Origin of the sequence: Variovorax sp. VaC1 (assembly GCF_043658315.1) — a bacterium.
Classification (GTDB): Bacteria; Pseudomonadota; Gammaproteobacteria; order Burkholderiales; family Burkholderiaceae_C; genus Variovorax.
On sequence record NZ_JBIGLT010000006.1, the window covers coordinates 393,771 to 506,044 of the forward strand.

A 112,274-nucleotide genomic window follows, 5' to 3' on the forward strand; every position below is an offset into this window, starting at 1 on the left:
CGGCCTGCCGCGCGTTGCTGACGCCGGAAGAGTTGTCGAAGCAAAACCGTTTCCACTTCGCGAGCGACCGGTACCGCTACCTCCTGACGCGGGCTCTGGTGCGTTCGGTGTTGTCGCGTTATGCGCCGGTGCAGCCACACGCCTGGCGCTTTGCCACAGGCCCTTTCGGACGCCCTCGCATCGAGGCGCCCACCATCGAAGAAACCCGTGGCCTCGACTTCAACCTGAGCCACACCGATGGGCTCATCGTGCTGGCCCTTGCGCGAAACATCGAGCTGGGCGTCGATGTCGAAAACATCGAGCGCAAGGCGGCGCTCGACGTTGCCGATCATTTCTTTTCGCCCGTCGAAGCAGAAGCCTTGCGCGCCCTGCCCACGGCTCTCCAGACAGCGCGCTTCTTCGACTTGTGGACGCTGAAAGAAAGCTACATCAAGGCACGCGGGATGGGCCTGCAGATACCGCTGGACAGCTTCAGCTTCACGCTGGACAACAACAACGACGGCATCGAATTCGCACTCGCGGATTCAGGCACGCGCGATGACACCGCACGGCCCTGGCACTTCTGGCAACTGCAGCCGACACGCGAGCATTTCGTGGCCCTCTGCGCTGCGCCAGAAAACCTGGCCGCCACGCGCATCGTGTGCCGCGAAACCGCACCACTGCAATGGGAGAAGCCGCTCGAGCTCCACGCAAGGCGCACCAGCGCACCCAACTAAAATTCCGCCCCTCTCCCCGATCCGCTCCCCATGAACATCGTCGTCAACGAAGAACTCAAAGCCTATATCGATCCACTGACTCCGGAGGAACACGAAGCACTCGAACGCAGCATCCTTGCCGAAGGTTGCCGCGACGCGCTGGTGCTGTGGGGCGACGTGCTGGTAGACGGGCACAACCGCTACGGCATCTGCCAGAAGCACGGCCTGCCCTTCCAGACGGTGCAGAACACGCGCTTCAAGAGCATCGACGACGTGCACCTCTGGATGATCGACCAGCACCTGGGCCGGCGCAGCATTTCGGATTTCCTGCGCGGCGTTCTCGCCCTGCGAAAGAAGGACATCGTCGACGAGCAGCGTGCCCGCGCCATGGCCACGCCGGCCTCGTCCTCCGATGCGCCGTTCGATGTCGACACACCCGCCGCCGAAGCACCTGCCGACGCCCCCGCGATGCCGCCCCAGGCGCCGATGAACAGCCGCGAAGCCATTGCCAAGGCCGCGCGCCTGAGCAGCAACCAGGTCGGGATGATCGAGAAGATCCAGAAGCAGGCGGCGCCTGAACTGGTGGCGGCCGTGAAGTCGGGCGTCATCTCCATCAACACGGCCGCAGCGGTTGCAACCCTGCCGGCCGAAGAGCAGGTCTTCGCCGCGAACGCGGGCAAGGACGAACTCAAGCAGGCCGCCAAGCGCGTGCGCGAATCGAAGAAAAAGCCGCGCGAAGAATCGGCCGAGTCCGATTCGGACGAATCGCAAGACACGCCCGACGCCACCCAGTTGCTGGTGCAGCGCGTGGCCGAACTCACGGCCGAGAACGAAGCCCTTCGCAAGGAAGTGGCCGAGCTGCGCGCGCAACTCGGCCAATAGGGAAAAGAAGAAAGGCCCCTGCCTGCGCAGGCAGGCGGCTTAGAGCTGGATCTCGGTGATCTTCGCGCCCGACAGCGAGACGCCGGCTTCCAGGCCCACGTTGGTCATCACGAAGCCCACCACCGGTTGGCGGATCGTGTTGGTGTCGATGTTGCCGTTGGCACCGATGGTCGCAAGGGCCACGGTCGCATCGGCACCGGCCGTCCAGCCCTTGCTGTTGCGGAACTTGTCCAGCGCGGCCTGCGTGGTGAAGAGGTAGATCACCGCCTTCGATTGCGCACCGGCCTGGAAGCCGATCGAGCCCGCGGTCGTGCTGTAGTACGACTGCGTGCGGCCGTTCACGCGCAACGCGCCGCGGCCATATTCGGCGCCCACCCCCATGCTGGCGCCCACCACGGCGGGAAACACCAGCACGCCGCTCGACTTGGCGACCAGTTCCCGCGATCCGGGCACCGAGTCGTACAGCCTGGACAACGACGCATTGACCTGCGCATCGATGGATGCGCGCGAGGACGTGCTGCTCGCCTGATCCTGTGGCCGCGTGGTGGTGCAGCCGACAAAAGCGATGCTGGCGATCGCGACGGCGGACGAAAGCGCCAGCGTGCGGAGGTTCATGGTGTTCATGGCGAAATCCTTTCCAAGGAACATGGATCGACGAAGAAATCGCTGCCTTTCGAGGCAGCACCGACCCATGCTAATTCCGCAAAACGGCAGCAAATCCGACTGAGGGCGTCGGCCTACGCGAAGTCACGCCTTCTTTGAACGCGCGAGCGGCGCGCGGCCAGCCCCGCCCGAAATGGGGCGAAACCTTCCGTCTGTAATCTAGTGTTTTTATTTGAAACAGGTGTTATATTTTTGGCGTCACACCTCTTGATCAATCTTTAGTTCTCGTTTCGACCCACGCCATGCGCGTTCCATCTTCGAAATCACACACAGAGAGCCTCAGGTTGAAAGCAAACTGGCATACACGCCCCAAGTTGGTGCTTTTGGTTCCAGAGGGACCAGCCACCCGCCCGCACCCGTCTGCTCCCGTTCGCCGCACAGGCCGGTCATGACCACAGCAGCCAACCCCGCGACCAAAGGCCAACGCGCCTTGCTGAGCTTCAGCGTCGAGGGGTTGCCGCCCCGGGAGGAGCTTCTGTTCAGGTCCCTCGTGCGATTGCTCGACCACCGGACCCACCAGCACTGGGCATGGAAGGCCGGCGCGGCCGACCTGCGGGTGGTCGGTGAACCCGCCACGGCCACGGCGACGGACGCCCCCCCCGCCAAGGCGGTCCCGGTGCTGGCCGTCGGCCATGTCGACCCGCAGCGCGGCGGCCACTTCCTGGCCCTGCCACTGCATGCCGACGTACTCGAGCACACGCTCAACCAGCTGGGCGCGATGGTCGTTCACGCACGGGGGCTGGGGCTGGCATCGCCCGACCGGCACATCGGGCCCGACGAAGAATTCCGCCTGCTGCGCTGGCCGCCGGCCGCCCTGCTCGAAGTGCCCGTCCGCATCCGGCTGGCCACGCTGATGACCGGCCGGCCCACCACCCTTGCGCTGCTCCAGCAACGCTCGGGCCTCGCGCAGCAGGACTGCCTGGATTTCCTGATCGACCTTCGGCGCGCCGACCTCCTCGAAAACACGCGGCCAGCCGAAGCCCCCTTGCCCACCCCCGACGCCGCTGCAACAGACAGCCGCCCCGCCGGCCCGGCGCGCGAACCCGTGCAACCCGGGCTGCTGGCCCGCATACGGAACCGGCTGGGCCTGCTGCCGACAGGCTCCAGATGACCATCGAACACAAGATCCTCTTCACCGGCACCATGGGCGCCGGCAAGACCACCGCGATCGCGGCCGTGAGCGAGATACCGCCGGTCAGCACCGACGTGCGCAACAGCGACACCTCGGTGGCCAAGGCCACCACCACCGTCGGGCTCGACTACGGCGAACTCACGCTCGACAACGGCGAGAAGCTGCGCCTGTACGGCACGCCCGGCCAGATGCGCTTCGACTTCATGTGGCGCATCCTGGGGCGCGGCGCGCTCGGCGTGGTGATCCTCGTGGACAACAGCCGGCCCGACCCGCTGGCCGACCTCGACGTCTACCTCGACGGCTTCGCGGACCTGATCGCGCAGACCGCCTGCGTGGTGGCGGTGGGCCGCATGGAAGCGCATCCGCAACCGGGTGTCGATGCCTACGCCCGGCGCATGGAAGCCAGGGGCGTGCTCTGCCCGGTCCTGCCCGCGAACGTCACGGACCCGCCCCAGGTCGTGCAGTTGCTGGAGCTGCTGCTGCTGCAACTCGAAACCTGATCCCTCTTCTTCCTCATTTCCGAGCAGCCATGAACATAACTCCAAGAATCAAGCTCGCCGCCGAATCCGCCATCGACACGTTGATGCGCGAGATCAAGGGCGTGAAGGCCGTCGTCATTTCGACCGAGGACGGCCTCGAGCTGGCCGCCCGCGTCGAGAACACGGCGCAGGTCGCGCGCCTGTCCGCCATCGCCAGTTCACTGGCCGCGCTGGGCGCCGTCGCGGGCGAGGAAAGCCAGCTCGGCGATTGCGACAACGTGACCATCGAGGCCACGCACGGCCACATCCTGATGCTGCAGGCCCGCCACCCCGACGTGACGCTGATCGTGAGCGTGGTCGCGGGCCGCGAGGCCATCATCGGCCAGGTCCTCTACTTTGCGAAGCAGGCGACGCTGTCGCTGCAGCACGCCTAGGGGCAGCGCCCGCGCGACACACCGTTTCGACACCGGCCGCCGCCCATTTCTTCGCCCGGGTGGCTGCCGACTTTCAGGGGCGAGGGACTAGGAAAGATTCCGATGGCAAATATCAAGCAATCCATGGACGACCTGATGACCTGCGACGGCGCCCTGTGCGCGGCGCTGGTCGACTCCAGCAGCGGCATGATCCTGGGCCAGATCGGCTCGGGCGTCGATCTCGAAGTGGCCGCCGCCGGCAACACCGAAGTGGTCCGCGCCAAGCTCAGGACCATGCGCGACCTCGGCCTGAACGATGTCATCGAAGACATCCTCATCACGCTCGGCAAGCAGTACCACATCATCCGCCCGATGCTGAAGAAGGAAGGCCTGTTCGTGTACCTCGTGCTCGACAAGGCCAAGTCGAACCTCGCGCTGGCCCGCCGCAAGACGCTGGATGTGGAGCAGGGCCTGACGGTCTGAGAAGACCTCCTCTGCCGCAGCCACCCGGAGCCTTCTGGTGGTTGCGGCGGCGGCCGATGCGGCTCACGCCGCCGATACGCGAAGCGCAATGTTCATGCAATGCTGATTCATAGCATCGCGGCTGGCGCGGGTGCTCCGATACGGACACCCGCAACCCAGCAACCGCAGCCTTCACGTGTCCCCGATGACATCCGATCCCGCAAGCCTGCCGCGCTACCCGACTGCCGGCGGCCCATCGATGCGCTCCGGCGCCCTCCCCGTTCGCACGCACGCATCGCCGGCCTCAGGCGTTCGCCGCCTTGAACTGCTCGACGCACTGCGCGGCTTTGCGCTGTTCGGCGTGCTGATGGTCAACCTGCGCAGCTTCTCGCTCTTCGAGTTCCTCACGCCCGCCGATCGCGCGGCACTGCCCACTGCGGCCTGGGACCGTGTCGTCGACATGGCGATGGAGCTCCTGGTCGATGCCCGTTCGATCACGCTGTTCTCGCTGTTGTTCGGCGTCGGCTTCGCGATGCAGATGAACCGCCCGACGGCCAAGGCGGACCACGTGCACCGCTATGTGCGTCGCATGCTGATCCTGCTGGCCATCGGCCTCGTGCACGCGTGGCTGTTCTGGTGGGGCGACATCCTTCGCTACTACGCGGTGTTCGGCCTGGCGCTGCTGGCGTTCACCCGACTGTCGCCGCGCATGCTGGCCTTGCTCGGCATGTTTGTGGCGGTGGCCATGCCCGTGCTGCTGCAGCCGGTGTTGCCCGCCTTGCTGCCACCACAGGCCAGCCCGGCCCAGTCTGCCGCGGCGGCGCTGGCGGCTTTCGGCAGCGACCAGTGGTCCACCGTGCTCGATGGCAACTTCGCGCGCGACGCACGCATGCGCATCGCCGTGTGGTGGCTGCCGCTCTTCGTCTTCGGCCGGCTGCTCATCGGCATGGCCATCGGCCGCGCCGGCGTGCTGCAAAGGTCGGTCGAGTACCGGCACTTCTGGCGCCGCCTGCTGTATGCGAGCCTGGCCACGAGCCTTGTCGCGACGGTGCTGCTGCTCCTGCGGGACCACCACGCCACGGGCATCGTGGCCGGCTGGCTGCAGGGCGGCGATGTGGGCAAGACCGTCGCGCGCCTGCTGCGCCACATCGCGCCGCTGGCGCAGGGCGTGTTCTACATGGCGGCCTTCGTTCTGCTGTTCCAGCGGGCCGCGTGGCGGCACTGGCTGCGCAAGCTCGCACCCATGGGGCGGATGGCGCTGACCAACTACCTTGCGCAGACGCTGCTCGGCCTGGGCCTGTTCTATGGCATCGGCCTGGGCATCGGTCCGAAGCTCGGGCTGGTGGGCGTCGCGGCATGCAGCATTGCGATCTTCGGGCTGCAGGCGGTGTTCAGCTGCTGGTGGCTCGCGCGCTTCAGGTTCGGGCCGGCCGAATGGCTGTGGCGCAGCCTGGTCTACGGAGGGCCGCAGCCGATGCGATGGCTGGCCACGGCCTGAGCGAAAGCGGTGGCGCCAAAACGGCCGGACGGCCTACACGGATCGCCGCAGCGCGATGACTCTCCCGTCACAACGACGCGGTAGGCTCGGTGTCAGCCCATCCATCACCCGACGAGGAGCGAACCCATGCCAGCAAACGCGAAAGTCACCGGCGTAGTCGAATACCGGGCCGGCGACGGCCCTCTCATCCGCATTCCCGAAGGCCCGATCGAAGTCCAGCTGGCACCGGACAGCGCCGTGCTGAGCTGGGGCGACAGCGGCACCATGCAGACCACGGCCATTCCCGTGGCCGAGTACCAGCGCTTTCTGGACGAGGGCGTGATCCAGCCCGATTGAAAAAAAGCCCACGGCACACAACAAAAAAGGCCCCTCGCGAGGGGCCTTTTCTTTGCATCGGCGGCCAACGGCCGCCATGCATTACTTCTTCTTTGCGGCCACGGCCTTCTTGGCGGGCGCGGCAGCCTTCTTCGCTGCAGGCTTTGCTGCGGCCTTGGCAGCCGGCTTGGCGGCGACAACCTTGTCGGCCTTGCGCTTGGCAGCCTTCGGGTCCACGGCGGCCTTGAAGGCAGCGCCCGGCACGAACTTCGGCACCTTTTGTGCGGCGATCTTGATCTTCGTGCCGGCGCTGGGGTTGAAGCCCGAGCGTGCGGCGCGTGCCACTTGCTTGAAGGTGCCGAAGCCGACGATCTGGACGGGGTCACCCTTCTTCACTGCGGCGACGATCGAGCTGGTCACAGTCTCGAGGATGCGCGCGGCTTCAGCCTTGCTGACGTTGTGGGCGGTGACGATTTTTTCGACGAGTTCGATGCGGTTCAACTGAGTTCCTAATAGGTTTAATTCGCCATGTTGCCTATGGCGGCGCAGCAACGAATGCAAGCTGCAAGCGGGGCGGAGTTTATTCGACTCTGGAGAGGCCCCACGCAACAAGCCATCAATCGACCGCCAAACACCCCTCCATCAGCCCCCAATCAGCCCTCTATCAGGCCTTCGGCGTGAACTGCCGCACGCACCGCGGGCCGCTGCGACACCCGCGCCATGTACGCCTCGATGGCCGGCCAGCGCGAGAAATCGAGGCCCGCGTGATGCCCCAGGCGAAGGATCGGATAAAGGTACGCATCGGCCACCGTGAAGTGCGCGCCAAGAACGTATGGCCCTGGCCGCACCAGCGCATCCACACGCTCGAAAGCCCGTGCGTCCCGCAGCAGGCGCTGCTTGAAGCTGGCCGGCACCTCGGCATCGAACATCGGCGCAAAGCCCTTGTGCAGTTCGGTCGCCACGAAGCTCAATGCTTCCAGCAGGCGGTAGCGTTCGATGGTGCCGGCAGCCGGTGCCAGCTGCGAAGCCGGCGCCAGGTCGGCAAGGTACGTCAGCACGGCCAGGCCTTCGGTGAGCACCGCGCCATCGTCCAGCTCCAGTGCGGGCACCTTGCCCATCGGATGAATCGCCAGATAGCTTTGCCCGCTGGCCGGCAACGTCTTGGTCTCCAGGTCGACCCGGACCAGTTCCGCCGCAAGGCCGGCCTCGCGCAGCGCGATGTGAGAAGACAATGAAGAAGCACCGGGGCTGTAGAAGAGTTTCATGATCGGCTCCTGCCAGAGGGGTTGGTTTCAGTGGATGTGGTGATGTGTCCGGCCACATGCGATGTGGTTGCCACGGATGGTGAGCGCGAGGAGCCGAATGAAAAAGCAGGTTGAAGGCACAAGATTGCTGAGCCGGACTCACGAGTTGCCGATCTCGGAAGCGGACGCGCGCGTCTTCGTGACCGTCGCCGATGCCGGCAGCTTCACGGCTGCTGCTGCATTGCATGCGATGACGCCGTCGGCAGTGAGCAAGGCCATCGGCCGCCTCGAAGCGGACCTGGGCGTGCGGCTGCTGGTGCGCACGACGCGGGCGCTGCACCTGACGGAAGAAGGCATGGCCTTCCACGAGCGCTGCGCACGCGCCTTCAGCCTGCTGGCCGAAGCCGCCGAAGAAGCAGGTGCAGGCACGCGCGCCGTGGCGGGCACGGTGCGTATCGGCGCGCCCTCTCTTTTCGGCACGTTCCTCATCGCGCCCTTGCTTCCCGCGCTGCTTGCACGGCACCCGAAGCTGCGGGTCGAGATCGTGTCGACGACGCGGCTGTCCGACGTGTTCGATCTCGGACTGGACCTGGCGATTGCCGTGGGCGCGTTGCCCGATTCAAGCCTCGTGGCCAAGCCCCTGGGGCAAGGCCAGTTCGTGACGGTGGCGGCACCGGGTTATCTCAAGGCCGCAGGAACGACGCCGCGACGGCCGTTGCGGCCCGAGGATCTCCTGGCCCACCGCTGCATCGCCTACACCCGGCCCGACGGCCGCGAGGAACCCTGGAACTTTCAGCTGCCCGAAGGCCCGCGGCAGCTCGACGTCCGCGCCGACGTTCGGTCGGACGACATGCACCACCTCACGGCGATGGCCGTTGCAGGCCTCGGAGTCGCCCACCTGCCGCTGTTCGTGGTGGCGGAGCACCTGGCCGGCGGGCGCCTCGAAAGACTGCTGCATGCCTGCGAGCCCGCCCCCAAGCTCGCCTCGCTGGTCTACCCCGCCGGGCGCTCGATGCCGCGCCGCGTGCGCGTCTTCATCGACTTCCTGCTTTCGCAGGAGCAGGCGCTTGCCGGTGTGACTCGGTAACACCGGAGCGGCCGGCGTCTTCATCTGGCCGGCGGAAGGAAGCCCCAAAAGAAAAAGCCCCCCAGCCTGGGCTGGAGGGCTTTCGCTTCATCTGTCATCGACCCGCACAACGCCCGGCATGCGCCGTGCCGTGCGGGCCCCGACCAGACGCTCAGTCGTCCGTGTCGGTGTCCGACTCTTCGTCGTCCGCGTCTTCTTCGGCGCGGCGAACCGTCACGAAGTTCGTCGCGTCTTCCACGAAGGCCATGAGCTTTTCGTCGGGTGCCATGCCGCGGACTTCCGTCTGCGGGCCGTCGCCGTTCTTGTAGTCGACCTGGACCAGCGCGAAGCAGGCCAGGGGTTCTTCCATCTCTCCGTCCTCGCCGCCGTCGTAGACAGCGACCCACCCTTCGGCGGGCATGATTTGCAGGATCTTCACTTCTTCCATCGATTCACTCCAAGCTCGAGAATTTGCATTGCGCCGCGCAGCATATCGCATGAAAACGGGGGCGCTGGAGGCGCGCGGCACGCGTTGAAATTCGCTCGCGGCGGCGTCGCCAAGAAGGCTGTCGTAGCACGCGCTTGCGAATGTGCAACGAGCTATGGCACGCTCGGCAACCCGGCGCAGCGAGCCGCCGATGACCGTGGCCTGAAAGCACTTCCACGCAGGAGATCGTCGATGCGCAGCATTGCCAGACATTGGATCGCGGGCTTCCTGATCGCGCTGATCGCATGGGTCTCGCAGGCCCACGCGCAGACCACGCAGAAGGTGGTGGACATTCCCACCCGTCCCGGAGTCACGCAGCGAATGCTCGTGCTGACACCGCCGGCCCCCAAGGCTGCGGTGATCCTGCTCGCGGGCGGGCACGGAGGGCTGCAGATCTTTCCCAATGGCTCGTTCAACTGGGGCGCCGGCAACTTCCTCGTTCGCACGCGGCAGCTGTTTGCAGACCAGGGGCTCATGGTTGCCGTGGTCGATGCCCCTTCCGATCGGCAGAGCCCGCCCTACCTCAGCGGATTTCGCCAGACCCCGGCGCATGCGGCTGACCTGAAGGCGGTCATTGCGTGGATGCGCGAGCAATCCAGGATTCCCGTGTGGCTCGTGGGCACCAGCCGCGGTACGCAATCGACAGCGTACGTCGCCACCGAGTTGACCGGCCCCGAAGGCCCGGACGGCATCGTCCTGACCTCGACCATCCTCGTGGACACTGCCGGCCGGCCCGTGCCGGCGATGCCGCTGGCAAAGATCCGGGTGCCTGTTCTTGTCGTGCACCACGAGCAGGACGGTTGCCGGCTCTGCCCGTTTGCCAGCGTGCCCACACTGATGGAGAAGCTCGACAACGCGCCGAAGAAAGAACTGTTGAGCATCAAGGGCGGGGAAAGCAGGGGCGACGCTTGCGAGGCCATGGCGTATCACGGCTTCAACGGGCTCGACCGCGAGATGGTCCCGCAGATCGCCGCCTGGATTCTTGCCAGATAGGCGTCGACAGGCATCGGTGCCCACCCCGCCCTGGCGGGTTGAGCGAAAAGCGCCGTGGGTCGAAGCCCGCCTGGGAATGCGCGCGTTACTTTGCCGCTCTTGACGCCGCTCGACCGCCGGCACCGCCATGCCGGGGAATCCAGTACGCCAGGGTTCCCGCTGCCGCGAAGGCAATCAGCCCGGTCACTGCAATGCCCGACGCCAGCGACAGGCTGGCCGCCAGGAAGGACAGCAGCGCCGGCCCGCAAGAAGACCCGATGTCGGACATCAGCCGCCACACGCCGAGGAAGTGCGCGCGCCCGTGGCGCGGCGAGTGATCGGCGCCGAGAGTCATGATCATTCCCGAGCCGATGCCATTGCCGAAGCCGATGGCCAGTGCGGTGAACAGCAGCGTGAGCGTGCCGGTGGTCAGCGGCATCAGCAGCATCGCCAGCCCCATGATCAGCATCGATGGCACGGCCACCCAGCGCCGGCCCTTCTGGTCCATCACCTTGCCGGCCGGATAGAACACCAGCATGTCGATGCCGCCAGCCATGCCGTAGATCAACGAGGCCACCGAGGGTGCGAGCGCGAGGTGGTCGGCCCACAGCGGAATCACGGCCTGGCGCGATGCCCGCACCGCACTGACCAGCACCACGCCGATGCCGAGCGTGAGGAACACGCGGCGATGGTCGCGCAGCGTCGAGACGATGGTGGTCGAGGCGGGTGCCACCTGCCCATGCGGAACGGGCGGCGCCACCAGGTCGGGAATGCGCGCCCCCATGGCCGCCGCGCCCACCACCGCGACGATGCCGATCACGTAGGCTGCCGACAGCCCGAACGCGTGCACCGCGCCGGCCGCGAGAAAAGGCCCGATGAACATGCCGATGCGCATGACGCCGCCCAGCGTCGACAACGCGCGCGCTCGGTATTCGATGGGCACCGCCTCGGTCATGTAGCTCTGGCGCGCGAGGTTGTAGACGGCCTGCGACATGCCCACCATGAAGCACCCGACGGCGAACAGGCTGAAGTGCGACGTCCACACGCACAGGGCCATGCCGAGGCCGCTCCACAAGCCCGCCACGACGATGGCCCAACGCTCGCCCCAGCGGATCGTGATCAGCGAGGCCGGGATGTTGTTGAGCAGCGAGCCGATGCCGATCAGCGCCACCACCAGCGCCGCCATCGACACCGATGCCCCCAGGTCGCGCGCCGTCAGCGGCACGATGGGCAGGATCGCGCCCTCGCCCAGTCCGAACAGCAACGACGGGCCGAAGGCCGGCACCGCGATGCGCCACAAAGAGAACGGAGGCGAGGAAGCAGACGAGGAGGCCGAGGTGGCCGGAGTGGCGGGCGGGGATGACATGCGCGGAGGGTTCTGGTTTTGCTGCCCCGGCCCGCCGGTCGGGCGAAGGCGCGGCCATTGTCTCGCCGCCGGCGGATTTCTGCACGGCCGCCCCGCCTTCCGCCTGCAGAGCCCGATCCATCAATCGATCGATCAATGCATCGGGCTCGCGCGTCAGGTCACGTGCAGGTGTAGCTCGACGCCGCGTTCACATCGCCCGCCCCGTTGTACTTGGGGTACTTGGGGTACTGGCAGACGGGCATGTTGCGGGCCGGGCTGCTCCCGAGGATCGTGTAGTTCATCTGTGTGGGCGCGTTGCCGTTCTCGACCCATCCCATGATGGCGGACGCCCAATCCACCTCCTGCAAGCTGCCGCCGGCGCCATGTCCGCCACCGGGCACGATGAAGAAGCGCGTCGCGCTGTTCGGGTCGGCCAGCCCCATCGACTTGGCGATGCCGGTCATGGTCGTCCAGTTGCGGTAGTGGTCGTTCGGCGACAGGAGCGCATCGCTGCCGTCGTGCCACGAGATGAGCTTCCGGCCCGATGCCACGAAGCTGGCGATGGCCGCCTTGTCATGGTCGGCACCGATACGCGACAGGCCCGTGCCGAGCATGTAGTAGTCGGTGTCCAGCTGGAAGCCCGCCTGTTTGGCGGGCGTGAGCCACGCCGGGTCGCCGCTTGCGAGCAGCGCGAAGCCGCCACCGAGCCCACCCCATCCGAGGCCGAGCCCGTTGCCCCACGAATAGCCCGAGAGCACGGTGCCGCCGTTCGAGAGCTTGAGCTCCGACAGGAACGACTTCAGCGTTCCGACCTGCGCCGCGCTCAGGCAGATCGATGGGTCGCTGCTGGCACCGGCCACGCCGCACTGCAGCACCGCCGGATCGAAGGTGCAAGCCTGCGGATTGCCGATGAGGTTGTCGGTGGCCCCGTCGAGCGCATCGCATGCGGACAGCGCCGCCGCATAGGCCGCGCCGGTCTGCGCCGGGCTCAATGCGGCGGGCGTGCCCGTCAGCGAGGCCGCGCGGAGCCAGGCGCTGGTCTGGCCGGCCATGTCCATGGTCTCGCATCCCGCGACGATGCCGTCGAACTCCTGCGGCCAGCGCTGCGCGGCGATGTAGGCGTTGCGGCCTCCGTTGGAACAGCCGTTGAAGTAGCTGTGATTCGGCGTCGTGCCGAAGAAGGCCTTGGCGACCGCCTTCCCGAAACGCAGCGTGGAGCCCACTGCCGCGTAGGCATAGTCGGTGGCCGACTGGCGGCCATCGTCGGTTCCGTTCGCCCACACGGCGGGTGCGGCCTGTGCGGGCACGTTCGCGCGGTTGCCGCCGTTCGATGCGGCATACACCGCGCCCTTGAGCGCCAGCACCGGGCTGACCGCCGTCACGGCGCCGCCCGCATCGGTCGTCACCACCGAGGCGATGCGTCCGTCGAATCCGCCGCCGCCCTGCTGCCAGTAGCGCCCTGTCCAGTTGTCCGGCACGTCGATCTCGATATCGAGGAAGGGTGCACGCGTGCCGAGCACCTGGCAGAAGCCCGAGGTGTAGATCGGCGCCTTGGCCTCGAAGCGCGTGGCCTGCGTGACCGTCACGCCCTCGATGACCTGGCCCTTGAGCGTGTTGCAGGTGCTCTTGAGCTGCTCGGCCGTGGGCCCTGCCGGTGGAGGCGCAGGAGGCGTTGGCGCAGGTGCGGGGGCCGGTGCGGGCGCAGGCGCCGGAATCGGAAGAAAGCCGCCCGCACCATTGCCGCCACCTCCACAGCCGTGCAGGGCCAGGCCCAGGGCCAGCAGCAAGCCCTGCGGCAGCAGGGCTCGGGGAACACACTTGTCGTCGCGCATGGTTGTCTCCAATGTTTGAGTTGTGCGCCGGACATCCGGCGGATCGCGCTTGATTGCTTCATCGCCCGGGTGATCTGGCAAACCGACCGACCGGTCGGTTCAAAAGCAGGGCGAGACTAACGCAGGTGAGCGAACGCGGGCAAGCGGCGGCGGATCGGGACTAACCCCTAAGATCGGTGACCGCGCCGCTTCGCGCAGGGCCCATCATCCCGACCTATGACTGTTGAATCCCCCTCTTCCCGCGCGGGCGACCAGCGCAGCCTGATCGCCAAGGCCGCCGCCGAGCTGTTTGCCCGAAGGGGCTATGCGGCAACGTCGATGAACGAGATCGCCGAAGCCAGCCATCTGTCCAAGCCCGGCCTGTACCACCACTTCAAGGACAAGGCCGAGGTGCTGCTTCATATCGCCGACGGCCATGTGTCGCGGCTGGTCGACATCGTGACGGGCGTGGAGGCCCTGGACCTGGCACCCGAACAGCGGCTGCCAGAGCTGATCGAAGCGTTCATGCTCGAGTACGCGGAGGCGCAGAACGAGCACCGCGTGCTCACCGAGGACGTGCGCTTCCTGGCACCGGATGCGCAGGCGCGCGTGCTCGACAAGGAACGCACGGTGGTGCAGGTGTTCGCCGATGCCATCGCCGCCACGCGGCCCGACCTGCACGACTCGCAGCTTCACAAGCTGCTGACGATGTTCCTCTTCGGCATGCTCAACTGGATGTTCACCTGGTTCCGGCCCGAGGGGCGTTTCACCTACGAGCAGATGGTGCCCATCGTCACTCAGCTCTTCGTGAATGGCATCTCGGGACTCGACGTCAAGCCCGCGAAGGCACGCAAGGCGTAGGCGAAAAGAAGCCCCCGCCCAGCCACGACGCAGTGTCGGTGCGCCCGCTGGATCTGCCGTCACACGCGCATTCATCCAGATGCCCCAAGCCTTCGTTCAATACGAGGAAGGTATAAAAAAGCATCTCGAATGAGTATTTCCAGATATGGCTTTGTCTCCCTAGGATGCGCCCACAACTATCAGGAGACGAGACATATGAAGAGGATCACCACGCTGGTGCTGGTGTGGGCGGCGGGCTTGCACTGCACCATGGGTACCGCGTTCGCACAGGGCGCGCCCTGGCCCCAGCGAACCATCAAGATCGTGACGCCCACGCCGGCCGGCGTCGGCTCCGACATCTTCGCGCGCAGCTACGCGGAGCAGCTCTCTCGCCTGCTGAAGGTGCCCGTGATCGTGGAGAACAGGCCGGGCGCACTGGCCACCATCGGCACCGACGCCGTGGCCAAGGCCACGCCCGACGGCTACACCGTGCTGTTCTCGACGAGCAATCCGTTCACGATGACGCCGTTTCTTCTCTCCCGGCTTCCCTACAACCCGAAGGAAGACCTGGTGCCGGTGACGCAGGCGCTCAAGGGCGGCTCGTTCATCGTGGCGAACAACGCGGTGCCCGCGCGCAACACCGACGAACTGATCGCGCTGGCCAAGCGCCGGCCGGGCCACGTGAGCTTCGCGTCCTATGGCTCCGGCAGCACCTCGCACCTGGGTTTCGAGTTGCTGCAGGAAGCCGCGTCCGTCGAGATGCTGCACGTGCCCTACAAGCAGGGTGCCATGCCCGACGTGATCGGCGGCCAGGTGATGTTGGGCTTCGAGCCCCCCATCTCGGCACTGCCGAACATCAAGGCCGGCCGGGTGAAGGCCCTGGCGTACACGGGCAGCCAGCGCAGCACCGCGTTGCCCGACGTACCGACCGTTGCCGAGCGCTACCCCGGCTTCGAGGTCTCGACTTGGCTCGGCTTCTGGGTGCCCGCGCGCACGCCCGACGCCATCGTCGAGCAGTTGAACCGGGCGATCACCGCGGCCACACGCTCGCCGGAGATGACGCGGCAGATCGCCGATGCCGGGCTGGAGCCGATGTCGACGAACACCGCCGACACCCGCGCCATCATCGAACGCGAGGCCCAGACCATGGGCCGGCTGATCAAGGCCAAGGGCTTGCGCCTTGATTGACGGCGGGCCGCGCGCCCGCCACCACTGCATGTCTGCTGCTGCCTGAGAGCGCCGCGCGCCTTCGCACGCCCTGCGCGCCCCTCGCCACCCCTTGCCGTCACGCACACCCGCCCCTGCAGAGCGCATGGGGTGCGGGGCGGCGCACGCCTTTTTCATTTCTACAACCAGGAGACAAGAACCATGATCCGCCCCACCCTCTTGATCGCCGCGGGTTGCATCGGCCTGAACGGCCATGCGCTCGCGCAGTCCACCGTGTCGATCTTCGGCACGGTCGACCTCAACATCACATCCGCGAAGTCCGGCAACCGCTCGGTCACGTCCATGGACCAGGGCGGCAACATCTTTCCGAGCCGCCTCGGGTTTCGCGGCACCGAAGACCTCGGCGGCGGCCTTGCCGCGAGCTTCTGGCTCGAGTCGGCGACCTTGCCCGACACCGGCCAGTACCAAGGGGTCGGCTGGCAACGGCGCTCTACCCTGAGCCTCTCGCACAACAGCTTCGGCGAGCTTCGGCTGGGCCGCGACTACACGCCCAGCTTCTGGAACATCTCGCAGTTCTCTCCCTTCGGCACCGTGGGCGTCGGCGGCTCCAGCAACATCGTCGAGGGCTGGCCCTTCGGCCTCGGTGGCGCCAAGACGCTGGTGCGGGCCAACAACTCGGTCGGCTACTTCCTGCCGCGCAACCTGGGCGGCGTCTATGGGCAGTTCATGGTCTCGATGCCGGAAGGCCAGAAAGGAACGAAGTACTACGGCGCGCGGCTGGGCTATGCGTCGGGCCCGCTCGACATCGCGGCCAGCTACGGGCAGACGCCCCTCGAAGACGGCCGTCACTACCGCACCGCGAGCCTCGGGGGCAGCTACGACTTCGGCCTCGTCAAGCTGTATGCGAACTACCTGATGCAGAAGGCGCCGCAGGACAAGCAGACCAACGTGATGCTGGGCGCCAGCGTGCCGGTCGGCGCGGGGGTGATCAAGGCGTCGGTCGCGCGCTCGAATCGCTCAGGGCCGGGCGTGGACGCCGACGACGCGACCCAGCTGGCCATCGGCTACGTCCACTGGCTCAGCAAGCGCACGGCGCTCTACACCACCTGGTCGAAGATCCGCAACCGGGGCAATGCCGCCTACATAGTGACCGATGCGCTGAAGGAGCCGCAGCCGGGAGGGAATTCGCGCGGCTTCCAGCTTGGCATCTCGCACAACTTCTGAGGCCGAGGCCTTCGGCAGAGCCCGGCAAGGCCGGGTGCCTTGCGCGCCCGGCCTTCGAAAGAAATATCAGGAAAAGTACGCGGGGTAGTCGATGCCGTCGAGGCCGGGCACGACGGCCTTGCGCGGATCGTTGCCATTGGCCTGCAACTGGTCGGCCGCATAGTCGGTCACGCAACCCGCCAGCAACTGGCGCGGGTCTTCAAGAATCACGCGCATGCGGGTGTTGAAGGCGCGCCAGTCTTCCGGGCCGCCGATCGCGGGCATCTCGCTGACCTCGGTGGTGTCGGGCTGCAGCACGGGCCGGCTGCCGCGCCCAGGGGCGAAGCGCGGATAGCCCTCGTACATCATCGGCCCCAGGTCGCTCATCGCACGCGTGGACCACCACAGCTTGCGCATCGGCATCTCGTGGGCCGCCACCGCCGCCGTCTCGACGGGATAGGTGAAGGTCGGCGCCGGCGCATGCGGCGCGATGTACACGCGCTCCAGCGGAAGCGCATGGCGCGATGCGGCCAGGATCATCGAGCAGACCGCGTTGGTGCTCCAGGTCACGCCCGCCGTCGGTCGGCCTTGCCTGCCGACGATCAGCACCATGGCATGGGCCCAGTCGATGTCGTGCCGGTCGAACCAGCCGATGACGCGGTGGCCGGTGTCCAGCCCCACGAGGAAGAAGGTCGCGATCATCACCTTGTTCATCGGCACGGTGGCACCGGCCTCGCTGCCCGTGGCTTCGAGGCAGTGCGTGCGCAAGTCGTCGGCGGTGAAGGTGTGAGGCGCGGCGAGCGCGCGATGAATGCAGCGCTCGGTCAGCTCGCAGGCGTAGTGCACCATGTTCGCGATGGCCACTTCGCGGCCGCGATAGGCCGGCACCGCAATCTCGTCGCGCCACAAGGCCACGCTGTTGGCTTCGCGCGCGGCCACGGTGCTGGCCAGCAGGCGTTCGGCCTCGGTGCGCCACAGCGTGCCTTGCGGATCGATCTCGCGCAGCCGCACCAGCGAGGCCAGCGCAGGCCCGAAGTGCGACACCGCCGCCAGCTCCTTGAAACCGCGCGTCGTGAGCCGGTAGCCCTCGACCTCGGGCGGACGGCCGCGGCCGGGAAAGAGAATGAAGTCCGCCGCGGTCGCGACGATCAATGCCCTATCGGGTGCGGCCTCGGCCGTGGCACGCGCCAGCTTCGCGCCGATGCTGTCGGCGCTCGCGGTGTAGGTCTCGAACAGGCGGATGAACTCGGGGCTCTGGAAATTCGGATTCGTCATGGCCTGGCTCCTGTGGCCCCTTCGAGGCGATACACCTTGCTGGGTGTGCGAAAGCGGATGTCGGCGCCAAGGCTGTTGGCCACCACGAGGTAGCGCTCGCCGCCTTCGTCGAAGACGCAGACATCGGTGCCGCCGAAGGTCGGGAACTCGCGTTGCGGCATCAGTTGGCCATTGATGAAGCGGTAGCCCACCGAGGTCAGCGCGGTGATGGGGGCCTCGCGGCTGCCGAGCAGGAAGTTGACCTGGATCAGCTCGCCGCCGTCCGCGTCTTCATGCCACGCGAACTCGCGGCCACCGGGGCCGCTGAGCGTCTGGTGCGCAACGAAGCGGCTGCCGTCCCATCGCAGCAGCACGGTGTTGTCGTGCAGGCAGGCGAAGGCGAGCCATGCGTGGCCTTCGGCCTCGAAGAACTGGAACGCGCGGCCGGTCTTGCCGTCGAGCAGCTGGAAGTCTTCGAAGCGCTGGCCGTTCCATCGCAGGATGCGCGAAGGCGCCACGTGGTCGGCGTACGCCAGGAAGCATTGCCCGCCGGTCTCGAAGAACGCGAAGTTGTAGCCCCACGCCGATTCGACTTGCTGGAATTCGGCGAAGCGCTCGCCGTTCCATTCGTAGATCGCCGACTTCGAGGGATGGCGAGGCGCGCTGCCCTCCATCGTCACGCCTTGTGCGAGCGCAAGAAAATGCCGTTCGCCGATGGCGAAGTGCTTCCACTGCTTGGCCGCGAACGTGGGCACGCGCTGGAACTCGGTGAACGCGCCATCCTTCAGCTCGAAGATCGTCGAGTGCACATTCAGCTCGTAGGGGCCCGTGCCGGACTTCAGGCTCGCGGTGGCCAGGAAGGCACGGCCGTTGATCTCGAAGAACTCGGCGTCCTCGCCGCCCGGCACGGGCAGGCGCGCATGGGGCACGAAGCCCTGGCCCTGCCAGCGGTAGACGAGTGCGTCGACATCGCTGTCGCCGACCGTGATCATCGCGGGCTGGCCCGGCACATCGACGGCCAGTTGGGGAACCACGAGGTAGCGCGTACCGCCGTGAACGAAGGTCTCCGTGGCACGCGCCCCGGAAGTGTCGAGGTCCTGGATGCTCTGCATGGGGGTGTCCCGTGTGTCGTGCATGCGCACCTTACTGCGAAACCGGCCCGAAACCGAACAGCCGCGCGGGGTTGTCCACGAGGATGCGCTGGCGCGCCTGCGCGTCGGGCACCCAATGCGCGAGCAGGTTCAACAGCTCGCCGGTGTCGCGCCCGCCTTCGGGAATGTGCGGCCAGTCGCTGCCCCAAATCGTGCGCAGGGGTAGCGCTTCGACGATGGCATGCGCGAGCGGGCGCAGCTTTTCGTAGTTGCCGTCCTTGGCCACGCGGTAGGGGCCGGAGAGCTTCATCCAGCCGCGCCCGTCGGCCAGCACGTTCAGCAACCGGTCGAAGTCCTGTCGCGTGAGGCCGTCGCTTTCGAGCATGTAGCCCATGTGGTCGATGACGAAGTCGGCCTCGATGTCGCCCAGGTAAGGGATCAGGTCGCGAACCACCCAGCCCGGTGTATAGAACTGCAGATGCCAGCCGAGCGCCTTCGTCGCGCGCACGCAGCGCTGGATGTACTGCACCAACTCGGCGGTCGGCAGGCCCGAGCGCAGGAACAGGTCGAGCCGCAGCGCGCGCACGCCGCGGCGGTGCATGGCCTGCAGTGCGGCCTCGGTGATGGTCTCTTCGACCATCGCCACGCCGCGTGCGCGCTCGCCCGCGCGGTCGAGCGCATCGAGCATGCAGCGGTTGTCGGTGCCATAGAAGCTGGGCTGCACGATCACGTAGCGGTCCAGGCCGAGTGAGTCGCACATGGCATCGAGCTTGGTGAGCGGGCCGTCGGGCAAGGTGTAGTGCGGATGGTCCACGTGCGGGTAGCGGTCTTCGCTTTCGAACACATGCACATGGGCATCGCAGGCGCCCGCGGGCACGGCGAAGGTGGGACGCGCCAGCGTATCGGCTGCGCGCATGGGCTTGGACGTGAGGATCTCTGGAGAGGTCATTTCGGTTCGGTGTTTTCGAGGGAGGCAAACGCCAGCCGCACGCGCTCGTGCGCAGCGGCCAGCAGGAGGTCGGTGTCGATGCCGGTCATGAGGAACGGCGCGGCGCCGCGGTGCATCAGTTCGGCCGCGTAGCCCGCATCGGCGATGCCGCCGATGGCCAGCGGCTTGCCCACGCGCAGGCAGGCGGCCAGCGCGGCGTCATGTGCGGCGCGCACGCGCGGATGCCTGAAGTCGCCGGCCACGCCCAGTTCGGCGCTGAGGTCGTTCGTGCCGATGCCGACGATGTCGATGCCCGGCACGGCGGCGATGCCTTCGATGTTCTCGATGCCGAGCGGGCTCTCGATCAGCACCTTCAGCGCCGTGGCCTGGTTCATGGCTGTGTTGAAGTCCGGCGCGGCCATCTTGCGATAGCCCACGTGGGGCAGCGTGCCGATGGCCGAGCGGTGGCCCAGCGGCGGAAAGCGGCAGGCCGCGACAAGGTCTTCGGCCTGGGCCACGGTCTCGATGCGCGGCGCAATGATGCCGCCCGCGCCGCCATCGAGCAGCCGGCCGATCACGCCGTACTCGCGCTCGGGCACGCGCACGAAAGGCATGAGGCCGATGTCGAATGCGGCGGCGCAGATCTGCACGGCCGCATCGATGGAAATGCTGCTGTGCTCCAGGTCCACCCAGATCGCGTGGTGGCCACTGGCCCTGGCGATGCGCGCGATGTCCGGCGTGCGCGAGCAGCGGATGCCCAGCGCGGCCACCGGCAGGCGCTGCAGCAGGCGGCTCACGACGAGGTTGGTGGATGCGGCGGCAGTGGCCGGAGCCGTTTCTTGCGCCATTCGTGGTCTTCCTTTGTCTCGGGTTGTGCAGGTGTGAGGGGATGCTAGAGAATGGCCCTCATATCCGGAAATACCGGATTCGGATTGCGTTCGATACTCAGGAGATATCGTGGAACTTCGACACCTGCGCTACTTCGTCGCCGTGGCTGAAGAGCTCAACTTCACGCGTGCCGCCGAGCGGCTCTACATGGCGCAGCCGCCGCTGAGCACGCAGATCCGCGGGCTCGAAGAAGAACTGGGCGTGCAGCTCTTCGAGCGCGACAAGCGCCGCGTGTACCTCACGCAGGCGGGGCGGCATTTTCTGGACCGGGCACGCACGATCCTCGCGTCGGTGCAAAGCGCGAAAGACGAAGTGCAGAGCGCAGCCGCCGGCGAAGTGGGCAAGCTCAACCTGGGCTTTACCGCGTCGTCTGTGCTCACGGCCGGCCTGCCGGCGGCCATCCGCAACTACCGCGCGAGCTACCCTGCCGTCGAGCTTCGCCTGCAGGAGATGGCGTCGATGCACCAGCTCGACGCCATCCACGCACGGGAACTCGACCTGGGCGTGCTGCGCAAGCCGAACGTGAGCATTCCCATGGGCGTGACCATCGAGGAGTGGTATTCGGCGCCGCTGGTCGCGGCCATGCCGCAGCAGCACGTGCTCACGCGCGGCAAGGGCATCTACATCCGCGAGCTGAAAGACGTGCCGCTGATCGTCTACCCGCGCGACGCGGGCATCGGGCTCTACTGGAAAGTGCAGGAGCTGTGCGCCAAGGCCGGCTTCCGCCCCTCGGTGATGCACGAGACCCGCGAGGCCTCGACCATGGTTGGGCTGGTGGCCGCCGGCTTCGGCGTGGCCATCGTGCCGAGCGACACGCAATGCATCCAGCTCGAAGGCGTGCTGTACAGCCGCATCCTCGACAACGACGCAGTGTCCAGTCTCTATCTCGGCTACCGCGATGCCGACGCCAACCCGCACCTCGACAGCCTGTTGCGCTTGCTGCGCACCACACCGACGGCCCATGCGGCGGAAGGCCGCAAGAAGCGTTGACCGCTCAGGCGCGCCGGGTGCGGTGCGCGATCCAGCCCAACGCCGCAGCCGCGAGCAGCGCGGGAACGGCTGCGAGCAGGAACAGCTGGCTCCACGGCAATTGCGCCGCCACGAGGAAGCCGCCTACCAGCGGCCCGACGATGGAACCGATGCGGCCGACCGACATCGACAACCCCACGCCGGTCGCGCGCACGTTCGCCGGGTAGTAGTGCACGCACAGCGCGGGGATGTTCATCTGCCCGCCGATGATCAGCAGGCCGATGACGAACACCACGCAGAAAGCCGCCACCTCGCTGCCGACCCCGTGGAAGCCGAAGAAGGGAACCAGCAAGGCGCCCAAGCCCAGGCAGATCGCCACCGGACCGAAGGGACTGCGGCGCGCCACGACGAAGGACATCGCGAAGGCACCGGCCACGCCGCCGACATTGAGCATCACACCGGCCAACGCCGAGCGTTGAGGGCTCATGCCGCTCATCGCGAGCACGCTGGGTGTCCAGCTCAAGAGGAAGTAGCTCACCAGCAGGATCATGAAAGCCGCGAGGCTGATCAGCACGGTGCCAAAGCCACGGCCATCGGCCACCAGTTCGGCGATCGGGTGCTTCGCATGGACCGGCGCTGCATCGCCACGCGATGGATCGCGCCCGGCCTCCGACATCGCCAGCACCAGCGGCAGCATCGCCAATGCGAGCGTGCCGCCGCCGATGAAGATGCCGCGCCAACCCACCTGCTGCATCAGCGCCGCGGTGATGGCGCCACCGGCCACGGCCCCGATGGGAAAGCCCAGGAACATGCGCGACACGGTGGCGCTGCGCTGTGCGGGCTGCGCGTGCTCGGCCGCCAGCGCGGAGATGGTGGGAATCGCACCGCCCAGCCCGATGCCCGAAAGAAAACGCCACAGCATCAACTGCTCGGGCGTGTTCGACCATGCGCTCAACACGATGAAGCAGCCGGCCGAGAAGAGCGATGCCAGCAGCAGCCTGCGGCGACCGAAGCGGTCTGCAGCCGCACCCACCGCGATGGCGCCGATCACCGCGCCCGCGAAGCTCACCGCGAAAACCTTGCCGAAGGCGCCTGGCGGCATGCCCCATTCCCTGGAAATCAACGGTGCGACGAAAGACAGCATCAGCGTGTCGTAGCCATCGATCAGTGCCACCAGGAAGCAGACGAAGATCGAAAAGCGAGCAGTGCGCGAGGTGGCGCCGGATGGGGTCTGCGCCCATTCCATGGGAAGCGATGGCATCGTTGTGTCTCCTGAATCGAGACGATGCTAGGGGTGGCCATCCATATCCACAAATACATTTTCAGGAATGCACTGCGGTAGCTTTTGCGTATGGATTGCGTGGCTTGTTGAGTCGCCGGGCGTTGGCCTGTGCAGCTGAGGCAACTGCAAGAAGAGGCATGGCGTGTGCCGGGACGTTCTCTTTGAGCAAGCGCTGTGTCGGAACTCTCTTCGCCTGAAACGGCCTCGATCAGAGGCGAAGTTGCTTTGCTGGATCGAACGCGCCGCCCGGGGCGCTACGCCGGGCAGCGGTCGCAGCCATCACTTGGCGGCGACGGACACCTTGGCAGCGGCCTGTTCGATCAACGCGGCAACGGCCTTGGGATTCGATACATAGACGGCGTGGCTGCCAGGTGTTTCCGCGACGACAGCACCCGCGCGCTTGGACATGCTTCGCTGGGCTGGCGGCGGGATCATCTTGTCGTTCTTGGCCACGAGGTACCAGCTCGGCTTCGATTTCCACGCCGGCTCGCCGACCGCTCCGCCCAGGGCAGCAACGCCCCATGGCACCTGCGAATTGGCCATGAAGGTGGCCGTTTCGCGCTTCACATCCACGGCGAACGAAGCGGCGAACTTGGTCTTGTCGAGCATCAGGAAGCCGTCTTGCGGCGGAAGAATCGGCGGCACCGGCGCGCCGGGTACCGGGTTCTTGATCAGCGACTCGACCGACTCGCCCTTGTCGGGCGCGAACGCGGCGATGTAAACGAGGCCCGCCACCTTTTCGTCGTTGCCTGCCTCGGTGATGACCGCGCCGCCATACGAGTGGCCGACGAGAACGACCGGGCCCTGCTGGGCAGCGATCGCGCGCTTGGTGACTGCGACATCGTCGGACAAAGAGATCGTCGGGTTCTGGACGACGGTGACCGCATAGCCGTCCCTCGTCAGGATCTTGTGGACACCTTCCCAGCCGGACCCATCGACGAAACCACCGTGCACGAGAACGATGCTCGGCTTTGCCGGCGCCGCGGCTGCGCCCACGGCGATGGCTGCTGCGCCGATAGCGACGGTGAAGAGCTTTGCGAACTTGAGCATTGACATTTGCAACTCCTGAATGCGCGCTTCGGCGCGCTGGTTGAACGAGTGCGTTGAAGGTAATGCCACTGAAAGCCGCACACGAAACTCTCGCGGCGATGTGACTTTATTTATGAAATGTTTAGGTGTCAACTATTTATTTGTGAATGTATTTTCTTCGAAAGATCGACGGCTGGCTCGCTTTGTCGCGAGAAGAGCCTTCGGAGGAAGCTGATAGAGATGGCCCGCATGGACTTGTCGGGAGTGGAGTCAATGCGATGCTGTACATCTACAAGGCTCTCGACACTGCGGGCCATGTATTGGCTTTGGACGTTCGAGCCCGTTGCATCACCGTAGATCAAAGCGCGGCCGTGAACGGCGGATCAACACATTCCGTGTTTTGCTCGGGACAAGAGATGGCGTCGACGATGCGTTTGATGAAATCCGCTTCGAACATCGGGAGCTTGAGCGGTCAACGGATGAAACTCAGCGTCAACAACACAGCCCGCCGATAGACAAGCGCGGATGGATGGCGATGCTCAACGGCTAGCGGAGCGGGACTACGAACAAACGGGCATTGGCTTGCCAGAAGCCCAGCCGCCAGGATCACCAACTGAAGAGTCGTAAGCCCAAAGATGGGTCGAGACGATGGTGATGTGATGAACGCGGTGATGCACGCCTTCGAGCACACGATTCGGTAGACCTACGACCGCCTACCCGCTGAGCTGCATTCCGAACCCCGGAATCTTGCTTGTGCGAGTACTCTTGCGTGCCGGTGCCCGAAGATTCGGTAAGCCAGAAAGTGAAAAACCCTTGCAACTCATTGAGCTGCAAGGGTTTCTGACTGGCGGAGTGGACGGGACTCGAACCCGCGACCCCCGGCGTGACAGGCCGGTATTCTAACCAACTGAACTACCACTCCTGGTAGACAACGTTCACTCCTTGCGGAGCCGAGTGTTGACAACTCGTGCCTGCTTCACTTGCGTGAAACTGGCGACCCTACGGGGATTCGAACCCCGGTAGCCACCGTGAAAGGGTGGTGTCCTAGGCCTCTAGACGATAGGGTCAAAACCTTAGGAACCGTGCTGCGATCAGCACTTCTTCTCTTCTCGACACTTTAATGGTGGAGGTAAACGGGATCGAACCGATGACCTCTTGCATGCCATGCAAGCGCTCTCCCAGCTGAGCTATACCCCCGTGTGGGTGTCGAGCCTCAAATTATAGCCCGAAATTTCAGGCCTTTTTCAATCTCTCGATAACTTTTTCGCGGGAAAAAATTTCGAGGACTGCATCGAGGGACGGTGTCTGCGATGTTCCCATCACAAGCACTCGTACTGGCATCGCTAACACTGGCATTTTCAGCGCGTGTGTCGCGAGTACTTCCTTGATGATAACTGCGATTGAGGGTCGATCCCAGGTCACCGTCATCAATTTTTCTGTGAGCGTCGCGATCGCGGGCTTCACTGCATCGGTGATGTGCTGTGCGCGATCGGCTTCGCTCACATCGATGTCTGCATAGAACGCCGCAGCCCAGTCGGCGAGTGCCACCGTGGTCTCGCAACGGTCCTTGAAGAGCGTGCAGATTGCTGGCAACCGATCGTCTGCAACGATGCCCCGCTTTTGCAACTGCGCTGCGACAAGGGGCGCCAGCTCTTCGCCGGTCTTCGCCTTGATGTACTGCGCGTTGACCCACGCCAGCTTCGCCGCGTCCCACTGTGCAGGGCTCTTCGACAGGTGCGAACCGTCGAACCAGCTCACCATCTGTTCGCGCGTGAACAGCTCGTCGTCGCCGTGGCTCCAGCCGAGGCGCGCGAGATAGTTGAGCATCGCTTCGGGCAGGTAGCCGTTCTCTTCGTATGCGGTGACGCTCACCGCGCCACGGCGCTTGGAAAGCTTCTGTCCGTCGTCGCCAAGGATCACGGGCACATGGCCGAACTGCGGCAGCGGCGCACCAAGCGCGCGGAAGATGTTGATCTGCCACGGCGTGTTGTTGATGTGCTCGTCACCACGGAACACGTGCGTGATGTTCATGTCCCAGTCGTCGACCACCACCGCGAAGTTGTAGGTCGGCACACCATCGGGGCGCAGGATGATGAGGTCGTCGATCTCGCGGTTGTTGATGGTGATCTCGCCCTTGACGAGGTCGTTCCACGTCACGTCGCCTTCGGGCGGATTGCAAAAGCGCACCACCGGCGGCACGCCTTCCGGCACGGGCGGCAGCACCTTGCCCGGCACCGGACGCCAGCGACGGTCGTAGAGCGTCTTCTCGCCGCGCGCACGTTGCGCTTCGCGCATCTCGTCGAGCTCGGCGGGCGTGCAGTAACAGTGATAGGCCGTGCCGGCCGCGAGCATCTGCGCGATGACTTCGCGGTAGCGCTCCAGGCGCTGCATCTGGTAGATCGGGCCCTCGTCGTAGTCGAGGCCGAGCCAGTGCATCGAGGCAAGGATCTGGTCTGTCGAGTCTTGCGTGGAGCGCGCCACGTCGGTGTCTTCGATGCGCAGGACGAACTCGCCACCATGGTGGCGCGCATAGGCCCACGAATAGAGCGCCGTGCGGGCCGTGCCCAGGTGAAGAAAGCCGGTGGGAGACGGTGCGATGCGGGTGCGAACTTTGCCGGTCATGAAAATCGATTCAGGAAATCAGTGTGCTCAGGCCGCGCTGCAGGTCGGCCGTGATGTCGTCTGCGTACTCGAGGCCAACCGCCAGGCGGATCAGGCCCTGCCCGATGCCGGCAGCCTGGCGCTGCACTTCGGTCAGCCGCCCGTGCGAGGTCGTGCCGGGGTGCGTGATGATGGTCTTGGTGTCGCCGAGGTTGGTGGCGATGCTCACCACGCGCGTGCTGTTGATCACGTGGAACGCATTGGCGCGCGCCGTCTCCGGATCGTTGCCGACCACGTCGAAAGACACGACCGCCCCGCCCTGCCCCGACTGCTGGCGCATCGCAAGCTCGTGCTGCGGATGCGACGCAAGGCCGGGGTAGTACACGCGGGCAATGCCGGGCTGCGCTTCGAGCCACTTCGCCACGGCCAGTGCGTTCGCGCACTGGGCCTGCATGCGGATGCCCAGCGTCTCCATGCCCTTCAACACGACCCACGCATTGAACGGCGACAGCGCCATGCCGGCGGTGCGAACCACCGGGCCGAACACGTCGACGATGAGCTTCGACGGCCCGCAGATCGCACCGGCCATCACACGGCCCTGGCCGTCGAGGTACTTGGTGCCTGAATGGATGACGAGGTCAGCGCCGAGTTCGACGGGACGCTGCAGCGCGGGCGTGCAGAAGCAGTTGTCGACCGCCAGCAGCGCGCCTGCACCATGCGCCAGATCGGCCAGCGCGCGGATGTCGCACACGTCGGTCAGCGGATTGGTCGGCGTTTCTGCAAACAGGAGCTTTGTGTTGGGCTTGAGGGCCGCGCGCCATTCCGCCACATCGGTCTGCGAGACAAAAGTGGTCTCGACACCGAACTTGGCGAACTCCTTGCCGAACAGGTTCAGCGTGGAGCCGAACACCGAGCGCGAGCAGATCACATGGTCGCCGGCCTTGAGGAGGCCCATGCACATCATGAGGATCGCGCCCATGCCGGTGGAGGCGCCAATGGCAGCCTCGGTGCCTTCGAGTGCCGCAAGGCGCTGCTCGAAGCTGGCCACCGTGGGGTTGGAGGTGCGCGAGTAGGTAAAGCCCGCTTCGGTGCCGGCAAAGCGGCGCGCGGCGGTCTCGGCGTCGGGCTGTACGAAGCCGCTTGTGAGGAAGAGCGCCTCGGAGTGCTCGCCGTGCTGGCTTGGTGCCAGCCCCGAGCGCACGGCAAGCGTGTCGCGGTGCAGTCCGGGCGGCAGGGTTCGTTCGTCAGTCAATTCAGCTCTCACTCACTCGGGTTGGGGAGCGCCAGGCGCGAGGAATCTTCTTCGGTCTCTTCGACGCGAGGACGGTTGCCGTTCATGCGCGAGATGGCATCGGTGTCGATGTCGCCGGTCACGTAGACGCCATCGAAGCAGGAGGCGTCGAAGCCAGTGAGCTTCGGGTTGAGCGAACCGATGGCGCGCTTCATTGCGTCGACATCCTGGTAGATCAGCGCGTCGCAGCCGATCAGCTCGCGGATTTCTTCGATGGTGCGGTCGTGCGCTACCAGTTCGTCCTTGGTCGGCATGTCGATGCCGTAGACGTTGGGGTAGCGCACCGGCGGCGCGGCGCTGGCCAGGTAGACCTTGCGGGCGCCGGCGTCGCGGGCCATCTGAACGATCTCGCGGCTGGTGGTGCCACGCACGATGGAGTCGTCGACCAGCAGCACATTGCGGCCCTTGAACTCGCTCGCGATCACGTTGAGCTTCTGGCGCACCGACTTCTTGCGAACGCCCTGCCCCGGCATGATGAAGGTGCGGCCCACGTAGCGGTTCTTCACGAAGCCTTCGCGGTACGGCACGCCCAGCAGGTGCGCCAGTTGCGTGGCGCTCGGCCGGCTCGATTCGGGAATCGGGATGATCACGTCGATCTGGTTCGGCGGCACGGTGGACACCACGCGCTTCGCCAGCGTTTCACCGAGATTCAGACGCGCCTGGTAGACCGAGATGCCGTCGAGCACCGAGTCGGGCCGTGCCAAGTAGACGAATTCGAAGATGCAGGGGTTGAGCGTCGGCGACTCGGCGCATTGCATCGAGTGGACCTTGCCTTCCAAGTCGACGAACACCGCTTCACCCGGATCGATGTTGCGTTCAAACACGTGGCCCGAGCCTTCGAGCGCGACCGATTCGCTGGCCACCATCACGGTGCCATCGGCGCCGCGGCCCATGGACAGCGGGCGAATGCCGTAGGGGTCGCGGAAGGCGAGCAGGCCATGGCCGGCAATCAGCGCGACCACGGCATAGGAGCCGCGCAGGCGCTTGTGCATGTTCTTGACCGCGGCGAACACTTCGGCCGGATGCAGCGGCACGCCGCGCGACGAGCGCTCCAGTTCGTGCGCCAGCACGTTGAGCAGCACTTCGGAGTCGCTCTCGGTGTTGGTGTGGCGGTGATCGGTGGAGAACAGCTCTGCGCGCAGTGCATGCGCGTTGGTCAGGTTGCCGTTGTGCACGAGCACGATGCCGAAAGGCGCGTTCACGTAGAAGGGCTGCGCCTCTTCTTCGCTGTACGCATTGCCCGCGGTCGGGTAGCGCACCTGGCCCAGGCCCACGTTGCCGGGCAGCGCACGCATGTTGCGGGTGCGGAACACGTCGCGCACCATGCCCTTGGCCTTGTGCATGAAGAACTTGCGTTCGAGCAAGGTCACGATGCCGGCCGCATCTTGTCCGCGATGCTGCAGGAGCAGCAGCGCGTCATAGAGCAACTGGTTGACGGGTGCGTTGCTGACAACGCCGACGATTCCACACATGAAACGATTCCTCTCAGGGCAGGTAGCTTGCCAACTTTTCAGGCAATGAGGGTTTCAGGCCCTGCAATGCCGCATCGAGAACAATGGCGCTGCGCGATTCATGCCACCAGGCACTGTCGCTCAACACCAGCAAATGAACAACGACCGCCAGCACGAGCAGGGCCACCGCACCCCGTGCTGCACCGAACGCTGCTCCCAAAATCCGGTCGACGGGCCGCAGCCCCACGACGGTGATCAGCTTGCGCGTGAGCGAGGCCACCAGGCCCACGCCGAACGCCACCCCCACGAACACCAGCACGAAGGCCAGCGGATAACGCCATGTGGCATCGTGTTCGCCGAACGGCAGCCACGCCGCTACATCGGATGCCAGCCACTGGGCGGCGATGAATGCGGCCACCCAGCCGATCAGGGAAATCACTTCGAACACCAGTCCGCGCATCAGGCCGAGCAGCATCGACACCCCGATGAGCGCGACGGCGATCCAGTCGAGCAAGGCCACGGCAACAGGCGATAGCGCTTACAAGGTGAGGATCGCAGCCGACAAAGACAAGCCCTTGACGCGCTCGGCGGCCTTGTCGGCCTCGGCACGCGTGCCGAACGGACCGACACGCACACGCGTGCGCTCGCCATCGGCCGTTTTCGCCACGTTCACATAGGTCTTCAGGCCGGCCTTCTCGAGCTTCTGGCGCACTTCGCGCGCCTTGTCGGCATCGGCGAACGCACCGACCTGAACCACGAAGCGGCCTGCGCCGTCATCGGCGGCGGCTGGCTTGGGTGTTGCGGGCGCCGCGGCGATGGGCTTGCCTTCGAGCAGCGCGCGGGCGCGGGCGCCATCGTCCACGGCGGCCGGCTTGGGCGTTGCGGGCTTGGGTTCCGGCTTCGGCTTGGGCTCTGGCTTGGGTTCCGGCTTGTGTTCGGGCTTCGGCTCCGGTTTGGGCTCGGGCTTCGGTTCAGGCTTGGGATCGGGCTTGCGTTCGACGGGCGCCGCGGACGGGGCGCTGGTCACCGGCTTGCCGGGGTCGATCTCGGTACCGTCGGCCGTCTCGGTGATCATGCCGCCGGCCGATGATGCGGCCGCGACGCGCGAACCGCCGTCGGACACAGCAGGTGCGCTGCTGGTGGCAGGTGCCGGCGTGGCGGGCACGGGCAGCGGCTTGACCTTGTTGCGATCGGGAATCTCGATCGGAATGTCGACCGACACGGGGCGCGGCTGTGTATCGAACAGCAACGGAAAGCCGATCACACCGAGCAGCACCAGCACCGCGGCACCAAGCAGCCGATGGCGCGCACGACGACGCATGGTTTCGACACTTTCCGCGGGTACTGCAGCCGGGGCGCTGCGTCCTTCGTTGCCTTGCTGGCCGCGCGTGCGGAACTTGAAAAACGCCATGAAGTTCGATCCCTGAAGGAGTGCAGCGAGGTGGTGCCAGATGGTGTGGACAGCCTGACGATCAGCCGCCTGGCAGCAGGTGTTTGGCTTGCAGCCGGGGGGTGCCGTTTTCGAGCACGCCACCCACGGTGAAGAACGATCCGAAGACGACGATTCTATCAGCGGGGTCTGCGTGCTCGATGGCTGCGCGCAACGCGTCCATCGGCCCCGAATGCACGGTGGCCGACGCATCGGTGCGCGTGTTCTGCGCCTGCCATGCGGCCAGCAGATCGGCGGCCTTCGCGGCGCGCGGCGTGGGCAGATCGGTGAAGTACCAGCGGTCGATCAGCGGGCCGATGCGGGCCAGGATCGGGGCGAGGTCCTTGTCGGCCATCACGCCGAACACGCCATGCGTCGTCGGGTAGAAGCCCATCGCGTCGAGGTTCTCGGCCAGCGCCGCGACGGCATGCGCGTTGTGCGCCACGTCGAGCACCAGCGCGGGCTCGCCCGGCACGATCTGGAAGCGCCCCGGCAACTCGACCATCGCGAGCCCGTTGCGCACGGCCTGCGCCGTGATCGGCAGTTGCGGCCGCAGGGCTTCGAGCGCCGCGAGCACGCCCGCCGCGTTGATGAGCTGGTTGGCACCGCGCAGCGCTGGATAGGCCAGTCCGCTGTAGCGCCGGCCACGGCCCGACCAGCCCCACTGCTGCTTGTCACCCGACACGTTGAAATCGGTGCCGAAGCGCCACAGGTCGGCGCCGATGGCGTTCGCGTGATCGATCACGCTCTGCGGCGGCATCGGGTCGCTCACGATGGCCGGCTTGCCGGCGCGCATGATGCCGGCCTTCTCGAAGCCGATGCTCTCGCGGTCGGGCCCGAGGTATTCCATGTGGTCGAGGTCGATGCTGGTGATGACCGCGCAATCGGTGTCGATGATGTTGACCGCGTCGAGCCGGCCGCCGAGGCCGACTTCGAGGATCGCCACGTCGGGCTTTTCCTCGATCATGCAATGCAGGATGCCGAGGGTGGTGAACTCGAAGTAGGTCAGGCTCATGTCGCCACGCGCCTTTTCGACCGCTTCGAAGCTTGCTATCAGTTTGGAAGCATCGACGGCTTCGCCCTTGAGCCGCAGCCGCTCTTCGAAGCGCACGAGGTGCGGCGAGGTGAACACCGCCGTGCGGTAGCCCGCATGCGTCAGGATCGATTCGAGCATGGCGCAGGTCGAGCCCTTGCCGTTGGTGCCCGCCACGGTGATGACGGGGCAGCCGAAGCGCAGGCCGAGGCGCTGGGCCATCTCCTTGGCGCGTTCGAGCCCGAGTTCGATGTTCTTGGGGTGGAGTTGCTCGGCGCGCGCGAGCCAGTGGTCAAGGGTTTCCATGGAGGCCGGCATTGTCGCCGACCCGCCGGCCGGGGCATCATGGCGGCCATGACAACCCTATACGGCATTCCGAACTGCGACACCGTCAAGCGCGCCCGCGCCTGGCTCGATGAACATGGCGTGGCCTACACCTTCCACGATTTCAAGAAACAGGGCGTGCCTGAAGCCGAGCTCGACCAGTGGCTGAAGAAGCCCGGCTGGGAGGCCCTGGTCAACCGCAAGGGCACCACCTGGCGCAAGCTGGACGAGGCCACCCGCGAGGCCGTGATCGATGCCGCCTCCGCCCGCCCGGTGCTGCTGGCCAACCCCAGCCTGATCAAGCGCCCCGTGGTCGATTGGGGTCCGAAAAAGCCTGTAACCACCGGATTCGACGCCGAGGCATGGGTTGTCAACGCCGTGTAAAACCTGGAACCCGTCCTGGGGCCCGGCGTCCAACCGTCCTCTGCAGGAGAGACACACCATGAAAAAACACGCTTTTCGCACCCTCGCCGGCCTTTCCGTGGCCGGCGCGCTGGCGGCGGGCACCGGCCTCGTGCATGCCCAACAGCAGCAGGGCCAGGTGGTCCAGGCCCGGGTGATCTCGGCGACCCCGATCCGCGAATCGACCGGCAGCGACGTCAGCTACAACGTCACCTACGAATACAACGGCCGGCAATACACCACCCGCATGAACAGCCGGCCCGGCTCGACCATTCCGATCCAGGCCAGCAGCTACGGCGTGACGACCTCGCCGGTGGCGCCGCAATCGCAGGTGCAGACCTACCCGGTCGAGGCCAACAACGGCGCCAACTACGCGCAGTCCGGCGGCTCGCCCTGGGACAACGTCGTGCCCGAGCCGGGCGTGGTGGTCGGTGCCGGTGGCCCGCCGCCGGTCTATGCCCAACCGGTGCCGGTTTACCCGGCGCCTGTCTACGTCGATCCCGGCTATGCCTATGGCTACCCCTACGTTTATCCGCCCGTCGGCATTTCGCTGAACCTGGGCTATTCGCGCGGCTGGGGCGGCGGCTACTACCGCGGTTACCGCGGCTATGGCTATCGCGGCTACGGCGGTTTCCACGGCGGCTGGCACCGCTGAGCGGCGGGGGCCTGTCGAGCCCCTAAAATCGAGGACTTTTCCAACCCTTGACGGGTGCGCCGCCGGTGCGGTGCGTCCTCGATCAGCCGACCGCCCAGGCGCCGGCGCCACCCAATGACGACGATTACCGACACACTCAACAGCGCCGCAGTGGCCACCAAGGCCAATGTGTATTTCGACGGCAAGTGCGTGAGCCACAACCTCACGCTCGCGGACGGCACGAAAAAATCGGTCGGCGTGATCCTCCCCTCCACCCTCACCTTCAACACCGGCGCACCTGAAATCATGGAAGGCGCGGCCGGCAGCTGCGAATACCTGCTCGCTGGCGCCACCGAATGGGTCGCCTCCGGCCCCGGCCAGAAATTCAGCGTGCCGGGCAATTCGAGCTTCCAGATCCGGGTGACCGGCGAGCCCTACAGCTACATCTGCCACTTCGGCTGAACCGGAACCCGACATGTCGACCATTCTCCAAAACGTTCCCGCCGGCCAGAAGGTCGGCATTGCCTTTTCCGGCGGCCTGGACACCAGCGCGGCGCTCCACTGGATGCGCAACAAGGGCGCCATTCCCTACGCCTACACCGCCAACCTCGGCCAGCCTGACGAGCCAGACTACGACGAGATCCCCCGCAAGGCGATGCTCTACGGCGCTGAAAACGCCCGCCTGATCGACTGCCGCGCGCAACTGGCCAACGAAGGCATCGCCGCACTGCAGGCCGGCGCCTTCCACGTGACCACCGCGGGCGTGACCTACTTCAACACCACGCCGCTGGGCCGCGCCGTGACCGGCACCATGCTCGTGTCGGCCATGAAGGAAGACGACGTCCACATCTGGGGCGACGGCAGCACCTACAAGGGCAACGACATCGAGCGCTTTTACCGCTACGGCCTGCTGACCAACCCCAACCTGAAGATCTACAAGCCCTGGCTCGACCAGGTCTTCATCGACGAACTGGGCGGCCGCGCCGAAATGTCGGCGTTCATGCAGAAGGCCGGCTTCGCCTACAAGATGTCGGCCGAGAAGGCCTACTCGACCGACTCCAACATGCTCGGCGCCACGCACGAGGCCAAAGACCTCGAGCACCTGAACAGCGGCATGCAGATCGTGCAGCCCATCATGGGCGTGGCGTTCTGGAAGGACGAAGTCGAAGTCAAGCGCGAGACCGTCACCGTCCGCTTCGAAGAAGGCGTACCGGTCGCGCTGAACGGCGTGACCTTCCCGAGCATGGTCGAGTTGATCCTCGAAGCCAACCGCATCGGCGGCCGCCACGGCCTGGGCATGAGCGACCAGATCGAGAACCGCATCATCGAGGCCAAGAGCCGCGGCATCTACGAAGCCCCGGGCCTGGCGCTGCTGTTCATTGCCTACGAGCGCCTCGTGACCGGCATCCACAACGAGGACACGATCGAGCAGTACCGCGACAGCGGCCGTCGCCTCGGCCGCCTGCTGTACCAGGGCCGCTGGTTCGACCCGCAAGCCATCATGCTGCGCGAGACGGCACAACGCTGGGTGGCACGCGCCATCACCGGCGAAGTGACGGTCGAGCTGCGCCGCGGCAACGACTACTCGATCATGAACACCGAGTCGCCGAACCTCACCTACAAGCCCGAGCGCCTGAGCATGGAAAAGGTCGAGGGCGCATTCACGCCGCTGGACCGCATCGGCCAACTGACGATGCGCAACCTCGACATCGTCGACACGCGCGAGAAGCTGGCGATCTACACCCGCACCGGCCTGCTGTCGTCGAGCGAAGGCGCGTCGCTGCCGAAGCTGGCCAACGACGGGCAGGACAGCTGATCCGATCCGCCTGATCCGATCCGACTGCTGAAACAACAACGGGCCCCTCGGGGCTCGTTTTGCTTTGTCGCGGATGGACACGATGGGTCGGAAGCATCGGCCCCGGTCAATCAATCAGTCAGTCGCCTCCGCCACCACCGCAGCCGCCTCCGCAACCGCTGCCCCCGCCGCAGCCGGAATCGCCACCGCTCGCACCTCCACCATCGCTGGAGCCGCCGTCACCGGAGCTGCTGCCCGACTCGCTGCCGCCGAAGCCGCCGGCATCGCCCGAGCTGCCGCCGTCGGACGACGAGTCGCCGAAGCTCGTGCCGCACTGGGCATCCGAGCCGATGTAGCGCTCCACCGCCCGGCAGTCGGGCACGTAGTGAAAGCCGCCGTCGATGGCGAACTTGACGTCCAGCGCGAACAACAGCGGCAGCCGCGCCGGGTTGCGCGGATCGATGCTCTCTTCCTTGCAGGCCCAGTACCAGGTGCGGCGCAGGCCGTCGTTGCGCTTGGGGTCGCGCCCCAGCACTTCGGCGGGGCTGTGATGCAGCATGCCGCCGAAGGCCGCCTTGCACCAGTTCTGGTAGCCCTGCGTGTGCAGGATGAACTCGTGCCACGCCGTGTCGACCACCTTCGAAGGCATGGCGACGAACTTGCGATCGCTGCGCAGATGGGACATGAAGAACTGGCGCAGCCCGCGCAGCACCAGTTCGGCATCGCGACGGCTCAGTTGCGGATGGGCCTCGCGCAGCTTGCCGATGAGGAACGGCGGCAATCGCGCCTCGCGGATGAACTGGCGACGCAGGCTGGTTTCGAGGAATTTGAGCACCGCCGAGAACAGCAACGCCACCACGAGCACGGCCACCATCGAGCCCACGCGGTGCGAGCCCGCAAACACAGCCAGCAGCGCAATGAGCGGCACCGCGCGCCGGGCCCACATCAGGGCCGCGATGCGGCGCCGGAAATTCAGATGCAGGAAGTCGAGATCCATGTGCCGGCGGATCAGCGGGTCAGACGACCACCGGTTCCGGCTCCAGCCGGATGCCGAAGCGCTCGTACACGCTGGTCTGGATGGCCTTGGCCAGCGTCATCACCTCGCCGCCGGTCACCGGGTTCTCGGTGCCGCCGCGGTTGACGAGCACCAGCGCCTGCTTCTCGTAGACGCCGGCATTGCCGACCGACTTGCCCTTCCAGCCGCAGGCGTCGATGAGCCAGCCGGCGGCGAGCTTGATGCTGCCGTCGTCCATCGGGTAATGAACGATCTTCGGGTCGCGCGCGATGATGTCGGCGCACTGCTCCGGCGTCACCGTCGGGTTCTTGAAGAAGCTGCCGGCGTTGCCCAGCACGCGCCAGTCGGGCAGCTTGGCGCGGCGGATGGCGCAGATCCAGTCGAAGATGTCCTGCGCATCCGGCGTGAAGTTGCCGGTTTCTTCCATCTTGCGTTCCAGGTCGAGGTAGCCGACCACGGCCTTCCACGGCTTGGGCAGGCGAAAGCGCACCCGGGTGATCACCGCCCGACCCGCCAGGCCGAAGTCGTTCGGCCCGCTGCGCACGTGCTTGAACACCGAGTCGCGGTAGCCGAAGGCGCATTGCGCGGCATCGAGCGTGAAGGCGCGGCCTGTTTCGAGGTCGAAGGCATCGAGCGAATCGAAACGGTCTTGCAGCTCGACGCCGTAGGCGCCGATGTTCTGCACCGGCGAGCCGCCCACCGTGCCGGGAATGAGGGCCAGGTTTTCCAGCCCCGGATAGCCGCTGCGCACCATCCATTCGACCGCGTCGTGCCAGATTTCGCCCGCGCCGGCCTCGACGATCCAGGCACGCGGGGTTTCTTCCACCAGCCGCAGGCCCTTGATTTCAACCTTCAGCACCAGCGGCTTGACGTCGCCGGTCAGCACGATGTTGCTGCCGCCACCCAGCACGAAGCGGGGGGCGTCGCGCCATTGCGGATCGGCACGCAGCGCGACCAGATCGGCCTCGTCGGTGATGCGCGCCAGATGCTGCGCGCGCGCGACGATGCCGAAGCTGTTGTACGGCTGCAGAGGGACGTTGGACTCCACGATCATGGGAGAATTGTCGCATTCAGCCCAGTGCATCCAGGAGAGCCCATGCCGTCATTCGATACCGTCTGCGAGCCCAATCTGCCCGAAGTGAAGAATGCGGTCGAAAACACCGCCAAGGAAATCGCGACGCGCTTCGATTTCAAGGGCACCGCCGCTGCCGTCGATCTCAAGGACAAAGAGATCACCATGATCGGCGACGCCGAGTTCCAGCTCGTGCAGGTCGAAGACATTCTTCGCGCCAAACTCACCAAGCGCAGCGTCGATGTGCGCTTTCTCGACAAGGGCGACGTCCAGAAGATCGGCGGCGACAAGGTCAAGCAGGTCATCAAGGTCAAGAGCGGCATCGAGAGCGAGCAGGCCAAGAAGATCACCCGCATCATCAAGGACAGCAAGCTCAAGGTGCAGGCCGCGATCCAGGGCGACGCAGTGCGCATCACCGGCGCCAAGCGCGACGACCTCCAGGCCGCGATGGCGTTGATCAAGAAGGACGTGCCCGACATGCCCCTCTCGTTCAACAACTTCCGCGACTGACCCCATGAAGTCCCTCGTCATCGCAGCGCATCTTCTGACCGCCGTTGCGATGGCGAATGCCGCCGGCTCGGTCATGCTGACCGGCACCATCGGCAGCCGCGCGATCCTGATCGTGAACGGCGCACCGCCCAAGACCGTGGCGGTCGGCGAGAGTTTCCAGGGCGTGAAGCTGGTGTCGCTCCAGTCGGAGCAGGCGGTGGTCGAGTCCGAAGGCAAGCGGGTCACGCTGCGCATGGACACGCCCATCAGCATCGGCGGCAACGGCGGTGGCTCCAGTGGCGGCAGCCGCATCGTGCTGTCGGCCGACAGCCGCGGCCACTTCATGACGCCGGGCACCATCAATGGCCGCACCGTCACGTTCATGCTGGACACCGGCGCCACGTCGATCGCGCTGTCGGCGGCCGATGCGCAACGCATCGGGCTCGATTTCAGCAAGGGGCGGCCGGTGCAGATAGGCACCGCCAACGGCATGACCCAGGGCTACAGGCTGCGGCTGCAGTCCGTGCGCGTGGGCGACGTCGAGGTCTACGACATCGACGCCGTCGTCTCGCAGGAGCCCATGCCCTATGTGCTGCTGGGCAACAGCTTCATCAACCGCTTCTCGATGCGTCGGGACGCGGACCAGATGGTCCTCGAAAAGCGGTATTGAACCCCTGGTGTCAGGCCTGCGCGGCCGTCACCACGATCTCGATCTTGTAGGCGGCATTGGCCATCTTGGCCTGCACCGTGGCGCGCGGCGGCGTGTTGCCGGCCGGAATCCACGCGTCCCACACCTCGTTCATCGCCGTGATGTCGGTGATGTCGGCCAGGAAGATCTGCGTCATGAGAATGCGCGACTTGTCGCTGCCGGCCTCGGCCAGCAGGCGGTCGACCATGGCGAGCACCTGTGCGGTCTGGCCGCGGATGTCCTGCGTGGTGTCGTCGGGCACTTGCCCGGCAAGGTAGATGGTGCCGTTGTGAACTGCCGTCTCGGACAGACGCGGGCCGACGTGGAAGCGGGTGATGTTTGCCATGGTGTTCTTCAATCAAGCCTTTTTCTTCGAGCCGAGCTTCGACTCCGTGCCGGCCGCGAGCCGGCGGATGTTTTCGCGGTGCCGCCAGATCAGCAGCAAGCTCATGATGATGATCGCGATCAGCACCGTGCGATCGAGCGGCCACGCAATGTTGCCGCCGAGCAGATAGTAGGCCGGTGCAAAGAAGGCCGCCACCAGCGACGACAGCGACGAATAGCGAAAGAAGATCGCGATGATCAGCCAGGTGGCGCCGGTCGCCAGCCCCAGCCAGGGCGCGATGCCGACCAGCACGCCGGCCGCCGTGGCCACGCCCTTGCCGCCCTGGAAGCCGAAGAACACCGGGTAGAGATGGCCCAGGAAGGCCGCCAGGCCCGCCAGTGCGGCCACGCCTTCGCCCAGGCCCCACTGCGCGCCGAAATGACGGATCAGGAACACCGGCAGCCAGCCCTTGAGCGCATCGAGCACCAGGGTGGCCAGCGCCGCGCCCTTGTTGCCCGAGCGCAGCACATTGGTCGCGCCGGGGTTGCCGCTGCCGTAGCTGCGCGGATCGGCCATGCCGAGCGACTTGCTCACGATGACCGCAAAGGACAGCGAGCCGATCAGGTACGACGCCACGATGGCGATGAGGGATGGCAGATGAAAGCTCAAGACGGCGCTCCGCGGGGATGGTTGTTTTTCTTCGGTGACAAACGAGGGCGTGCCGTCGTCAGGTCTCGGGCGGCGATTGGATCACAACGTACTGCTTGCGAAACTCGAAGCCGCGGTCGGGCCACTGCGCCACGTAGGCGCGCAAGGCGTCCGCACCGGCCGCCCAGTCTTCGCCGTTGACGCGGCAATCGGCCTGTACCTCGCCATCGGCGTCACGCGCGGCATAGAGGCGCACGGCATGCAGCCCGTCCGATTCGATCTGCGGCTTGAAGGCTTCCCAGCTGTTGGTGAACAGGCAGCAGGGGCAGAACGGATGCTCGTCTTCCACCTCTGTATCTTCCTTCGTCGCATGGTGCGCGACGGGGCCGAACAGCACGCGCCGCTCGCGCCCTTCCTGCCAGTTCATGCGCATCGACGTGCAGTGGGCCAGCTCGCTGCCCAGCGCATCCTGGAACACGACCAGATCGACCTGCGCCCAGAGGTCGAAGCCGCGGGTCAACGCGCCTTCGGTGCTTTCACCGTACGAATGCTGGTATTCGAAGATGCCCCGCGGCAACAAGTCGGCATGCGCCACTTCGATGGTGGTGGAGGTGCGCAAGCTGGCGTCCTCGGCCATCGAGAAGCTCAGGATCTGCGGCAGCAGCCAGAGCCCATCGGGCAGCACGACCCAGCCGTCACGCGCCAGGTCAGCCGCATGGCCGCGCGCCAGCAGCGCGTCGCGCAGCAGCGCCGGCAGGTCGAGCGACTCGGTCCATTCGCGCTCATCGTTGCAAAAGGCAATCTCGAACGTGATGCCCTTGCCCGGGTTACCGGCGGCCCGCACAGGAAAGAAATCGGAAGACGGGGATGTCATGGCGCCGGCTATTCTGCCAGCGCACATTGCACCGGCTTGGCCCCCAGCAGCGTCACGCACACCTGCGGATCGATGCCGATGAGGTAGCCGCGCCGGCCGCCGTTGAGCACGATGCCCGGCAACTCGAGGATGGTCGATTCGATGTAGACCGGCATCTCGCGCCGCGTGCCGAACGGCGAGGTGCCGCCCACCATGTAGCCGCTGTGGCGCTGCGCCACCTCGGGCTTGCAGGGCTCGACCGACTTGGCGCCGATCTGCCGCGCGAGGTTCTTGGTCGACACCGTGCGGTTGCCGTGCATCAGCACGATCAGCGGCTTGGCGTCCTGGTCCTGCATCACCAGTGTCTTGATGACGGTGAACGGATCGAGCCCGAGCATCTCGGCGCCGCGCTGGGCGCCGCCGTGCTCCATGTACTCGTAAGGGTGCTCGGTGAAAGCAATCTTGTGGGCGCGCAGCAGCTGCGTCGCAGGGGTCTCGGAGGTGTGGGTGCTTTTCTTGGCCATCTTGCTGGCGGTCCGTCTTCAGAAAATATTTATTGTTTTACGATAAACTTTGATCGTTTTATATTGAACAACGACTTGGATATGCAGCATACGCCAGCCCCGGCGGCCACGCCCTCGTTCTACCTGAAGCGACACGCCCAGGTCGTGCATGCGCTGATCCTCGTGGGCATCGTCCTGCTGGTGGTGCAGCCCGTGCTGCTGCTGGCGTTCGAGCACCCGTGGCTCGACCTGTTCGGTGCAGGCAGTTTTCTTGGCCTGCCCACGGCACCGGCCGACGGCCCGGCACGCTGGCGCACGGCCCTGGTCAGCCTGCTGCCGGTGGGCGGTGGCCTGTATGCGCTGCGGCAGCTGTGGCGGCTGTTCGGCGAGTACGGACACGGCCGGGTCTTCGGCAAGACCGCGCAGGACGCGCTGGTGCACTTCGCCTGGGCGGTGCTGCTGCTGGCATTGCTGCTGCCGCTCGCGCGCGGCCTGATGACCGTGGCGCTCAGCATCGGCAACCCGCCAGGCCAGCGCTTCATGTCGATCTCCATCGCATGGTTCGACTGCCTGCACATCCTGTTCGGCGCGGTGCTCGTGGCCATCGCCCGCGTCATGGCCGAAGCCCGACGCCTGGCCGACGACAACGCCGGCTTCGTCTGAACACGCCATGCCGATCATCGTGAACCTCGACGTCATGCTCGCCCGGCGCAAGATGCGATCGCGCGAACTGGCGGAGCATGTGGGCATCACCGAGCAGAACCTGTCGTTGCTGAAGAGCGGCAAGGTGCGCGGCGTGCGCTTCGACACCCTGGAGCGCATCTGCGAAGCGTTGCAATGCCAGCCTGGCGACCTGCTCGAGTGGCAACCCTCTTCCCCCGCCTCCGAGCTCTGACGCCGCGCCCTGTCCTGGCGGCCCTGGTGTTGGCCGTGGCGGCCATGCATGCGGGCGTGCTCTGGCTGATGCTGCTGGCGTCGCGGCCGCACGTGCGGCAGGCCGGCCCGACGAAACGCATCGCGATGGAGATCGTGCAGGTCGTGCCCGCACCGAAGGCCGAACTGCCGGCCCGACCGACAGGCACACCACGAGTGGCGGCAGCGGCGGTGGCGCCACGCACGCCCGTCAGGCGCGCGGCACCGGTGACGCGCGGCGATGTCATCACAACACCACCCAGCGCTCCGGTCGCTCCAGCGACCAACGAAGAGCCGTCGCAGGCCCCTGGCCCGTCGCCCGCTCCACTGATCCTCAACTCCGACGCCACGCGCCGCGCCTTGCGCGATGTGGCCCGCCAACGCTCTTTCGCCGACCGCGCGAATCAAGACCTCCAAGGCCCCGCCCCTTCCACCTTCGATTCGAAGCTGAGTGCCGGCGTCGCAGGCGCAGCACATGGCGACTGCATGAAGGGCCAGTTCAAGGGAAACAACATGGGCCTGCTGAGCCTGCCAGCCCTCGCGATAGCCGCCGCCAGCGACGAATGCGCCCGTTAACTGCGGAACCAGCCAGCCTGGACTTCTTCGTGAAACACCGCGGAACCGGCTTTGCCGGGCCGCAGGTGTTGCCCCCGGCGAGGGGGAAGGAGAAGCGACACGAAGTGCGCGAAGCCTGGGGGAGAGCAAGTCATGCGGCGGGGTCGCGAATCTCCCAGCGGATCTTGTCGATCTCGGCCAGGATCTCGGGCGACAGCGTGGTGCCGTATACGTCCAGGTCTTCTTCGAGCTGCGCCACCGACGTCACGCCGATGATCGTGCTCGCCACCTGCCACTTCGTGTAGCAGAAGGCCAGCGCCAGCTGCGTCGGCGTCAGGCCGTTGTCGCGTGCCAGCTGGTTGTAGCGCCGGGCCGCGCGCAGCGAATCGGGGCGACCCCAGCGCTGCTTGCGCACCGATTCGTAGCTCGAAATGCGGGCACCCTTCGGCGCATCCGGTCCTTCGATGCCGCTCTGGTCGTACTTGCCCGTCAGCAGGCCGAAGGCCAGCGGCGAGTAGGCCAGCAGCGACACGCCCAGCCGGTGCATCGTCTCGTCCAGCGCGTTTTCATGGCCACGGCCGATCAGGTTGTAGACGTTCTGCACCGACGCCACGCGCGGCAGCCCGTGCTGCTCGGCCAGCCGCACGAACTCGTGCACACCGTAGGGCGTTTCGTTCGACAAGCCGATCGTGCGCACCTTGCCCGCCTTCACCAGCTTGCCCAGCGCTTCGAGCTGGTCGTGGATCGGCGTCTTCGACGTTTCCTTGGCCGGGTCGTAGTACATGTTGCCGAACAGCGGCACGTGGCGTTCGGGCCAGTGGATCTGGTACAGGTCGATGACGTCGGTCTTCAGGCGTTTCAGGCTGGCATTGCACGAAGCCTCGATGTCCTCCGGCGTCATGCCGCTGCCTTCGCGCACCCAGGGCATGCCGCGCGACGGGCCGGCCACCTTGGTGGCGAGCACGAGCTTCTGGCGTGCACCGGGGTTGGCGGTGAACCAGTTGCCGATGATGGTTTCGGTGACGCTGTAGGTTTCCTTGCGCGTGGGCACCGAGTACATCTCGGCGGTGTCGATGAAGTCGACGCCGCGTTCGAGCGAGCGGCTCAGGATGGCGTGGGAAGTAGGTTCGTCGACCTGTTCGCCGAAGGTCATCGTGCCCAGGCAGATCGGGGTGACGTGCAGGTCGCTTTGACCGAGTTGGATCTTTTTCATGCGCGGGATGCTACCGCCCTGCCCCACCGCGCGCTGGCCGCATCCGAAAAGCCCGACGACGCCTGTCTGTCCTGTGCCGGACTGCGCCGACGAAGGCGCGTCCTTATCATCGGTCGCCATGTACCAAGCCCTCCGCCCCTCCCGCAGCGAATTCGTGCCCGTGCGCAACCTCAGCTACCACGTGCGCCTGTGGGGCCAGCCCTCGGACACGCGCCCGCCGTTGGTGCTCGTGCATGGCTGGATGGACGTGGCCGCCTCATGGCAGTTCGTGGTCGATGCCATGGCGCAAGAGCGCTTCATCATCGCGCCCGACTGGCGCGGCTTCGGCCTGACCGATGGCGGCGGTGTCGACAACTACTGGCTGGCCGATTACCTCGCCGACCTCGAATGGCTGCTCGACCACTACGTGGGCGAAGTCCGCGACGGCGAGAGCCCCCGGCAGATCGACCTCGTTGGCCATAGCATGGGCGGCAACGTCGCCATGCATTACGCGGGCGTGCGGCCCGAACGCATCCGCCGTCTCGTCAACCTCGAAGGCTTCGGCATGCCCATGCGCAGGCCCGACGAAGCGCCCGCGCGCTACGGCCAGTGGATCGACGAACTCAAGCGCCTGCACCGCGGCGAGATGGCACTGGCCGGCTACTCGGCGGTAGACGGCGTGGCACGCCGGCTCATGAAGACCAACCCGCGCCTGTCGCAGGACAAGGCCGACTGGCTCGCCAGCCACTGGTCCGCCGGCCATGCGCAGCCCGACGGCAGCATGCGCTGGCAGATCCTTGGCGAAGCGGCGCACAAGATCGTCAACGCCCACATCTTCCGCGTCGACGAAACGCTGGCGCTCTATGCGCGCATCACGGCGCCGCTGCTGATGGTCGAAGCCTCGGACGACAGCCTGAAAGGCTGGTGGAAAAACCGCTTCACGCTCGATGAGTTCCACGAGCGGCTGAAGTCCGTGCCCTCGGTGCACATCGAGCGGCTCGGCGACGCGGGCCACATGCTGCACCACGACCAGCCGCAGCAGGTGGCGCGGATGATCGAGGACTTTTTGGCCTAGCCTTTTTGCGTCGCCCGGCGCAGCGCGGCCCGCGCCAGAAGGCGCGTGGAGTCCAGCGTCGGTAGCGGCGAATTGGCGTCGCTCATGATCAGCGGGATTTCGGTGCAACCGAGCACGACGGCATCGCAGCCGTCTTCGTCCTTCATGCGCTGGATGACGCGCTGAAAAGTCGCAATCGCCTCGGGCTTGAACACGCCGTAGACCAGCTCGTCCATGATGATCCGGGCGATCTCGTCGCGCTCCTCGACGGTGGGCCGAACGTATTCGAGCCCGCGTGCCGAGAGCTTCTCGGGATAGACCTCGCTGTCGACCAGCCAGCGCGTGCCGGTCAGGCCGATGCGGCGAAAGCCGCGCTGTGCCGCTTCGTCGGCCACGCAGCCCGCGATGTGCAGCCACGGCAACGGCGAGCGCGCCTCGATGAAAGGCAGGGCCTGGTGGATCGTGTTGTCGGGGCAGACCAGAAAGTCCGCGCCGATCTTCGCGAGCTTGTGCGCGGAGGCGAGCATCACCTCGCCCACCCCCTGCCAGTCGTTGCGGTAGATGTGCACCATGTAGTCCGACAGCGACGGCGTGTGCATCGAGACTTCAGGGTGGGCATGCGGGCCGAGCAGCTTCGCGCCCTCCACGCAGATGGTTTGATAACAAAGCGCTGCGCCTTCGGCGGAGCAACCGACGATTCCGATGTGCTGGGTCATGGGCGCCATCGTACAAACCTGGCGCGATATCCGTCCAGCGGATAACGAAACGCACAAATCTTCGTTCGCCGGCCAAGCACCGCACCCTAGAGTGCGCAGCTCCTTTCGCCGTCCCTCCGGAGTTGCCCTTGATGCGTTTTTCTTCGCGCGCGCCGTCGCTGGCGCGCTGGTCCGTGCCGCTGCTCGGCGGCCTGGCACTGAGCCTGCTCCTGCACGTTTCCGCTCACGCCGCCGACCTGCGCGTCGGCTTCATGCCCGGCCCCTACCGTGATGCCTTCACGAACGGCATCGAGCCGCAGCTCAAGAAGCTGGGCTACACGGTGAAGTACGTCGAGTTCAGCCAGGGCGTGCAGCCCAACGACGCAGTCGAGCGCGGGCAGATCGACGCGAACATCTTCCAGCACTCGCTGTACCTGGCGGCCACCAGCAAGCAGCAGAACTTCGACCTCGTGCCGGTGGTGCATGTGCCCACGCCGCCGATGGGCCTGTACTCGCAGCGCCATAAATCGCTCGACACCGTGCCCGACGGTGCCACGGTCACGCTGCCAGCCGATCCGGTGAACGCGGCACGCGCGCTCAACATCCTCGCGGCCATCGGCTGGGTGACGCTCAAGCAGGGCGTGAGCCCGCTGAGCGTTTCGGAGCGCGACATCGCCAGCAACCCCAAGCGCCTGAAGCTGGTGCCGCTCGATGCCGCGCAGGCACCGCGCTCGCTGGCCGATGCCGACCTCGCAGCCGTGCAAGGCAACTTCGCGGTGGCCTCGGGGCTGAGGCTCACCGAGGTGCTCAAGCTCGAAGACATGACGCTGCCCTACGTGAACGTGGTGGCGGTCAAGCGCAGCAACGAGAACGCGAAGTTTGCGAAAGACATCGTGGCCGCCTACCAGTCGGCCGAGTTCCAGCAGTTCTTCAAGGCCAACCCCGTGTGGGCGGGCTACCGGCTGCCCGACTACTTCGTCAAGTAATTCAATGAGCAGCACCAGCACAACCGCACCCCGCAAGCAACTGCACCTGAACGTCAACATCCTGCACTCGGGCTTCGTGCCCTCGGCCTGGCGCCTGCCCGAGAGCGATCCGTGGGCCTTTGCCGACATCCAGCACTACATCCGCACGGCGCAGATTGCCGAGGCGGCCAAGCTCGATGCGGTCTTTCTGGCCGACAACGCGGCCATCGTCGACCAGATCCACTTCCGGCCGATCACCGCGCTGGAGCCCACCATCCTGCTGGCCTGCGTGGCCGCGGCCACCACGCACATCGGGCTGATCGCCACCGCATCGACCAGCTACAACGAGCCCTACAACATCGCGCGACGCTTCGCCACGCTCGACCACGTGAGCGGCGGCCGCGCCGGCTGGAACGTGGTGACCACGGCCGACCTGCCCTCGGCGCGCAACTTCGGCCTCGACGCCACGCCCGACCATTCGAAGCGCTACGCCCGCGCCTCGGAGTTCACCGACATCGTGAAGGCGTTGTGGGACAGCTGGGAAGACGACGCCTTCGTCGGCAACAAGGCCACGGGGAGCTTCATCGACCCGGCCAAGGTGCATGCGATTGCGCACCGCGGCGAGCATTTCGCGGTGCAGGGGCCGCTGAACCTGCCGCGCCCACCGCAAGGCCATCCGGTGCTGGTGCAGGCCGGCGCATCGGCGGATGGCCGCGAGCTGGCGTCGCGCCATGCCGAGGCGGTGTTCTCGGCATCGCAGTCCTTCGAAGAATCGCAGGCCTATGCGCGCGCCCTCAAGACCCGCGCAGCCGAGTTGGGCCGCGGCCCCGATGCAGTGAAGGTATTGGCCGGACTCACCACCATCGTCGGCAGCACGGAGGCAGAAGCGCGCCGGCGCCGCGATGAACTGGTCGACCTGATTCCGTGGGACTACAGCCTCACGCGCCTCGCTGGCACGCTGGGCATCACGCCCGACCGGCTGAAGCTCGACGAGCGCCTGCCCGACAACCTGCCGTTGCCCGGAAATGGCAACGGCAACCACACCTTCTTCAACGCGGTGGTGGCGGCAGGCCGCACGCACGGCTACACGGTCCGCCAGTTGATCCGCGAACTCGCGGGCGGCGGCGGCCACCGCGTGATCGTCGGCACGCCCGAGCAGATCGCCGACGACATCGAGCATTGGTTCAAGGACGGCGCGGCCGATGGCTTCAACCTGATGCCCGATGCGCTGCCGCACGGGCTGCAGGATTTCGTAGCCGGCGTGGTGCCGATCCTGCAGAAGCGCGGCATCTTTCGCACCGAGTACGAGGGGCGCACGCTGCGTGACCATCTGGGGTTGGCGCGGCCGGGTGGGCGGGCGGCGCAGCGGCTGGCGGCCTGACTGTGCGCGATGGGGGTGTTGCGTTCAGGGCGCGCACACGCCGACGGCGTACTCCCCTCCGCGAATGTCCCCCGGCCTGCGGCCTCCTCCTTTATTTCGCTGCGGGGAGCACACCGCCAGCGTGAGCGTATTCAGAGCAGTCGTTGATCGGCAGTACACAAGCAGCGTGTCCTCGTGCGAATGGCACCGGGTGCTCCCCGCAGCGAAATAAAGGAGGAGCGAAGCGGGGGACATTCGCGGAGGGGAGTACCCGGTGTCATTCGCACACGCCCTGAATGACCCCGCATCGCACCGCACAGCAAACCCGACTGGCATCGGCGAGCCTCCGAACAGATCCGGCACCGACTCAAGAGTCCGCGCTAAATCACCCTTCGTCGGCGTCGTTGCCCGTCATCGACAGCACTTCTTCGACGAACGCATCGAAGAGTGGCAACGCAGCAGGCAAGCCGTCAAGAGACTCCGCCTCGCCCGCATCGAAGAAATGCGGCTTGCCGGAAGGCATGGCCGCCCACTCGCCGGCCTCCAGCAACAGCCCCAGATAACCGTTGGCCGTCGGCAGATAGAACAGCCCCGCGCTGTCGAGCACGCGCTGCCCCTTGGCCTTGCCGCGCCCCCAGCTCACGCCCTGCCCGGCCAGGTGCTCGGTGATCCAGCCGTCGCACACATGCGTGTCGCGCCAGCTTCCTTGGGCATCGAATATGGCGAGCACGGGCATGTGGGCGTCCTTGTTGGGTGAGTGTGTTTACTGCAGGAAGCTGGGCTTGGCGTAGCCCTGGAACTTGCTGTCGACCACCGCCTTGAATTCCTTCGAGCGGTAAGCGTCGGCGATGTCCTTGGCCCACTGGGTGTTCTTGTCGGCCGTCTTCACGGCGACCACATTGAGGTAGTAGTCGGGCGTCTTCTCGAGCACCACGGCCTCGGTGAGCTTCAGGCCCGACGAGATCGCGAAGTTGCCGTTGACGATGGCGTACTCGGTGTCGCCCAGCGAACGCGGCAGCTGCGCGGCTTCGAGCGGAATGAACTTCAGCTTCTTCGGATTCTCGGCCACGTCTTTTTCAGACGCGCGCAGCGGGTCGATACCAGCCTTGATGGTGAGGAGCTTGTTCTGCTCCAGCAGCACCAGCGCACGGGCCAGGTTGCTCGGGTCGTTCGGCAGCGTCACGCGGTCGCCTTCCTTCACGTCGGCCAACGTCTTGCGCTTGGTCGAGTACACGCCCATTGGCGCGATCGGGCCTTGCACCAGTTCGGCGAGGTCGAGCTTCTGGTCGGCCGCGAACTTCTTCAGGTAGACCTGATGCTGGAAGAAGTTGGCGTCGAGCGAGCCCTGGGCCAGCGCAAGGTTCGGCTGCACGTAGTCGTTGAACTCGACCAGCTTGACCTTGTAGCCCTTCTTTTCAAGGATCGGGATGATGCCGACCTTGAGCTGGTCGGCGTTGGAGCCGGCGGTGCCACCGATCACGAGGTTCTTCTTGGCGGGGTCTTGCGCGTGCGCCTGCAGCGAGAGACCGCCGAACGACAGCGCAACGAGGGACAGGGCGAGAACGGAACGGCGCAGCAATGCGGTTTTCATGAAATGAGCAGAGAGAAGAAGATGAAAAAGGGAAAGCAGGAAAAGATCAACGCTTGTCGAGCCGGCGCGCCGTGGTGTTGCCCACAAACTGCAGGATCTGCACCAGCACCACGAGCAGCGCCACGGTGAGCACCATCACGTCGGTCTGGAAGCGGTAGTAGCCGTAGCGGATCGCCAGGTCGCCGATGCCGCCGCCGCCCACCACGCCGGCCACGGCCGAGTACGAGAGAAAGCTCACGGCCAGCACGGTCAGCGCCAGCACCAGGCCCGAACGGGCCTCGACCAGCAGCACGCGCCAGACGATCTGCAGCTCCGATGCACCCATGGCGTGCGCCGCCTCGATCACGCCGCGCGGCACTTCGCGCAGGCACTGATCGACCAGCCGCGCCAGGTACGGAATGGCCGCGAACGACAACGGCACCGCGGCCGCCAGCGGCCCGATGGAGGTGCCCGCGATCACCCGCGTGAACGGCACCAGCGCCACCAGCAGGATGATGAAGGGGAAGGAACGGACCGTGTTCACGATCCAGTTCAGCACCAGGAACGCCGGCTTGTTCTCCAGCGACTGGCCGGGGCCCAGCAAGAACAGCAGGATGCCCAGCGGCCCACCGATCAGCACCGCGGCCGACAGGCCGATGGCCAGCATCATGAAGGTCTGGCCCGTGGCAACCCACAGCTCGGGAAGGATGGGAGCGATGTTTTCAAACATAGGCCGGCTCCTGGGCATTGAGGTTCAGCGAGGCGCCAGGTGCGGCGGATTCGCGGGCTTCGCGCACGTCCCTTTCGCGGCGGCGGACCAGCTCGTCGATTTCGCGGCCCAGCGCGGTCTTGCGTTCGGGCCCTGGGGCATCGACAGCGAACTGTTCGATCAGCTGGCCTTTTTCAAGAATGGCCACATTGCGGCACAGCACCTCGACCACCGACAGTTCGTGCGTGACGATCACGATGGTCACGCCGATCTTCTGGTTGATGTCGCGCAGCGTTTCGAGCAGCGCGCGGGTGGTTTCGGTGTCCAGCGCCGAGGTGGGCTCGTCGCACAGCAGCACCTGCGGACGCGGCGCCAGCGCGCGGGCAATGGCCACGCGCTGCTTCTGGCCGCCCGACAGCTGGGCCGGGTAGGTGTCGATCTTTTCGGCCAGGCCCACGAGAGCCAGGCATTCGCGCACCCGCGCATCGATCTCGGCCTTGGAGTGGCGACCGTGGATCTTCAGCGGGAAGGCCACGTTGTCGAACACCGTGGCGTTCTGCAGCAGGTTGAACTGCTGGAAGATCATGCCAATGTTCTGGCGCGTGTCGCGCAGCTCGCTGCGCGAAAGCGTGGTGAGGTCGCGCCCGCCGACGAAGACCTTGCCCGCATCGGGCCGCTCCAGCAGGTTGATGAGGCGTAGCAGCGTGGACTTGCCGGCGCCGCTCTTGCCGATCAGGCCGAACACGTCGCCCTGGTGGATGTCGAGCGAGAGCGACTGCACGGCGTCGAACACCTCGCCGCTGGGCAGGGCAAAAGACTTCTGCACCGATTGAAGACGGATGACCGGCGCCGCGTTGCCGCGGCCCGCATCGGACGAAGGATGGCTCATTGGGAAGAAGTGCGGCCAGCGAGAGCGCCGGACACGAAGGTTCGCGAAAAAGGTGCCGAGTATGAAAACAAAGGCGGCAAAAGGGAACGAAGAAAAAGGATGGTGTTTATATACGTAAACACATAAGAAAACCCGAACGCGAGCCATGCACGCCATATCGATATGCCTATTCGTTCGTTCCCAATCGCGTGCTGCAGTGCCACATTCGCGCCTTCATTTTTTGATTTCGCGTCACCATGCACACCACTTTCCGCCGCCGCACCCTCGCCCTTGCCACGCTGGCCGCCGCCCTTTTGGCCGGCAGCCCCGCCTTCGCGCAGGACAAGAACACCCTGAAGGTCGGCGTCTCCGTCGGCAGTTCCGAGCAGGTGTTCGAAGTGGTCAAGAAGGTCGCCGCCAAGGACGGCCTGAACATCCAGCTCGTGGTGTTCAACGACTACCAGTTGCCCAATGCGGCGCTGGCCTCGGGCGACCTCGACGCCAACGCGTTCCAACACCAGCCCTTCCTGGACAACCAGAACAAGGCGCGTGGCTTCGACCTCGTGCCCGTGGGCCTGACGATCACGGCGCCGCTGGGCTTTTACTCGCGCAAGATCAAGTCGATCGACCAGTTGCCCGACGGCGCTTCGGTCGGCATCCAGAACGACCCGTCGAACGGCAACCGCGCCCTGCTGCTGCTGCAGGCGGCCGGCCTCATCACGCTGAAGCCCGAGGCGGTGAAGAACAACACCGCCACGCCGCTCGACGTGGTGACCAACCCCAAGAAGCTGAAGCTGGTCGCGCTTGACGCCGCCCAGCTGCCGCGCTCGCTCGACGACCTGACCATTGCCGCCATCAACAACGACTACGCCGAGAAGGCCGGCCTGTCGCTCAACAAGGACGCCGTGATCAAGGAATCGGCCAAGAGCCCCTACGCCAACCTGATCGCCGTGCGCCGCGCCGACAAGGACAAGCCCTGGGCCAAGCGCCTCGTGGCCGCCTACCAGTCGCCGGAGGTGAAGAGCTTCATCGAAACGCAGTTCAAGGGTTCGCTCGTGCCGGCCTTCTGACCCGAGTCGCGGGCTTGCCCCTTGCCCCCTGCCCTCTGAGCGCGCGACGCGCCCAGGGGGCTTTTTTCTTTTGGCGGGCGTTCGTCTGAAGGTATCTTCCGGGCTCCAACAGATCTCGGAGGGTCCACACCATGTTTTCCAGACGCAGCCGCATGGCCGTTCTTGCCGGACTGGCCACACTGGCGCTGCTCGGCAACGCCACCACCGCCTCGGCCCAGCGCGCCACGGACGCCGGCCAGACGCCCGGCCAGATCAGCGTGACCGGCACGGCCGCCGTCCGCGTGGCGCCCGACGAGGTGTTCTTGACCATCGGCGTCGAAAGCCGCGACAAGAACCTGCAGGCGACCACCCGCGACAACAGCGACCGCATTGCCAAGGCGCTCGCGGTCATCAAGCGCCACGGCGTGCCCGAGAAGAACGTGCAGCTCAACTACACCAGGTGGAGCCCGACTTCGACACCAACGTCAGCCGCATCACCCCCGTGGCCTATCGCGCGCACAAGAGCATCGGCATCCGGATCACCAGGCTCGACAGCTTCGAACCCCTCCTGACCGACCTGTTCGCCGTGGGCGTCAATCAGGTCGAGAACATCGAGTTTCGCAATTCCGACATGCGCAAGCACCGCGACAAGGCCCGCGAACTGGCCGTCGTGGCCGCGCGCGAGAAGGCCGATGCCCTGACCGCCCAGCTCGGCGTGAAGCGCGGGCGGGCCGTGCGGATCAGCGAAGACAGCGGCTGGCGCTGGGGCGGCTGGAGCGGCAGCTACCGGGGCGGCCAGAACCTGATGCAGCAAAACACGGTGCAGTCGGCCCCCGGTTCAGGGCCCCAGGGCGACAGCGCGGACGGCGACCTCTCGGTCGGCCAGATCAGCGTCACGGCCACGATCAGCGTGGACTTCCTGCTCGAATAGCCCCGGTTCGGGAGCCCTTTCCACCCGTGAGAAAATACCCGGTTCCCCCGAACACCAACCCTACACAGTCAGGACACCCCATGGACGCAGAACAGATCAACCAAATCGGCGCAATGCTCGCGGACCTGAGCGTCCGCACGGTCGATTTACGGAGGTATCTTTGACTACGATGCCAAAGCTGAACGACTGAGGACAGTCAACGCATCGCTCGAAGACCCGAACGTCTGGAACGACCCGAAGAAGGCCCAGGAACTGGGCAAGGAGAAGAAGTCGCTCGACGACGTGGTCGTCACGCTCGACCGGCTCACCAACGGGCTCTCGGACAACACCGAACTCTTCGAAATGTCGAAGGCCGACGGCGACATGGACGGCCTGCAGGCCATCGCCGATGACGCCGGCCTGCTCGAAGCCGACATCAAGCAGCTCGAATTCCGCCGGATGTTCAACAACCCGGCCGACCCGCTCAACGCCTTCATCGACATCCAGGCCGGCGCCGGTGGCACCGAGGCTTGCGACTGGGCCAGCATGCTGCTGCGCCAGTACCTGAAGTACGCCGAGCGCAAGGGCTTCAAGACGCAGATCGAAGACGAGACGCCCGGCGACACCGCCGGCATCAAGGGCGCGACCATCAAGGTCGAGGGCGACTACGCCTTCGGCCTGCTGCGCACCGAGACCGGCGTGCACCGCCTGGTGCGCAAGTCGCCGTTCGACTCGTCGGGCGGGCGCCACACGAGCTTCGCCAGCATCTTCGTGTACCCGGAAATCGACGATTCGATCGAGATCGACATCAACCCGTCGGACGTGCGCACCGACACCTTCCGTGCCAGCGGCGCGGGCGGCCAGCACATCAACAAGACCGACTCGGCCGTGCGCCTGACGCACATCCCGACCGGCATCGTGGTGCAGTGCCAGGACGGCCGCAGCCAGCACAGCAACCGCGACGTGGCGTGGAAACGCCTGCGCTCGCGCCTGTACGACCACGAGATGCGCAAGCGCCAGGAAGAGCAGCAAAAGCTCGAAGACAGCAAGACCGACGTGGGCTGGGGCCACCAGATCCGCAGCTACGTGCTGGACAACAGCCGCATCAAGGACCTGCGCACCAACGTCGAAGTCTCGGCCACGCAGAAGGTGCTCGATGGCGACCTCGATGTGTTCATCGAAGCCTCTTTGAAGCAAGGCGTGTAAATCCAATGAGCCTGACGCACGGGAAGGTCGAAGCCTTCATCTTCGACATGGACGGCACCATGATCGACTCCATGCCCTGGCATGCGCGTTCGTGGGTCGAATTCGTGGCGCGCCACGGGCTGAAGCTCGACGTGAGCGACATCCTGGCACGCACCACGGGCCGCACCGGCACCGAGTGCATGCGCGAGCTGTTCGACCGCGAGCTCTCCGACGAAGAGTGCCAGGCCCTGGTGCACGAGAAGGAAGAGATCTACCGTGCCATGTTCAGCGACAACTTCACCGAAGTCGCGGGCTTCACCGCCTTTGCCAAGGCCGCCGTTGCGCGCGGACTCAAGGTGGCGGTGGGCACGGCGGGCGACAAGGGCAACATCGAGTTCGCCATGTCGCGCCTGAAGATGGACCCGCTGCCGCTCGCCATCGTCGGTGGCGACGAAGGCTTCTCGGGCAAGCCCACGCCCGCCATCTTTCTCGAAGCCGCGCGCCGCATCGGCGTTGCGCCCGAGCGCTGCATCGTCTTCGAAGACGCGCCCTTCGGCATCGAAGCCGCCCGCCGTGGCGGCATGCGTGCCGTGGCCGTGTGCAGCACCCATACCGCCGCCGAGCTTGCCGGCCCCCATGTGATTGCCGCGGTTCGTGACTACAACGAACTCGCCCATTCGAATTTTCTGGAGACCCTCGATGCTGCTGCGTGACGCCCAAGGCCAACCGATTGCCATTCGCCGCGAAGACTATGCCGCTCCGGCGTACTGGATCGACACCGTCGACCTCACCTTCGACCTCGACCCCGCCAAGACCCGCGTGCTCAACCGCATGCAGATGCGCCGCAACCCCGAAGTGCCGGTGGAGCCGCTGCGCCTGCACGGCGACGAACTGAACCTGGCACGCGTGCTGGTCAACGGCCAGGGCGCCTCGTTCCGCATGGAAGGCGACCAGCTCGTCATCGACGGACTGCCCGACGCTTTCGAGCTCGAAATCTTCACCACCTGCTGCCCCATCAAGAACACCAAGCTGATGGGCCTGTTCGTGAGCGAAGACACCTTCTTCACGCAGTGCGAGGCCGAGGGCTTCCGCCGCATCACTTACTTCCTCGACCGTCCGGACGTGATGGCGATGTACACCGTGACGCTGCGCGCCGCCAAGGCCGCCTACCCGGTGCTGCTGTCGAACGGCAACCTCGTCGAGCAGGGCGATCTGCCCGAAGGCCGCCACTTCGCCAAGTGGGTCGACCCCTTCAAGAAACCCAGCTACCTGTTCGCCCTGGTGGCGGGCAAGCTGGTGGCGCGCGAGCAGCGCATCAAGGCGCGCAACGGCAAGGAGCATCTGCTGCAGGTGTACGTGCGCGCCGGCGACCTCGACAAGACCGAGCACGCGATGAACTCGCTCATCAACTCGGTGCTGTGGGACGAAGCCCGCTTCGGCCTGCCGCTCGACCTGGACCGCTTCATGATCGTCGCCACCAGCGACTTCAACATGGGCGCGATGGAAAACAAGGGCCTGAACATCTTCAACACGAAGTACGTTCTGGCCAACCAAGCCACCGCCACCGACGCCGACTACAGCAACATCGAAAGCGTGGTCGGCCACGAGTACTTCCACAACTGGAGCGGCGACCGCGTGACCTGCCGCGACTGGTTCCAGCTCTCGCTGAAAGAAGGCCTGACCGTCTTCCGCGACCAGGAGTTCAGCCAGGACCTGTGCGCCGACGCTTCGGCCCGCGCCGTGAAGCGCATCGAAGACGTGCGCGTGCTGCGCACCGCCCAATTCCCAGAAGACGCGGGCCCCATGGCCCACCCGGTGCGGCCCGACAGCTACATCGAGATCAGCAACTTCTACACCGTCACCATCTATGAAAAGGGCGCCGAAGTCGTTCGCATGATGCAGACGCTGGTCGGCCGCAAGGGCTTCGAGGCGGGTATCACCCTCTACTTCGAACGCCACGATGGCCACGCCGTGACCTGCGATGACTTCGCACAGGCCATTGCCGACGCCAACCCCGATTCGGAACTGGCCCGCCAACTGCCGCAGTTCAAGCGCTGGTACAGCCAGGCCGGCACGCCCCGCCTGGCCGCGCACGGCGTGTACGACGCGCAGAACCGCAGCTACACGCTGAGCGTGGTGCAAAGCTGCCCGCCCACGCCGGGCCAGCCGACCAAGGAACCCTTCGTCATTCCGCTGAACATTGGCTTGCTCGATGCCAATGGCCGCGAGCTGCCTGTGCAGCTCGAAGGCGAAAGCGAAGTGACGCGCGGCACGCGCACGCTGGTGCTGTCGCGCGCCGGCGAACAGCTCACCTTCGTGGGCCTCGACGCCGAGCCCGTGCCTTCGATCCTGCGTGGCTTCAGCGCGCCGGTGATTCTCGACTTCGAGTACTCCGACGCCCAACTGCTGACCCTGCTGGCCAACGACCCCGACCCGTTCAACCGCTGGGAAGCCGGCCAGCGCCTGGGCCTACGCGCCGCGTTGCAAGGCATTGCCGCATTGGCAACCGACACCACCCCGGTGCTGAACGACGCCTACATCGACGCCATGCGCAGCGTGCTGCGCAACCCGCAGCTCGACGCCGCCTTCAAGGAACTGGTGCTCACGCTGCCGTCGGAAACCTACATCGCCGAACAGCTCGAAGTGGTCGACCCGCAGCGCGTGCATCTCGTGCGCGAAGCCATGCGTGCGCAACTGGCCACCGCCCTTTTTGCCGACTGGCAGTGGGCGTATGAAGAGAACCACGACACCGGCGCCTACAGCCCCGACCCGACCTCGTCGGGCCGCCGCGCACTGGCCGGCATGGCGCTCAACTTCCTGTGCCTGGCGGCGCGCGCCTCGGGCGACACCGTGTGGCCCGGCAAGACGCTGCAGCGCTTCAAGGACGCGGGCAACATGACCGACCGCTTCAACGCGCTCAACGCGCTGGTGTTGTCGGGCCACGCGCTCGCGGCGCAGGCGCTGGCGCGCTTCCACGCCATCTTCAAGGACGAAGCGCTGGTTATCGACAAGTGGTTCTCGCTGCAGGCCGGCGCCGGCGACCGCGGCGGCGACATCCTGCCGCTGGTCAAGCAGTTGATGAAGCACCCGGACTTCTCGCTCAAGAACCCGAACCGCGCACGCAGCGTCATCTTTGCCTATTGCAGCGCCAACCCCGGCGCCTTCCACCGCCCCGATGCGGCCGGCTACGTGTTCTGGAGCGACCGCGTGATCGAGCTCGACGCCATCAACCCCCAGGTGGCCGCACGCCTTGCGCGCGCGCTCGACCGCTGGAGCAAGCTGGCCGAGCCGTATCGCAGCGCAGCGCGCGAAGCGATTGCCCGCGTGGCCGCCAAGCCCGATCTGAGCAAGGACACGCACGAAGTCGTGACCCGCGCCCTGGCCGGAAACTAAGCAAGCCGGCAACCCAGCACAAGAGACACACAGAAAGCATATGGCTCAACAAAAGATTTCCCTCACCCGCTACCTCGTCGAACAACAGCGCGCCGACGGCCTCATTCCCGGCCAGTTGCGCCTGCTGCTCGAAGTGGTGGCCCGCGCCTGCAAGAGCATCAGCCAGGCCGTCAACAAAGGCGCGCTGGGCGGCGTGCTCGGCACCGCCGAGAGCGAGAACGTGCAGGGCGAGATCCAGAAGAAGCTGGACATCATCGCCAACGAAGTGCTGATCGAGGCCAACGAATGGGGCGGCCACCTCGCGGCCATGGCCAGCGAGGAAATGGACAGCATCTACGTGGTGCCCAACCGCTACCCGCAGGGCGAATACCTGCTGATGTTCGACCCGCTCGACGGCAGCAGCAACATCGACGTGAACGTCAGCATCGGCACCATCTTCAGCGTGCTGAAGAAGCCCGACGAACACCCCGGCGTGCAGGAAGGCGACTTTCTGCAGCCCGGCACGCAACAGGTGGCCGCCGGCTACTGCATCTACGGCCCGCAGACCACCCTGGTGCTGACCGTGGGCAACGGCGTGGCCATGTTCACGCTCGACCGCGAGCAAGGCAGCTTCGTGCTGACGCAGGAAGACATCCAGATTCCGGCCGATACGAAGGAATTTGCGATCAACATGAGCAACATGCGCCACTGGGACGCGCCCATGAAGCGCTACATCGACGAATGCCTGGCCGGCAAGGAAGGCCCGCGCGGCAAGGACTTCAACATGCGCTGGATTGCCAGCATGGTGGCCGACGTGCACCGCATCCTGATGCGCGGCGGCGTGTTCATGTACCCGTGGGACAAGCGCGAGCCCGAAAAGGCCGGCAAGCTGCGCCTGATGTACGAGGCCAACCCGATGAGCTGGCTGGTCGAGCAGGCCGGCGGCGCGGCCACCAACGGCAAGCAACGCATCCTGGACCTGAAGCCCACCAAGCTGCACGAGCGCGTGAGCGTGATGTTGGGTTCACGTAACGAAGTTGAGCGTTTGACCCAGTACCACGCCGAGAAGGCATGATTTCTTGGCTATAATCTGAGGCTTCGCCGGTGTAGCTCAGTCGGTAGAGCAGCTCATTCGTAATGAGAAGGTCGGGTGTTCGATTCATCTCTCCGGCACCAATATTTCCTCAAGAAATAGAGGCATCTAGGCCACCCCACAAGGGTGGCCTTTTTGCTTTGGGCGACAGCACTCTGCCCAAGCAACGGCCGTATCACAGGCGGTTTTCTGGCGTTGAAGCTCAAGCTCGGAATAGATGGCGCAGGGATGCAGTTCTAGGGATAAGATAGTGACCACACATCACACCTTTAACCCAGATGAAAAAGACCAACGCCGGGCTACGCACATCACCGAAGTCAGTACCTCCTGTGATTGCCCACGGCGATATCTCGATTGAAGAAGGCAATGATCTAGCACTCATCGAGCGAGTGCTGGAAATTTATGATCAAGGGCAACTGGCCGAAATCCTTGAGGAGGTTAGTCCAGGAAATTGGTGCCGAGAAACCATCAATCGCTGGATCAAGGGAAAAGCTTCGCCAAAGCTCTCATACGCGGAGTACAAACACCTGCGATCGCTCCTGCCCAAACCCAATACGACGGCAGCAGATTTCACTTTTATCGACCTTTTTGCTGGAATTGGCGGAATCAGAAAAGGATTTGAGGCTATTGGTGGAGAGTGTATTTTTACTTCCGAATGGGATAAAAATTCGGTTCGCACTTACAAAGCCAATCATCATTGTGATCCTACTCGACATCGCTTCAATCTTGACATTCGAGATGTGACGCTTTCGGCCAACTTGAAAGTAACCGAAGACGAAGCCTACGCGCACATAAATCGTGAAATTCCGGACCACGATGTACTTTTAGCTGGATTTCCTTGCCAACCCTTCTCTCTCGCAGGCGTATCAAAGAAAAACTCACTTGGACGGAAGCATGGATTTGAGTGTGAAACTCAAGGAACCCTGTTCTTTGATGTCGCGCGAATCCTGGCGGCAAAACGTCCAGCAGTTTTTCTCTTGGAGAATGTAAAAAACCTAAAAAGCCACGACAAAGGCAAGACTTTCAAAGTAATTTGCGAGACGCTTGACGAATTAGGCTACGAGGTGGCGGATGCAGATTCACCGAAAGGTCAAGACCCGCGAGTCATTGATGCAAAACTTTTTCTCCCCCAACATCGAGAAAGAATTGTTCTTGTCGGATTTCGTCGGGATCTGAATGTTCATGGGGGTTTTACGCTTAAGGATATAAATAAATATCTACCGAAGAAGCGACCAACCTTTGGCGACCTTCTCGACAAAGAAGTTGACAGTAAATACATTCTGACTCCCAAACTTTGGGCCTATCTTTACCAATACGCAGAAAAGCATCGCCAAAAGGGAAATGGATTTGGATTTGGACTTACCGGAGCCAATGACATTGCTCGCACCCTATCGGCTCGCTATCACAAAGATGGATCAGAAATTCTTGTAGATAGAGGCTTTACTTCAACCGAAGATTTTCATGGAGAAGCAAACTTAAAAAACCGCCCTCGAAGACTTACTCCTCAAGAGTGCGCCCGTCTAATGGGGTTTGACAAGCCCGGAAAGAATTCGTTTGTCATCCCAGTTTCTGACACACAGGCCTATAGGCAATTCGGAAATTCTGTTGCTGTTCCCGTATTCGAAGCCGTGGCAAAGCTCATGCGTGAGAGAATTCTAGAGGCCAAGAAAAAATCTGAGGGACTTTAGAGCGTCATCGCAAGAAATAGTCTTGCGATTTTCTCGTTAGTTGGTGACAATCTTTTCTTCAAAATCTGCCTCTTCGAGGCTGCAAGAGAAGGAAAGACATGCTAGGAGTGCCTCGTTCTCCGCTTGAAGTTGTGGCTGATGTCATGCGAAAGCATGGTGCCACCCGCATTTTCTTTAAGCTATTGTCAAATAACGACAATTCAAAACAGCAGATTTATTTCGGTGGAGATTTCGATGTCCTCCGAATAATTCCTCATGGAGAGATGTCGGGAGAGGTGAGTTCTAGAGACGGTACTGTTTTTAAAGCTCCCCTCAACTTGAGTTGGCTACCTTCAGATCTTGTCGGTTCGTCCTGTCCAGCACCTGGGGCACAGCTAATTTTTTATCCTCGCTACCCCGAAGTTCGGATGTCCGGCTTTTTGCGAGGATGCCCCATCGCCCCAAATCATCTAATGCACGCTCCCACGTTTGAGGAGCGGGCTTTGCGCATTTTCAAACCTAGATGCTTGATTCTGGGAGTTTGTTCCAACGATCGAATTCTGGCATTTGCGGGGGCGTGGGATAGCGACCTATCACGCGATGCGGTTGCTCGAATTGAAGACGAAAATGCCAACAATATTGCATCCGTTTTTTATGAACTCCAGCCTCCGCTGCAAAACTCAAGGCTGGAGCTAATAAATCGACTTCGGCTCATATATCAAAGCGGAGCAATTCCATCGCAAAAAATGGGGCCTTCTGGAGTAGCCCTCCCTTATGCGGCAAGAAATGGAGCAGGCTATACCCTTGAAAGCAAATTTGGAATTATCCCCAACGGAAGTTCCGAGCCCGATTTTATGGGATGGGAGCTAAAGGCACATAGCGGAGCAGCCGTCACACTAATGACTCCAGAGCCCGATGTAGGCAGCTACCGAGATGATCTCGGTCAATTCCTTACCAGCTATGGCCGAAGTAGCGACGTGCGCCGCGATTTCACTGGCAGGCATCAGACCGGAATCATCTGCAAAACGACATCTTTGATTCTTCAAATGGAAGGCTATGATCCGCATCGCGTGGAGATTACCGATCCAAACGGAGGGCTATTTCTTCGCGACCACGCCGGCAAACTTGCAGCTGGTTGGACCTTCAAAAAATTAGTCGGACACTGGTCTAAAAAACACGCCCAGACCGCTTACGTTACTTACAAAAAAAGTGCGGCTGCCGGAGAAAATTTCTACAGCTATGGCCCTCAAATACTTCTAGGCGAAGGAGCCGAACTGCAGACATTTCTTCGGGCACTCTACAGCGGCTCAATTTATTACGACCCAGGAATAAAGCAAACGTTCGAAGGCACAGAATGGCGATCAAAGAAGCGCAATCAATTCCGTGTCGGATGGAAAAATGTTGGCGGCCTCTATAGAAAATCCGTTTTCCTTACCCTTTAACTTCACATCATGGTTGATATAGTCAACCCCTCAGTTCGTTCGCGAATGATGGCTGGGATTAAAGGGAAAAATAATAAGACCGAAATACTAGTCCGTCATTTTCTGCATTCCAGGGGATACCGGTTTCGCCTTCATCGGAAGGATCTGCCCGGCCGCCCTGATTTAGTTCTTCCCAAATATCGTCTTGCCATATTCGTGAATGGCTGCTTCTGGCATCGCCATGCGGAATGCGCGTATGCAACTTCGCCCTCCACTAGAACGGATTTCTGGGCAGCGAAGCTGGATGGGAATGCAGAACGAGACAAACAACAGCGAGAACAGCTCGTTAGTTCTGACTGGCGCGTATTAACGATCTGGGAATGCGGATTGAAGCATGCCGCAAATCAACTAATCGAATTAGAAGCCTTGATCCAATCCAAAGAAATTGAAATGGAATGGCCTCTACTCCTGCCAAAGCCGCGGCCATCTAGAATTTAGGTTAACTCAGCGAACCGCCAAATGAAGGCATCGTAATGATAACCCCCCCGGTTAATCCTATTAAAGGGTAAACATTAGTTCTGGCAGGCGGATTCGTATATAGAGTGATGGTTCCACCACTGAAAGCCGTCATGCCTAGCGCTACCTACAACTTGATCCGCCAAGCCATCATGGATAAGTGCAGCATCAATGCGACGTACAACGGTCTGTTTCGCCAGCTATGTCCACATACCATTGGCCTAGGTAAGGACGGTCAAGAGCAAGCACTCTTTTATCAATACGCGGGCCAGAGCAGGAAGGGTTTAGCACCGCTCGGCGATCCCTCGAACTGGCGATGCGTACCGATTGCCACCCTGACAGGGGTTGTGCGGAATAGCGATGTTTGGCAGAGCGCAAACAATCACTCTGAGATTCAAAGCTGCGTCAAAACGGTTGATCTTGAAGTGACGTATTGAGCTTGGCCAGCACCCCTTCCTAGCCTTGGCTTGGACATGTCACCAGCTGTTGGAGCAACTGCTCTGCATCCTCTGCAAGATCCGAAGCGATCCACATGATGTTGCCCCGATGCCTCGCCCCAATCGCCTCAAACAACTGCTGCTCCTCCCCATAGCAGCAGTGCAGCAGAGACCGCAGCTGGGTCAACTTGTTCTCAAGAATGTCTTTCGCGTCCTGCGCTGAGGTTGCGTCGACGGAGGTAGGCGTGTTCTGCCCGGCGATAATTTCATCAGCCATTCGATGTGCTCGCTTTCCAAAGTTTGTGCACGTTGATTGGTCAGACGGCCATGGTGTTAGCGCACCTTGGCCGTCGCCTTTTCTGCCTCACACCGACATCGCTGCGGTGTGCATTTCGATGTCCCGCCGTGAGGCGCGGCGGTCGGCAAATATAAGAACAGAAGCGCTTCAACAGAGCGCCTGTGCACCGAACAAATCGAGCATCGAGCCAACTTTGCCCACATCGGCAAACCAAAACAAAATGCCCACCTGTCACGGCAATAAACCGACATGCAAGCCCCTTCCTTAACCCCCGCATTGGGCCCAGCCCTCAAGCGCTGGCGCCTGCTCCACCGCGTAAAGCAATCGCACGCAGCCGAACTCTTCAACGTCAACCAATCGACCATCTCGCGCTGGGAGTCCGGCACGCAGGCGATGGAGCCCGCCGAGCGCGCACGCGCTGAAGCGCTGTTGTCGGCCCGGCTCGATGCAGCCGCCGACCATGCGCTCGCCAGGCTCGTCGACGAGAGCCCGCGGCCGGTGCATCTGGTGTGCGACATCACGCATCGCCTGCTGGCCTGCTCCGCGCGCAGGGCCACCGAGTTCGGCGCGCCGCTCTCCACGCTGCTGGGCCGCTCGCTCTGGCGCTATGCCACGCCGGAAATCGCAGGCAAGGAAGCGATGCTCGAAGGCATCGGCTGGCGCGATGCGCTCGCACCGCCCTCTCTGGAGTTCGTCACGGGCACCAACGATTCGGCATTGGTGCCCATCGCGCAGAGCCTGTGCCGGTGGACACGGCTCACACTGTCCGATGGCACGTCGGCGCGGCTGGTCGAAACGCTCTGCTGACGCAGGCCTGCGGAGGCCCCGTCAGGACTTGAACTCGTCCGCCGCAATTCCAAGCTTGCGCAGCTTGTCATGCAAGGTCTGCCGCGCAATCGCCAGCGCAGTAGCGGTCGCCGGTTGGTCGCCCCGATGCTTGCGCAGCGCTTCAACGATCACCGCCCGCTCGAAAGACGCGACCTGCTGCGGCAGCCCGCTCGGCAAGGCGGGCACGCCTTCGGCAGCAGCAGCACTGCTACCGCCCACGCCGCGCGTCTGCGTCAGGCGTTCGCCGAGCAGGCCCAGCACGAAGCGGTCGGCCACGTTGCGCAGCTCTCGCACGTTGCCGGGCCAGGCGTAGGCCATCAAGTCGGCCAGTTGCGCGCTGGTCAGCAGCGGCGCGGCGCGCTCGTAGCGGGTGGCGGCCAGCAGGGTGAAGTGCTCGAACAGCAGCGGGATGTCTTCGCGCCGCTCGCGCAGCGGCGGCAGCTCGATAAAAGCGACGCCCAGGCGGTAGTACAGGTCGGCCCTGAACTTCTGCTGGTCGCTCATGGCCTTCAGGTCTTCCTTGCTCGCGGCGACGACGCGGCAGTCGAAGGGAATGGTCTTGTTGGCACCGATGCGCTCGATGCTGCGTTCTTGCAGCGCGCGCAGCAGCTTGATCTGCACGGCCATGGGCATGCTCTCGACTTCGTCGAGGAACAGGGTGCCGCCGCTGGCGTATTCGAACTTGCCGATGCGCACGCGGTTGGCGCCGGTAAAAGCGCCGGCCTCGTGGCCGAACAGTTCGCTCTCGGCCAGCGCTTCGGGCAGGCCACCGCAATTGAGCGGCACGAAGTGCTGGCGGCGGCGTGCGCTGTGGTCGTGCAGGCAGCGCGCGACCAGCTCCTTGCCGGTGCCGGTCTCGCCGTAGACGAGCACGTCGGCCGAGGTCTCGGCCAGGGTCTTGACGGTCTGGCGCACCTGCTGCATTTGGGCCGAGCGGCCGATCAGCACCGACTGGATGCCCTGCCAGTTCTCCAGCGCGTCGCGCAGCGCGCGCACCTGCAGCGTGAGCTGGCGGCGTTCGATGGCGTGGCGCACGATGGCCACCAGCCGTTCGGCGCTGAAGGGCTTTTCGATGAAGTCGTAGGCGCCCTCGCGCATAGCCTGCACGGCCATGGCGATGTGGCCGTGGCCGGTGACGAGGATCACGGGCAGCTCAGCATCGGTATCGCGCAGCTCGGGCAGCCACTCGGTGCCGCTGATGCCGGGCAGGCGCACGTCGCAGATCACGATGGCGGGCACGCCGAAGCCGATGTGCGGGCGTGCGCGCTCAACGCTCGCGAAGGATTCGACCTCGAAACCGGCCAGGGTCAGCAACTGGGTCGTGCTGATGCGGACGTCTTCGTCGTCTTCGACGAGCAACACCCGGATGGCTGGGGCTTCGCTCACTGGGGGGTCACTCCTGTTGTGCAATGGAAAGAAAGGGAACGGGGGCGTTGCGGGTCTCGGCAACGGCGGCGGGCAGGTCGATCACGAAACACGCGCCGCCGTCCTTGAGGTTGGCCGCGCGCAGTGTGCCATCCATGGCCCGCACCAATTGTGCCGAGATGACGAGCCCCAGGCCCAGCCCTGCCCCAGCGGGCTTGCCGGTCACGAAGGGCTCGAACAGGCGCGGCAGCACATCGGGGTGAATGCCGGGGCCGGTGTCGCTCACGCTGAGGATCACGCGGCCGTCTTTCTGCCGTGCCTCCAGGCGCAGGGTCCGCAATGGGGCGTCCTGCATGGCGTCGATGGCGTTGCGCATGAGGTTGACGAGCACGCTGCCCAGCGCGGCCTCTTCGGCCATGACACCGAGCGCGGCGGGCTGCACGTCGATCTCGAAGCTGATGCGCTGCTTTTTCGAGGCTTCGGCCACGATCACCTGTGCGTCGGCGATGGCCTGGGACAGCAGCAGCGGCTCCAGCGGCAGTTCGCTCTTGTGCGCGAAGGTCTTGAGCTGCGTGGTCAGGCGCGCAAGGCGGTCGACCATGCGGCGGATGCGTTCGAGGTTGCCGCGCACGTCGTCCAGGCGGTTTCTGTCGAGCAGGATGCCGGCGCTCTCCGACAGCGTGCGCATGGCCGTCAGAGGCTGATTGAGTTCGTGCACCACGCCGGCCGACATCTGGCCCAGCGCGGCCATCTTGCCGGCATGCACCAGCTCGCCCTGCGCGGCGCGCAGTTGGGCGGTGCGGGCCACCACGGTCGATTCGAGGGTGTCGTGCGCCGCCTGCAGCGCGGCCTGGTTGGCGAGCCGCTGGCGCACCGCGCGGCGGCGCTGCCACAGCGCGACGGCGAGCAGCAGCAGCACGGCCATCGCGAGGCTGGCGGTAATGGCCGCGTTGCGCGCGGCCACGCGCACCGGCGCCAGGTCGTCGAGCACCACGAGCTGCCACGGGGCGCCGCGCAGGGTCCGCGCCGTGGCGAGCTGGTCCCGGCCGTCGAGCGAGATCACCTGCACATCGCGGTCGAGCACCTCTTTCTGCGTCCACTGCAGCGGCTGCAGCTTGGCGTCGCCGTAGGGTCGCGAGCGCAGCACTTCGGCGCGCTGCAGTGCGTCGAGCGGCAGCAGCGGCCTGAATTTCAGGTCGTCGCGCGTGGACAAGATCACCACGCCGCGCTGGTCGATCAGCACCACGTCGCCCGGCAGCTTGCGCCAGGCGTGCTCGGCCTCCGAGAGGTTGATCTTCACGGCCACCACGCCGCGCGAGGGCTGGCCGCGCCGCAGCGCGTACGACAGGTAGTAGCCCGGCCGATTGCTGGTGACGCCCACGCCGTAGAAGCGCCCCCTGCCCTGTGCCAGCGCATCGATCACGTACGGGCGGAACGACAGGTCCTGGCCCAGGGTGGTGCCGGGCTTGTCCCAGTCGGATGCGGCCAGCGAGGTGCCGGCGCCATTCATCACGTAGAGCATCTCGGCGCCGGCCGTGGCGTTGACGCCGTCGAGGTAGCGATTGACGGCATCGCGCAAATGCAGGTCGGTGGGCGTGCCGAGCAGCGCCGGCACGATGGGCGTCATTTCGAGCAGCGCGGGGAGGTAGTCGAAGCGGGCCAGGTCGGCGTCGAGCCCGGTCGCGAGCATGTCGAGGCGGTGGTCGGCCGCCTCGCGCAGGCGCGCCAGACCGGCCTGCATGGCGAGCTGGTGGCCGGCAAAGGCGGCCACGGCCACCAGGGCCAGTGCGCCGCACCAGCGCGGCAGACCGCGCCATCCCCTTGTGCTGTCGGAAGGCATATCGAAACGCCGGACCGGCTCCCTTGAAATCATGGGAGCGTTATTGCACAAGGGCGGGCTGCCCGCATCGGTGGCAGCCCGATGGCCCCCATTTGTGGGGCCGGGCACACAAGCCCCGGCTCAGGCCTGGCGGGAGGCAGCCACTGCTGCCGGGCCGGCGGGCATGTGCGCGTCGGTGGCGTCGAGCACACGCTCGGGCTCGTTGGCTTCGAGCGTGCTTTCCTGGTTCAGGTGCTGGTGCATGCGCACGGTGTCGAGGTCGCCGGTCCACTTGGCGACCACGATGGTGGCCACGCCGTTGCCGATCAGGTTGGTCAGCGCACGGGCTTCGGACATGAAGCGGTCGATGCCCAGGATCAGCGCCAGCCCCGCCACGGGCACATGGCCCACCGCCGACAGCGTGGCCGCCAGCACGATGAAGCCGCTGCCCGTGACGCCCGCCGCGCCCTTCGAGGTGAGCAGCAGCACGGCCAGCAGCGTGAGCTGCTGCGTGAGCGTCATGTCGGTGTTGGTCGCCTGCGCGATGAACACCGCCGCCATCGTCAGGTAGATGGACGTGCCGTCGAGGTTGAACGAGTAGCCCGTGGGCACCACCAGCCCGACCACCGACTTCTTCGCGCCCAGGTTCTCCAGCTTGGCCATCATGCGCGGCAGCACGGATTCGCTGGACGACGTGCCCAGCACGATCAGCAGCTCTTCCTTGATGTACTTGATGAACTTCCAGATGCTGAAGCCATGGGCCCTGGCAATGCCCCCCAGCACCACGAAGATGAACAGCAGGCAGGTGGCGTAGAAGGTGGCCATCAACTGGCCCAGCTGCAGCAGCGAGCTCACGCCGTACTTGCCGATGGTGAAAGCCATCGCGCCGAAGGCACCGATGGGCGCGGCCTTCATGATGTAGCCCACGATCACGAAGAGCACGTGCGAGCCCTTCTCGATCACGTCGAACACCAGCGTGCCGCGGCCGCCGAAGCGGTGCAGCGCAAAACCGAACATCACGGCGATCAGCAGCACCTGCAGGATCTCGCCCTTGGCGAAGGCGTCGACCAGCGTGTTGGGGATGATGTTGAGCACGAAGTCGGTCGTGCTCTGCATCTTGCCGGGGCCCGTGTAGGCGGCGATGCCCTTGGTGTCGAGCTGGCTCACGTCGACGTTCATGCCCGCGCCGGGGCGCACGATGTTGATGATGACGAGGCCCACGATCAGCGCGACGCTGCTCACGATCTCGAAGTACAGCAGCGCCAGGCCGCCGGTCTTGCCGACCTTCTTCATGTCCTCCATGCCGGCGATGCCGACCACCACCGTGCAGAAGATGATCGGGGCGATGATCATCTTGATCAGCTTGATGAAGCCGTCGCCCAGCGGCTTCATCGAAGCGCCGGTGTCAGGATAGAAATGCCCCAGCAGCACCCCGAGCACGATGGCCGTGATGACCTGCAGGTACAGGGACTTGTAGAAGGGTTGGCGTACGGGTGGGTGGTCCACGAATGTCTCCTGGAAAATTTCAGACGCCGGCGGCATGCGCTTGCCGGCCGGCGTGGGGAGTACGACTGCCGGCATCGGCTGCCGACGGGCATGTCGATGTCGCGGCGGCGCAGGGCATGGCGGGTGCGTTGGCTTCGGCGATGCGCTCGCCAGTGCTCGTGAGGGCAAGGTCGCCCATGGTGTTCATCGGTTTTTGTCTCCTGTTGTGTCGTGGCCGGCTCCGCTTCGAACGGCAGGGCCGGCCCAGTGACTGAGCAATCGATATGCCACGCGCCGTGAGGCAGTGAATGCGCGCCAAGTCATTGATTTCATGAGGGAAATGGCTCAACCAAGAGACATGCTCCGCCGACGATCCGGCCGCAATGCAATCGCCCCGTCCGGACCGCCGGACCCCGGATCTAGGGCAAACCCTTAGCCCTTTCGAGGATCGGTAGCGGCGCTCCCCGCGCATATCTCATGCGTGGACAGCCGTGAGCCCGCTCCCTACGATTCCCCTCGATGAACATCGAGAAACTCAAGGGCAAGCTCGCCTTCTTGCGCGAGGCGGAAAAACTCAAGGACGTGCTGCGCAGCGGCCACACCTCTTCCGGCCGCGCCGAGAGCACCGCCGAGCACAGCTGGCGGCTGTGCCTGATGGCGATGGCGTTCGAAGAAGAGCTGGCCGGGCTCGACGTGCTGAAGCTGCTCAAGCTGTGCGTGGTGCACGACCTGGGCGAGGCCATTCACGGCGACATTCCGGCGGTGAGCCAGACCGCCCACCCCGACAAGAGCGAGCGCGAACGCGCGGACCTGCTCACGCTGATGGTGCCGCTCGACGAGAAGCTGCGCGGCGAGCTGCTGGCGCTGTGGGACGAGTATGAAAACGCCGCCTCCCCCGAGGCCAAGGCCGTGAAGGCACTCGACAAGCTCGAAACCATCCTGCAGCACAACCAGGGCGCCAACCCCGAGGACTTCGACTACGCCTTCAACCTCGGCTACGGCAGGAAGCACACAGGCACCACGCCGCTGTTCAGCGCCCTGCGCGTGCTGGTCGACGACGACACACGGCAGCGCATCGTGCCGCTGCTGATCCGCGAGGAACGGGCGGGCGACGCGGCGGCGATCGAGCGTGTCACCGTGGCTGCGTTCGCGGATGCGGCGCACACGAGCCATACGGAGCAGTTCATCGTCAACGCGCTGCGGCGCGCGGGGCAGCTCACGGTGTCGCTGGTGGCGCAGGTGGGTGAAGACGAAGAGATCGTGGGGCACGTGGCGGTGTCGCCTGTGTCGATTTCTCCTTCAGGTGCGGCTGGCTGGTATGGATTGGGGCCGATTTCGGTGGTGCCTGGACGGCAAGGGCAAGGCGTGGGGGCTGCGCTGATGAAGGCTGCGCTGGAGCGCTTGCGGCAGGCGGGTGCTGCAGGATGCGTGGTGCTGGGGGAGCCGGCGTACTACGGGCGCTTCGGGTTTGTTGCGCGGCCGGGGCTTGTGCTGCCGGGGGTGCCTGCTGAGTACTTTCAAGCCACCTGTCTGCGGGGCGCTTGCCCAATTGGCGATGTGAACTACCACTCGGCGTTCAATGCGACGGCGTAGCGCGCCTTACGTGAAAACATGAGGCAAGCAGAAGCGCCCAAAAAATAAAATGTCTCTTATTTCTTCGATTTCGAAATTGATGCCTTGATAAATTCTTTTACATCGAAATCCCCCTTCGGCGAGCACCGCGGAAGGAGAGAGGCCTCCGCATCACTGATCGATTCAACGCGATCAAGGATATCTGTACTTTTTTGATTTCCCGAAACGCCCCACGCAAACTTGGTTTTCGAAGCATCAGCATCAGGAATATAGTTTTCCGTCTTCCCAATGAAACCCCAATTTCCTTCTGATTTTCTTTGGAAAAGACCGTAAGAATCCAAAATCACGAGAGGTGAAAATCTTTGATGAGAAATCGAAAAATCAATCACCGGCTCTTTGGAAAATACGTTAAATATTTCCGCCACATGCCCATCGTTGATTCTTGACACTATGCGACCAAACCCGAATCCACCTTCATCCATTTGAAATGAAAAAATGTCACCGGGCTCTATTTTTTCCCTGTTTCTTTTTTTGAATTCATGAGTCTTCATAATGAACCTTCGTTTCAATCCTAGCATTTACCATTCAATTTCTTGAGCGCCTGAGAGCGTGCGTTGTTAAAGTAGGTTTGCCTGCCTTGCGCTCTAATTTTGCTTTCGGTATCGAATGAATTTATCTTGTTTCCCCGCTCTTTGAATGTTTTCGCATCACTCAAATCAGAACCAACAGTTCCAGTTTTTGTTTTGTAGTGCTCAATGTGTGCTTGCTCGGTACCACGTGCTTGCCCATACGTCACACCACGTTCGACTCGCTCCATCACGGCACCCTTAGGCAATCTCCCGCTGTCTGCATGCTCCGTTCGTCGAGTGTCAAATCGTCCATCTTCTGTAATGCCAACATAGTATGGTTTATTCGCCTGCCTAGCGGCTTCAGATTCATACAGATGGTAAACGCTATATCCAGGTGCAGTCTCTGGTGTAAGTCCAAGAGGATCGAACAGGCTTATTGGATTTGAAGCGAATGACTGAAGGTTGAGGCCGCCCTCCAATCCAATGGGATCAAGGCTGATGAACCGTCCGATATCCGGGTCATAGAACCGAAACGTGTTGTAGTGCAGCCCGGTATCCCTGTCGAGATACTGCCCCTGGAAGCGCAGGTTCTGCTCAATCTCCGGCCGACTGCCCTCTCGAAGCAGCCGCCCATCGAGCGCCGTCACTTCCCATTGCTCGCTGACCGTATTGCCCCAAGTCTTGTAGCTGGCACGCCAGCAAAGGTTGCCCTCCGTATTGCTCAACTCCTCGGGCAGGCCCACCTGATCGGTGTGGAAGTAGCGAACCTCGCCGGGCCGGTAGTTGTCGTCGTTGACCGATTGGCGTGGTGCGATGGCATCGTCGGCGGTACCCAGCCCACCGGTATCCGTCGGCTTGCCCTTTTCATCCAGCCGCGCCAGAGGCACATAGCTGTCGGGCTCGTACACATAGGTCGCAATGCTCGCGCCGCGCCTCTCCTCGATGAGGCGCATGCCTTCCCAAATGAAATGGGTGCTGCCAAAAGCATCGTGCTTGGCAACCCGGCGCCCCAAGGCGTCGTAGTCGAAGCGCGTCGTCTGGGTCGTGGCATGTTCTGTACCGGGCCTTCGGGTGGTCTGGACCGCGACAAGGCGGCTTTCGTCGTCCCACTCGAAGCGTTGATCGGTGTGCTTGCCGGACCTCTTGCGAATCAGGCGTCCATGACCGTCGTAAGCGTAGCGCTTGTCTTCGAACACGCGCACAAGGTTGTCGCGCACATAGCCACGGACCGGGCCTTGGCCGCCGCCGTTGCTTGTTGCTCCGTCGAGCAGATTGCCGGCGGGGTCGTAGGCAAAGCGCTCATGGTTGGTAGCGCTCCCCCCAGCCACCGGAACCCGCCCCGGTAGCGGCGCGCGCACTGTCTCTTCAATTCGCCCCGTCGCGTCGTAACGGTGGCTCACCACGCCTTGCAGGCTGTGCCGGGTTTGCCGCAGTTCGCTCACAGGGTCATAGCTGTACTCCTTCATCAGCCCGTCGAGTACACGGGCTTGAGAAGTGCCTGCGCTGTCAATGGCCTGGCGCCAGGTCGCGTCCTGGGTCGTGAAGGACTCTGCCAACGAGCCGGGGCGGCACCACGTGGCAGCGCGCCGCCCCAGCGGATCCAGCGCAAAGCGGGTTGCCAACGACCCCTGGCTGCGCGCAATCTCGCGGTGCAGGTCATCCCTCTCGATGTCGCTGATCAACTGGTGGATCGCAGGCTCATCCCCATGCTGCCGAGACAGATTGACCTGATGCAGATGACCCGAGCCGTAGTACAGGTAGTTCAACGCCCGCTGGGCGGACTGGCCCGGCAGGGTTGGCAAGACCGTCTGGGTCCGGTTGCCCAGCGCATCGTGGTCGTGCCGCAGGCTGTGCCGCTCTCCGGTGATCTCGTCGGTGACGGTCTCGGCGATCAGGTTGCCGAGCTTGTCGTATTCGAAGCTGGTGCGATGCAGCGGACGGAGTCTTGCAGCTGACGCGGAGGCATGTCCCTCGACCTCGGCCATCACCTGAAGCTTGACGGCTTCGGTCAATTGGTCGAGTGCGTCGTAGCGGAAAAGGTAGTGGTGGCCGGCAGTCCGCTTTTCGATCAAGCGGCCCGCGACATCGCGGATGAGCTCCGTGCGCAGGGGCTGCACAGCCGAGCGCACATCCGCCGGCTTCGTCAGCTCCAGGTCGTCGTCGCCGATCCCGGGGTAGTGGGTCACGGCTGCGGGCTGGCCGTTGGCGTCGTATTCGACCTGCACGCGCGTCCCTCCCACGCGGCGTTCTTCGACCACGCGATCGGCCGCGTCATAGATGAACTCGAACCGCAGGCCGTTTTCATTGACGAGCGAGTGAAGGCGCTGCGCGCCGTCGTAATTCAACGAGATTTGCCGCCCCTCGGCATCCCGGCGGGCCAGCAGCTGGCCGCGTGGATTGAGTGCAAACCGGGTATCGCGGCTCAGTGCATCGCTTGCCCCGATCAGGCGACCGGCCGAGTCGTAGCTGTACGTTTGATGGCTGTTGTCGGGCTCCGAGATGGTCAGCAGGCGCCCCATCGCATCATGGGTCAACCGGGTTTGCTGGCCGGCAGCGTCGGTGATGACCTTGAGGTAGCCCCAGTTGTCATAGGCATAGCGAGTGGTCTTGTCCGAGCAATCGGTGAAGGCCGTCAACTGCGCTCGCGCATTCCAGTTCAGTCGCTTGAGGCCACCCTTGGCATCGGTAATGACCTCGGCCAGTCCGAAGCGGTTGTAGCCATAGCGGGTCTCCTGCCCTGCAGGATCGATGACAGCGGTGTTGTTGCCGCGCTCGTCGTACTCGAAACGGTAGATGCCCCCATCGGGCAGCGTGATCTTGAGCGGCGCGAACCAGCGATCGTCCCAGAGGGTGTGGGTGACTCGCCCCAACGCGTCGATCTTGGCTTCAGGCAATCCATGACCGTTGTATTCGAAGCAGATGACATCCTTGCCCGGATTCACCACGCGCAGCAACTGACTGGCGTCGTTCCACTCCATCGTCCAGCGCCGATTCAACGGATCAGCGAAGCTGGTCAGGTTGTAGTGCGAGTCCCACTCCCATCGGGAGCGCCTGCCGAGCTGATCGACGGCCACGGTCTGCCCGCCTTCGGCACGCACGTGATAGTCGACTTCGTAATGCTCGCCGTCGCTGCTCCAATGGCGCAGCACGCGCCGGGTCTGCTCGGGCCCGGTGCCAGCGCCCCTGGGCTCCCACGCATAGTTGCACTCGAAGCCCGAGGCAAAGGTCTGTTGCACCATCAGCCCGTCGACATAGGCAAAGGTGCGAACCGTGGCCTGGGTGCGGTCGACGACCCGGCTGAGCTGGCCGTCGGCGCCGTAGTCGTAACGAACCAGCACCCCGGCGTTTTCGTCCGATGCACCTTGATCGAGGTGCACCGCACGCAGCCGCGGAAGTTGTGCGGCAGCTTGTTCGTACGCCAACCGAAGGAGCCGCCCCACGCTGTCCGCGATGTTGGTCAAGCGCCCCTGATCGTCACGCCGGAACGCCAGCCAGTTGTCGTTGCGATCGCGCAGGCGCTTGAGCCGCAGCACCTGATCGCCGGGCTGCTCGGCCGCCCCGCCGAACTGATAGAACAAGCCGTCGGGCGTCTGTATTTCGTAGTGACCGCCCGGCGTGCAACCAATGGTCAACAGCTCCGCCGTGTTGTACAGCCCCTGCCCCGGCTGGATCGCGGGCAGGTCGATCTTGCGCCCCTGATCGTCGACGAAGATCAGCGCCTCGGCCGGCGTACCGCGCTGAAGAATATGCAGCTCCACGCTGTAAGGAATGCTCCAGCCGGCGCCGAACATCCCATCGACGCGGGTGTCGCTGCTGCTGTAGCGGCGCTTCCATTCAATCGGCAGTGGCCCTGGCAAGACGAAGTCGGTATCGTCATCGCCCAGCAAGACCTTGCCACCGGTCGCCGGATTGACCGGGTAACCGATCAGCGAGCGAAAGCCCTTGCCCAGCGCGTCTCCTGCCATCCCCGCAATCAGGCCCAGGCCCATGCAACCGATGCGGCCCGGAAAGCTTCCCTTCGCCATCGCCAGCCCGATGACGATCTCGAGCCCGGTCTCCCACCACTCCTTGTCTTCCGCAACCTCGAGATAGGCCGTCTTGTTGCCGCCGAAGAAAACGTTCGGACTGCCCTCTGTGATCTTTGCGGCGCACTGGGTCTTGTCGCCCTTGCGGGCTGCGGGAAAGGTGTTGATCCAGACTGAATCCGAGCCTTCGGCAACCGGAATCGGAGGCCCCGAATGCTTGCTGCACACCGCCTTGTCGGTGATGGCACGCGCCGCAAACAGGTTGTTGACGAACACATTCGGCGAGCCCATCACCGACAGCATTCCGGTGATGTCGGGCGAGCCGATGTCCTCGGTCAGCTCCTGTATCTTTTTTTCCTTGTAGGCACTCCACCCTGTGGCGCTGCCGATGAAGCCGGCAACCAAACCACCCACGATGATGGCGCCACAGCCCATCGTCGCAATGGAGCCACCCACGGCGAGTGTGATGACCGCCGCAACGGCCAGTCCCTCTACAAGGCTGGTGCCCACGCGCAACGCAACGCGTGCGAGGCGAGCCCAGATCGACACGTGGCCGATCTTGTCTGTGATGCGCGCTGCTTCCGGCATGAGCGACCGACCTGCTTAACCGCGCAACTCGAAGCTTGCCACGATCGCGCTCCAGGCGTGGCGCTGGGCCTCCGTGAACATCGCTGCGCTGCTCGCGGTCAGCGTCAGCATCTGCTTGTGGTTCGGCAGGGCAAATACGCCCTGCCGGTGATACAGGAACTTGCCTTGCTGCTTGTAGTGAACCTCCAGGCACACCCCTTCGATGCCCTGGCTTTTGCTTCCCAGGTGAACGGGTTCGCGCAGGGTTTCCTGGTACTTGGTGACCTGGCGGCGCAGGTCGTCCATCTGCCTGTTCAGATAACCGCTCGGCGTCTCTCCCGGCTCCAGCGGATCACGGGTGATCACCAGGTTGAACCCGACACCGCTGCCTTCGGGAATCAGCACCTGCATCGTGCGATCGTCGAATGCATGCGGGAGCTGGATCGAGCCTTCGTTGATGTGATATTTCATCTTCAGAATCAGTTGCGCGCTGTCGAGAGAGCACTAGCAGTTCAACAAAATCTTGCCGCCCTTTTGATCGAGCACCTCGCCGAAATCGAGCACACCGATCTTTCCCTTGATCTGGATGGTTCCATCGGCAAGCAGCACGATGGAAGACTGCCCGCAGATGAGCGAGATGCTCGTCTTGCCAAGCACAAAGACATCCTGGTCCGCCGCATTGATGACGACGGATTTCTTCGCGAAGACATTGGTGTTCGCGCTGGTCGACGCGACCGTGGCGTCGTTCTTCGACAGCAGATTCATCGCACCGTCGCTCGCGTGCGAAACGATGTCCCCGCCCGACACCACGTTGATCTGCCCGCCGGTGCTCACCTGCGTCAGCATGCCGGTCTTGATGAGCTGCGTCAGCTGCGCGCCGGTGGTCAGGGTCATGGCCGACTGCGAACGCACCGAAACGCTTTGCCCCGAACTGACGACGATCGGCTTGGGGCTGATCATGGTCTGCCCTTCGGGGCTGACGATCGAGACGACGGGCTTGTCGATCTTGCGGGACAGGTCCAGCATCTGCCGGGCATCGGACATCGAAGGGTCGGCGTTGCTGGAGACACCCGCTTCCGGCGATCCGCCACCGGCGAGCGCCGCAACGGACTGGGACGTGCCCCCTGCCGATTGCACGGCCTGTACCAATCCCATGAGCTGCTGGTTCTTGCCTTGGGCCAGCGCGCTGACCAATGACTTGGTCGCGGCAACGGCCTGCCCCGATTCCTGCATCAGCGCATTGCTCTGCGCCAGCGTCGCACCCATCTGCTCGTGGCCATCGGGGCTGTCGCGCGAAACCTTCTGCGCGAAATCCTGCGTGTACGTCGTCAGCAGCAACCCCTTGTCCGCCCGGATCGAGCCCCACTCGTTCGTGCGCAATTCAAAGCCATAGCTGCGCTGCACCTCGGAGCCCTGGTTCATCAGGTACCCCATGTGCAGATGGGTGTTGCCGTAGTCTGTCGACAGTTCGATGTGCTCGGTGCCTTTGCTGTCTTCGAAGCGCAGCATGTGCTTGCCACCGCCGCCCTTGCTCCAGTGCGTCTGGATGCCCGACTGGGTCTTGTGCCGGGGCAGTTCCCACGGCGGCATCTGCGCGGCGTTGTAGACACGGCCAGTAACGATCGGGTAGTCGGGGTCGCCGTTCAGAAAATCGACGATCACTTCCTGGCCGATACGCGGGATGTTCATCGCGCCGTAGTTGCTGCCGGCCCAAGTCTGCGACACGCGAATCCAGCAGGAGGAGTTCTCGTCCATCTTGCCGTAGCGGTCCCAGTGGAACTGCACCTTGATGCGGCCGTATTCGTCGGTATAGATCTCCTCGCCCGCGGGGCCGACCACCACGGCCGTCTGCGGGCCGGTGGTGCGCGGCTTGGGCGTGACGCGGGCGGTGCGGTACGGCGCGTTGTCGGGCAACACCTCGAAGGCCTGCCGGTAGCTCGTGCCGCTGGTGGATTCGCTGTAGGCCGCGCCGGCGGCGCCGTCCACGCGCAAGGCGTTTTCCTGAAAGTCGTAGGTCGCGGCCTCGATCAGGTAGCGCCCGTTCTCCTCGTCGTTCGGATGCCTGGCCAGGTCGAACAGGTAGCCGGGCGCGATGTGGCGCAGGTTGCCTTCGGCCTCGATGAGTTCGCGCCGCCCGACCTGTTGCTCGAGCCGCAGGCGCGCGTAGTTTTCGCCGTCGCCCAGTTCGGTGTAGCCGCCCGGCCAGTCGTACAGCTCGTAGCTGTCGCGGCTGTGGCCGGCAGGCTGGCGACGCAGGGTGTCGATCTCTGCATTGGGCTTCTTGAAGTCGTAGTCGTCGGCCGCAAAGTGGCCCGACGCGATGTCTTCGCTGTGGCTCCAGGTGTCGATGAAGTCCTGCTCGAGGATCTGGGCCGCGAGCACGCCCGCGTGGTAGGGCACCTTGACTGGTCCGCTCGGCAAGCTCGCGTGCGATTCGGGGCCATCGCACAGCACCAGTTGATGGCTGCCCTTGCTGTGGGCGAAGTAGTAGTAGATGCCTTCGAGCTCCATCAGCCGGCTGACGAAGCTGAAGTCGGTCTCGGAGTACTGCACGCAGTAATCCCAGGAGCGGTAGCTGCCGCTGAGCTTGGCGTCGATGGCAAAGCCGTAGGGCGCCAGCACCTCCTGCAGGATCTCGGGCACCGTCTTGAACTGGAAGATCTTGAAGTCGGATCGCCGGGTGGCGTACCAGAGCCAGGGCCGCAGCACGGCTTCGTAGACGCACATGTCGCCGTCGTCCTTGCCGACATAGGCAAAGCGCGTAACCTGCCCGCTGAAAAAGCGCGTGCCCGCGCCGCCCAGTTCGGTGGCGAGGTTCACCTCGACGGTCATGTCCTCGCCCAGCATGCGCTTGGCCGAGATGCTGGACATGTCGCTCACGAGCCGCACCCGCGACTCGAAGAGCGTCGAGATGCGCTCCTGTCCCGTCATCGACCGGAACTTGAGCCGCTCGCCCAGAGAACTGTGGGCTATGAAGCTGCGATTCATTCTTTGGAAGCTCCCTGCCCCTCAGGACACCATTGCACCCGCTGCCTCCCTTTGCGGGACGGCAACCCCGAAATAGACAGACCGCCATCAATGCCCAGCTTCTGGTGACACAGGAGTCAGGGCTGTTATTTTTCAATGCAAGGCTTTTGCCTTACAGCGGTCCAGCAATCAACACTTGCAAATCGAACGAACAGCCATATTGCAGTCTGTACGTGACAAAGCGCTTTCGTTTTTAACAAACTTTGCCCAGCGACTCGCTATTTCTCACGAAATTTTGTTGCCAGCCTTTTCAGGCATCGAGGGAATAAAGCAATAAGTTTTAAATCCCGACTTTCAATTTCTCAAACAAAATAATTACACGCAATTCAAATTGCGAAAAACGTTTCTGTAGAGGCATCACTGGTCTTGTCGGCACGCGGAGCGAGCCGGCCGGCACCGAGACCCCAGGAAAGGCGGCGGATTTTTCTACCCGCTCGTGACGGGCTTGTGACCTTGTCCGCCTTCTTGCGGTGGAACCCCGTTTGTTTCAGATGTGTAAAAAATGAAGCTATTTTGTGTTAAAATCACAAAAATCTTACATTTTTGATACACAAACGCACGAACAGATGGGCGCAACCTCCTCGCTCCTTTCTCGTGTTCTTCCCTCTGTCGTGGCGCTGTTTTTCGGAGTGCTGATGGCACCCGGTACGGCCCAGGCCGAGCTGAACAGTGTCGGCAATGCACCACACAGCGTGCATCGCCTGAAGTTCTACGTCGACCCGGCGTTGGCCGATGAAATTGGCCCCGCGGAAGCAGGCCGGCGCCTTGCGCAGTACGTGGCCGACGTCAACACGGTGTTCACGCGCGAGACCGTGCGCAGCTTCGTGTTCAACCCGGCGAGCGACCTGCAGCTCATCGCACCCGCGTCAGCCCCGCCGTGCAGCCACAGTGGGCTGGTCGATGGCGAAATCGCTGTGTGCATCTCGAAGTCGACGAAGGGCTACAGCCACGGCGGACTGGCCGCGAGCTGGACCTTTCCGCAGAAAGGCGTGACCTGGAACCTGAACTGGATCGCGATCCACGATCCGCTGCGCCTGTCGCGTGCCATCACCGCGGCCGCGCCCGAATCCACTGAAAAAGACTATCTGGGCCGCCAGCTCAAGACGCTGCTGCACGAGCTCGAACACGTGTTCGGCGCCGGCGCGGGCGAGTACTACAACGCCGCGATGGTGAAAGACACCACCGGCACCGCGCCGCAGGCCGACCTGGCCCTGATGAGCGACACCGACCGCTACTGGTGGACGCGCCAGAACTGGCGGCTCGACCCGCTGCTCGGCACGGTGTTCGAGCAGCGGCGCGATCCGGCCACCAACCGCGTCATCACGCTGAACATGATCCGCTTCACGGCGGGCACCAAGGCCAACATCAACACCGACTGGAGCGACTGGCCGAAGTTCGGCACGTCGAAGTACATGGCGGGCACCACGGCCACGCAGGTGCGCATCACCGACCGCGACACGGGCGCAGCGCTGCCCGGCGCACAGGTGTCGGTGTGGCGGCACACGGGCGCGTCATCGCAGCAGCCGATGAGCCTGCTGGTGCAGGGCACGGCGGATGCGGCGGGCCACTTCGCCTTCGATTGGGATTGCGGCTTCACCTGCTTCAACAGCGCCAAGTCGACGCTGCTGGTCAAGGCCTCGACACCGGGCCGGGCGCCGATGGCAAGCTGGTTCACGATCTTCGATGCCTTCGAGCAGAAGGCCGTGAAGGGCCAGTCGACTTTCACGATCGATGTGGCGCTGGGCGCGGTCGACACGACGCCACCGACGGTGTCGCTGTCGGCACCAGCCATGGCCACGGTGGGCCAGCCGGTGACCATCGCGCCCGCGGTGGTCGACAACGTCGGCGTGTGGGGCGTGAAGGTCGCGGGCACGGACGGCATTCCGATCTGCACCTTCGACACGCCGCCCTACACCTGCATATGGACACCGCTGGCGCCAGGCATGCAGACGATCCGTGTGATCGGTGTCGACGCTGCCGGCAATTCGGCGATGGCGACTGCGAACGTGATGGTCAATCCGCCAGCGCAGACCACGCCGCCCGTGGTGTCGGCGGCCGTGCCGGCCGCCACCGGGGTGAAGACGGCGACAACGCTGTCCGCTGCGGTGCAGGCCGACGCTGGCGTTGCCGAGTTGCAGTTCATCGTCGACGGCAAGACGCTGTGCACCGTGAAGGCCGCGCCCTACACCTGCAACTGGACACCCAGTGCAGCGGGCTACGCCAGCATCGAAGCACGGGCCACCGACTCGGCCGGCAACATCGCGAGCGTCTCGGCCAACATGCAGGTGAACGCGACGATCACGCCCTACCGGGCACTGGCGCTTCGAGGCGGCGAGAACAACGAGGCGGTAGAGAACCTGCTTCACCCGACGGCATCGCCGTCGGCAACGCCCAAGGTTCGCACTGCGGGTGCTCCGCGCGACCGCAGCGGCTCCTGACGCCGCGTGCGTGGAGGCGCGGACCGGAGTCGAACCGGTCTGGACGGATTTGCAATCCGCTGCACTGCCGCTTTGCTACCGCGCCGAAGAGATGGCGTTCCGCAGGGGAGTCGAACCCCTGGCTTCCTCCTGGACAGGGAGGCACTCTGGCCACTGAGTTAGCGGAACAAAAAGACAGAACAAAGAAAAGATGGCAGGCCCTCAAGGATTCGAACCTTGGATACCGGGATCAAAACCCGGTGCCTTGGACCACTAGGCGAAGGGCCATCAAAAAATGAAAGAAAAAGAAGATGGCGCGCACGGAAGGAGTCGAACCTTCAACCGCTGGGTTTGGAGTCCAGTGCTCTGCCAATTGAGCTACACACGCGTGAATGAAAAGAATGGTCTGAGTGGCAGGATTTGAACCTGCAGCCTCCTGCTTCCAAGGCAGGCCGTCTACCAGATTGACACTACACCCAGAGAAAATTTGATTGGTGCCCCAGGGGAGATTCGAACTCCCAGAATTCCGCTTCTAAGGCGGACACGTATGCCGGTTCCGTCACCGGGGCTGATGGATGCGAGGCGCGATTTTTTTAAAGAACGTCTGCCGGGCGGTGCCTCGGCGTCATGCAGCGCGATCACTGCGTGTTGTGTTGAACGAAGGTCGAAAAACAAAAAAGGCCCGGAACCTTTCGGTGTCCGGGCCTCTGCTTGAGAGCGCTTGGGAGGTGTGCGCCTATGCGCTTCCTCCACCCGGTAACACCTGATCCTGATCGACGCAATCCCACGGCTTGGCCTGCAGGGCTTGCATGGGGTTCGGGCACTGATCGAGCTGCTGCGACGCCAGCATGCCCAGGCCATTGCGCAGCACGACGCGCACGAGCGCCCGGCCCGGTGCGGGTCGAATGCTGTCGATGCGAATGCCTGTTGCTGCCACGATGGTTCCTGTTGTCTGGGTCGAAATGTTCTGCGGCCGAAACCGCGATGAGGTCGGACTGTAAATAGTCTTTACGCCGCCGTCAACAGGGCACTTCAAATTTTTTCGGCACTGCCCCGGCGCAACGAATCGAGCGTGAGCTGGCTTCGTATGCTGACCGTGAAGGCGCACCCGCGCCCGGTCGGGTTCTGCGTCAGCTCGATCGTGCCGCCCATGCGCTGGCAGGCCTGCCGCGCAATCGAAAGACCGAGGCCCGTGCCCTGCGCGGACGTGCCCGACACGCGGTGAAAGCGGTCGAACACCAGCGCGTGCTCTTCCTGTGGAATGCCCGGCCCGCTGTCTACCACCGACAGCGTGAGCACACCGCCCGCCAGCCCCAGCGTGACCACCACGTGCCCGCCCTCGTCGACGTACTTCACCGCGTTGTCGAGCAGGTTGCGCAACACCGACTCGTACAGCGGCACCGGCAGGCTGAACCCAACGCTGTCGGGCGATTCGAGGATCAGCTCCAGCTGCCGGCTGGCCGCATCCTTCGCGGCCTGCGCCAGGTGCCGCCGCGTGAGTTCCGCGACATCGACGCGCTGCACTTCGGGGCGCGCCGACCCGTCCATGGTCGCCAGTTCGAGCAATTGCTGGATGAGATGCGAGCCGCGCGCAATGGCGTGCTCCAGGTGCTGCGCCGCTTCCTGGCGCTCCGCCGGATCGGTGGAGCGCGACAGCACATGGGCCTGCGCGCCGATCACCGCCAGTGGCGTTCGCAGCTCGTGCGCCGCGTCGTTCACGAACGATCTCTCGCGATCGACCTTGCCTCTCAGTTGCGCCAGCAAGTCTTCGAGCGCCTTCACGAGCGGCTTCAGCTCGGCGTACTTCGGATTGAAACCCAGTGGCGACAGGTCTTCCGCACTGCGCGACTGAATGCGCTCACCGAGCGCCCTCAATGGCTTGATGCCTTGCGCCGCGGCGATCCACACCGGCCCCAGCACGAACGGAAACGCAATCAGGAAGGGCACGACCAGCGAGCTGCCGATGAAACCGAGCAGCCACGGAATGCCCGAGTGCGGCTCGCCCACCCACACCTGCCAGCGCGCATTGCGGCCCTCGTACAGCCAGTAACGCTGGTTGCCCAGCTTCACGTCGACCATCTTCTCGGGATCGCCCCGCACAGCCAGCCCGGCGATCTCGGGCGATACGTAGATCAGCTTTCCCTCGGTGTCCTTCAGCAGGAAGACCACGCGCCCCGGCAGGTTGCCCTCCCCCCGGCGCAGCTCGTTGATCATGTTCGACATGGTGTCCATGACCGCCACGGCGACCTCGTCGCGCTTGACCTTGGTCAGCGCGCTGTTGAGTTCGCGGCCCGCGCGCACCACGCCGGAATCCGTGTCCATGGTCCTGCGGAAATCCAGGTACATGTAGGCCACGAGCGCGGCCCACGCGAGCGTGAAGGCAAGCAGCAGTGACAGCGCCACGCGCCGCACCAGACTGCGCTGAAACAGCCACTTCATGTTGCAAGCATGTAGCCGACGCCGCGCACGGTCTTGATGCGCTCGGCGCCGATCTTGCGGCGCAGGTTCGACACATGCACTTCGATCGCGCCGAAGTCGACCGGCTCGCCCAGCGGGTCGAGCCGCTGCGACAGCGTGCCCTTCGGAATCACCGCCCCTGGTTCGCGTGCCAGCTCCAGCACCAGTTGGAACTCGCGCGGCGACAGGTCCAGCGCCACGCCCGCCAACCGCGCCACATGGCTGCGCGGTTCGATCTCCAGCTCGCCGAAGGTCCACACGTCGCTGGCCTGGTGCGCGTAGCGCCGGCGCACGGCATGGATGCGCGCCACCAACTCGGGCGTGGCAAAGGGCTTGACCACGTAGTCGTCGGCGCCGCCATCCAGCCCGGCCAGCCGGTCTTCGAGCGCCGAGCGTGCGGTGATGACGACGATCGGCACCGTCACGCCCTGGCGCCGCCAGCGCGACAGCAGTTGCAGGCCCGACCCGTCGGGCAGGCTGACGTCGAGCAGCACGCAGCCGCAGGCGTCGCCCTCGAAGGACCGTGGGGCGTCCGCGATGCGGCGCAGCCATTCGATGCTGAAGCCCTCGGCCTTGAGCGCTTGCGAGAGGGCCCGACCCAGGTCCAGGTCGTCTTCGATGAGCAGGAGGTGCATGGGGCCGGATTGTCCATGCACGAACCTTAAGCATTCCCAAAGGTTCGATGCCGAACAATGCGGTTCCCCCCGACCTACCGGGCAGCCACGGGGGCATCGGTCGGCCGCCCGGATTCAACGGAGTTTTTGCGTGGTCCCCGTCTTCAGAATCTCGAAGCGTCGCTCGCTTCTTGCAGCGATTCTGGTCGTCATGGCGCTCTCGGCCTGCGGCGACGGCAAAGCGCCGTCCGCGGCCGCCGATCCGCGCGGCAACGACGCGGTGTCGCAGATCATTCCCGTGGTGCAGGAGCAGGATGCGGCCGCCAGGCGCGGCCTCGACAGCGACGCACACGCCAAGCCGTTCCTGCTTCAGATGCGCTGCCGGCTCAGCCGCTGCAACCTGATCCTGCGCCTGAAACGGTCGGGCCTGCTGCGCGCCTTGCTGAAGTAGCCCGCCGCGTGTGTCCCGTGTGTCCCCCGCCCCGTTGCGGGCAAATGACGAACGGCTGCTATGAGGCCACAGAATGGCGTTCATGCAAGAACCCATGCCTCTCCAGAAGAACCCGGCGCTGCAGCGCGCCTACCTGTTGCTCATCGCGGCCCTCGTGCTGATCGGCTGCTGGATCGCACCGGTCGACGCACCCGCGCGCACGCAGGTCAACGACGGCCTGAAACGCGCGCTGACCACCTTTGCCGCGGCCCGCGCGCTCGGTGCCGTGGTCTCGGTGGCGCAAGGCACGCAGGTCGATGCCACGCCGGGCGGGGTGGGCGTAAGCTTTGCACCGGGGCAGGCGCTGAAACCGCTGAACGAGCTGATCGAGCAGTTCGCGGCCATCATGCTGGCGGCCAGCGTGTCGTTCGGCATCCAGCTGGTGCTGCTGAACATCGGCGCGCACCAGTGGATGTCGGTGCTGGTCAGTGCCGTTGTGCTCGCCTGGATCGTGGTGCGCTGGCGGCGCGACCGCTCGCCGCGCTGGCTGCAGTCGGCGTTGATCGGGCTGCTGCTCGTGCGCTTCGCGGTACCGCTGTGCGCGGTGGCCAACGAAGGCATCTACCGCGTGTTCATGGCGAACGAATACCAGGCCGCCTTGTCGGGCATCGAAAAATCGCCGACCGCCGTGGTCGACGCCACGCAGGAAGCCCCCACGGCCCAGGAAGGCTGGAAGGACCGCATCGAACGCTGGCTGCCCAAGCTCCCCAACCTGAAAGCGACCTACGACCAGATCCTGAAATCGGCCTCCGACTGGGCCGAGCGCATCGTGAAGCTGATCGCGCTGTTCGTGCTGCAGACCATCGTGCTGCCGCTGGCTTTCCTGTTCCTGGCGTGGCGGCTTGCGCGGGCGGCCATCCGGGAGCCCGCTGCCCGGAGCGCTTCGGCTTAGCGTTTTCGTTCGGAGTTTCCGGCAAGACGTAGCAAACTGGCGTCCCGACGACGCACCACCGAGGTCTCCCCATGCGCATCCGCGAACTCGCCACCGGCCTGCAGTTTCCCGAAGGGCCGATTGCCATGGACGATGGCTCGGTGCTGCTGGTCGAGATCGCACGAGGCACGCTCACGCGCGTGCGCGCCGATGGGCTGGTGCAGGTCGTCGCCGACCTGGGCGGCGGCCCGAACGGCGCCGCCGTCGGGCCCGACGGCGCGGTCTACGTCTGCAACAACGGCGGCTTCAGCTGGCACACCGAGGCCGATGGCTGCCTGCGGCCCACGGGCCAGGCCGCCGACTATTCGGGCGGGCGCATCGAGCGCGTCGACCTGAACACCGGCCGCGCGGAGCGCCTGTACGAAGCGGTCGAGGGCGGCGCGCTCTGCGGCCCCAACGACATCGTGTTCGACGCGCAAGGCGGCTTCTACTTCACTGATCTGGGCAAGGTGCGCGAGCGCGACATGGACCGTGGCGGCCTGTTCTACGGCCACGCCGACGGCAGTGCCGCCCACGTGATCGCGCGGCCCGTGATGACGCCCAACGGCATCGCGCTCTCGCCCGATGGCAACACGCTCTACTACGCCGAGACCGAGGGCGCGCGCGTCTGGGCCTTCGACATCACCGCCCCGGGCCGCGTACGCAAGGACGGCTGGCCCTCGCCCCACGGCGGGCGCATGCTGTGCGCCTCGCCGGGCGGGCACTACCAGCGCTTCGATTCGATGGCGGTCGATGCGCTGGGCAACCTCTGTGTGGCCACGCTGCTGCATGGCGGCATCAGCATCGTTGCGCCCGACGGCGGCACCGTCGAGCATGTGCCGCTGCCCGACCGCTACACCACCAACATCTGCTTCGGCGGACGCGACCGGCGCACGGCCTTCGTCACGCTGTCCGGCAGCGGAAGGCTGATCGCCATCGACGACTGGCCCACGCCCGGCCTTGCGCTGAACTTCGAGGCCTAGGGGGCTACGACACCACCTGGTAGTACAGGTTCTGCGGGTGCTTTGCCTGCGCGAAGAAGAACCAGCGCTCGGCCAGCAGGCCCGGTGCCTGCACCAGCACCGCGAGCAGCCATGGCCACACCGCGCCACTCGCCAGACCCCACACCAACAACACCGCCGGCAGCGCGAAGGCCAGCAGCAGAAAGCCGAGCTTCATGTTCTTGAGCACGGCCATCGACGCGCCATGAAAGAACTCGCGCGTGTTGAACGACCCGGCCGACATGCCCATCGATTTCTGCACCAGCTTTTCGGTGCGGATGCCCGTGGCCGACTGCAGGTTCGACTTGTGGCGGATGCCCGCATTGCGCCGCAGCGCCTGCCCTCGCGCAGCCCACGCCGCCAGCGTGGCGACCAGCGCGCACGGGCCGAAGACCTGCACGACGCGCAGCTCTCCGGCCAGCGCCGCCATCGCGCACGCCAGCACCAGCCCCGACGACAACCCGATCAGCGTGAAGTTGACGACGGTCAGCGGATGCGCCCATTCCTCGATGAAGCGCAGGCAGGCGTAGATCATTGCCGTGCAGTACCAGAGCGCGACGGCGCCGCACAGCACCAGCACGGGCAGCAGCCACGACCACGGCGCATCTGCACCGAGCCGCAGCGACAGCCACCACAACGCCACCAGCGCGATGAAACCCGGCAGCACGATCACCTCGCGCGACATCCACGAGGTGCGCCACATCAGCACCGCGCGCCATGCGCGTGTCTTGCGGCCCAGGTGCATGAACGACGCGGCCAGGCCGGCCACGAGCAGCACCTCGGCCACACCCAGCGCCATCGTCAGGAACCCGGGCGCGAGCCCGAGGCCGAGCAGCACCGCCAGCGCGAGCGTGAACACCAGCCCCTGCGCCGCACCGGCGAGCGTGGTGAAGAAAAGGATCGAGAACGCGGGATGCATGCGGCTACTCCCGCGCGTCGGTGGACGGTGTGGCCGACGTAATGTGGCGCGGCAGGTACTGGTTGGCGGGGTTCGTTTCCCACTCCGGCATCAACTGGTAGCCGCCGCGCTCGCGGATCGCCTTCGACACCTCGGAGTCCGGGTCCTTCACGTCGCCGAAGATCCGCGCGCCGGTCGGACAGGCCTTGACGCAGGCGGGCTTGCGGTCTTCCTTGGGCAACTGCTCGTCGTAGATGCGGTCGACGCACAGCGTGCACTTGGTCATGACCTGGCGCTCTTCGTCGAGTTCGCGCGCGCCGTAGGGGCAGGCCCATGCGCAGTACTTGCAGCCGATGCACTTGTCGTAGTCGACCAGCACGATGCCGTCTTCCTTGCGCTTGTAGCTCGCGCCCGTGGGGCACACGGGCACGCATGGCGGGTCTTCGCAGTGCAGGCAGCTCTTGGGGAAGTGGATGGTCTCGGTGACCGGGAAGGCACCGGCCTCGTAGGTCTGCACGCGGTTGAAGAAGGTACCGGTGGGGTTGGCCGCATAGGGCCGCTCGTCGGCCAGCGGGCCGGCGCTGCCGGAGGTGTTCCATTGCTTGCAGGACGTGACGCAGGCGTGGCAGCCGACGCAGACGTTGAGGTCGATGACGAGGGCGAGTTGCTTGGCCAGCGTCTCGCCCTGCTCGGCGCGCTTCGTCGCATTGCTCCCTCCCCCTCTGGGGGAGGGTTGGGGTGGGGGCACGACAGCCTTCAATGCGACGAGGCTTCCAGCTCCAACGCCGATGCCCCCACCCCTGCCCTCCCCCAGAGGGGGAGGGAGCGAAACCGAGGACGGGGCCGCGATCAGGTCTTTCAGCCACTGCATCATTTCCTGCCCCGCCCCGCAAAGTACGTCAACACACTCGCCGCCTTCCCCAGCACCCCGGGCGCACTCGGCATGCTCGCAACCTGCGGAAAACTCTCTTCAGGCTCGCCGGGTTCCGCCGGCCGTATCCGCACGCGCACGTCGTACCAGCCCGCCTGCCCCGTGATCGGGTCCGAGTTGCTGATGCGTCCGCTCGCCGTGCCTTCGAACGGCAGCTCTTCGCTGATCAGGTGGTTCAGCAGGAAACCCTTGCGCGCCTCGTCCGCACCCGGCGCCAACTGCCATGCCCCATCGGCCTTGCCGATCGCATTCCATGTCCACACCGTCCCTGGCTCCACGGCTTCGCTGTAGCGCAGCATGCAACGCACCTGCCCCCAGCGGCTCTCGACCCAGCACCAGCCGCCATCGGCAATGCCGGCGGCCTGCGCGGTGAGCGGGTTCACGTGCAGGTAGTTGTGGCTGTGGATCTGCCGCAGCCACGCGTTCTGCGAATCCCACGAGTGGTACATCGCCATCGGCCGCTGCGTCAGCGCGTTGAGCGGATAGGCCTCGAGATCGGTCGCGGCCTCTTCGAGCGGCGCATACCAGAAGGGCAGCGGATCGAAGTAGGTGTCGATGCGCTCGCGCAATGCATCGGGCGGCTGCCGGCCCGTGCTCTTGCCCTGCGCCGCAAGCCTGAAGCTTTGCAGCGTGTCGGAGTACAGCGCCAGTTGCACCGGGTCGTTGCGCTGGCGCCAGCCCTTGTCTTTCGCGAAGTCCAGGTATTCCCGGTTCCAGTTGCGCATGTAGTGCATGGTCTCGGGCATGTGGTACTGGAACACGCAGTTGTTCTCTGCATACGCCTCCCACTGCTTCGGGTTGGGCGCGCCGCGCAGATGCTCGGTGCCGTCCTTGCCGCGCCAGCCCATCAGAAAGCCGATGCCCGGTTGCGGCTCGAAGTTGACGACGAAGTCCGGATACCCCGTGAACTTGCGCCCGCCCTCCGGCGTGGTGAAGGCCGGAAACTTCAGCCGCGACGCCAGCTCGATCAGTACCTCCTGGAACGGCCGGCACTCGCCCGTGGGCGGCACCACCGGCACACGCACCGAATCCACCGGCCCGTCGAACTCCGAGATCGGCCGGTCGAGCATGCCCATCACATCGTGCCGCTCCAAGTACGTGGTGTCGGGCAGCACCAGGTCGGCAAAGGCCACCGTCTCGCTCTGGAAGGCATCGCACACCACGAGGAAGGGAATCATGTGCTCGCCCTTCTCGTCCTTGCGGTTGAGCATCTCGCGCACGCCCATGGTGTTCATGCTCGAGTTCCACGCCATGTTGGCCATGAAGATCAGCAGCGTGTCGATGCGGTACGGGTCGCCCTTCACCGCATTGGTGATCACGTTGTGCATGAGCCCGTGCGCCGACAGCGGGTGCTCCCACGAGAAGGCGTGGTCGATGCGGATCGGCGAGCCGTCGGGGTTGATCGCCAGTTCTTCCGGGCTGGCCGGAAAGCCCAGCGGCGCCGCATTGAGCGGCGTGTTCGGCTGGATCATTCCGGGGTCGTTGAAGGCCCGGTAGTTGGGCACGATGTGGCGCGGGTACGGCGCCTTGTGCCGGAAGCCGCCGGGCGCGTCGATGGTGCCGAGTACGCTCATCAGCACCGCCAGCGCCCGCACCGTCTGAAAGCCGTTGGAGTGCGCCGCCAGCCCGCGCATCGCGTGGAAGGCCACGGGCCGCGCCTGCGTGGTCGGGTGCTGCTTTCCCCAGGCATCGGTCCAGGGGATCGGCAGCTCGAACGCCTGCTTGAGCGCCGTCTCGCCCATCTCGCGCGCCAGCTTGCGGATGCGCGCGGCATCGATGCCGGTGATGGCCTGCGCCCACTCGGGCGTGCAGCTCGCCACGCGCTCGCGCAGCAACTCGAACGATGGCGCAACACGCGTGCCGTCGGCCAGCGTGTAGTGGCCTTCGAGGGCCGGGTCGCAGCCATCTTCGATGCCTTCGGGGTACGCGGGCTTCACGCTGCCGCTGGTCTTGTCCCACACCAGCTTGTTGTGCGGATTGCGCCCATCGCCCGGCGGCCCGCGCTCGGGGTCGAAGGCGAACAGCCCTTCGCGCTCGCAGTCGTCCAGCACCACCAGCTGCGGCGCATTGGTGAAGCGCTTGAGAAACGCGTGGTCGACCAGCTCGCTCGCGATCAGCTCGTGCAGCAGCGCCATGAACAACGCGCCATCGGTGCCGGGCTTGATCGGAATCCATTCGTCGGCAATCGCCGAGTAGCCCGTGCGCACCGGGTTGATCGAAATGAAGCGCCCGCCCGCCCGCTTGAACTTGCTGATCGCAATCTTCATCGGGTTGCTGTGGTGGTCTTCGGCGGTGCCGATCATCACGAACAGCTTGGCGCGCTCCAGGTCGGGCCCGCCGAATTCCCAGAAGCTGCCGCCGATGGTGTAGATCATTCCCGCGGCCATGTTGACCGAGCAGAAGCCGCCGTGCGCCGCGTAGTTGGGCGTGCCGAATTGCCGCGCGAAGAGGCCCGTGAGCGCCTGCATCTGGTCGCGCCCCGTGAACAGCGCGAACTTCTTCGGATCGGTCGCGCGGATCTTGCCGAGGCGCTCGGTCAGCATGTCGTAGGCCCGCTCCCAGCTGATGGGCTCGAACTCCCCTGCCCCGCGCTCGCTGCCGGCCTTGCGCAGCAACGGCTGCGTGATGCGCGCGGGCGACACCTGCTTCATGATCCCCGACGACCCCTTGGCGCAGATCACCCCCTGGTTCAGCGGATGGTTCGGGTTGCCGTCGATGTAGCGCACCTCCGGCCCCTTCTCGCCCTCGCGCAGGTGCACGCGGATGCCGCAGCGGCAGGCGCACATGTAGCAGGTGGTGGTCTTGACGTCGGTGTCGGCGGTGGGCGTGGGGGCCGACAGCGGATCGTGCACGGGCTCGCGGGACAGGAAACTGAACACTGGCGGTCCTTTGTTTTCAAGCGGGGGCTGTGCCGATGCTAGGGGCCTTCCATCAAACGAAAAAGCGCAGAATATTGCTCACGATGACCGGAAAAACAGATCAGCAATCCGCCCAGCGGCTGCGCTTGAACCTGCGCCAGCTCGAAGTGTTCGTGGCCACCGCGCGCGGTGGCAGCACGCGCGCCGCGGCCGATCGCATCGCGCGTTCGCAGTCGGCGGCAAGCAGCGCGCTCGCCGACCTGGAGACCTCCGTCGGCGCCCTGCTGTTCGACCGCATCGGCCGCCGGCTGGTGCTCAACGAGAACGGCCGCGCACTGCTGCCCAAGGCACAGGCGCTGCTCGACCAGGCCAGCGACCTGCAGGCGCTCTTCAGCGGCGAGCACGCGGCGCCGCTGCGGGTGGCCGCCAGCTTCACCATCGGCGAATACCTGCTGCCCGAGCGCGTGTCGCAATGGACCGCGCTGCATCCGCAGAGCCAGGTGCACCTGCATATCGCGAACACGCGCGACGTGATCGAGGCGGTCGCCGGCTTCGATGTGGATGTGGGCTTCATCGAGGGGCCGCAGACGCACCCCGACCTTGTGGTGCGCGCGTGGCGCGAAGACGAGCTGGTCATCGTCGCCGCGCCGGGTCATGCCCTCGCGAACCGCATCGCCACGCACCGCCAGCTCTCGCAGGCCACCTGGGTTCTGAGGGAACTGGGCTCGGGCACGCGGCAGGTCACCGATGCATGGTTGATCCAGAACCTGGAGCAGGTGCACGTGGGCTTCGAGCTCGGCAGCACCGAGGCCATCAAGCGCGTGGTGGCTTCGGGCACGGGGCTGGCCTGCCTCTCGCGCTACACGGTGGCGCAGGCGCTGGAAGACGGTCACCTTGTCGAGCTGCGCACGCGGCTGCCAGCGGGCATGCGACGGCTCGCGACCGTGATGCACCGCGACAAATTGCTGGGCCGCGCGACTGCCGACTTCCTTCGGCACTGCGGCGCGACCGTGCCACGCGCCCCGGCGGTGCGCTGACTCGCACCAGCGCGGTCAGGCTGGCCGCGACAACAGGTGCACGTACTCGTACTGCGCCGTGTTGATGGTCGACACGCGGTATTCCACCGGCTTGTCGCCGAAGGTGAGCGCGGTGCGCTTCACCTCCATCACCGGGGCTCCCTGCGCCACGCCGAGGATGCGCACCACGCTGCGGTCGGCCGTCATCGCGCGGGCCCGCTCGCGCGCCAGCGTCACGGTGATGCCGAACTCGGTCTGGTAGAGGTGGTAGATGGTGCTCGGCCGTTCGCGAAAGCGCTTCTCGGTCAGGCCCTTGAACAGCAGCGCCGGCAGCGTGAGCCGGTCGTGGATCACCGCCCTGCCCTGCAGCAGCAGGCGGTTGTCGATCTGAATGGCAGGCTCGCCGGTGCGCAGGCCCAGCGCCTGCGCCGGCTCTTCCTCCATGCGCACGCGCTCGAAGGCGACGAACTCCACCTGCGGTGCCTGCCGGAGCCCGTCGCTGCGCTCGACATGGAAGAACTGGAACATGAAGCGGTCCGCGTTGTGCACCGCAACGAAGGTGCCGCGCCCCTGGCGCCGCACGAGGATGTGCTCGGCCACGAGATCGTCGGTTGCATGGCGCAGCGTGCCGATCGACACGCCCAGCGCCGCCGCCAATTCGCTCTCGCTCGGCAGCGTGCTGCCGGCCGCGCAGCGCCCCGATTCGATCGCGCGCAGCAATGAGCGCTTGACCAGCCGATAGAGCGGCGCACCCGCCGCATCGGCGGGGATCGGTTCGAACACGGACAGTTCGGTTGAGCGAGGCATGGCGCGATTGTTCGGCCACATCGCAATTCATTCAAGTCATCCATATGACCTGTTTGACACCCGGAGACACGCACTCGGACACTGGCCCGGCTGCAAATTCTCAGCGAGTCACAACAGGAGACAACGATGATTCATTTCGTTCTGCACGACGCGAAGGACACGGTCGCGGTCGTGGTGGTGGAAGGCGTCAAGGCCGGCATGTCGCTCACCGGCTGGATCATGGACGAGGACCGGATGACCAGCGTCGACGCACGCCAGGACATCCCGATCGGCCACAAGGTCGCGCTCAAAGACATGGCCACGGGCGACACGGTGTGGAAGTACGGCATCGACATGGGCAAGGTGGTCGCGCCGATCAAGGCCGGCGAACACGCGCACGTCCAGAACATCAAGACCAAGCGCTGGTAAGCCCCCGCGCGCTCCGCCAACTTTCCCCACCCACGAATCCGAAAGCACCGCATGTCCATCATTTCCAAAGACACCACCTTCCTCGGCTACCGCCGCGAAAACGGCCGCGTCGGCGTGCGCAACCACGTCATCGTCCTGCCGCTGGACGACCTCTCCAACGCCGCCGCCGAAGCCGTGGCCCACAACATCAAGGGCGCACTCGCCATTCCGCATCCCTATGGGCGCCTCCAATTCGGTGCCGACCTGGAGCTGCACTTCCGCACGCTGATCGGCGCGGGCTGCAACCCGAACGTGGCGGCCGTCGTCGTCATCGGCATCGAGGACAGCTGGACGCAGAAGGTGGTCGATGGCATCGCCGCCACGGGCAAGCCGGTGGCCGGCTTCGGCATCGAAGGCCACGGCGACCACGACACCATCCTGCGCGCGAGCAAGGTGGCACGCGAGTTCGTGCAGAACGCGAGCGAAAAACGCCGCGAGCCCTGCGGCATCCACGAACTGTGGGTTTCCACCAAGTGCGGCGAGAGCGACACCACCTCGGGCTGCGGCTCCAACCCCACCGTCGGCAACGCCTTCGACAAGCTCTACGAGACGGGCAACACGCTGGTGTTCGGCGAGACCTCCGAGATCACCGGCGGCGAGCGCATCGTGGCCGACCGCTGCCGCACGCCCGACGTGAAGGAGCGCTTCATGTTCATGTTCAACCGCTACCAGGACATGATCAACCGCCACAAGACCAGCGACCTGTCGGACTCGCAGCCCACCAAGGGCAACATTGCGGGCGGCCTCACGACCATCGAGGAAAAGGCGCTCGGCAACATCCAGAAGATCGGCAAGAAGTGCCTGGTCGACGGCGTGCTCGACAAGGCCGAGGTGCCCACCGGCCCGGGCCTGTGGTTCATGGATTCGTCCAGCGCCGCGGCCGAGATGGTGACGCTGTGCGCCGCCTCGGGCTACGCGGTGCATTTCTTCCCCACGGGCCAGGGCAACGTGATCGGCAACCCGATCCTGCCGGTCATCAAGATCTGCGCCAACCCGCGCACCGTGCGGCTGATGAGCGAGCACGTCGACGTCGACACCTCGGGCCTCTTGCAGCGCGAGATGACGCTCGACCAGGCCGGCGACCAGTTGCTCGAATGCATGCTGCGCACCGCCAACGGCCGGCTCACCGCGGCCGAGGCGCTGGGGCACCGCGAGTTCGTGATGACGCGCCTGTACGAGTCGGCCTGACCGCGCCATGAAGCGCATCGTCATTGCGGAGTTCATGGACGCCGCCGCGGTCGCGCAACTGCGCGCGCGGCACGACGTTCTCTACGACGTGGCCCTGGTGGACGACGGCGCCCGCCTGTACCGCGAAGCGAAGTGGGCCCACGCGCTCATCGTGCGCAACCGCACGCAGGTGCGCGGCGAGCTGCTCGATGCGCTGGCCCAGTGCACGGTGGTGGGCCGCCTGGGCGTGGGGCTGGACAACATCGACGTGGCGGGCTGCGAAGCGCGCGGCATCCGCGTGATTCCGGCCACTGGCGCGAATGCGCTGAGCGTGGCGGAGTACGTGGTCGCGAGCGCGATGCTGCTGCTGCGCGGCGCCTACGCCTCGACGGCCGAGGTGGCCTCGGGCCGATGGCCGCGCAATGCGCTCTCCAGCGGGCGGGAGTTCTCGGGCAAGACGCTCGGGCTGGTCGGCTTCGGTGCCATCGGGCAACTGACGGCGCGGCTCGCGAAGGCGCTCGGCATGCGCACCGTCGCCTTCGACGCAATGATGGATGCGAACCATCCGGTCTTCGCGGAGAACGGCACGCAGCCACTCAGCCTCGACGCGCTGGTGGCGCAGGCCGACGTAGTGAGCCTGCACGTGCCGCTGGTCGATGGCACGCGCAACCTGTTCGATGCCGCGCGCATCGCGGCGATGAAAGGCGGCGCTGTGCTGGTCAACACCTCGCGCGGCGGCATCGTCGACGAAGCCGCCGTGGCGCTCGCGCTGCGCGAAGGCCGGCTCGGCGGTGCGGCGCTCGATGTGTTCGATGCCGAGCCCCTTGCGGCCAGCCCGCATTTCGAAGGCTGTCCCAATCTGCTGTTGACGCCGCACATCGCCGGCGTGACAGCCGAGTCCAACGAGCGCGTGAGCAGCCTGATCGCGCAGAAGGTGCTGGAGGCGCTCGAATCATGACGATGCTGAGTCTTCAGGAAGCGCGACAAGTCGTGGCCTCGACGCTGCGCGCAGCCGGCGCCAACGAGACCATGGCCGCAGCCACCGCACGCGCGCTGGTGCTTGCCGAGGCGCAAGGACTGGGCTCACACGGCCTGGGCCGCGTCACCCAGTACGCGACGCACCTTCGCAACGGCCGCGTCAACGGCGATGCGATGCCCACGCTGCGGCGAGAGAAAGGAGCGGCCACACTGATCGACGCGCACGAGGGCCTCGCCTTCGCCGCGTGCGAAATGGCGGTGGCCGAAGCCATCGCCCGCGCGCGCGACTTCGGCATCGCCATCGCGGGCGTGACCGACAGCCATCACTGCGGCGTGGTCGTCGATCACCTGCGCGCGGTGGCCGATGCGGGCATGGTCGGCCTCGGCTTCGCGAACTCGCCGGCCGCCATGCCGGCGGCGGGCGGGCGTCATCCGATCTTCGGCACCAACCCGGTGGCGGCGGTGTTCCCGCGCCGCGGAGCGCTGCCCTTGATGATCGACCTGAGCCTTTCCGAAGTGGCGCGCGGCAAGGTCATGGTCGCGGCCAAGCAGGGCAAGCCGATTCCGACCGGTTGGGCCGTGGACCGCGACGGCCAGCCGACCACCGACGCCCAGGCCGCGCTCGAAGGCTCGATGCTCCCTATCGGCGCCGCGAGCAGCCCCAAGGGCGCGATGCTGGCACTGGTGGTCGAGCTGCTGGTCACGGCGCTCATCGGTGCGCAGTTCGGCTTCGAGGCATCGAGCTTCTTCGAAGACGCGGGCAACCGGCCGCGCATCGGCCAGGCCTTCATCGTCATCGACCCCGGCGCGCTCGCGGGGTCGGCCAGCTACCTCGACCGCGTCGAGGTGCTGGTGGCCGAGATGCTGCGCGACGACGGCGTGCGCCTTCCCGGCGCACGGCGCGAAGACCTGCGAAGGCGCGCGGAGGCCGAAGGCATCGAAGTGCCCGACGCGCTGCTCGCGCAGTGGCGACGGTAAACACCGGCAGGCGCCGCAGAGCGTCATTTCCCCCGAACACAACAACAGGAGACAACACGATGAAACGACGTGAATGGATGCAAGGGGCCGCCGCCCTGGCGGCGACGGGATCGCTCGGCGCGCTCGCACCGGGATTGGCACGAGCGCAGGGCGCGGACTATCCGAAACCCGACGCCACGCTGCGCTACGTGGTGCCCTTCCCGGCGGGCGGCCTCACCGACGTGATGGCACGCCAGATCGGCCAGCAGCTCGGCGAGCGCTGGAAGGTCAGCGTGCTGGTGGACAACCGCCCGGGCGGCAACGGCCAGATCGGCGCCGACCTCGTGGCGAAGGCGCCGCCCGACGGCAACACGCTGCTCGCGATCACGCTCACGCATGCGGCCAACGTGACGCTGTTTCCGAAGTCGCCCTTCAACTTCCAGAAAGACCTGCGCCCGGTTGCACTGATCGCGGGCAGCCCGATGCTGATCGTGGTGCCGGCGGCCAGTCCGATCCAGGACCTGAAGGGGCTGATCGCGGCGGCGAAGGAGCGCAAGCTCAACGCCGGCTCGAGCGGCAGCGGCACGCCGCCGCATCTGACACTCGCGCTCTTCAACGACCTGAACAAGTCCGCGATCCAGCACGTGCCCTACAAGGGCGGCGCACCCTGCATGACCGACCTGATCGGCGGGCAGCTCGACGTGGTGTTCTCGAACATCCCCGAGTCGATTCCGCATGTGAAGGGCGGCAAGCTGCGCGCACTGGCGATCGCAAGCAAGACGCGCTACCCCTTGCTGCCCGACGTGCCGACGACCGCCGAAGCCGGCATGCCGGCGCTGCAGGTCGAGAACTGGACCGGCATCATGGCGCCGGCCGGCATGCCCGATGCCGCGGTGCAGAAGTTGGGCGCGGAAGTGGTGAAGATCCTGGCGCTGCCGGGCCTGGAAGAGCGCATGCGGCAGCAGGGTTTCGTGATCGATGCGCGTGGGCCGGATCGCTTTGCGCCCTTCCTGGCGGACGAGATCGCGCGCTGGGCGCACGTCATCAAGGCGGCGGATATCCAGCCGAGCTAGTCAACCGAGCAGCACCTGCGCGGTGTGGTGCGCAATGACTGCCTCTTCGTCGGTGCGCAACACCCAGGCGCTGACAGGGCTCTCGGGCGTGGTGAGCCGTTGTGCGCCGCTGCGATTGGCAGCCGCATCGACATTCACGCCCAGCCACTCGCAGTCCTCAAGGATGCGTTCGCGCAGCCCGGCCGCGTTCTCGCCGATGCCACCGGTGAACACGATGGCGTCGACACCGCGCAGCGCCGACGCGAGGCTGCCCATGTGCTGCACCACCTGTTCGACGAAGTGCCCGATGGCTTCGGCCGCTGCGGGTTCGGCGGACGCTTCGAGCGCACGCATGTCGCTCGACACGCCCGACATGCCGAGCAGGCCCGATTCGCGAAACAGCAGCGTCTCGACCTGGTCGGCCGACATGCCGCGCGAGCGCATCAGGTACAGCACCACGGCCGCATCGATGTGGCCGCAGCGCGTGCCCATGGTGAGGCCGTCGAGCGGAGAGAAAGTCATCGTGGTGGCCACCGAGTGGCCTTGCGCAATGCCGCACATCGAGGCGCCGTTGCCCAGGTGCGCGACGATCACGCGCCGCTGCGCCAGTTCGGGCGCCACATGCGCGAGCTGCGCCACGATGGATTCGTACGAAAGCCCATGGAACCCGTAGCGCCGAACGCCTGCGTCATGCAGGGCGCGCGGCAAGGCGAATCGGCGGTTGACCTCGGGCTGCACCGCGTGGAAGGCGGTGTCGAAGCACGCCACCTGCGGCACGCCCTCGAAGGCCGCCGTTGCCGCGCGCACGCCGGCCAGGTTGTGCGGCTGGTGCAACGGTGCCAGCGGCTCGAGCCTGGCCAGTGCTTCGAGCACCTGCGCGTCGATGCGCACCGGCGCCACGAAATCCGTGCCGCCGTGCACGATGCGGTGCCCGACACCGGCGATGCGCCGGCCGTCGCCCTGCCGTGCATGCCAGTCGAGCAGCGCCGCGAGCGCACCTTGATGCGAGGCCCGCGCGCCGTCGAGCGCGGCGTCGTGCAGGGTGTTGCCCTGCGCATCGCGCACGCGCAGCCGCGCCTTCAGTCCGGCGCCCAGGCCGTCGGCCTGACCCGACCACAGTGCCGCTGGCAGAACACGGCCGTCGCTGCGTGCCTCATCCGCCGCATCGAACAGCGCGACCTTGATCGACGACGACCCGGCATTGAGAGTCAGCAGCGCATCGGCCATGGCTTGTTCAGACGTAGTCCTTGTACTTGTCCAAAAAGCGCACCGGCTTCGACAGCGCATCGCGGCGGAACGGGTCGCCCAGTTCGCGGGTGCACATGATCTCGATGACGCAGGTCTTGCCTTCGTTCATCTGCATGTCGATGGCCTTCTTCAGCGCAGGGCCCACGTCTTCGAGCTTGTCGACCACGATGCCTTCGGCACCCATGGCCTTGGCGATGCCCGCGAAGCTTTCGCTTTCGAGTTCGCCCGCGACGAAGCGGCGGTTGTAGAAGTCGACCTGGTTCTTCTTCTCCGCGCCCCACTGGCGGTTGTGGAAGACCACCGCTGTCACCGGAATGTCGTGGCGCACGGCCGTCATGATCTCGACCATGCTCATGCCCCAGGCGCCGTCACCGGCGTAGGCCACAGCCGGGCGGTCGGGCGCCGCGCACTTGGCGCCGATCATGGTGGGCAGCGAGTAGCCGCAGTTGCCGAAGCTCATCGGCGCAAAGAAGCTGCGCGGTTCTTCGAAGCGCAGGTAGCTGTTGGCAATGGCGTTGATGTTGCCGATGTCGGTGGAGACCATCACGCGCGGCGGCATGGCTTTTTCAAGCTCGCGCAGCACCTGGCGCGGATGCAGGTAGCTGCCGCCCGTGGGTGTCTTCTCGCCCTTGGCCTCTTCGATGGCGTCGAGGCTGAACTGGTCGCGCTCGTGGGTCCACTCGTCGAGTTCTTTCTCCCACGCGGCCTTCTCGGCCTTGATCTTCTCGGCGCGCTCGGCCTTGGTGGCATCGCAGGCCAGCGTCTTGCCTTGCAAGCGCTTGAGCAGTTCCTTGGCGGTGGCCTTGGCGTCGCCGTGAATGCCGACGGTGATCTTCTTCACCAGCCCGAGGTTGGTGTGGTCGGCCTCGACCTGGATGATCTTCGCGTCCTTCGGCCAGTAGTCCATGCCGTGCTGCGGCAGCGTGCCGAACGGGCCCATGCGCGAGCCGAGCGCGAGCACCACGTCGGCCTGCGCGATCAGCTTCATCGCGGCCTTGGAGCCCTGGTAGCCGAGCGGGCCGGCCCACAGCGGATGGCTTGCGGGGAACGAGTCGTTGCGCAGGTAGCCGTTGGCCACCGGTGCGCCGAGGCGTTCGGCCAGCGCCTGGCACTCGGCCACCGCATCGCCCATGACCACGCCGCCGCCCGAGAGGATCACCGGGAACTTGGCCGAGGCCAGCAGTTCGACCGCGGCGTTCAGGCTGTTCTCGCCACCCGCGCCGCGCTCCACGCGCATCGGCTTCGGGATCTCGGTGGTGATCTCGCCGTAGAAGTAGTCGCGCGGGATGTTCAGTTGCGTCGGGCCCATCTCGGAGATGGCGCGATCGAAGCAACGCGCCGTGTACTCGGCCATGCGCTTGGGGTTGTTCACATGGCCCTGGTACTTGGTGAACTCCTGGAACATCGGCAGCTGGTTGGCCTCCTGGAAACCACCGAGGCCCATGCCCATGGTGCCGGTCTCGGGCGTGATCATCACGACTGGGCTGTGCGCCCAGTAGGCCGCGGCAATGGCGGTCACGCAGTTGCTGATGCCGGGGCCGTTCTGCCCGATCACGAGGCCGTGGCGGCCCGACACGCGCGCATAGCCGTCGGCCATGTGGGCACCGCCCTGCTCGTGCACCACCGGAATCAGGCGGATGCCGGCGGGCGCGAAGATGTCCATCGCGTCCATGAAGGCCGAACCCATGATGCCGAAGATGTCGGTCACGCCGTTGGCGACCATGGTCTCGACGAAGGCCTCGGAAGGCGTCATCTTCTGCACACCGGTGACGGCTTCACGGGTGGGGGCGGCTGGTTGCTTCTGGCTCATGGAAGGCGTCTCCTGAAGAGGTGGGGGCTGCGGTGTGCAATCGAAAAGTCGGAACCTCTTGTTCCGAAATTCATTCCGGCGGAATATAGGACGGCATCGCGCTGGCGTCAAACAATTTACAAAAATCGGTACGCCTTGTCTTGTTTTTTTGTAAAACAACTATGATCCGCCGCATGAAGATCGTCAAAGGCCCCTCCCTCGGCGCCGCTCCGGCAGCCGCTGAACCGGCGGGCGACACGCCCACCATGCGCCTGTTCGGCCTGCTCGAAGTCATGGCCGCCAAAGACCAGCGCTATTCGCTGCAAGGGCTGGTCGAAGAAACGGGCATGCCCAAGCCGACGCTGCACCGCATGCTGCAGCAGCTCGAAGGCGCGGGCCTGCTGCAGCGCGAAGGCGACGGGCGCCACTACGGCATCGGCACGCGGCTGCGGCGGCTGGCCGAGAACCTGCTGCTCAACGACAGCCTGCACGGTGCGCGCCACACGGTGTTGCGCCAACTGGTGGAAGAGATCGGCGAGAGCTGCAACCTCACTGCGCTGTCGGGCAGCGAGGTCGTGTACCTCGACCGCGTCGAGACCGCCGCGCCGCTGCGCTTTTACCTGCACTCGGGCTCGCGCGTGCCGGTGCACTGCTCGGCCAGCGGCAAGATTTTTCTCTCGCAGATGAGCACCGCGCAGCGCCGCCGCCTGCTGTCGAACGCGCCGCTGGAGCCGTACACGCCCAAGACGCTGACCGACCCCGAGGAGTTGGAGAAAGAAGTGCAGCGCGTGCGCAAGAACGGCTTTGCCATCGACAACGAAGAGTTCCTGCCGGGCCTGCTGTGCATCGCCGCGCTGGTGCCTTCAGGCGACGAAAGCCCATCGAACCTTTGCATTGCAGTGCAGGCGCCGATCATGCGGCTCGATGCGGCGAAGGCGAAGGCGCTGCTGCCCGCACTGCAGCGCGCCGCGCTGGCACTGAGCCGCATCGACACCGACGCCGGCGCCGACCGCGCGCAGGCCTGACAGCACTTTTTTTGCGAAAGCCCACCGTGACCGACACCGCAGACCTTCGGCCCGACCGCATGCTGAGCGTGCGCGAGGTGTTCGGCATTGACACCGACCTGCAGGTGCCCGCCTTCAGCGAGCGCGATGACCATGTGCCCGAGGTCGATGCGGTCTACCGCTTCAACCCCGACGTGACGCTTGCCATCCTCGCGGGCTTCATGCGCGACCGCCGCGTGATGGTGCAGGGGCTGCACGGCACCGGCAAGTCGACGCACATCGAGCAGGTGGCCGCGCGGCTGAACTGGCCTTGCGTGCGCCTGAACCTCGACGGCCACATCAGCCGGCTCGACCTCGTCGGCAAAGATGCAGTGGTGCTGCGCGAAGGCAAGCAGGTCACCGAGTTCCAGGAGGGCATCGTGCCCTGGTCGCTGCAGCGGCCCGTGGCGCTGATCTTCGACGAGTACGACGCAGGCCGGCCCGACGTGATGTTCGTCATCCAGCGCATCCTGGAGCGCGACGGCAAGTTCACGCTGATGGACCAGAACAAGGTGCTGCGCCCGCATCCGTTCTTTCGCCTGTTCGCCACGGCCAACACCGTGGGCCTGGGCAACCTCAATGGCCTGTACCACGGCGCGCAGCGCTTGAACCATGCGCAGATCGACCGCTGGAACATCGTGGCCTCGCTCAACTACCTGCCGGCCGATGAAGAGATCGCGATCGTGCAGGCGCGCGTGCCGTCGCTGGCCGACGAGGCCGGGCGCAAGCTCGTCGCGAAGATGGTGGCCGTGGCCGACCTCACGCGCAAAGGCTTCGCGGCGGGCGACCTGTCGACGCTGATGTCGCCGCGCACCGTCATCACCTGGGCCGAGAACGTCGAGATCTTCAAGGACCCGGCACTGGCGTTTCGCCTCTCCTTCGTCAACAAGTGCGACGACGCCGAACGGCCGCTGGTCGCCGAATACTTCCAGCGCTGCTTCGACCAAGAACTGAAGGAGTCGCACCAGCTCTCGCCGGGCTCGCAGCCATGACCGACACGCCCGCGAGCGCGATGCAGCGCCGCGTGCGGCAGGAAGAGCTGGTGGCCGAGCTGTGCGCGGGTGTGGTGCGCGCCTTCAGCGGCGAACGCGACCTGCACTTTCGCGGACGGCGCCTGCATCGCGGCCGCGTGGCATTACCGTGGTTCGCGCCGCACCTGCATCCCTCGCCCGAGACCGACGACTTCGCTTCGTTCCGCGGCGTGGCCGATGGGCTCGCACTGCGGCTCACCGACTCCGATGCCGCGCTGCACGAACGCCTGCGCCCCGAAGAACCGGTCGAGCGCATGGTGTTCGAGATGCTCGAGCAGTTTCGTGTCGAAGCGCTCGTGCCCGAAACCATGGCCGGCATGCGCCACAACCTGCGGCACCGCCACGAACAGTGGTCGCTCGCCTTCCACCATTCGGGCCTGACCGACACCGCGCGCGGCCTGCTGCTGTACGCCGTCGCACAGATCTGCCGCGCCCGCGTGAGTGGCCAGCAGGTGGTCGAAGAAACCGAAGACATGCTCGAAGCCACGCGCTTCGCGCTCGCACCGCTGATCGGCCATGCGCTCGCGGGCTTGCGCAAAGACCGAACCGACCAGGCCGCCTACGCCGTGCACGCGCGGGCCGTCGCACGCACCGTCGCCACCATGCTGCACGAGGCCGGCGACGAAGGCAGCGACGCCGCACGCGATCCGCATGTGGACGACAAGCGCAGCGTGTTCAGCCTTGTCGCCGAGATGGACCAGGAGATCATCGAGCGCTTCACCACCGCGGAGTCGGGCCGCAGCGCGGTGCTCGACAACGCGGGCGGTACGTACCGCGTCTTCACCACCGCCTACGACCGCGAGCACGATGCCGCCACGCTCGCACGCAAGGAAGTGCTGGCGGGGCATCGCGAAAAGCTGGACCGCCGCATTGCCGCGCAGGGCGTGAACATCGCCCGCTTGGCGCGCGAACTGCGCGTACTGCTGGCCAACCCCACGCGCGACGGCTGGGACAGCGGGCAGGAAGAGGGCCTGATCGATGGCCGTCGGCTTGCGCAGCTCGTGGCCTCGCCCACGGAGCGCCGGCTGTTCCGCACCGAGCGCACGGAGCCTGTGGCCGACAGCGTGGTCACTTTTCTGATCGACTGCTCAGGCTCGATGAAGGAGCACGCCGAATCGGTCGCGATGATGGTCGACGTGTTCGCACGCGCGCTCGAACAGGCCGGCGTCGCCAGCGAGGTGCTGGGCTTCACCACCGGCGCATGGAACGGCGGCCGCGCGCAGCGCGAATGGGTGCGCGCAGGCCGGCCAGCGCACCCCGGCCGACTGAACGAGCGCTGCCACCTCGTCTTCAAGGCAGCGGCGACACCGTGGCGACGCGCACGGCCCGCGATGGCAGCTTTGCTCAAGGCCGACCTGTTCCGCGAAGGCATCGACGGTGAGGCGGTCGACTGGGCCTGCGTGCGCCTTCGCCAACGCACCGAAGAACGCAAGCTGCTGCTGGTGATTTCCGATGGCTCGCCGATGGACAGCGCTACTCACCTGGCCAACGATGCGCACTACCTCGACCATCATCTGCGCGATGTGGTCGCACGGCAGGAGCAGCGCGGTGACATCGCCATTGCCGGGATCGGCGTGGGTCTCGACCTGAGTCCGTACTACAGCCGCAGCCATGTGCTGGACCTCGCGACCTCTACGGGCAACACGATCTTTCGCGAGGTGATCGAGCTCATGGCGGGGCGGCATCGGCGCTGAGGTTCTTCGGGGCGTGTGCACAGTGGGCGCTGCCGTTGCGCCGGCCGATCAACGACCACTCTGAACAACGCTCACGCTGGCGAGGTACCTTGCGCAGCGAAATAAAGGAGGAGGCCGCAGGCCGGGGGACATTCGCGGAGCAAGGTACCCCGTCGGCGTGAGCGACGCCCTGAACGGTCCCCATTGCACAGTGGGTAGAAATGCAAAGTTTCATTCCCTCAGTTGACAAAGAGCCCCCAGGGTTCTTACATTGCGTTTCACATCCGAGAACACCGTTCCGATATTTGGAACACCCAAAAAGGGTTCGAATGGATTCCACGTTAGCCAAGGGCCTGGCAGCCATCGAATGGATGGCGCGCCAGCAGCGTGATTGCCGCGTCACCGACCTGGCCCAGGCCTTCGGCATGGCGCGCAGCAATGCGCATCGCACGCTGCAAACGCTGGTCGAGTGTGGGTGGGCCGTGCAAGACCCCGACACCAGCGCCTACCGCCCCAGCCTGCGGCTGTTCGAATTGGGCGCACTGGTCGGCGAAGCGGCCGACGTCGGCGCACTGCTGCGCCCACACCTGGCACTGCTCGCGCAGGCCACCGGCGAGACCATTCATCTCGCAGTGCTCGACCGCGACGAAATCGTCTACCTCGACAAGTTCGACAGCCCCCTGCCCGTGGCCGCCTACTCGCGCGTCGGCGGCCGTGCGGCGGCGTACTGCGTGGCATCGGGCAAGGCCCTGCTGGCTGCGGCATCGCTCGACGTGCCCGCACTCCAGCAGCGCCTGGGCACGCTGGTCGCACACACGAAGAACAGCATCACCGACTTCGATGCCCTCTTCTCTGAACTGGAACGCACACGCACACGCGGCTACGCCGAGAACCGCGAGGAATGGCGCCTTGGTGTCTGCGGCCTCGGCGTGCCGGTGTTCAACGCGCGCGGCGAGGCCGTCGCGGCCGTGGGCATGAGCGTGCCGTCGATCCGCTTCGCGCGGACGCAGGCACGCGAACTGGCCGACCACATCAGGGCCTGCGCACGCGACGCCAGCGTCGCGCTGGGCTACCGCGCCAGCCCCGAGCCCGCGACAGGGCAGCTCCCGACATCCGTCACGAAGAGAAGGAGACTCGAATGAACCTGTTCCTCGCCCCCTGGCTGCGCGCAGGCCTGCTGGCCGTCGCCGCCCTGGCCGCCCCCCTTGCCACACAGGCGCAACCGCCTGCCGGCGACTACCCGAACAAGCCGATTCGCCTGGTCGTGCCCTACCCGCCCGGCGGCGGCACCGACGTGATCGCGCGCATCGTGCAGGAGCGCTTCTCCAGCCTGCTGGGCCAGCAGGTGCTGATCGACAACCGCGGCGGCGCGGCCGGTTCCATCGGCACCGAGGTCGTGGCCAAGTCGCCGCCCGATGGCTACACGGTGCTGTTCACGCTGTCATCGCACACCATCAACCCGGCGATCTACAACAAGCTGAACTTCGACACCGCGAAAGACTTCGCGCCCGTCGGCATGGTCGCTTCGCTGCCGCAGATCCTGGTGGCCAACACGCAGTTCGCGCCGAACACGGTGGCCGAGCTGGTCGCGCTGGCCAAGGCCAAGCCCGACAGCATCTCCTTCGCGTCGGTGGGCAATGGCTCGCCGGGGCACCTGGCGGGCGAGCTGCTCAAGCTGCGCACCGGCACGCAGATGACGCACATCCCCTATCGCGGCGGCGGCCCAGCGGTGACCGACGTGATGGGCGGGCAGGTGCCGCTGCTGTGGGTGTCGATTCCGGCGGCCGCGCAGTTCGTGAAGGCCGGCAAGCTCAAGGCACTTGCGGTGTCGACCACCAAGCGCAGCGCGGCCTTCCCCGACGTGCCGACGATGCAGGAAGCCGGCATCGCCGACTTCGACGTGGACTCCTGGTACGCGGTGTTCGTGCCGGCGAAAACCCCGCAACCCGTCATCGACAAGCTCAACCGCGTCATCAACGTCGTGGTGAAGGAACCCGAGATCCGCGACAAGCTGCTGGCGCAAGGCAGCGAAGGCGTGGGTGGTACGCCCGAGCAGCTCGGCAAGGTCGTCGGCACGGAACTCGTGCGCTGGCAGAAGCTCGCCAAAGAGGCCAACATCAAGGTCGATTGATCGACACAGACAGATCCCATGGAACATCCCGCATCCCCCTCTTCTTCCCCCATCGCCGAACTCGTGGCGCGCGCCCGCGCCGCGCAGCGCGTTTATGAAACCTGGTCGCAGGCGCAGGTCGACACCGCCGTGGTGGCTGCCGGCTGGGCCATCATCGAGCCGGCGCGCAACCGCGAGCTGGCCGAACTGGCGGTTGCAGACACCGGCGTTGGCAACGTCGAAGACAAGGTGCGCAAGAACCACCGCAAGACCTTCGGCCTGTTGCGCGACCTGCACGGCGCGCGTTCGGTCGGCGTGATCGGCGAAGACCCGGCACGCGGCATCGTCGAGATCGCGCGGCCCGTGGGCGTGGTGTGCGCCGTTACGCCATCGACCAACCCCGGTGCCACGCCGGCCAACAAGATCATCAATGCGCTCAAGGGGCGCAACGCGGTCATCGTCGCGCCTTCGCCCAAGGGCTGGTCGACGGCGGCGCGGTTGATCGAGTTCATCCACGCGCAGCTCGACCGCATCGGCGCACCGCGCGACCTGGTGCAGCTGCTGCCCCAGCCCATCAACAAGCAATCGACCGCCGAGCTGATGCGTCTGTGCGATCTGGTGGTAGCCACCGGCTCGCAGGCCAACGTGCGCGCGGCCTATGCGAGCGGCACGCCGGCCTTTGGCGTGGGCGCGGGCAACGTGGCGGGCATCGTCGATGAAACAGCCGACGTGCACGCGGCGGCCGAGCGGATCGTGCGCTCCAAGACCTTCGACAACGCGACCAGTTGTTCGTCGGAGAACAGCCTCGTCATCGTCGATGCGGTACGCGCCCCGATGCTCGCGGCGCTGAAGGACCGTGGCGCCGTCATGCTCGCGGCCCCGCAGAAGGCCACGCTGCAGGCGCTGATGTGGCCCGAGGGCAAGCTCTCGGCCGCTGTCATCGGGCAGTCGGCGCGCACCATCGCCGAACGCGCAGCAAACGTCGATGGTGCCAACCGCGAGGCATGGCTGGCGATTGCGGCCACCGACCCGCGCATCCTCATGGTGGCCGAAGACGGGGTAGGCCACGACCATCCGTTCTCGGGCGAAAAACTCAGCCCCGTGCTCGCCATCTATGCCGCGCGCGACTTCGACGAAGCGGCCGCCACGGTCGAACGCATCTACGGCTACGAAGGCGCGGGCCATTCGGTCGGCCTGCACAGCGCGGTGCCCGAACGCGCGCTGGCGCTGGGCCTTGCGCTGCCGGTGTCGCGCGTGATCGTCGACCAGGCGCACTGCATCGCGACCGGCGGCAGCTTCGACAACGGCCTGCCTTTCTCGCTGTCGATGGGCTGCGGCACCTGGGGCAAGAACAACTTCTCCGACAACATGAACTACCGCCACTACCTGAACATCACGCGCATCTCGCGCCCGATTCCGGAGAAGGTGCCGAGCGAGGAAGAAATCTTCGGCGCCTTCTTCGCCGCGCACGGCGCGAAGTGAGCATGGCGGCGGCAACCACGGCGCTGGAGACCGTCCACGCGCTGATCGAGCATCAGGCGCGGCTGCAGCCGCATGCGGTGTATGCCCGCGCGACCGAAAGCGAGCGGCACATCGGCTATGGCGAGCTGGCGCGAAGCTGCCTGCGCGTGGCCGCCGTGCTGCGCGGCCATGGCGCACGGCCGGGCGGCACGGTCTCGGTCGTCATGCCTAATGGACTGCTGACGCTGCGGCTGCTGCTGGGCGCGATGCACGGCGGCTTCTGCGTGAACCCGGTCAACCTGTTGTCGCAACCGGAGCAGATGCGCCATGTGCTGACGCATTCCGACTGCCGCGTGGTCTGCGTCGCACCCGAGTGGGAAGCCCGCGTGCGCGAGATCGTGCAAGCCCTCGACCGGCCGGTGACGGTGATCGTGGCCGACCCCGAGGCCGACGCGCTGCCGGGTGAGAAAGACGAAGACACCGCACTCGCCACGGCACCGCCCGCACCCGGCAGCGTGGCCCTGCTGATGTACACCTCGGGCACCACCGGCCTGCCCAAGGGCGTGATGCTCACGCAGCGCAACCTCGCGGCCAACGCGCATGCGATCAGCGCCGAGCATGCGCTGCAGCCCTCCGACCGCGTGCTCGCGGTGCTGCCGCTGTATCACATCAACGCTTTTGCGGTGACCATGCTCGCGCCGCTGGCACACGGCGGCAGCCTGGCGATGCCGCCGAAGTTTTCCGCTGGCCGCTTCTGGGCGCAGGCCACGCACACGCAGTGCAGCTGGATCAACGTGGTGCCCACCATGATCTCGTACCTGCTCGAAGGCCCGAAGCCGCCGCTTGCGCAAACGGTGGCGATCCGCTTCTGCCGCTCGGCCTCGGCCGCGCTGCCGCCCGAGCACCATCGCGCCTTCGAGCAGATGTTCGGCATCGGCATCGTCGAGACCATGGGGCTCACCGAAACGGCCGCGCCTTCGTTCTCCAACCCGATGGACCCGGCCGCGCGCAAGCTCGGCTCGGTGGGGCGCGCATCGGGCTGCATGGCGGGCGTGGTCGATGCGCGGCTGGCGGCCGTGCCCAACGGCGTGACCGGCGAGCTGGTGATCCGCGGGCCGAACGTGATGCTCGGCTACTACAAGAACGACGAAGCCACGCGCGCGAGCTTCACGCCCGACGGCTGGCTGCGCACCGGCGACCTGGGGCACCGCGATGAAGACGGCTTCTTCTTCGTCACGGGGCGCATCAAGGAACTGATCATCAAGGGCGGCGAGAACATCGCGCCACGCGAGATCGACGAGGCGCTGCTGCAGCACCCCGCCGTGCTGGAGGCCGCCGCCGTGGGCGTGCCCGACCGCCACTACGGCCAGGAGGTCGGCGTGTGCATCGTGCTGCGCGAAGGCGCTGCCTGTACCGAAGAAGAACTGCGAGCGTTCAGCGCCGACGTGCTCGGCCGCTACAAGGCACCCGGCCACTACCGCTTCGTGACCGAACTGCCGCGCGGCCCTTCGGGAAAGGTGCAGCGCCTGAAGCTGTTGCCGTTGTTCGGGGCATGACGGCGGCCGAGCTTCTGGTGCCGCCACTGGCGCCGGCTTTGCTCGTGTACAGCCTGTGCGTGGTGTTCGCGGCGGGCATCGTCCGCGGCTTCGCGGGCTTCGGCTTTTCGGCCATCACGGTGGCGGGCATGTCGCTGGTGATATCGCCCGCGCTGGTGGTGCCCGCGATCTTCGCGCTGGAAATCCTTGCAAGCCTGAGCCAGTTGCGCGGCATCGCGCGCGACGTCGACATGCCCTGGCTCAGCTGGCTGATGCTGGGCAACCTGATCTGCATTCCCATCGGCGTGGCGCTGCTGGCGTGGCTGCCCGAGACACCCTTGCGCCTGCTGATCGGCGCACTGCTGATGGCGGCGGCCCTGCTGCTGCGCGGCGGCGCGCATGTCACGCTGGTGCCCACGCGCGGCGTGCGGCTCGCGGCCGGGCTGGCGTCGGGCTTCATCAACGGCGTGGCTGCCATCGGCGGCATCGCGATCGCGGTGATGCTGAGCACCACGAAGATGGCACCGGCCGCACTGCGCGCCACGCTGATCGCGCTGCTGCTGTTCAGCGACGTGGTGTCGCTGGCCTGCGCCGCGCTCATGCCCTCCGCGGCGCATGCCTCGGGCACCTTGCTGGGGCCCGACACGCTCAAGTGGGCGCTGTGGCTCGCGCCCGCGATGCTGGCGGGCATCTGGTATGGGCAGCGCTCGTTCAAGGGCGTGTCGCCGTTGCAGTTCCGGAAGCACGTGCTGAACCTGCTGATTGCGCTGGCGACGGTGAGCGTGGTGCGCTCGGTGATCGGCTTGATGGGTTGAGCGGTGCCGGTGCACCGGTGCGTCAGCGACCGGTTTGCGCAGGCCGCCGCGGCCCCTGCCTTGGCACCACCGTCTTGACCATGGTGGAAAGCGCCGGCGCCGCAAGCAGCCGCTGCCGGTGTGCATGCATGGCCTGCGCAATCAGCGTTTATTCCAGCGGTTCACCTGAGGCTTCAAAGCGCATCGCCGTGGCAAAGCATCAGTTGTCGAAGGGTGTGAGAATTGTCACTTCTTTGTGAACTGCAGCTGGAGAAGGCCCCATCCCGTCCGTCGCGTCCGTCCGTGCTGGCTTCTGGCTCCGCTGCATCCTGTTGACACTGCTCCCGTGGCTCGGCCTCGGCGCTTCGGTGCAGGCTGCCACGGTGGGTGCTGCCGACGGCGTCGCAAGCGGCTTCGGCTTTGCACAGCGCATCGAGGTGCTGCGTGCTCCGGCCGGCACCTTGCCCGCGAGCGAGGTGCTTGCGGGGCGGCACGATGCATCTTTTACGACGCTTGCTGCGAGCGATGCGGCTTCACTGAAGTGCACAGCCGGCGTCGAATGCTGGGCCCGATTCACCCTGTCGCGCACTGCCGATTCGCCCACCGACTGGTGGCTGCGCGTGCGCGCCGTGCGGCCCGGCGGCGTGACGCTTCATGCGCCCGACGCCGCGGGCGCGAACACGGCGGGCCGAGCCGGCCGCCAGTTTCCGCTGAGCTGGCGCTTCGTCAGCCAGGACCTGTTCTTTCCGGTGCAGCTGTCTGCGTCGCCGGCCACGTATTACCTGCACTTGCAGGACACCCTGGGCGTCGACGGCTTCCAGCTTTTGCAGAACAGCGGCTTCGAGCGCCAGCAACGCCAGCTCGGCACCTGCCTGAGCGTCAGCGCCGGCGCAACCTTCGCGCTGCTGATGCTCAACCTGGTCTTCTGGAAGTGGCTGCGCGATTCGCTCTTCCTGCACTTCGCGCTCGTGATGCTGGCCGCGTTGCTGCTGCATGCCTGGCAGATCGTGCCGTCGATGTGGGAACCCGAGCAGTTGGGCGACATGGGCCTGCGTGCCGTGCTGCAGGCGCTGTTCCAGGCATCGACTGCACTCTTCGTTTCGCGGCTGTTCGAGTTCAGGCACCACCTGCCGCGCGCGGCGCGAACGGCCAACGCCTTCGTCGCACTGAACCTGCTGAACGCGGTGCTCGCGCTGGCCGGTTATCACGCTGCGATCGAACCCTGGATGGCGGTGCTCGAACTCGCAGCGCTCACCGGCACCATCGGCATCGCCGGCTGGCTGCTGTTCGTCAAGCGCCAGTGGCAGTTTGCATGGCCCGCCGCGCTGATGCTGCTGCTCGCGCTGTCGAGCCTGATCGGTCGCCTGCGATGGATGGGCCTGCTGGACGCCGGACCCGACGAAGGGCTGGGCCCGACATGGACGGCGGTGCGGCTGACCTACATGCTGCTGCTCGCGATCATCGTCGCCGACCGCACCCGCCGCGCCGAGACCCAGCTGCGGCAGACCCGCCATCGCGCGCTCGACGACGCGCAGCGCGCCGAGCGCCTGCTCGAAGACAAGGTGCAGCAGCGCACCCTGGAGCTGTTCCGCAGCAACGCCTTGCTGGCCGAAGAGATCGGGCGCCGCCGGCAGGCCGAGGCCAGCCTGGAAGCCGCGCTGGCGTCCGAGCGCAAGGCGCTGCAGCAGCAGCGGCAGTTCGTGTCGCTGGTGTCGCATGAATTCCGCACGCCGCTGGCCGTGATCGACGCGGCCGCGCAATCGATCGAGTTGCCGAAGGTGGAGATACCGCCGCGTGTCGCCAAGATCCGGCGCGCGGTGCAGCGGCTGACGCAACTGGTCGTGAACTGCCTGGCCGAAGACCGCCTGCACGGCGAGCGCCCGCAACTGAAGGCCGAGACCATCGACCTGCGCAGGCTGGTCGAAGGGCTGATCGCGCCGCTTGGCCCGCTCGAGCAGGCACGCATCCGGCTGCACCTGCCGCACGGCGGCGCGTGGGTTCATGGCGACCCTGCGCTGCTCGAGATCGCGCTTCACAACCTTGTTCAGAATGCCATCAAGTACTCGGCGCCCGACCGCCATGTCGACATCCACGTCACTGTGCAGGAGCATCTGGCCTGCGTGGACGTGGAAGACCGTGGCGACGGTATTCCCGCGCACGAGCAGCCGCACATCTTCGAGCGCTTCTTTCGCGGCACCGGTGCCCGCATCGCCGGGGGCACCGGCCTGGGTCTCTTCCTCGGTGCGGAGATTGCGCGGGCGCACAGCGGCTCGCTGGTGCTGGTGCGCTCCAATCCGGCGGGCTCGGTCTTCCGCTTTCTGCTGCCGGTCGTGCCCGTCGTGCCGGGTCATTGAACACGCAGCATGAACGCCATCGAACCCACCGAAGCCGCGGCCCCGCTACGCGTGTATCTGGTCGAGGACGACGATGACCTGCGCGAAGACATCGTGCTGCTGCTCGGCAACGCGGGCTTCGACGTGCGCGGCCTGCCCGATGCGCCGGCCTTCTACAAGGCGCATGCGCTGGCGCCCTGCGAGGTCGCGGTGCTCGACATCGGCCTGAGCGGCGAGGACGGCCTTTCGCTCGCCGCGCAGTTGCGTGCGACAGGCCCCATCGGCATCGTCATGGCATCCGCGCGCGGTGCAGTGGAAGAACGCATCGAGGCGCTGCGCCGGGGCGCCGATGTGTACATGGTCAAGCCCGTGCACATCGAAGAGTTGAGCGCCACCATCCGCATGCTGGGCAGCCGCGTGCGCGCCGTGATGCAACCGCCATTGGTAGCGAGGCCGCCCGTCGCCGGCACGGCACCCGCCCCTGTCTGGCGACTCGCAGAAGGC

At 65.4% G+C, this 112,274-nt stretch carries 105 protein-coding genes, 9 tRNA genes and 2 pseudogenes (2 of these 116 cut by a window edge); 60 read left to right on the top strand and 56 right to left on the bottom strand.

The features are described from left to right. Both ACGLHS_RS24720 and ACGLHS_RS24725 read left to right on the top strand, forming a co-directional pair. Positions 1-716 carry the 3' portion of a 4'-phosphopantetheinyl transferase family protein gene (locus ACGLHS_RS24720; protein ID WP_394484076.1) on the top strand. 247 nt of this gene lie to the left of the window's left edge, so the window shows 716 of its 963 coding nt (coding positions 248-963); its start codon lies off the left edge, out of view; it ends in the stop codon at positions 714-716. A gap of 30 nt (positions 717-746) precedes the next feature. Next, complete coding sequence (locus ACGLHS_RS24725; RefSeq protein WP_394484078.1) at positions 747-1,577, top strand: plasmid replication/partition related protein; 831 nt, start codon at positions 747-749, stop codon at positions 1,575-1,577. A gap of 39 nt (positions 1,578-1,616) precedes the next feature. On the opposite strand, the gene ACGLHS_RS24730 is transcribed toward ACGLHS_RS24725, so the two are convergent. Then, positions 1,617-2,201, bottom strand: coding sequence for a YSC84-related protein (locus ACGLHS_RS24730; RefSeq protein WP_093239446.1), 585 nt, complete (start codon positions 2,199-2,201; stop codon positions 1,617-1,619). A gap of 427 nt (positions 2,202-2,628) precedes the next feature. Here ACGLHS_RS24730 and ACGLHS_RS24735 point away from each other — a divergent pair, with 427 nt between their 5' ends. From ACGLHS_RS24735 to ACGLHS_RS24760, 6 genes are all read left to right on the top strand, one after another. Next, on the top strand, positions 2,629-3,351 hold the full coding sequence (locus ACGLHS_RS24735) for a hypothetical protein (RefSeq protein WP_394484080.1): 723 nt from the start codon (positions 2,629-2,631) through the stop codon (positions 3,349-3,351). Then, entirely contained in the window at positions 3,348-3,872 is a 525-nt protein-coding gene (locus tag ACGLHS_RS24740; protein WP_176801064.1) for an ATP/GTP-binding protein, read from the top strand. The genes ACGLHS_RS24735 and ACGLHS_RS24740 overlap by 4 nt, the downstream gene beginning before the upstream one ends. A 29-nt stretch (positions 3,873-3,901) precedes the next feature. Then, positions 3,902-4,285: a roadblock/LC7 domain-containing protein gene (locus ACGLHS_RS24745; RefSeq protein ID WP_093238859.1), complete on the top strand. Its 384-nt coding sequence runs from the start codon at positions 3,902-3,904 to the stop codon at positions 4,283-4,285. 102 nt (positions 4,286-4,387) lie between these two features. Beyond that, positions 4,388-4,747, top strand: coding sequence for a hypothetical protein (locus tag ACGLHS_RS24750; RefSeq protein ID WP_093238857.1), 360 nt, complete (start codon positions 4,388-4,390; stop codon positions 4,745-4,747). Positions 4,748-4,931: 184 nt separating this feature from the next. After that, positions 4,932-6,224: a DUF418 domain-containing protein gene (locus ACGLHS_RS24755; RefSeq protein WP_394484083.1), complete on the top strand. Its 1,293-nt coding sequence runs from the start codon at positions 4,932-4,934 to the stop codon at positions 6,222-6,224. Between the two features lie 126 nt (positions 6,225-6,350). After that, complete coding sequence (locus ACGLHS_RS24760; RefSeq protein WP_093238854.1) at positions 6,351-6,560, top strand: hypothetical protein; 210 nt, start codon at positions 6,351-6,353, stop codon at positions 6,558-6,560. An 81-nt stretch (positions 6,561-6,641) separates the two neighbouring features. Here the strand turns inward: ACGLHS_RS24760 and ACGLHS_RS24765 are convergent, their stop codons facing one another. After that, positions 6,642-7,040 (bottom strand): HU family DNA-binding protein, encoded by a 399-nt coding sequence (locus tag ACGLHS_RS24765; protein WP_093238853.1) that lies wholly within the window; start codon positions 7,038-7,040, stop codon positions 6,642-6,644. Between the two features lie 152 nt (positions 7,041-7,192). After that, the gene (gene gstA / locus ACGLHS_RS24770) at positions 7,193-7,804 is read right to left on the bottom strand and encodes a glutathione transferase GstA (protein WP_394484085.1); all 612 of its coding nucleotides are present in this window, start codon (positions 7,802-7,804) and stop codon (positions 7,193-7,195) included. 97 nt (positions 7,805-7,901) lie between these two features. On the opposite strand from gstA, the gene ACGLHS_RS24775 reads away from it, so the two are divergent. Beyond that, positions 7,902-8,870, top strand: a complete 969-nt coding sequence (locus tag ACGLHS_RS24775; RefSeq protein WP_394484087.1) for a LysR family transcriptional regulator — start codon at positions 7,902-7,904, stop codon at positions 8,868-8,870. A 151-nt stretch (positions 8,871-9,021) separates the two neighbouring features. Here ACGLHS_RS24775 and ACGLHS_RS24780 read toward each other — a convergent pair whose 3' ends face one another. After that, positions 9,022-9,297, bottom strand: a complete 276-nt coding sequence (locus ACGLHS_RS24780; protein WP_093238848.1) for a hypothetical protein — start codon at positions 9,295-9,297, stop codon at positions 9,022-9,024. A 231-nt stretch (positions 9,298-9,528) separates the two neighbouring features. On the opposite strand from ACGLHS_RS24780, the gene ACGLHS_RS24785 reads away from it, so the two are divergent. Further along, positions 9,529-10,329: an alpha/beta hydrolase gene (locus ACGLHS_RS24785; RefSeq protein ID WP_394484089.1), complete on the top strand. Its 801-nt coding sequence runs from the start codon at positions 9,529-9,531 to the stop codon at positions 10,327-10,329. A gap of 85 nt (positions 10,330-10,414) precedes the next feature. On the opposite strand, the gene ACGLHS_RS24790 is transcribed toward ACGLHS_RS24785, so the two are convergent. Both ACGLHS_RS24790 and ACGLHS_RS24795 read right to left on the bottom strand, forming a co-directional pair. Continuing rightward, positions 10,415-11,674 carry an MFS transporter gene (locus ACGLHS_RS24790; protein ID WP_394484091.1) on the bottom strand — a complete coding sequence of 420 codons (1,260 nt, stop codon included), beginning with the start codon at positions 11,672-11,674 and terminating at the stop codon, positions 10,415-10,417. 158 nt (positions 11,675-11,832) lie between these two features. After that, positions 11,833-13,485, bottom strand: coding sequence for a tannase/feruloyl esterase family alpha/beta hydrolase (locus tag ACGLHS_RS24795; protein WP_394484093.1), 1,653 nt, complete (start codon positions 13,483-13,485; stop codon positions 11,833-11,835). A gap of 216 nt (positions 13,486-13,701) precedes the next feature. Between ACGLHS_RS24795 and ACGLHS_RS24800 the strand changes: the two genes are divergently transcribed. From ACGLHS_RS24800 to ACGLHS_RS24810, 3 genes are all read left to right on the top strand, one after another. Next, positions 13,702-14,325, top strand: coding sequence for a TetR/AcrR family transcriptional regulator (locus ACGLHS_RS24800; protein WP_394484095.1), 624 nt, complete (start codon positions 13,702-13,704; stop codon positions 14,323-14,325). 195 nt (positions 14,326-14,520) lie between these two features. Next, positions 14,521-15,492, top strand: a complete 972-nt coding sequence (locus tag ACGLHS_RS24805) for a Bug family tripartite tricarboxylate transporter substrate binding protein (protein WP_394484097.1) — start codon at positions 14,521-14,523, stop codon at positions 15,490-15,492. Between the two features lie 180 nt (positions 15,493-15,672). Continuing rightward, on the top strand, positions 15,673-16,695 hold the full coding sequence (locus tag ACGLHS_RS24810; RefSeq protein WP_394484099.1) for a porin: 1,023 nt from the start codon (positions 15,673-15,675) through the stop codon (positions 16,693-16,695). A 66-nt stretch (positions 16,696-16,761) separates the two neighbouring features. Here the strand turns inward: ACGLHS_RS24810 and ACGLHS_RS24815 are convergent, their stop codons facing one another. From ACGLHS_RS24815 to ACGLHS_RS24830, 4 genes are read right to left on the bottom strand one after another with little or no spacing between them, the layout of a single operon-like run. Further along, positions 16,762-17,949, bottom strand: coding sequence for a DUF5624 domain-containing protein (locus ACGLHS_RS24815; RefSeq protein ID WP_394484101.1), 1,188 nt, complete (start codon positions 17,947-17,949; stop codon positions 16,762-16,764). Then, on the bottom strand, positions 17,946-19,040 hold the full coding sequence (locus ACGLHS_RS24820; protein ID WP_394484103.1) for a hypothetical protein: 1,095 nt from the start codon (positions 19,038-19,040) through the stop codon (positions 17,946-17,948). Before ACGLHS_RS24820 ends, ACGLHS_RS24815 begins: the two co-directional genes overlap by 4 nt. Positions 19,041-19,071: 31 nt before the next feature. Further along, positions 19,072-19,968, bottom strand: coding sequence for an amidohydrolase family protein (locus ACGLHS_RS24825; RefSeq protein WP_394484105.1), 897 nt, complete (start codon positions 19,966-19,968; stop codon positions 19,072-19,074). Further along, the gene (locus ACGLHS_RS24830; RefSeq protein WP_394484106.1) at positions 19,965-20,795 is read right to left on the bottom strand and encodes an HpcH/HpaI aldolase/citrate lyase family protein; all 831 of its coding nucleotides are present in this window, start codon (positions 20,793-20,795) and stop codon (positions 19,965-19,967) included. Before ACGLHS_RS24830 ends, ACGLHS_RS24825 begins: the two co-directional genes overlap by 4 nt. A 109-nt stretch (positions 20,796-20,904) precedes the next feature. Here ACGLHS_RS24830 and ACGLHS_RS24835 point away from each other — a divergent pair, with 109 nt between their 5' ends. Continuing rightward, on the top strand, positions 20,905-21,825 hold the full coding sequence (locus ACGLHS_RS24835; RefSeq protein ID WP_093238831.1) for a LysR substrate-binding domain-containing protein: 921 nt from the start codon (positions 20,905-20,907) through the stop codon (positions 21,823-21,825). 4 nt (positions 21,826-21,829) lie between these two features. Here ACGLHS_RS24835 and ACGLHS_RS24840 read toward each other — a convergent pair whose 3' ends face one another. The 11 genes from ACGLHS_RS24840 to folC all read right to left on the bottom strand — a co-directional run bounded on the left by ACGLHS_RS24840 (position 21,830) and on the right by folC (position 32,238). Beyond that, a complete protein-coding gene (locus ACGLHS_RS24840) occupies positions 21,830-23,065 on the bottom strand; it encodes an MFS transporter (protein ID WP_394484108.1) in 1,236 nt (411 codons plus the stop codon). 300 nt (positions 23,066-23,365) lie between these two features. Next, positions 23,366-24,217 carry an alpha/beta hydrolase gene (locus ACGLHS_RS24845; RefSeq protein ID WP_394484110.1) on the bottom strand — a complete coding sequence of 284 codons (852 nt, stop codon included), beginning with the start codon at positions 24,215-24,217 and terminating at the stop codon, positions 23,366-23,368. A gap of 743 nt (positions 24,218-24,960) precedes the next feature. Then, a tRNA-Asp gene (locus tag ACGLHS_RS24850) sits at positions 24,961-25,037 on the bottom strand. Positions 25,038-25,106: 69 nt separating this feature from the next. After that, positions 25,107-25,182, bottom strand: a tRNA-Glu gene (locus ACGLHS_RS24855). Between the two features lie 54 nt (positions 25,183-25,236). Further along, a tRNA-Ala gene (locus tag ACGLHS_RS24860) sits at positions 25,237-25,312 on the bottom strand. 36 nt (positions 25,313-25,348) lie between these two features. Further along, on the bottom strand, positions 25,349-26,737 hold the full coding sequence (gltX, locus tag ACGLHS_RS24865) for a glutamate--tRNA ligase (RefSeq protein WP_394484111.1): 1,389 nt from the start codon (positions 26,735-26,737) through the stop codon (positions 25,349-25,351). Positions 26,738-26,747: 10 nt separating this feature from the next. Beyond that, the gene (locus tag ACGLHS_RS24870) at positions 26,748-27,968 is read right to left on the bottom strand and encodes an O-succinylhomoserine sulfhydrylase (RefSeq protein ID WP_093238825.1); all 1,221 of its coding nucleotides are present in this window, start codon (positions 27,966-27,968) and stop codon (positions 26,748-26,750) included. 8 nt (positions 27,969-27,976) lie between these two features. Then, positions 27,977-29,479 carry an amidophosphoribosyltransferase gene (gene purF / locus ACGLHS_RS24875; protein ID WP_394484112.1) on the bottom strand — a complete coding sequence of 501 codons (1,503 nt, stop codon included), beginning with the start codon at positions 29,477-29,479 and terminating at the stop codon, positions 27,977-27,979. 13 nt (positions 29,480-29,492) lie between these two features. Next, positions 29,493-29,978: a CvpA family protein gene (locus ACGLHS_RS24880; protein WP_394484113.1), complete on the bottom strand. Its 486-nt coding sequence runs from the start codon at positions 29,976-29,978 to the stop codon at positions 29,493-29,495. A gap of 18 nt (positions 29,979-29,996) precedes the next feature. After that, positions 29,997-30,869: an SPOR domain-containing protein gene (locus ACGLHS_RS24885; protein ID WP_394484115.1), complete on the bottom strand. Its 873-nt coding sequence runs from the start codon at positions 30,867-30,869 to the stop codon at positions 29,997-29,999. A 61-nt stretch (positions 30,870-30,930) separates the two neighbouring features. Beyond that, positions 30,931-32,238, bottom strand: coding sequence for a bifunctional tetrahydrofolate synthase/dihydrofolate synthase (gene folC, locus ACGLHS_RS24890; RefSeq protein ID WP_394484117.1), 1,308 nt, complete (start codon positions 32,236-32,238; stop codon positions 30,931-30,933). Between the two features lie 36 nt (positions 32,239-32,274). On the opposite strand from folC, the gene ACGLHS_RS24895 reads away from it, so the two are divergent. The 4 genes from ACGLHS_RS24895 to argG all read left to right on the top strand — a co-directional run bounded on the left by ACGLHS_RS24895 (position 32,275) and on the right by argG (position 35,096). Beyond that, the gene (locus ACGLHS_RS24895; RefSeq protein WP_394484119.1) at positions 32,275-32,628 is read left to right on the top strand and encodes an ArsC family reductase; all 354 of its coding nucleotides are present in this window, start codon (positions 32,275-32,277) and stop codon (positions 32,626-32,628) included. Positions 32,629-32,686: 58 nt separating this feature from the next. Beyond that, entirely contained in the window at positions 32,687-33,301 is a 615-nt protein-coding gene (locus tag ACGLHS_RS24900; protein ID WP_394484121.1) for a hypothetical protein, read from the top strand. 114 nt (positions 33,302-33,415) lie between these two features. Continuing rightward, positions 33,416-33,742, top strand: coding sequence for a pyrimidine/purine nucleoside phosphorylase (locus ACGLHS_RS24905; RefSeq protein ID WP_394484123.1), 327 nt, complete (start codon positions 33,416-33,418; stop codon positions 33,740-33,742). A gap of 13 nt (positions 33,743-33,755) precedes the next feature. Then, the gene (gene argG / locus ACGLHS_RS24910) at positions 33,756-35,096 is read left to right on the top strand and encodes an argininosuccinate synthase (RefSeq protein ID WP_394484125.1); all 1,341 of its coding nucleotides are present in this window, start codon (positions 33,756-33,758) and stop codon (positions 35,094-35,096) included. A 118-nt stretch (positions 35,097-35,214) separates the two neighbouring features. Here the strand turns inward: argG and ACGLHS_RS24915 are convergent, their stop codons facing one another. Both ACGLHS_RS24915 and murB read right to left on the bottom strand, forming a co-directional pair. Then, complete coding sequence (locus tag ACGLHS_RS24915) at positions 35,215-36,072, bottom strand: glycine-rich domain-containing protein (RefSeq protein ID WP_394484127.1); 858 nt, start codon at positions 36,070-36,072, stop codon at positions 35,215-35,217. 19 nt (positions 36,073-36,091) lie between these two features. Then, entirely contained in the window at positions 36,092-37,144 is a 1,053-nt protein-coding gene (murB, locus tag ACGLHS_RS24920) for a UDP-N-acetylmuramate dehydrogenase (protein WP_093238815.1), read from the bottom strand. A 42-nt stretch (positions 37,145-37,186) separates the two neighbouring features. On the opposite strand from murB, the gene ACGLHS_RS24925 reads away from it, so the two are divergent. Beyond that, complete coding sequence (locus tag ACGLHS_RS24925; RefSeq protein WP_093238814.1) at positions 37,187-37,672, top strand: YajQ family cyclic di-GMP-binding protein; 486 nt, start codon at positions 37,187-37,189, stop codon at positions 37,670-37,672. 4 nt (positions 37,673-37,676) lie between these two features. Beyond that, positions 37,677-38,321 (top strand): TIGR02281 family clan AA aspartic protease, encoded by a 645-nt coding sequence (locus ACGLHS_RS24930; RefSeq protein WP_394484129.1) that lies wholly within the window; start codon positions 37,677-37,679, stop codon positions 38,319-38,321. A 10-nt stretch (positions 38,322-38,331) separates the two neighbouring features. On the opposite strand, the gene ACGLHS_RS24935 is transcribed toward ACGLHS_RS24930, so the two are convergent. Genes ACGLHS_RS24935 through ACGLHS_RS24950 form a run of 4 tightly spaced genes read right to left on the bottom strand, consistent with a single transcriptional unit; the run spans position 38,332 to position 40,689 of the window. After that, entirely contained in the window at positions 38,332-38,685 is a 354-nt protein-coding gene (locus ACGLHS_RS24935; protein WP_093239442.1) for a RidA family protein, read from the bottom strand. Positions 38,686-38,697: 12 nt separating this feature from the next. Beyond that, entirely contained in the window at positions 38,698-39,333 is a 636-nt protein-coding gene (plsY, locus tag ACGLHS_RS24940; protein ID WP_394484131.1) for a glycerol-3-phosphate 1-O-acyltransferase PlsY, read from the bottom strand. A gap of 58 nt (positions 39,334-39,391) precedes the next feature. Next, positions 39,392-40,186, bottom strand: coding sequence for a DUF6348 family protein (locus ACGLHS_RS24945; protein ID WP_394484133.1), 795 nt, complete (start codon positions 40,184-40,186; stop codon positions 39,392-39,394). Positions 40,187-40,194: 8 nt separating this feature from the next. Further along, positions 40,195-40,689, bottom strand: a complete 495-nt coding sequence (locus ACGLHS_RS24950) for an aminoacyl-tRNA deacylase (protein WP_394484135.1) — start codon at positions 40,687-40,689, stop codon at positions 40,195-40,197. A gap of 81 nt (positions 40,690-40,770) precedes the next feature. Between ACGLHS_RS24950 and ACGLHS_RS24955 the strand changes: the two genes are divergently transcribed. From ACGLHS_RS24955 to ACGLHS_RS24965, 3 genes are read left to right on the top strand one after another with little or no spacing between them, the layout of a single operon-like run. Beyond that, the gene (locus ACGLHS_RS24955) at positions 40,771-41,331 is read left to right on the top strand and encodes a DUF2975 domain-containing protein (RefSeq protein WP_394484137.1); all 561 of its coding nucleotides are present in this window, start codon (positions 40,771-40,773) and stop codon (positions 41,329-41,331) included. 7 nt (positions 41,332-41,338) lie between these two features. Beyond that, the gene (locus tag ACGLHS_RS24960) at positions 41,339-41,563 is read left to right on the top strand and encodes a helix-turn-helix domain-containing protein (RefSeq protein WP_394484139.1); all 225 of its coding nucleotides are present in this window, start codon (positions 41,339-41,341) and stop codon (positions 41,561-41,563) included. A gap of 35 nt (positions 41,564-41,598) precedes the next feature. Continuing rightward, complete coding sequence (locus tag ACGLHS_RS24965; protein WP_394484141.1) at positions 41,599-42,156, top strand: hypothetical protein; 558 nt, start codon at positions 41,599-41,601, stop codon at positions 42,154-42,156. A 130-nt stretch (positions 42,157-42,286) separates the two neighbouring features. On the opposite strand, the gene ACGLHS_RS24970 is transcribed toward ACGLHS_RS24965, so the two are convergent. After that, positions 42,287-43,348 carry an aldo/keto reductase gene (locus tag ACGLHS_RS24970; RefSeq protein ID WP_394484143.1) on the bottom strand — a complete coding sequence of 354 codons (1,062 nt, stop codon included), beginning with the start codon at positions 43,346-43,348 and terminating at the stop codon, positions 42,287-42,289. Positions 43,349-43,466: 118 nt separating this feature from the next. Between ACGLHS_RS24970 and ACGLHS_RS24975 the strand changes: the two genes are divergently transcribed. Beyond that, a complete protein-coding gene (locus ACGLHS_RS24975) occupies positions 43,467-44,402 on the top strand; it encodes an alpha/beta fold hydrolase (protein ID WP_394484145.1) in 936 nt (311 codons plus the stop codon). Here ACGLHS_RS24975 and ACGLHS_RS24980 read toward each other — a convergent pair. Then, a complete protein-coding gene (locus ACGLHS_RS24980; protein WP_394484147.1) occupies positions 44,399-45,097 on the bottom strand; it encodes an aspartate/glutamate racemase family protein in 699 nt (232 codons plus the stop codon). The two genes, ACGLHS_RS24975 and ACGLHS_RS24980, sit on opposite strands and share 4 nt — an antisense overlap. Positions 45,098-45,228: 131 nt before the next feature. Between ACGLHS_RS24980 and ACGLHS_RS24985 the strand changes: the two genes are divergently transcribed. Further along, positions 45,229-46,062, top strand: a complete 834-nt coding sequence (locus ACGLHS_RS24985) for a MetQ/NlpA family ABC transporter substrate-binding protein (protein ID WP_394484149.1) — start codon at positions 45,229-45,231, stop codon at positions 46,060-46,062. Between the two features lie 4 nt (positions 46,063-46,066). Then, on the top strand, positions 46,067-47,422 hold the full coding sequence (locus tag ACGLHS_RS24990) for an LLM class flavin-dependent oxidoreductase (protein WP_394484151.1): 1,356 nt from the start codon (positions 46,067-46,069) through the stop codon (positions 47,420-47,422). Between the two features lie 364 nt (positions 47,423-47,786). Here the strand turns inward: ACGLHS_RS24990 and ACGLHS_RS24995 are convergent, their stop codons facing one another. From ACGLHS_RS24995 to ACGLHS_RS25010, 4 genes are read right to left on the bottom strand one after another with little or no spacing between them, the layout of a single operon-like run. After that, a complete protein-coding gene (locus ACGLHS_RS24995; protein WP_394484153.1) occupies positions 47,787-48,137 on the bottom strand; it encodes a hypothetical protein in 351 nt (116 codons plus the stop codon). 27 nt (positions 48,138-48,164) lie between these two features. Further along, entirely contained in the window at positions 48,165-48,992 is an 828-nt protein-coding gene (locus ACGLHS_RS25000) for a MetQ/NlpA family ABC transporter substrate-binding protein (protein ID WP_394484155.1), read from the bottom strand. A 46-nt stretch (positions 48,993-49,038) separates the two neighbouring features. After that, the gene (locus tag ACGLHS_RS25005; protein ID WP_394484157.1) at positions 49,039-49,701 is read right to left on the bottom strand and encodes a methionine ABC transporter permease; all 663 of its coding nucleotides are present in this window, start codon (positions 49,699-49,701) and stop codon (positions 49,039-49,041) included. Further along, positions 49,694-50,569 (bottom strand): methionine ABC transporter ATP-binding protein, encoded by an 876-nt coding sequence (locus ACGLHS_RS25010; protein ID WP_394484159.1) that lies wholly within the window; start codon positions 50,567-50,569, stop codon positions 49,694-49,696. Before ACGLHS_RS25010 ends, ACGLHS_RS25005 begins: the two co-directional genes overlap by 8 nt. A gap of 236 nt (positions 50,570-50,805) precedes the next feature. Here ACGLHS_RS25010 and ACGLHS_RS25015 point away from each other — a divergent pair, with 236 nt between their 5' ends. The 11 genes and pseudogenes from ACGLHS_RS25015 to ACGLHS_RS25065 all read left to right on the top strand — a co-directional run bounded on the left by ACGLHS_RS25015 (position 50,806) and on the right by ACGLHS_RS25065 (position 62,198). After that, on the top strand, positions 50,806-51,618 hold the full coding sequence (locus ACGLHS_RS25015) for a MetQ/NlpA family ABC transporter substrate-binding protein (protein WP_394484161.1): 813 nt from the start codon (positions 50,806-50,808) through the stop codon (positions 51,616-51,618). A 152-nt stretch (positions 51,619-51,770) separates the two neighbouring features. Beyond that, positions 51,771-52,528: pseudogene (locus ACGLHS_RS25020) on the top strand (SIMPL domain-containing protein). An 80-nt stretch (positions 52,529-52,608) separates the two neighbouring features. Then, positions 52,609-53,713, top strand: a protein-coding gene (prfB, locus tag ACGLHS_RS25025) for a peptide chain release factor 2 (protein ID WP_143012466.1) whose coding sequence is annotated in 2 segments (ribosomal slippage) — positions 52,609-52,689 and positions 52,691-53,713 — 1,104 coding nt in all. Because the reading frame shifts where the segments join, the coding sequence is not laid out codon by codon here. 5 nt (positions 53,714-53,718) lie between these two features. Beyond that, positions 53,719-54,405 (top strand): HAD family phosphatase, encoded by a 687-nt coding sequence (locus ACGLHS_RS25030; RefSeq protein ID WP_093238781.1) that lies wholly within the window; start codon positions 53,719-53,721, stop codon positions 54,403-54,405. Further along, complete coding sequence (gene pepN, locus ACGLHS_RS25035) at positions 54,392-57,085, top strand: aminopeptidase N (RefSeq protein WP_394484164.1); 2,694 nt, start codon at positions 54,392-54,394, stop codon at positions 57,083-57,085. The genes ACGLHS_RS25030 and pepN overlap by 14 nt, the downstream gene beginning before the upstream one ends. Before the next feature lie 40 nt (positions 57,086-57,125). Next, positions 57,126-58,139 (top strand): class 1 fructose-bisphosphatase, encoded by a 1,014-nt coding sequence (locus ACGLHS_RS25040; RefSeq protein ID WP_394484166.1) that lies wholly within the window; start codon positions 57,126-57,128, stop codon positions 58,137-58,139. A 25-nt stretch (positions 58,140-58,164) separates the two neighbouring features. Further along, positions 58,165-58,240: transfer RNA gene (locus ACGLHS_RS25045), tRNA-Thr, on the top strand. 195 nt (positions 58,241-58,435) lie between these two features. Then, complete coding sequence (gene dcm, locus ACGLHS_RS25050; RefSeq protein WP_394484168.1) at positions 58,436-59,845, top strand: DNA (cytosine-5-)-methyltransferase; 1,410 nt, start codon at positions 58,436-58,438, stop codon at positions 59,843-59,845. Between the two features lie 98 nt (positions 59,846-59,943). Beyond that, on the top strand, positions 59,944-61,266 hold the full coding sequence (locus ACGLHS_RS25055; protein WP_394484170.1) for an MvaI/BcnI family restriction endonuclease: 1,323 nt from the start codon (positions 59,944-59,946) through the stop codon (positions 61,264-61,266). A 9-nt stretch (positions 61,267-61,275) separates the two neighbouring features. Beyond that, entirely contained in the window at positions 61,276-61,743 is a 468-nt protein-coding gene (locus ACGLHS_RS25060; protein ID WP_394484172.1) for a very short patch repair endonuclease, read from the top strand. Between the two features lie 131 nt (positions 61,744-61,874). Beyond that, positions 61,875-62,198 (top strand): hypothetical protein, encoded by a 324-nt coding sequence (locus ACGLHS_RS25065; protein WP_394484174.1) that lies wholly within the window; start codon positions 61,875-61,877, stop codon positions 62,196-62,198. Positions 62,199-62,217: 19 nt separating this feature from the next. Here the strand turns inward: ACGLHS_RS25065 and ACGLHS_RS25070 are convergent, their stop codons facing one another. Beyond that, complete coding sequence (locus ACGLHS_RS25070; RefSeq protein ID WP_394484176.1) at positions 62,218-62,475, bottom strand: hypothetical protein; 258 nt, start codon at positions 62,473-62,475, stop codon at positions 62,218-62,220. 270 nt (positions 62,476-62,745) lie between these two features. Between ACGLHS_RS25070 and ACGLHS_RS25075 the strand changes: the two genes are divergently transcribed. Continuing rightward, the gene (locus tag ACGLHS_RS25075) at positions 62,746-63,303 is read left to right on the top strand and encodes a helix-turn-helix domain-containing protein (protein WP_394484178.1); all 558 of its coding nucleotides are present in this window, start codon (positions 62,746-62,748) and stop codon (positions 63,301-63,303) included. Positions 63,304-63,324: 21 nt separating this feature from the next. On the opposite strand, the gene ACGLHS_RS25080 is transcribed toward ACGLHS_RS25075, so the two are convergent. From ACGLHS_RS25080 to ACGLHS_RS25095, 4 genes are all read right to left on the bottom strand, one after another. Then, the gene (locus ACGLHS_RS25080; protein ID WP_394484180.1) at positions 63,325-64,710 is read right to left on the bottom strand and encodes a sigma-54-dependent transcriptional regulator; all 1,386 of its coding nucleotides are present in this window, start codon (positions 64,708-64,710) and stop codon (positions 63,325-63,327) included. Between the two features lie 7 nt (positions 64,711-64,717). Then, the gene (locus tag ACGLHS_RS25085; protein ID WP_394484182.1) at positions 64,718-66,562 is read right to left on the bottom strand and encodes an ATP-binding protein; all 1,845 of its coding nucleotides are present in this window, start codon (positions 66,560-66,562) and stop codon (positions 64,718-64,720) included. 87 nt (positions 66,563-66,649) lie between these two features. After that, on the bottom strand, positions 66,650-68,050 hold the full coding sequence (locus ACGLHS_RS25090; RefSeq protein WP_093238766.1) for a dicarboxylate/amino acid:cation symporter: 1,401 nt from the start codon (positions 68,048-68,050) through the stop codon (positions 66,650-66,652). Further along, the gene (locus tag ACGLHS_RS25095; RefSeq protein ID WP_394484184.1) at positions 68,034-68,201 is read right to left on the bottom strand and encodes a hypothetical protein; all 168 of its coding nucleotides are present in this window, start codon (positions 68,199-68,201) and stop codon (positions 68,034-68,036) included. Before ACGLHS_RS25095 ends, ACGLHS_RS25090 begins: the two co-directional genes overlap by 17 nt. A gap of 311 nt (positions 68,202-68,512) precedes the next feature. On the opposite strand from ACGLHS_RS25095, the pseudogene ACGLHS_RS25100 reads away from it, so the two are divergent. Both ACGLHS_RS25100 and ACGLHS_RS25105 read left to right on the top strand, forming a co-directional pair. Next, positions 68,513-69,070: pseudogene (locus ACGLHS_RS25100) on the top strand (HD domain-containing protein); the annotation flags it as partial. Next, on the top strand, positions 69,071-69,586 hold the full coding sequence (locus tag ACGLHS_RS25105) for a GNAT family N-acetyltransferase (protein WP_394484353.1): 516 nt from the start codon (positions 69,071-69,073) through the stop codon (positions 69,584-69,586). It begins immediately after the preceding pseudogene. Positions 69,587-69,642: 56 nt separating this feature from the next. Here the strand turns inward: ACGLHS_RS25105 and ACGLHS_RS25110 are convergent, their stop codons facing one another. From ACGLHS_RS25110 to ACGLHS_RS25125, 4 genes are read right to left on the bottom strand one after another with little or no spacing between them, the layout of a single operon-like run. Beyond that, positions 69,643-70,116, bottom strand: a complete 474-nt coding sequence (locus ACGLHS_RS25110; protein ID WP_394484186.1) for an Imm26 family immunity protein — start codon at positions 70,114-70,116, stop codon at positions 69,643-69,645. 20 nt (positions 70,117-70,136) lie between these two features. Further along, positions 70,137-74,747 carry an RHS repeat-associated core domain-containing protein gene (locus ACGLHS_RS25115; RefSeq protein ID WP_394484188.1) on the bottom strand — a complete coding sequence of 1,537 codons (4,611 nt, stop codon included), beginning with the start codon at positions 74,745-74,747 and terminating at the stop codon, positions 70,137-70,139. Positions 74,748-74,762: 15 nt separating this feature from the next. Then, on the bottom strand, positions 74,763-75,197 hold the full coding sequence (locus ACGLHS_RS25120; RefSeq protein WP_394484190.1) for a DcrB-related protein: 435 nt from the start codon (positions 75,195-75,197) through the stop codon (positions 74,763-74,765). 33 nt (positions 75,198-75,230) lie between these two features. Continuing rightward, positions 75,231-77,714, bottom strand: a complete 2,484-nt coding sequence (locus ACGLHS_RS25125; RefSeq protein WP_394484192.1) for a type VI secretion system Vgr family protein — start codon at positions 77,712-77,714, stop codon at positions 75,231-75,233. 674 nt (positions 77,715-78,388) lie between these two features. Here ACGLHS_RS25125 and ACGLHS_RS25130 point away from each other — a divergent pair. Continuing rightward, the gene (locus ACGLHS_RS25130; RefSeq protein ID WP_394484194.1) at positions 78,389-80,191 is read left to right on the top strand and encodes an Ig-like domain-containing protein; all 1,803 of its coding nucleotides are present in this window, start codon (positions 78,389-78,391) and stop codon (positions 80,189-80,191) included. Between the two features lie 11 nt (positions 80,192-80,202). On the opposite strand, the gene ACGLHS_RS25135 is transcribed toward ACGLHS_RS25130, so the two are convergent. The 8 genes from ACGLHS_RS25135 to ACGLHS_RS25170 all read right to left on the bottom strand — a co-directional run bounded on the left by ACGLHS_RS25135 (position 80,203) and on the right by ACGLHS_RS25170 (position 83,262). Next, positions 80,203-80,276, bottom strand: a tRNA-Cys gene (locus ACGLHS_RS25135). 7 nt (positions 80,277-80,283) lie between these two features. Beyond that, positions 80,284-80,359, bottom strand: a tRNA-Asp gene (locus tag ACGLHS_RS25140). Positions 80,360-80,482: 123 nt separating this feature from the next. After that, positions 80,483-80,558: transfer RNA gene (locus ACGLHS_RS25145), tRNA-Trp, on the bottom strand. A gap of 14 nt (positions 80,559-80,572) precedes the next feature. Then, a tRNA-Pro gene (locus ACGLHS_RS25150) sits at positions 80,573-80,650 on the bottom strand. A 12-nt stretch (positions 80,651-80,662) separates the two neighbouring features. Then, a tRNA-Leu gene (locus tag ACGLHS_RS25155) sits at positions 80,663-80,739 on the bottom strand. Positions 80,740-80,906: 167 nt separating this feature from the next. Continuing rightward, positions 80,907-81,107: a hypothetical protein gene (locus ACGLHS_RS25160; protein ID WP_394484196.1), complete on the bottom strand. Its 201-nt coding sequence runs from the start codon at positions 81,105-81,107 to the stop codon at positions 80,907-80,909. A gap of 95 nt (positions 81,108-81,202) precedes the next feature. Beyond that, positions 81,203-82,609, bottom strand: coding sequence for a HAMP domain-containing sensor histidine kinase (locus ACGLHS_RS25165; protein ID WP_093238756.1), 1,407 nt, complete (start codon positions 82,607-82,609; stop codon positions 81,203-81,205). Next, entirely contained in the window at positions 82,606-83,262 is a 657-nt protein-coding gene (locus ACGLHS_RS25170; protein ID WP_093238755.1) for a response regulator transcription factor, read from the bottom strand. The genes ACGLHS_RS25165 and ACGLHS_RS25170 overlap by 4 nt, the downstream gene beginning before the upstream one ends. A gap of 130 nt (positions 83,263-83,392) precedes the next feature. On the opposite strand from ACGLHS_RS25170, the gene ACGLHS_RS25175 reads away from it, so the two are divergent. The 3 genes from ACGLHS_RS25175 (at position 83,393) to ACGLHS_RS25185 (ending at position 85,624) form a co-directional block, all read left to right on the top strand. Next, positions 83,393-83,692 carry a hypothetical protein gene (locus ACGLHS_RS25175; protein ID WP_394484198.1) on the top strand — a complete coding sequence of 100 codons (300 nt, stop codon included), beginning with the start codon at positions 83,393-83,395 and terminating at the stop codon, positions 83,690-83,692. An 82-nt stretch (positions 83,693-83,774) separates the two neighbouring features. Continuing rightward, positions 83,775-84,623 (top strand): hypothetical protein, encoded by an 849-nt coding sequence (locus tag ACGLHS_RS25180; RefSeq protein ID WP_394484200.1) that lies wholly within the window; start codon positions 83,775-83,777, stop codon positions 84,621-84,623. Positions 84,624-84,694: 71 nt separating this feature from the next. Beyond that, entirely contained in the window at positions 84,695-85,624 is a 930-nt protein-coding gene (locus ACGLHS_RS25185) for an SMP-30/gluconolactonase/LRE family protein (RefSeq protein WP_394484202.1), read from the top strand. A gap of 4 nt (positions 85,625-85,628) precedes the next feature. Here ACGLHS_RS25185 and ACGLHS_RS25190 read toward each other — a convergent pair whose 3' ends face one another. Genes ACGLHS_RS25190 through ACGLHS_RS25200 form a run of 3 tightly spaced genes read right to left on the bottom strand, consistent with a single transcriptional unit; the run spans position 85,629 to position 90,350 of the window. Then, positions 85,629-86,561, bottom strand: coding sequence for a dimethyl sulfoxide reductase anchor subunit family protein (locus ACGLHS_RS25190; protein ID WP_394484204.1), 933 nt, complete (start codon positions 86,559-86,561; stop codon positions 85,629-85,631). Between the two features lie 4 nt (positions 86,562-86,565). After that, positions 86,566-87,414: a 4Fe-4S dicluster domain-containing protein gene (locus tag ACGLHS_RS25195; protein WP_394484205.1), complete on the bottom strand. Its 849-nt coding sequence runs from the start codon at positions 87,412-87,414 to the stop codon at positions 86,566-86,568. Further along, entirely contained in the window at positions 87,411-90,350 is a 2,940-nt protein-coding gene (locus ACGLHS_RS25200) for a molybdopterin-dependent oxidoreductase (RefSeq protein ID WP_394484207.1), read from the bottom strand. Before ACGLHS_RS25200 ends, ACGLHS_RS25195 begins: the two co-directional genes overlap by 4 nt. Positions 90,351-90,433: 83 nt before the next feature. Between ACGLHS_RS25200 and ACGLHS_RS25205 the strand changes: the two genes are divergently transcribed. Next, entirely contained in the window at positions 90,434-91,366 is a 933-nt protein-coding gene (locus tag ACGLHS_RS25205) for a LysR family transcriptional regulator (protein ID WP_093238746.1), read from the top strand. A 15-nt stretch (positions 91,367-91,381) separates the two neighbouring features. Here ACGLHS_RS25205 and ACGLHS_RS25210 read toward each other — a convergent pair whose 3' ends face one another. Then, positions 91,382-92,152, bottom strand: coding sequence for a GntR family transcriptional regulator (locus ACGLHS_RS25210; RefSeq protein ID WP_394484209.1), 771 nt, complete (start codon positions 92,150-92,152; stop codon positions 91,382-91,384). Positions 92,153-92,278: 126 nt separating this feature from the next. Here ACGLHS_RS25210 and ACGLHS_RS25215 point away from each other — a divergent pair, with 126 nt between their 5' ends. From ACGLHS_RS25215 to ACGLHS_RS25235, 5 genes are read left to right on the top strand one after another with little or no spacing between them, the layout of a single operon-like run. Beyond that, positions 92,279-92,560 (top strand): UxaA family hydrolase, encoded by a 282-nt coding sequence (locus ACGLHS_RS25215; RefSeq protein WP_093238744.1) that lies wholly within the window; start codon positions 92,279-92,281, stop codon positions 92,558-92,560. A 51-nt stretch (positions 92,561-92,611) separates the two neighbouring features. Then, the gene (locus ACGLHS_RS25220; protein ID WP_093238743.1) at positions 92,612-93,787 is read left to right on the top strand and encodes a UxaA family hydrolase; all 1,176 of its coding nucleotides are present in this window, start codon (positions 92,612-92,614) and stop codon (positions 93,785-93,787) included. Positions 93,788-93,794: 7 nt separating this feature from the next. After that, complete coding sequence (locus ACGLHS_RS25225) at positions 93,795-94,724, top strand: hydroxyacid dehydrogenase (protein ID WP_394484212.1); 930 nt, start codon at positions 93,795-93,797, stop codon at positions 94,722-94,724. Further along, positions 94,721-95,722, top strand: a complete 1,002-nt coding sequence (locus ACGLHS_RS25230) for an Ldh family oxidoreductase (RefSeq protein ID WP_394484214.1) — start codon at positions 94,721-94,723, stop codon at positions 95,720-95,722. Before ACGLHS_RS25225 ends, ACGLHS_RS25230 begins: the two co-directional genes overlap by 4 nt. 59 nt (positions 95,723-95,781) lie before the next feature. Further along, positions 95,782-96,774 carry a Bug family tripartite tricarboxylate transporter substrate binding protein gene (locus tag ACGLHS_RS25235; protein WP_394484216.1) on the top strand — a complete coding sequence of 331 codons (993 nt, stop codon included), beginning with the start codon at positions 95,782-95,784 and terminating at the stop codon, positions 96,772-96,774. Here ACGLHS_RS25235 and ACGLHS_RS25240 read toward each other — a convergent pair whose 3' ends face one another. Both ACGLHS_RS25240 and xsc read right to left on the bottom strand, forming a co-directional pair. Continuing rightward, positions 96,775-97,980, bottom strand: coding sequence for an acetate/propionate family kinase (locus ACGLHS_RS25240; RefSeq protein WP_394484218.1), 1,206 nt, complete (start codon positions 97,978-97,980; stop codon positions 96,775-96,777). A gap of 7 nt (positions 97,981-97,987) precedes the next feature. Continuing rightward, a complete protein-coding gene (gene xsc, locus ACGLHS_RS25245; RefSeq protein WP_394484220.1) occupies positions 97,988-99,811 on the bottom strand; it encodes a sulfoacetaldehyde acetyltransferase in 1,824 nt (607 codons plus the stop codon). 161 nt (positions 99,812-99,972) lie between these two features. Here xsc and ACGLHS_RS25250 point away from each other — a divergent pair, with 161 nt between their 5' ends. The 10 genes from ACGLHS_RS25250 to ACGLHS_RS25295 all read left to right on the top strand — a co-directional run. Further along, positions 99,973-100,815, top strand: a complete 843-nt coding sequence (locus ACGLHS_RS25250) for an IclR family transcriptional regulator (protein WP_394484222.1) — start codon at positions 99,973-99,975, stop codon at positions 100,813-100,815. Between the two features lie 26 nt (positions 100,816-100,841). Beyond that, positions 100,842-101,825: an AAA family ATPase gene (locus ACGLHS_RS25255; protein ID WP_394484223.1), complete on the top strand. Its 984-nt coding sequence runs from the start codon at positions 100,842-100,844 to the stop codon at positions 101,823-101,825. Continuing rightward, on the top strand, positions 101,822-103,558 hold the full coding sequence (locus tag ACGLHS_RS25260) for a cobalt chelatase (protein ID WP_394484224.1): 1,737 nt from the start codon (positions 101,822-101,824) through the stop codon (positions 103,556-103,558). The genes ACGLHS_RS25255 and ACGLHS_RS25260 overlap by 4 nt, the downstream gene beginning before the upstream one ends. A 308-nt stretch (positions 103,559-103,866) precedes the next feature. Then, the gene (locus ACGLHS_RS25265; RefSeq protein WP_394484226.1) at positions 103,867-104,679 is read left to right on the top strand and encodes an IclR family transcriptional regulator; all 813 of its coding nucleotides are present in this window, start codon (positions 103,867-103,869) and stop codon (positions 104,677-104,679) included. Then, complete coding sequence (locus ACGLHS_RS25270; RefSeq protein ID WP_394484228.1) at positions 104,676-105,668, top strand: tripartite tricarboxylate transporter substrate binding protein; 993 nt, start codon at positions 104,676-104,678, stop codon at positions 105,666-105,668. The genes ACGLHS_RS25265 and ACGLHS_RS25270 overlap by 4 nt, the downstream gene beginning before the upstream one ends. A gap of 18 nt (positions 105,669-105,686) precedes the next feature. Beyond that, positions 105,687-107,129 carry an acylating sulfoacetaldehyde dehydrogenase gene (sauS, locus tag ACGLHS_RS25275; RefSeq protein WP_394484230.1) on the top strand — a complete coding sequence of 481 codons (1,443 nt, stop codon included), beginning with the start codon at positions 105,687-105,689 and terminating at the stop codon, positions 107,127-107,129. Between the two features lie 2 nt (positions 107,130-107,131). Next, positions 107,132-108,664: an AMP-binding protein gene (locus ACGLHS_RS25280; protein WP_394484232.1), complete on the top strand. Its 1,533-nt coding sequence runs from the start codon at positions 107,132-107,134 to the stop codon at positions 108,662-108,664. Continuing rightward, positions 108,661-109,458, top strand: coding sequence for a sulfite exporter TauE/SafE family protein (locus tag ACGLHS_RS25285; protein ID WP_394484234.1), 798 nt, complete (start codon positions 108,661-108,663; stop codon positions 109,456-109,458). Before ACGLHS_RS25280 ends, ACGLHS_RS25285 begins: the two co-directional genes overlap by 4 nt. A gap of 311 nt (positions 109,459-109,769) precedes the next feature. Further along, a complete protein-coding gene (locus tag ACGLHS_RS25290; protein ID WP_394484236.1) occupies positions 109,770-111,791 on the top strand; it encodes an ATP-binding protein in 2,022 nt (673 codons plus the stop codon). Between the two features lie 9 nt (positions 111,792-111,800). Then, positions 111,801-112,274: the 5' portion of a response regulator transcription factor gene (locus ACGLHS_RS25295; RefSeq protein ID WP_394484238.1), read on the top strand. 261 nt of this gene lie beyond the right edge of the window; only the first 474 of its 735 coding nucleotides appear in the window; it begins with the start codon at positions 111,801-111,803; its stop codon lies beyond the right edge, outside the window.

Coding starts and splice junctions, on each gene's coding strand:
- ACGLHS_RS25085 (WP_394484182.1), bottom strand. CDS start 66,562: ATGATTTCAAGGGAGCCGGTCCGGCGTTTCGATATGCCTTCCGACAGC.
- ACGLHS_RS24995 (WP_394484153.1), bottom strand. CDS start 48,137: ATGCCCGTGCTCGCCATATTCGATGCCCAAGGAAGCTGGCGCGACACG.
- ACGLHS_RS24885 (WP_394484115.1), bottom strand. CDS start 30,869: ATGGCGTTTTTCAAGTTCCGCACGCGCGGCCAGCAAGGCAACGAAGGA.
- ACGLHS_RS25180 (WP_394484200.1), top strand. CDS start 83,775: ATGCAAGAACCCATGCCTCTCCAGAAGAACCCGGCGCTGCAGCGCGCC.
- ACGLHS_RS25030 (WP_093238781.1), top strand. CDS start 53,719: ATGAGCCTGACGCACGGGAAGGTCGAAGCCTTCATCTTCGACATGGAC.
- ACGLHS_RS24810 (WP_394484099.1), top strand. CDS start 15,673: ATGATCCGCCCCACCCTCTTGATCGCCGCGGGTTGCATCGGCCTGAAC.
- ACGLHS_RS24935 (WP_093239442.1), bottom strand. CDS start 38,685: ATGGCAAACATCACCCGCTTCCACGTCGGCCCGCGTCTGTCCGAGACG.
- ACGLHS_RS24975 (WP_394484145.1), top strand. CDS start 43,467: ATGTACCAAGCCCTCCGCCCCTCCCGCAGCGAATTCGTGCCCGTGCGC.
- ACGLHS_RS25005 (WP_394484157.1), bottom strand. CDS start 49,701: ATGTTTGAAAACATCGCTCCCATCCTTCCCGAGCTGTGGGTTGCCACG.
- dcm (WP_394484168.1), top strand. CDS start 58,436: ATGAAAAAGACCAACGCCGGGCTACGCACATCACCGAAGTCAGTACCT.
- ACGLHS_RS24960 (WP_394484139.1), top strand. CDS start 41,339: ATGCCGATCATCGTGAACCTCGACGTCATGCTCGCCCGGCGCAAGATG.
- ACGLHS_RS24985 (WP_394484149.1), top strand. CDS start 45,229: ATGCGTTTTTCTTCGCGCGCGCCGTCGCTGGCGCGCTGGTCCGTGCCG.
- ACGLHS_RS25060 (WP_394484172.1), top strand. CDS start 61,276: ATGGTTGATATAGTCAACCCCTCAGTTCGTTCGCGAATGATGGCTGGG.
- gstA (WP_394484085.1), bottom strand. CDS start 7,804: ATGAAACTCTTCTACAGCCCCGGTGCTTCTTCATTGTCTTCTCACATC.
- ACGLHS_RS25125 (WP_394484192.1), bottom strand. CDS start 77,714: ATGAATCGCAGCTTCATAGCCCACAGTTCTCTGGGCGAGCGGCTCAAG.
- ACGLHS_RS25075 (WP_394484178.1), top strand. CDS start 62,746: ATGCAAGCCCCTTCCTTAACCCCCGCATTGGGCCCAGCCCTCAAGCGC.
- ACGLHS_RS25235 (WP_394484216.1), top strand. CDS start 95,782: ATGAAACGACGTGAATGGATGCAAGGGGCCGCCGCCCTGGCGGCGACG.
- ACGLHS_RS25270 (WP_394484228.1), top strand. CDS start 104,676: ATGAACCTGTTCCTCGCCCCCTGGCTGCGCGCAGGCCTGCTGGCCGTC.
- ACGLHS_RS25285 (WP_394484234.1), top strand. CDS start 108,661: ATGACGGCGGCCGAGCTTCTGGTGCCGCCACTGGCGCCGGCTTTGCTC.
- murB (WP_093238815.1), bottom strand. CDS start 37,144: ATGATCGTGGAGTCCAACGTCCCTCTGCAGCCGTACAACAGCTTCGGC.
- ACGLHS_RS25130 (WP_394484194.1), top strand. CDS start 78,389: ATGGCACCCGGTACGGCCCAGGCCGAGCTGAACAGTGTCGGCAATGCA.
- ACGLHS_RS24930 (WP_394484129.1), top strand. CDS start 37,677: ATGAAGTCCCTCGTCATCGCAGCGCATCTTCTGACCGCCGTTGCGATG.
- ACGLHS_RS24955 (WP_394484137.1), top strand. CDS start 40,771: ATGCAGCATACGCCAGCCCCGGCGGCCACGCCCTCGTTCTACCTGAAG.
- ACGLHS_RS25190 (WP_394484204.1), bottom strand. CDS start 86,561: ATGCATCCCGCGTTCTCGATCCTTTTCTTCACCACGCTCGCCGGTGCG.
- ACGLHS_RS25210 (WP_394484209.1), bottom strand. CDS start 92,152: ATGCCTCGCTCAACCGAACTGTCCGTGTTCGAACCGATCCCCGCCGAT.
- ACGLHS_RS24805 (WP_394484097.1), top strand. CDS start 14,521: ATGAAGAGGATCACCACGCTGGTGCTGGTGTGGGCGGCGGGCTTGCAC.
- ACGLHS_RS25265 (WP_394484226.1), top strand. CDS start 103,867: ATGGATTCCACGTTAGCCAAGGGCCTGGCAGCCATCGAATGGATGGCG.
- ACGLHS_RS25230 (WP_394484214.1), top strand. CDS start 94,721: ATGACGATGCTGAGTCTTCAGGAAGCGCGACAAGTCGTGGCCTCGACG.
- ACGLHS_RS25260 (WP_394484224.1), top strand. CDS start 101,822: ATGACCGACACGCCCGCGAGCGCGATGCAGCGCCGCGTGCGGCAGGAA.
- ACGLHS_RS24990 (WP_394484151.1), top strand. CDS start 46,067: ATGAGCAGCACCAGCACAACCGCACCCCGCAAGCAACTGCACCTGAAC.
- ACGLHS_RS25090 (WP_093238766.1), bottom strand. CDS start 68,050: ATGCCGCCGGCGTCTGAAATTTTCCAGGAGACATTCGTGGACCACCCA.
- ACGLHS_RS24830 (WP_394484106.1), bottom strand. CDS start 20,795: ATGGCGCAAGAAACGGCTCCGGCCACTGCCGCCGCATCCACCAACCTC.
- ACGLHS_RS24820 (WP_394484103.1), bottom strand. CDS start 19,040: ATGCAGAGCATCCAGGACCTCGACACTTCCGGGGCGCGTGCCACGGAG.
- ACGLHS_RS24950 (WP_394484135.1), bottom strand. CDS start 40,689: ATGGCCAAGAAAAGCACCCACACCTCCGAGACCCCTGCGACGCAGCTG.
- ACGLHS_RS24905 (WP_394484123.1), top strand. CDS start 33,416: ATGACGACGATTACCGACACACTCAACAGCGCCGCAGTGGCCACCAAG.
- ACGLHS_RS25040 (WP_394484166.1), top strand. CDS start 57,126: ATGGCTCAACAAAAGATTTCCCTCACCCGCTACCTCGTCGAACAACAG.
- xsc (WP_394484220.1), bottom strand. CDS start 99,811: ATGAGCCAGAAGCAACCAGCCGCCCCCACCCGTGAAGCCGTCACCGGT.
- ACGLHS_RS25065 (WP_394484174.1), top strand. CDS start 61,875: ATGCCTAGCGCTACCTACAACTTGATCCGCCAAGCCATCATGGATAAG.
- ACGLHS_RS24825 (WP_394484105.1), bottom strand. CDS start 19,968: ATGACCTCTCCAGAGATCCTCACGTCCAAGCCCATGCGCGCAGCCGAT.
- ACGLHS_RS25195 (WP_394484205.1), bottom strand. CDS start 87,414: ATGATGCAGTGGCTGAAAGACCTGATCGCGGCCCCGTCCTCGGTTTCG.
- ACGLHS_RS24980 (WP_394484147.1), bottom strand. CDS start 45,097: ATGACCCAGCACATCGGAATCGTCGGTTGCTCCGCCGAAGGCGCAGCG.
- ACGLHS_RS25095 (WP_394484184.1), bottom strand. CDS start 68,201: ATGAACACCATGGGCGACCTTGCCCTCACGAGCACTGGCGAGCGCATC.
- ACGLHS_RS25240 (WP_394484218.1), bottom strand. CDS start 97,980: ATGGCCGATGCGCTGCTGACTCTCAATGCCGGGTCGTCGTCGATCAAG.
- ACGLHS_RS25110 (WP_394484186.1), bottom strand. CDS start 70,116: ATGAAGACTCATGAATTCAAAAAAAGAAACAGGGAAAAAATAGAGCCC.
- ACGLHS_RS25010 (WP_394484159.1), bottom strand. CDS start 50,569: ATGAGCCATCCTTCGTCCGATGCGGGCCGCGGCAACGCGGCGCCGGTC.
- ACGLHS_RS24795 (WP_394484093.1), bottom strand. CDS start 13,485: ATGCGCGACGACAAGTGTGTTCCCCGAGCCCTGCTGCCGCAGGGCTTG.
- ACGLHS_RS24840 (WP_394484108.1), bottom strand. CDS start 23,065: ATGCCATCGCTTCCCATGGAATGGGCGCAGACCCCATCCGGCGCCACC.
- ACGLHS_RS25280 (WP_394484232.1), top strand. CDS start 107,132: ATGGCGGCGGCAACCACGGCGCTGGAGACCGTCCACGCGCTGATCGAG.
- pepN (WP_394484164.1), top strand. CDS start 54,392: ATGCTGCTGCGTGACGCCCAAGGCCAACCGATTGCCATTCGCCGCGAA.
- ACGLHS_RS24900 (WP_394484121.1), top strand. CDS start 32,687: ATGAAAAAACACGCTTTTCGCACCCTCGCCGGCCTTTCCGTGGCCGGC.
- ACGLHS_RS25250 (WP_394484222.1), top strand. CDS start 99,973: ATGATCCGCCGCATGAAGATCGTCAAAGGCCCCTCCCTCGGCGCCGCT.
- ACGLHS_RS25055 (WP_394484170.1), top strand. CDS start 59,944: ATGCTAGGAGTGCCTCGTTCTCCGCTTGAAGTTGTGGCTGATGTCATG.
- gltX (WP_394484111.1), bottom strand. CDS start 26,737: ATGACCGGCAAAGTTCGCACCCGCATCGCACCGTCTCCCACCGGCTTT.
- argG (WP_394484125.1), top strand. CDS start 33,756: ATGTCGACCATTCTCCAAAACGTTCCCGCCGGCCAGAAGGTCGGCATT.
- ACGLHS_RS25165 (WP_093238756.1), bottom strand. CDS start 82,609: ATGAAGTGGCTGTTTCAGCGCAGTCTGGTGCGGCGCGTGGCGCTGTCA.
- ACGLHS_RS24725 (WP_394484078.1), top strand. CDS start 747: ATGAACATCGTCGTCAACGAAGAACTCAAAGCCTATATCGATCCACTG.
- ACGLHS_RS25120 (WP_394484190.1), bottom strand. CDS start 75,197: ATGAAATATCACATCAACGAAGGCTCGATCCAGCTCCCGCATGCATTC.
- ACGLHS_RS24895 (WP_394484119.1), top strand. CDS start 32,275: ATGACAACCCTATACGGCATTCCGAACTGCGACACCGTCAAGCGCGCC.
- ACGLHS_RS24970 (WP_394484143.1), bottom strand. CDS start 43,348: ATGAAAAAGATCCAACTCGGTCAAAGCGACCTGCACGTCACCCCGATC.
- ACGLHS_RS25185 (WP_394484202.1), top strand. CDS start 84,695: ATGCGCATCCGCGAACTCGCCACCGGCCTGCAGTTTCCCGAAGGGCCG.
- ACGLHS_RS24730 (WP_093239446.1), bottom strand. CDS start 2,201: ATGAACACCATGAACCTCCGCACGCTGGCGCTTTCGTCCGCCGTCGCG.
- ACGLHS_RS24780 (WP_093238848.1), bottom strand. CDS start 9,297: ATGGAAGAAGTGAAGATCCTGCAAATCATGCCCGCCGAAGGGTGGGTC.
- ACGLHS_RS24745 (WP_093238859.1), top strand. CDS start 3,902: ATGAACATAACTCCAAGAATCAAGCTCGCCGCCGAATCCGCCATCGAC.
- sauS (WP_394484230.1), top strand. CDS start 105,687: ATGGAACATCCCGCATCCCCCTCTTCTTCCCCCATCGCCGAACTCGTG.
- ACGLHS_RS24785 (WP_394484089.1), top strand. CDS start 9,529: ATGCGCAGCATTGCCAGACATTGGATCGCGGGCTTCCTGATCGCGCTG.
- ACGLHS_RS24945 (WP_394484133.1), bottom strand. CDS start 40,186: ATGACATCCCCGTCTTCCGATTTCTTTCCTGTGCGGGCCGCCGGTAAC.
- ACGLHS_RS25170 (WP_093238755.1), bottom strand. CDS start 83,262: ATGCACCTCCTGCTCATCGAAGACGACCTGGACCTGGGTCGGGCCCTC.
- ACGLHS_RS25220 (WP_093238743.1), top strand. CDS start 92,612: ATGTCCATCATTTCCAAAGACACCACCTTCCTCGGCTACCGCCGCGAA.
- ACGLHS_RS24790 (WP_394484091.1), bottom strand. CDS start 11,674: ATGTCATCCCCGCCCGCCACTCCGGCCACCTCGGCCTCCTCGTCTGCT.
- ACGLHS_RS25205 (WP_093238746.1), top strand. CDS start 90,434: ATGACCGGAAAAACAGATCAGCAATCCGCCCAGCGGCTGCGCTTGAAC.
- ACGLHS_RS25225 (WP_394484212.1), top strand. CDS start 93,795: ATGAAGCGCATCGTCATTGCGGAGTTCATGGACGCCGCCGCGGTCGCG.
- ACGLHS_RS24775 (WP_394484087.1), top strand. CDS start 7,902: ATGAAAAAGCAGGTTGAAGGCACAAGATTGCTGAGCCGGACTCACGAG.
- ACGLHS_RS25015 (WP_394484161.1), top strand. CDS start 50,806: ATGCACACCACTTTCCGCCGCCGCACCCTCGCCCTTGCCACGCTGGCC.
- ACGLHS_RS24760 (WP_093238854.1), top strand. CDS start 6,351: ATGCCAGCAAACGCGAAAGTCACCGGCGTAGTCGAATACCGGGCCGGC.
- ACGLHS_RS24800 (WP_394484095.1), top strand. CDS start 13,702: ATGACTGTTGAATCCCCCTCTTCCCGCGCGGGCGACCAGCGCAGCCTG.
- ACGLHS_RS25070 (WP_394484176.1), bottom strand. CDS start 62,475: ATGGCTGATGAAATTATCGCCGGGCAGAACACGCCTACCTCCGTCGAC.
- ACGLHS_RS25215 (WP_093238744.1), top strand. CDS start 92,279: ATGATTCATTTCGTTCTGCACGACGCGAAGGACACGGTCGCGGTCGTG.
- ACGLHS_RS24925 (WP_093238814.1), top strand. CDS start 37,187: ATGCCGTCATTCGATACCGTCTGCGAGCCCAATCTGCCCGAAGTGAAG.
- folC (WP_394484117.1), bottom strand. CDS start 32,238: ATGCCGGCCTCCATGGAAACCCTTGACCACTGGCTCGCGCGCGCCGAG.
- ACGLHS_RS24915 (WP_394484127.1), bottom strand. CDS start 36,072: ATGGATCTCGACTTCCTGCATCTGAATTTCCGGCGCCGCATCGCGGCC.
- ACGLHS_RS25000 (WP_394484155.1), bottom strand. CDS start 48,992: ATGAAAACCGCATTGCTGCGCCGTTCCGTTCTCGCCCTGTCCCTCGTT.
- ACGLHS_RS24740 (WP_176801064.1), top strand. CDS start 3,348: ATGACCATCGAACACAAGATCCTCTTCACCGGCACCATGGGCGCCGGC.
- ACGLHS_RS25115 (WP_394484188.1), bottom strand. CDS start 74,747: ATGCCGGAAGCAGCGCGCATCACAGACAAGATCGGCCACGTGTCGATC.
- ACGLHS_RS24755 (WP_394484083.1), top strand. CDS start 4,932: ATGACATCCGATCCCGCAAGCCTGCCGCGCTACCCGACTGCCGGCGGC.
- purF (WP_394484112.1), bottom strand. CDS start 29,479: ATGTGTGGAATCGTCGGCGTTGTCAGCAACGCACCCGTCAACCAGTTG.
- ACGLHS_RS24750 (WP_093238857.1), top strand. CDS start 4,388: ATGGCAAATATCAAGCAATCCATGGACGACCTGATGACCTGCGACGGC.
- ACGLHS_RS24815 (WP_394484101.1), bottom strand. CDS start 17,949: ATGACGAATCCGAATTTCCAGAGCCCCGAGTTCATCCGCCTGTTCGAG.
- ACGLHS_RS24735 (WP_394484080.1), top strand. CDS start 2,629: ATGACCACAGCAGCCAACCCCGCGACCAAAGGCCAACGCGCCTTGCTG.